This window comes from Pseudomonas putida, assembly GCF_004357765.1.
Classification (GTDB): Bacteria; Pseudomonadota; Gammaproteobacteria; order Pseudomonadales; family Pseudomonadaceae; genus Aquipseudomonas; species Aquipseudomonas putida_U.
The window spans coordinates 56,343-169,849 of record NZ_SMTE01000014.1; the positions used below are offsets into that span (position 1 = coordinate 56,343).

Sequence of the window (113,507 nt, forward strand, 5' to 3'; positions counted from 1 at the left end):
CGAAGTGGACGTGAAAACCGCCTACCTGCCGGGGCTGGCGCGCTTCGCCATCAAGGTCAGCCCGGGCTTCTTCGACAACCCCTCGCTGGGCCTTCCCAGCCTCAACGGCATGATGATGCTGTTGTCGGCACGCACCGGCTTGCTCGATGCCTTGTTGCTCGACAACGGCTACCTCACTGCCGTGCGAACCGCCGCCGCAGGTGCGGTGGCCGCGCGTTGGCTGTCGCGTGCCGACAGCCGCCGGGTGGCGCTGATCGGCAACGGGGAGCAGGCCCGTCTACAACTGCAGGCACTGCGCCTGGTGCGTCCGATCGAGCAGGTCAAGGTCTGGGGGCGCGATGCCGAGAAGACCGCCGCGTTGTGCGATGAGCTCGGTCGCGACGGGTGCCTGCAGGTGCAGGCGTGTCTGGACGTCGACCAGGCCATGCAGGCGGTCGACATCGCCATCACCTGCACACCCAGCCGCGAGCCTCTGATCCAACCGCATCACCTGCAGCCCGGCCTGCACATCACCGCCATGGGGTCGGACGCCGAACACAAGAACGAGATCGCCCCCCAGGCCCTGGCCCAGCTCGATCGCTATGTCGCCGACCGTCTGAGCCAGACCCGCGTGCTGGGCGAGTTGCACCACGCCTTGCGTGCCGGGGCGGTCAGCGCGGATGCCGAGTTTTCCGAGCTCGGCCAGATCGTCGCCGGCCTTCGCCCCGCCCGCCAGACCGACGCCGAGGTCACCCTCTGCGATCTGACCGGCACCGGGGTCCAGGACACCGCCATCGCCAACCTCGCCTTCGAGCGTGCAGTCGCCGCCGGCAAAGGCCTGGCGTTTCTCAGCTGAAGACTTTCGCAACCCACTCACAAGAAGGGCATCCGTATGTCACAGACCGTGGTCAACCTGCCGTTCAGCCGGCAAGAGTACGCCCAGCGCCTGGCCAAGACCCGCAGCGCCATGCAGGCGCAGGGCCTGGAACTGTTGCTGGTAACCGATCCATCGAACATGGCCTGGCTGACCGGCTATGACGGCTGGTCATTCTACGTGCACCAGTGCGTGTTGCTGGCGCTCGATGGCGAGCCGATCTGGTTCGGCCGTGGACAGGATGCCAACGGGGCCAAGCGCACGGTGTTCATGGACCACGACAACATCGTCGGCTACCCGGACATCTATGTGCAGTCGCGCGAGCGTCACCCGATGGACTACCTGTGCCAGGAAGTGATCCTGGCCAAGGGCTGGGGTGGCCTGAGCATCGGCGTGGAAATGGACAACTATTACTTCAGCGCTGCGGCCTACCTGGCCCTGTGCAAGCACCTGCCCCAGGCGCGCCTGACCGATGCCGCAGGCCTGGTCAACTGGCAGCGAGCTATCAAGTCGCCCCAGGAAATCGAGTACATGCGCATTGCCGCGCGCATCGTCGAGCAGATGCATGGATGCATCCTCGAACGCATCGAGCCCGGCATGCGCAAGAACGAGCTGGTGGCCGAGATCTACCGCAGCGGTATCCTCGGTGCCGACGGCCACGGTGGTGACTACCCGGCCATCGTGCCACTGCTGCCCACCGGCGCCGACGCCAGCGCGCCGCACCTGACCTGGGACGATTCGCCGTTCGTCCGCGGCGCCGGCACCTTCTTCGAGATCGCCGGCTGCTATAAGCGCTATCACTGCCCACTGTCGCGCACGGTGTATTTGGGCAAGCCACCGCAGCACTTCCTGGACGGCGAAAAAGCCGTGGTCGAAGGCATCGCCGCCGGCCTGGAGGCCGCCCGACCCGGCAATACCACCGGCGACATCGCCCGGGCGTTCTTCGCCGTACTGGAGAAGTTCGGCATCCACAAGGACAGCCGCTGCGGCTATCCGATCGGTATCAGCTACCCGCCTGACTGGGGCGAACGCACCATGAGCCTGCGCCCGAGCGACACCAGCGTGCTGCAACCGGGCATGACCTTCCACTTCATGCCGGGGCTGTGGATGGACGACTGGGGCCTGGAGATCACCGAAAGCATCCTCATCACCGAGACCGGGGTCCAGACCCTGTGCAACGTGCCGCGCCAGCTGTTCGTGAAGGACTGAACCATGAATGCAATCGCACAGGCCAGCGCCACCCCGGCCAACCCGATCAGTTGCACCCTGGACTTCGAGTGCGACGGCGTGCAGCACGGCTTTCTCAAGCTGCCGTACTCCCGTGACGACTCGGCCTGGGGCGCGGTGATGATCCCGCTGACCGTGGTCAAGAACGGCAGCGGCCCAACGGCCCTGCTCACCGGTGGCAACCATGGCGACGAGTACGAAGGGCCGGTGGCGCTGAGCAAGCTGGCCCAGCAGCTGCAAGCCGAGCAGGTCAGCGGGCGGGTGATCATCGTGCCGTTCATGAACACTCCGGCGTTCCAGGCAGGCACCCGCACCTCGCCGATCGACAAGGGCAACCTCAACCGCAGCTTTCCCGGTCGACCCGACGGCAGCGTGACGGAGAAGATCGCCGACTACTTCCGCCGCACCTTGCTGCCACTGGCCGATATCGTCCTGGATATCCATTCCGGTGGTCGCACCCTTGATTTCCTGCCGTTCGCGGCCTGTCACGTGCTGCCCGACAAGGCCCAGCAGGCACGCTGCGAAGCGGGCATGCAGGCCTTCGCCGCGCCCTACGGCATGCGCATGCTGGAGCTCGACGCCCAGGCGATGTACGACACCGCCGCGGAGGAGCAGGGCAAGGTGTTCGTCACCACCGAGCTTGGCGGCGGCGGCACTTCCACGGCCAAGAGCGTGGCCCTGGCCGAGCGCGGGGTGCGCAACCTGCTGATCCACGCCGGCATCCTCGCCGGCGACATGCAGCGCGGCGAAACCATCCTGCTCGACATGCCCGATGGCGATTGCTTCATCGCCAGCGAACACGACGGCCTGCTGGAAATGTGCCGCGACCTGGGCGAGACGGTCAGCCAGGGCGAGGTGATCGCGCGCATCCATGATATCCGCCGCACCGGCAGCGCCCCGCTCGAATACCGCGCCAAACGCAACGGCCTGCTCGCCGCCCGGCACTTCCCGGGGCTGGTGAAGTGTGGCGACACCCTGGCGGTGATCGCCGACGTGCTGGCCTGACCCCGGCGCCACGATAACGAGGTATGGAGAACAGTCATGTCACACCAATACCCTTTCAATAGCCTGTGCCACGTCGACGGTCAGTGGCTGGACAGTCGCAGCGGAACGCGCATTGCCGTGCACGATCCGGCCAATCAACAGCTGATCGACCAAGTACCGTTGCTCGACCAAGACCAGATCGTCGCTGCCGTCGATGCCGCCCAGCGGGCCTTTCCGGCCTGGCGCCGGCAGAGCCTGGATCAGCGCGCGAGCTTGTTGCGCCGCTGGGCCGAATTGATGCTCGAGCACCAGGAGGCGTTGGCACGCATCCTCAGCCAGGAGCAGGGCAAACCGCTGGCCGAAGCGCGGGGCGAAATCGCCTATGCCGCGAGCTTCATCCCCTGGTTCGCCGAAGAGGCCCGGCGCCTCAATGGCCAGACCCTGCCCAGCCATATTCCGGGGGCGCAGCTGAGCACGCTGAAAGAACCCGTCGGCGTCTGCGCATTGCTCACGCCGTGGAACTTCCCCAGCGCCATGATCACCCGCAAGGCCGCCGCAGCATTAGCCGCCGGCTGTACGGTAGTGGTCAAGCCGGCGCATGAGACGCCCTTCTCGGCCTTGGCCCTGGCGCAACTGGCGGCGGATGCCGGGTTCCCGGCCGGTGTGTTCAATGTGGTGATCGGCGAACCGCAGATGACCATGCAGACCTTGGTCGGCGACAGTCGCGTGCGCGCGGTCAGCTTCACCGGCTCGACCCGGGTCGGCAAGCTGGTGCTGCAGGCTGCGGCCCAGGACGTCAAGAAGGTGGCCCTTGAGCTGGGCGGCAATGCTCCGTTCATCGTCTGCGCCGATGCCGATCTCGAACTCGCTGTGCAGGTGGCCGTGGCGGCCAAGTTCCAGACCTCCGGGCAGGACTGCTGCGCAGCCAACCGCATTCTGGTGCAACGGCCATTGTACGAAGCTTTCCTGGCCCGTTTCGCCGAGGCTGTGCGGGCGCTGCAGGTCGGTCCCGCGATGGTCGAGGGCAATGAGACGGCAGCGCAGGTCGGCCCGCTGATGCACCAGGGCGCGTTCGATGCCACCCAGGCGCGGGTCGAAGACGCGCTGGCCAAGGGCGCCCGGCGCCTGGTCGGCGGCGAGGGACATGCTTTGGGGGGCTGGTTCTTCCAGCCCACGGTGCTGGCCGGTGTCACGCCGGCGATGCGCATTTACCAAGAGGAAAATTTCGCACCGATTGCCGGTGTCATGCCCTTCGACACCCTGGAGCAGGCCATCGCCCTGGCCAACGACACCGAGTATGGCCTTGCCGCCTACATCGTCGGCAATCGCCTGGACGTCGTGCATCCGTTGGTCCGCCGGCTGGACCACGCGATGGTGGCGATCAATGGCGTCAAGTTCACCGGCCATCCCATTCCATTCGGCGGCATGAAGGCCTCGGGCCTGGGCCGCGAAGGCGGCAGCGAGGGCTTCGAGCCCTTCGTCGAAACCAAATACGTTTGCCTGCACCATCACGGTCAGATCTAAGGAGTGTTTGCCATGAGCCACGATTTCAGCCAGCTGTTCGAACAGGACCGCGCCCACTTCATGCACCCTTCGACCCACGCCCATGACCACGCCAGCGGCGCGCTCAAGGGGCGGATCATCACCGCCGCCGAAGGCATTCGCCTGCGCGACCACGAAGGCCGCGAACTGATCGACGCCTTCGCCGGCCTGTACTGCGTGAACATCGGCTATGGCCGTACCGAGGTCGCCGACGCCATCCATCGCCAGGCCAAGGAGCTGGCGTACTACCACACCTACGTCGGCCACTCGACCGAAGCGATCATCGAGTTGTCCAGCCGCATCATCGACTGGGCGCCGGCCGGCATGAAAAAGGTCTACTACGGCTTGTCGGGCTCCGATGCCAACGAGACCCAGGTCAAGCTGGTGCGCTACTACAACAACATCCTCGGACGCCCAGGCAAGAAGAAGATCATCTCCCGCGATCGTGGCTACCATGGCTCGGGCATCATGACCGGTAGCCTGACCGGCCTGCCGAGCTTCCATCAGCATTTCGACTTGCCGGTCGAAGGCGTCAAGCACACGGTCTGCCCCCACTGGTATCGCCAGGCCCCGGCGGGCATGGACCCACAGGCCTTCGTCCAGTATTGCGCCGACCAACTGGAGCAGATGATTCTTGCCGAAGGCCCCGACACCGTCGCCGCGTTCATTGGCGAACCGTTGATGGGGACCGGAGGCATCATCGTTCCGCCCAAGGGCTACTGGAAAGCCATCCAGGCCGTGCTCGACCGCTACGACGTACTGCTGATCGCCGATGAAGTGGTGTGCGCGTTCGGGCGCCTGGGTTCGAAGATGGGCAGCCAGCGCTACGACATCCGCCCCGACCTGATCACCACGGCCAAGGGTTTGACCAGCGCCTATGCGCCGCTGTCGGCGGTGATCGTCGGCGAGAAGGTGTGGAACGTCATCGAAGAAGGCTCGCAGAAGGCCGGCCCGATGGGGCATGGCTGGACCTACTCGGGGCATCCGATCTGCGCCGCGGCGGCGCTGGCCAACCTGGACATTCTCGAACGCGAGAACCTGACCGAAAATGCCGACGTGGTCGGCGCCTACCTCAACCGACGCATGCGCGAAACCTTCGAGGGTCACCCCCTGGTCGGCGAGGTACGCGGCGATGGCATGCTCTGCGCGGTGGAGTTCATGGCCGACCGCGATGCCCGTACGGCGTTCGACCCGGCGCTCAAGGTCGGCCCGCAAGTGTCGGCGGCTTGTCTCGAGCGCGGGATGATCGCCCGGGCCATGCCCCATGGCGACATTCTGGGCTTTGCCCCGCCGCTGGTGTTGAACCAGGAAGATGCCGACACGATCGTTGCCATCACCCGGCAAGCGGTCGACGAGGTGGCCGGCAAGGTGCTCGGCTGAGTGGATCAAGCGAAGCGGCAAACCGCCATGGATCGACCATACTGATTCTTCATTCGCCTTCTGGAGAGTGCCATGGCCAAGTCGTCCAGCAACAAAGACGTGAAACACCAGGCGCAAAAGCTGGGCGGCAAGGCCTATGAGAAGGAACTTCGCAAACTGCACGTGGAGCTGGTCAAGCTGCAGGAGTGGGTGGTCGCCAAAGGCCTGAAGGTGTGCATCGTCTTCGAAGGCCGAGATGGTGCTGGCAAGGGCGGCACCATCAAGGCCATCACCGAGCGCGTCAGCCCGCGGGTATTTCGGGTGGTGGCGCTGCCGGCGCCGACCGAGCGGGAAAAGACCCAGATGTACGCCCAGCGCTACCTCGGCCACATGCCTTCTGCCGGCGAAGTAGTGATCTTCGATCGCAGCTGGTACAACCGCGCCGGCGTCGAGCGGGTGATGGGTTTCTGCACCGAGGAGCAAGCCGACAAGTTCCTCGCCGTGGTGCCGCTGTTCGAGAAGATGATGGTCGACTCGGGCATCCTGCTCCTCAAGTACTGGCTCGAAGTCAGCCCCGAAGAGCAGACCCGCCGCCTGCAAGATCGTATCAACGATGGTCGCAAGCTGTGGAAGCTGTCGCCCATGGACCTCAAGTCCTACACCCGCTGGGACGACTACACCCGCGCTCGCGATGCCATGTTCGTCGCCTCCGATTCGTCCTGGGCGCCCTGGTTCATGGCCCATTCCAATGACAAGCGGCGTGCCCGGCTGAACATCATCAGCCACCTGCTGAAGCATATCCCTTACCAGGACATCACCGGCGAACAGGTCGCCAAACTGCCCAAGCGCGGCAAGATCGGCAAGTACAAGGCGGTGGCCTATCCCTTCAAGATGGTCGACGAACGGTTCTGAGGCTTTCAGGGCGATCTAAGGCCGCCAGTCGACCCCGGTATCCTCCAGGTATGCGTCCACCGCCGCCCCCACGGTCGGATGAAACGCCCTTTCGCCAATCCGCTCGAACAGCTCGAAACGCTTCATTTTGTCCTTCACCGGGTCCTTCATCTCGGCGAACTGCAATTCCACGCCGCGTGCCTCCAGCGCGCGGTCCAGTTCTCCGAGCATGTCCGCCGAGGTGATGTCGATGCTGGTCACCGGCTCGGCTGCGATGACCAGCCGTTGCACCGGCGTGGGCGAGTCGTCCACCGCCGCCAGCACCGTGCTCTGGAATTGCTCGGCATTGGCGAAGAACAGCGGGGCGTCCCAACGCAGCAGCACCAGCCCCGGAATGCGCCGGGCCTGTGGATAACGTTTCACGTCATGGTAGCCACGGGTGCCGTCGACTCGCCCGAGCACTGCGTAGTGCGGGCGCCAACCATCCCACAGGAACTCGATCACCGAGATCACCACCGCGATGCCGATACCGGGAATGGCGCCGAATACCGCGACCCCGACGAAGCAGGTGCACGACAGCCAGAACTCCCATTGCTGCATGCGGAAGATGCGCCTGAGGTCGGCGAACTCGAACAGGCTCAAGGCAGCTGCGATCACCACCGCCGCCAGTGCGCTGCTGGGCAGGTCGTGCATCAGGCTGGGTGCCGTCAGCAACAACACGGTGACCGCCAGCGCGCCGATCACGCCGGTGAGCTGGGTCCTGGCGCCGGCCGCCTCGGCCACCGGCGTACGCGAGGCGCTGCTGCTGATCGGGATGCCCTGGAACAGCCCGGACGCCAGGTTGGCCACGCCCAGGCCGAACATCTCCTGGTTCGGATTGACCGGGCTTTTCAGACGCGCGGCGTACGAGCGCGAAAGCACGCTGGTATCGGCGAACGACACCAGCGCCACGGCGATCCCGCCGAGGATCACTTCGACCAGGTCGATGTCGCTCACCCACGGCAGGGTCAGGCTGGGCAGGCCTTGGGGCAATTCACCGAGCACCTTGACGCCGCGCTGGTCGAGGTCGAACAGGCTCACCGCCAGCGTCGCCAGGACCACGGCGATGAGAATCCCGGGCAGACGCTTGAACGGTTTGAGCGAGAGGATCAACACCAGGCTGCCGGCGCCGACGGCGAAGCTGGGCCAGTGGCCATGGCCCGCGAGCAATGCCTGCGCCAGTTGCCACAGGTCGCGCAACGGCCCCTGGCTGTCGAAGGAGATACCCCACAGCTTGGGCAGTTGGCTGATCAGCACGGTGAGGGCGATGCCGTTCATGTAGCCGTAGCGGATCGGTTTGGACAACAGCTCGGTGATGAAGCCCAGGCGCAGCAAACCTGTGATCACGCAGAAAGCGCCGGCCACCAGTGCCATCAGGCTGGCGATGGCGATTGCCCGTTGCGGGTCGTTGGCAGCGTATTGCACCACCACGGCCAGGATCGGTGCCGCCAGCGCCGAGTCGGGGCCGAGCACGAGGATGCGGCTGGGGCCGAACAGGGCGTAGGCCAGCAGCGGGACGATGGTCGCGTACAGGCCGTAGATCCCCGGCACGCCGGAGGCTTGGGCGTAGGCGATGCCCACCGGCACCAACAGGCTGGTGAGCACCAGGCCGGCGGCGATGTCCTTGACCAGCCAGGCGGGCTGGTAGTGCAGCAATGTGGCGAGCCCCGGCAGCCAGCGTTGCCAGTCGACGCGTGAGCGCGGGGAAGTGTCGGGCATGCTCGGGGCTCCAACTGGGCGGACAAAAATCACTGGGGCCATCGCAACAACAGCTTAGCCGCACCGGCCAGGGCCAGAAGCCACCTGGCGCTAATTATTCGCCAAGGTCGTTCGTCGTTTATGAGAGGCACACCAATGGGTGCGCTCCACAGATCTGAAGAGGTGTGAAATGGCATTCGATCGCGAAGACGCAGTGTTCAAGGTTCTGATCAACCACGAAGAGCAGTACTCCTTGTGGCCCGCCTACAAGACCGTACCGCAGGGCTGGCGGGAAACCGGCACCCAAGGGCAGAAGGCCGAGTGCCTGGCCTATATCGAGCAAGTCTGGACCGACATGCGTCCGCTGAGCCTGCGCCAGAAGATGGAGCAGGACGCCCTGGCCCGCTGACCGCCCATTCTCTCGTCGCCGCCTTGCTGGAGATACTGCCCATGAGCGCTGTACTGACCCTCGAAACTCGCCCGCTGCCGGGCGTAAAGGGCAACCTGCCCCTGCTGGTCCAGGCCCCCGAGCCGAACATCAACCTGTTCGAGGCGCTGGACCACCTGCGTCCGCTGGTGGACGAGCACCTGTTGCGCAGCGGCGGTCTGTTGTTCCGCGGCTTCGCCCTGGACGGCGCCGAGCAGTTCCGGCAATTCGCGGCGGGCTTCGGCGATCCGTTGCTGACCTACGAGTTCGGTTCCACCCCGCGCAGCAACGTCACCGCTGGCGTCTATACCTCCACCGAATACCCGCAGCACCAGCATATCCCGCTGCACAACGAGCAGGCTTATACCAACGAATGGCCGCGGCGCATCTGGTTCTACAGCATGATCGCGGCCCAGCAGGGCGGTGAAACACCGATCGCCGACAGCCGCGCGATCTACCGCGCCATGCCTGCCAGCATCCGTACGCGCTGGGAGGAAAAGGGCCTGATGTACGTGCGCAACTATGGCAATGGCCTGGACGTTGCCTGGGAAGATGTCTTCAACACCGATGACCGGGCCACGGTCGAGGCCTACTGCCGGGCGCGCAACATCCAGTGCCAATGGAAGGACGACGGCGAGCTGCGTACCCGCCAGGTGTGCCAGGTGACCGCGCGTCATCCGCTGACCGGCGACAATGTGTGGTTCAACCAGGCGCACCTGTTCCACATCTCCAACCTGCAGCCGGAAGTACGCGAGACGCTGCTCGATATCGTCGACGAGGAAGACTTGCCGCGTAACGTCTACTACGCCGATGGCAGCCCGCTCGAAGACGACCTGCTGGATGAAGTGCGCGGCGTGCTGGAGGCGCACAAGGTCAGCTTCCCCTGGCTCGCCGGCGACGTGTTGATGCTCGACAACATGCTTACCGCACACGCCCGTGCGCCCTTCACCGGTCCGCGCAAGGTCGTGGTCGCCATGGCCGGTGCGCACCGCGCCGAGTGACCCTGCCGCTCCCCCCCGAATCAACTCCGCAGGTGTCCGGGCGACACCTGCGTCATTACAGGTGATGCCATGAATTCCCGTTTCGATGCCGCTGCCACGCTGGTGGAGATTCTGTCGCTGCGCGCCAGTGAATCGCCGCAGACGGTTGCCCTGCGGTTTCTCGCCGAAGGCAGTGAAACCCCGCTGACGTACCAGGCGCTCGACCGCCAGGCGCGCGCCATTGCCGCCACCCTGGCGGACCAGGCCCGCCCAGGCGATCGTGCCCTGTTGTTGCTGCCCAGCGGCATCGATTATGTGGCGGCGTTCTTCGGTTGCCTGTACGCCGGCGTGATCGCCGTGCCGGCCTATCCACCGGAGTCCACCCGTGACCAGCATCTGCAGCGTCTGCAGTCCATCCTCCAGGACGCCGCACCACGGGTGGTGCTCAGCGAGCAGGCGCTGCTGCCGGCCTTGGCCACGGTCTGCGCAGGTCGCGACCTCGAACTGTTGGCCGTCGATGGCATCGATCCTGGGTGCGCCGATGCCTGGCAAGCGGTGCTGCCATCGCCAGATGACATTGCCTTCCTGCAGTACACCTCCGGTTCCACCTCGACGCCCAAGGGCGTCGAGGTCAGCCACGGCAACCTGCTGGCCAACGAGAAACTGATCCGGCATGGCTTTTCCATCGGCGACGGCGACGTGATCGTCAGCTGGTTGCCGTTGTTCCACGACATGGGCCTGATCGGCGGCTTGCTGCAGCCCATCTACAGTGGCGTGCCCTGTGTGCTGATGTCGCCCAAGTATTTCCTCGAGCGCCCGCTGCGCTGGCTGGAAGCCATCGACCGTTATGCCGGCACCATCAGTGGCGGGCCCGATTTCGCCTACCGGCTGTGCTGCGAGCGCATCACCGAGGCGGCGTGCCAGGGGTTGGACCTGAGCCGTTGGCGGGTGGCCTATTCCGGCTCCGAGCCGATCCGGGCGCAAACCCTGGCACGGTTTGCCGAGCAGTTCGCCGGGCAGGGCTTCGATCCGCAGTCCTATTTCGCCAGCTATGGACTGGCCGAGGCCACCTTGTTCGTTGCCGGTGGCCAGGCGGGGCAGGGCATTCGCCAGTTGCGCGGTTCGGCGCAGGCGTTGGCGGCCAATCGCTTCGAAGCCGGCGAGGAAATCGCCCTGATCAGCTGTGGGCGCAGCCAGCCCGAGCACCGCGTACAGGTGATCGACACCCGCACCCTGCAAGCGCTGCCGGCTGGCCAGGTCGGCGAACTCTGGACCAGTGGTCCGAGCATCGCCCGGGGCTACTGGAACAACCCGCAGGCCACCGCCAGCACCTTCGTCGAGCGCGACGGTTGCACCTGGCTGCGTACCGGCGACCTGGCCTTCATGCATGAAGACGAGGTGTTCATCACCGGACGTTTGAAAGACATGCTGATCATCCGCGGCCAGAACCTCTACCCGCAAGACATCGAAAGCCACCTTGAGCTTTCCCTGGACGTGTTGCGCAAGGGGCGCATCGCTGCCTTCCCCTTCACTCACCAGGGCAGCGAAGCCATTGGCATCGCCGTGGAGATCGGCCGTGGCACACGCAAGCTGGTCAGCGCCCAAGCGCTGGTCCAGGGCATTGCCGAATGCGTGGCAGAGGTGTGCCAGCAGGCCCCGGCCCTGGTCATTCTGCTCGAGCCCGGCGCATTGCCGAAAACCTCCAGCGGCAAGCTGCAGCGCTCGGCGTGTCACGCGCAATGGCAGGCCGGTAGCCTGGCCAGCTATCACGTCTATCTGGCTGGCGCGGCGCCACAGGCGCAGAGCGAGCCGGCATCGGCGCTGGATGCACGGCAGCAGCAAGTGGCCGCGTTGTGGGGCGAAGTGCTCGAACAGGTGCCCACCGAGCGGGACGCGCACTTCTTCGCCTTGGGCGGCAACTCGATCAGTGCGGTGCAGTTGCTGGCGCGCCTGCGTGACCAGTTGGGCATCGAGGTGGCGTTGGCCACCCTGTTCGAAGCGCCCACCCTCGGCGCATTCGTCGAGCGTCTGCCGGCCTTCGCCCCAGGCAAGGCCGGCGGCGCAGCGGCAGCGATAGCCGCGCTGCCCGAGCAGGCGCCGCGACCGCTGTCGCCGGCCCAGCAGCGTATGTGGTTCATGTGGAAGCTGGACCCGCACAACAGCGCCTATACCATTTCCGGTGCGCTGCGCCTGCGCGGTGAGCTGGACGTGGCGCGCATGGCCCAGGCCCTGACGGCCCTGGTCGAGCGTCACCAGGTGCTGCGTAGCCGCTTCACCGAAACCGAACAGGGCCTGCAGCAACACCTTGCACCGCTGGCCCCGGTAGCGCTGCCGGTGGTGGATCTGCGCGGTCTGGCGGGCGATGCCCTGCAACAGCAATTGGCACACTGGGACCAAGTGCAGGCGCAGACGCCTTTCGACCTGGAACATGGCCCACTGCTACGGGCTCGTCTGTTGCAACTGGACGACCAGCGCCATCAACTGTTGCTGAGCATCCAGCACATCGTCGCCGACGGCTGGTCGATGAACATCCTCAGCGCCGAAATCGCCGAGCTGTACCGCGCCGCCGCCCAGCAGCAGGCGCCGCGCCTGAAACCGTTGCGCATTCAGTACGCCGATTTCGCCGCCTGGCAGCAACAATGGCTGCAGGGCGAAGAATGTGCCCGCCAGTTGCGCTACTGGCGCCAGCGCCTGGGCAGCGAACAACCGCTGCTGGCCCTGCCCAGCGACCGTCCCCGTCCAGTGCGGCCAAGCGGCAAGGGTGGCCAGGTGACGTTGCAACTGCCTGCGGCGCTCAGCGCCGCGCTGAAGGACCTGGGCGAGCGCTGCCAACTGACCCTGCCGATGGTGCTGCTGGCCAGCTTCCAGGTGCTGCTCGCACGCTACAGCGGCCAGACCGACATCCGCGTCGGCAGCACCGTGGCCAACCGTAACCGGGTGGAAACCGAGGGCTTGATCGGCTTCTTCGTCAACATGCTGGTGCTGCGCGCCGACCTGTCCGGTAGCCCTCGTTTCATCGATTTCCTCGCCCAGGTGCGTGATGTCGCCCTGCAAGCCCAGGCCCACCAGGACCTGCCGTTCGAGCGTCTGGTGGAAGTCCTGCAGCCAGGCCGTGACCTGGGTTACAACCCGTTGTTCCAGGTGGCCTACGATCATCAATGGCAACGCCTGGAAGGCTTCGAGTCGCTGCCGGGCCTGAGCCTGGAGCAGGTCAGCCACAGCCAGCAGGCCAGCCAATTCGACCTGATCCTGCACACCACTCAAGCCCAGGGGCAGTTGACCGCCGGCTTCAGCTACAGCGCCGACCTGTTCGATGCCAGCACCATCGAGCGTATGGCCCAGCATTGGTTGACCCTGCTGCAGGCTGCGGTGGACCAGCCCCATACTGCGGTCGACCAACTGCCCTTGCTCGACCCGGTCGCGCAACAGGCGCTGGTGCAGGCCTGGAACCCCCAGTGTGGCGAATTCCCAGTACAGCACTGCCTGCACCGGTTGATCGAGGCCCAGGCGGCCCGCGACCCACAGGCCATCGCTGTGGTCGACGGTCGCGAGCGGTTCACCTATGGCCAGGTCAATGCCCGCGCCAACAGCCTGGCGCGCCTGTTGCAGAGCCGCGGGGTCAAGCCGCAGATGTTGGTGGGCATCGCCGCCGAGCGCTCTTGCGAGTTGATCGTCGGTCTGCTGGCCATCCTCAAGGCTGGCGCCGCCTACCTGCCGCTGGACCCTGGCTACCCGGCGGAACGCCTGGCGTACATGCAGCAGGACAGCGGCATCGAACTGCTGCTGACCCAGCGCGCATTGGTCGGCCAGTTAGCGGTGCAGCCGGGCCTGCAGGTGGTGTGCCTGGACGACACCCAGGCTTGCAAGGCATTCGCCGACAGCAACCTGGAAGATCTCGCCAGCCCGGCAGACCTGGCCTATTGCATCTATACCTCCGGCTCCACCGGCAACCCCAAGGGCGTGCCGGTGACCCATGCCAACGTGGTGCGCCTGCTGCAGGCCAGCCAGGGCGAATTCCAGTTCGGCCCGCGTGACGTCTGGACCCTGTTCCACTCCTATGCCTTCGATTTCTCGGTGTGGGAAATCTTCGGTGCACTGGCCCTGGGCGGGCGCCTGCTGCTGGTGCCCTACCTCACCAGCCGAGAGCCGCAGGCGTTCTACCAGTTGCTGTGCGACGAGGGTGTCACGGTGCTCAACCAGACGCCGTCGGCCTTCCGCCAGCTCATCCCCCATGCACTGGCGGCGCCGGCCCAGGCGCTGAGCCTGCGCTGGGTGATCTTCGGTGGCGAGGCCCTGGACCTGGAAACCCTGACGCCCTGGTTCAATCACTTCGGTGATCAGCGTCCGCGCCTGGTCAACATGTACGGCATCACCGAGACCACCGTGCACGTCACCTGGCGGGCGCTGAGCCGTGCTGACCTGGAGCGGCCTGGAAGCCCCATCGGCCAGCCGCTGGCCGACCTGCAGTGGTACTTCCTGGACGCGCAGATGAACCCGGTGCCACCAGGGGTGATCGGCGAGCTATACATCGGTGGCGCCGGCCTGGCTCGCGGCTACTGGCGCCGCCCGGGGCTCAGTGCCGAGCGCTTCGTCGCCAACCCGTTCGGCGCGCCTGGCAGTCGCCTGTACCGCAGCGGTGACCTGGCCCGTTACCTGGCCAATGGTGAGGTGCAGTACCTCGGACGCGCCGACCAGCAGGTCAAGCTACGCGGGTTCCGTATCGAGCTCGGCGAGATCGAGGCGCGCCTGCGCGATGCCGTGCAGGTCACCGATGCCGTGGTGCTGGTCAGCGAAGACGCCAGTGGCGACAAGCGCCTGCAAGCCTACGTGGTACCTGACCAGACACGCCTTGCCGACGAGCAGGCCGCCACCGAGAACGCCCTGCTCGATCAGTGGCAGACCGTGTTCGATGCGACCTACGAGATGCCCGAGCAGGTGCGCGGACCGAGCTTCACCGGTTGGAACGACAGCTATCACGACCAGCCCATCGCCCACGAGCAGATGCAGGAGTGGCTCGACACCACGGTGCAGCGCATCCTCGCCCTCAAGCCTGAGCGACTGCTGGAAATCGGTTGTGGCGTGGGCTTGCTAACCCAGCACCTGGCGCCGGTGTGCGAGGTGTACCAGGGCTGCGATTTCTCGGCCTCGGCCATCGCCGAACTGGGAGCCTGGGCCAAGACCCAGCCGACCCTGCAGCATGTGCAACTGTCGCACCGCCAGGCCACCGATTTTCGTGGTGTGGCGCCGGGCAGTTTCGACACCGTGGTGATCAACTCGGTGGCCCAGTATTTCCCTGACGTGGAGTATCTGGTGCAGGTACTCAAGGGTGCCATCAGCGCGGTGGCGCCCGGTGGCCACATCTTCGTCGGTGACGTTCGCCACCTCGGTCTGCTTCCGCTGTTCCATGCCTCGCTGGAACTGGCGCGGGCCCCGGCCCAGATGTCCCTCAAGCAATTGAAAAGCCGCGTGCGCAAAGCCATCGCCGAAGACAACGAATTGCTCCTGGCACCGGCTTTCTTCACTCAGTTGGCCGAGCAGGTCGAGGGCCTTGGCGGTATCAGCATCCAGCTGCGCCGGGGCGCCTGGCACAACGAACTGAGCGCCTATCGCTACGATGCCGTGCTGCAGGTCGGGCAGGGCCAGGGTAACGACAACCCTGTGCTGGACAGCCGGCGGCTGGGCGATCAGCCGTTGGCCGAGTTGCGTGCCTTGCTGGCCGCCGAGCATCCGCCGGCGCTGCGCCTCGACGGCCTGGCCAACCCGCGCCTGGCCCGTGACCTGTTGGCCTGGCAGCGTATCGACAGTGCAAGCGAGACCCTCGATGCAGGCCAGCTGCGTGCACAACTCCAGCAAATGGCGTTGCCCGACAGCGACCCGCAGGCCTTCTGCGAGCTGGGCGAGGCCCATGGCTACGAGGTGCGTCTGCAGTGGAGCGAGCAGGGCGCGCCGGGACACTTCGATGTGCTGCTGATCGACCCCCAGCGCTCGGCACTGCACGCCATGGCCCCGGTCACCCAGGTGCGCGCCCCCGGTCAGCACCGCCCCTGGTTGACCCACAGCAGCAACCCGTTGCTGGCGCGGCGCAGGCAGCAACTGCCGACGCTGTTGCGCGAGCGACTCAAGCAAAGCCTGCCCACGCACATGCTGCCGGCGCAGATCGTGGTGCTCGATGCCCTGCCGCTGACTGCCAACGGCAAGCTCGATCGCCAGGTACTGGCCGGGCACGACAGTCAGGTACAGCCGACCCAGGCCCTGTACCGCGCCGCCGAGACCGAGCTGCAGCAAGCGGTGGCGGCCATCTGGCAGGAAGTGCTCGGGATCAAGCGGGTAGGCCTGGACGACAACTTCTTCGAACTCGGCGGCCACTCGCTGCTGGCCACCCAGGTGGTGTCGCGGATCAATCAGGAATTGCAGGTCAAGTTGTCGGTTCGCAGCCTGTTCGAGACCCGCCACTTGGGAGCCCTGGTCGAGGTGGTCGAGCAACTGGGCGGCCAGCGGTTGTCCAGCGAGCACCTCAGCGCCGAGGTGGCCGCCGCCTTGCAAGCCCTGCAAGGGCTGTCCGAGGAAGACTTGATGCAGTTGGCCGAGAGCGCCACGCAAGGAACGAACTGATGAACGCACTCCTGGATTCACTCAAGGGCTTGTCGCCCATCCAGCGCAAAGCCTTGATCGCGGTGCTGGCCAAGAAGGGCATCGATTTGCACGCCCAGCTGCCGATTCCGACGCTCGATCGCGAGCAGCCTCTGGCGCTCTCGTTCGCCCAGCAGCGGCTGTGGTTCCTCTGGCAGCTCGACCCGGATGGCAGCGCCTACAACATCCCCGGTGCGCTGCGTATCCAGGGCCCGCTGGACACCGCCCTGGTGCAACGCACCTTCGACTACCTGGTGGCGCGCCACGAAGCCCTGCGTACCACCTTCGACCACCGCGACGAGGCCGATGTCCAGGTCATTCACCCGCACCTGCAGGTACCCATGGCGCTCGTCGACCTCAGCCATCTGGCGCTGGACGATGCCGAACCCCAGGCTGCCGGGTTAGCCGAGCGCGAGGCACTGGCGCCGTTCGACCTGCGTCACGGCCCGCTGCTGCGCCTGCAGCTGGTGCGTTTCAACGACAATGACCACCTGCTGCTGGTGACACTGCATCACATCATCGCCGATGGTTGGTCGGTGGACGTCTTCCTCAAGGAATTCGCCCGCGTCTACGATGCCTTCAACGCCGAGGCCGAGCCCGCCTTGGCAGCATTGCCGATCCAGTACGCCGACTATGCCCACTGGCAGCGCGAATGGCTGGATGCCGGCGAGAGCGACCGTCAGCTGGCCTACTGGCGCCAGCAACTGGGCGACCAGCATCCGTTGCTGCAACTGCCCTTGGACCACCCGCGTCCAGCCCAGCTCAGCGCCCGTGGCGGCAGTGTCGACATCGCTCTGGATGCCGACCTGAGCAACCGCTTGAAGACCTTGGCCAAGGCCGAGGACGTGACCCTGTTCGTGATCCTGCTGGCGGCGTTCAACTTGCTGTTGTACCGCTACAGCGGTCAGCACGACCTGCGCATCGGGGTTCCGGTGGCCAACCGCAACCGCCTGGAAACCGAAGGCGTGGTGGGCTTTTTCGTCAACACCCTGGTGCTGCGTACCCAGATCGACAGCCGGCAGACGTTCCGTCAGTTGCTGCAGCAGGTGCACCAGGCTTCCGTGGCGTCCCAGGCCAATCAGGACCTACCGTTCGAACGCCTGGTCGAAGCCCTGCAACCTGAGCGCAGCCTGAGTCACAACCCGCTGTTCCAGGTGAAGTTCAACTACGGTTTCGATGTGTCCAGCCTGCCGGCGCCCCAAGGCCTGAGCATGACCCGCTGGCCCAGCCAGCACCTGGGCGCGCACTTCGACCTGGCTTTGGACCTCACCGATACCGCCCAAGGTGTGCAGGGCGCATTCACCTATGCCCGCGACCTGTTCGAGGTGGGCAGCATCGAAAGCCTGGCCTGCGAGTTCGTGGCGCTGCTTGGCGATCTCGTGCGCCAGCCTGCCGAGCCGCTGTGGGCCATGGCCGAGCATCGGCCCAGTGACGAAGGCCTGGTCGGCCCGGCGCTGACCCCGGACTACAGCCATGTTCTGCAAGCCTGGGATGCGCAGTGCCAGCAACGCGCTCAGGCAGTGGCGGTGAAATGCAGCGAGCAGACGTTGAGCTTCGCCGAGCTCGATGCCCAGGCCAATCGCCTGGCGCACTACCTGCAAACCCAGGGAGTGGACGCGGACGAACCGGTGCTGATCGCTCTGCCGCGCTCCTCGCGTTGGGTCATGGCCCTGCTTGGCGTGCTCAAGAGCGGCGCGGCCTACGTACCCTTGGACCCGCAATTGCCCGCCGCGCGTCTGGCCCAGGTCGCCGGGCAGAGTGCCGCACGCTGGTTGCTGGTGGACACTGACGCGGTTGCCGATGTCCCTGGCGTCCAGCGTATCGACCTGCGCAGCGATACCTGGCGCCAGGCCGGCGAACATCCCGCTGTCGGCGTGCGGCACCCGCAGCAGGCCGCCTACGCCATCTTCACCTCCGGTTCGACCGGCCAGCCGAAGGGCGTGCGGGTCAGCCACCGGGCCCTGAACAACTATGTGCAGGCGCTGCTGCAGCGCACGGCCCTGGCGCCCGAGGCGAGCATGGCAATGGTCTCCAGCGTGGCCGCCGACCTTGGCCACACGGTGCTGTTCGGCGCGCTCTGCAGCGGGCGTACCTTGCACCTGCTCGATGACCGCCAATGCGCCGACGCCGAAGCCTTCGCTGAGTACATGAGCCGCGAGAGGGTGGGCGTGCTGAAGATCGTACCCAGCCACCTGCGTGGCCTGCTGCAGGCCACCGACAACCCGGCCGTACTGCCCTGGCACGCGCTCATCAGCGGCGGCGAAGCCTGCGATTGGGAACTGGTGGCGCAGATTCGCCGGCTGGCACCAGGCTGCCGCCTGATCAACCACTACGGCCCGAGCGAAACCACGGTCGGCGTACTGGTGGGCGAGGTGGGCGAGCGCCAGACCGATAGCGCCACCGCCTTGCTCGGTCTGCCGCTGGCCAACTGCCGGGCCAAGGTGCTCGACGACGATCTCAACGCGGTGCCGGTCAATGCCATCGGTGAGCTGTACATCGGCGGCGCGGGGCTTGCCGATGGTTACCTCGGCCAGCCGGGCCTCACCGCCGAGCGTTTCATTGCCGACCCCGGCGGCAATGGCCAGCGCCTGTACCGCACCGGCGACCGCGTGCGCAATCGTCGCGACGGCCTGCTGGAGTTCCTCGGACGCAGCGACGACCAGGTCAAGATCCGTGGCTATCGCGTCGAGCTCAACGACATCACTCAGGCCCTCAAGGGCGTAGCGGGCGTGCTCGACGCCGTGGTCCTGGCGTGTCCTGGCAGTACCGGCAGCCTGCAGTTGGTGGCCTGGTGCGTGCTGGCCGACGACACCCGTCTGGCCAGCGTGCAACAGGCGTTGCAGGCGCAGCTGCCGGATTATCAGCAGCCGGCCCTGTGGCAACAGCTGGAGGCCATGCCGCTGACGGCCAACGGCAAACTCGACCGCCGCGCCTTGGCCGCGCCGGAGCAGGCCCAGGCGCAGTTCGTCGAACCCCGCAATCCGGTCGAGGCGAGCATGGCCGAGGTCTGGGCGAACGTGCTCAAGCTGCCGCGGGTGGGGGTCACCGACAACTTCTTCGAACTGGGTGGCGACTCCATTCTCAGCCTGCAGATCATTGCCCGCTCGCGCAAACTGGGCTTCAAGCTTTCGCCCAAGCAGCTGTTCGAGAAGCAGACCATCGAGCAATTGGCCCTGCTGTTCAGCCAGCCAACAGCCGCGCCGGTGGTGAGCATCGCCGCGCATACCGGTGACCGTCAGCAAGGGCCGTTGTCGCTGGGCCAGCAACGCCTGTGGTTCCTGTGGAAGATGGCGCCGACCAGCAGCGCGTACAATATCGCCGCAGCGCTGCGCCTACGCGGGCCACTCGACCGGCAGGCATTGCATGGCGCCTTCGCCCACCTGGTGGCACGCCATGAAGGGCTGCGTACCACCTTCCGCGAGGTAGAAGGCCAGCCCCGACAGTTCATCGGCGAGCCCCAGGTGCCGCAGCTCGACGTCGACACCCTGAGCGATCCGCAAGCCTTGCAGCAACGCCTGCAGGCCTACGCCGCGCAGCCGTTCGACCTGGCCAGCGGCCCGCTGTTGCGCCTGAACCTGCTGGCCTGCGGCGAGCAGGAACACGTGCTGTCGATCGTCATCCACCACATCGTCGCCGATGGCTGGACCATGAACCTGCTGACCGAGGAGTTCAGCCACTGCTACGCCCGTCTGAGCCAAGGCCAGGCGCCGCAACTGCCAGCGCTGGCGCTGCAGTACCAGGACTTCGTCGCCTGGCAGCGCGGTACCCTCGGCAGCGACGAGGCGCAACGCCAATTGCGCTACTGGCAGGACACCCTGGCCGGCGAGCAGCCGGTGTTGCAACTGCCCAGCGACCACCCGCGTCCGGCGCAGCAGAGCTACCTTGGCGCCCAGCACCGGGTGCACCTCGCGCCGACGATGGTCGAAGGCCTGCGCAGCCTTGCCCAGGCACGGGGCGACAGCCTGTTCATGTTGCTCCTGGCAGCGTTCGAGCTGCTGCTGTTCCGCTGCACTGGCCAGCACGACCTGCGCATCGGTGTACCAGTGGCCAACCGCAATCGGGTCGAGCTCGAAGGCGTGCTGGGCTTTTTCGTCAACACCCAGGTGTTGCGCGGGCAGTTGCAGGGCGAGCAATCGTTCGAACAATTGCTGGCCCAGGTGAAGACCAGCGTGCTGGCCGCCCAGGAGCACCAGGACCTGTCCTTCGAACAACTGGTCGAAGCGCTCAACCCGCAGCGCAGCCTCAGTCACAATCCGCTGTTCCAGGCCATGTACAACCACACGCGCCTGCGCTCCCAAGCCTTGCAGGGTATCGAAGGGCTGGACGTCGAGGTACTCGAGCCGCACAGCCAGACCACCCAGTTCGATCTCATGCTGCACAGCGAAGAGCGCGCCGACGGAGGCCTGCGCCTGACCTTCGGCTACGCTTGCGACCTGTTCGAAGCCGCCAGCATCGAGCGCCTGGCCGGGCATTTCGTCGAGTTGCTCAACCAGGTGCTGAGCCGCCCGAGCCAAGCCCTGGATGACTTCCAACTGGCCGACCCGGCTCAACGCGAGCGTTTGCTGGCGCTGGCTTGCGGCCCGCAGCGCGAAGCGCCGCAACCGTTGTACGTGCACCATGCCATCGCTGCCCAGGCCCGTCGCAGTCCCGATGCCACCGCATTGCTCATGGGCGAGCAGCGCATGAGCTATGGCGAACTCGAGCGGCGCGCCAACCAGTTGGCCCGGCGTTTGGTGCGTCTTGGCGCCGGGCCGGAGGTGGTGGTCGGCATCGCTGCACAGCGCTCGCTGGAAATGGTGGTCGGCCTGTTGGCGATCCTCAAGGCCGGCGCCGCCTATCTGCCGCTCGACCCGGACTACCCAGCCCAGCGCCTGGCTTACATGGTCGCCGACAGCGGGATTCGACTGCTCCTGGCGCAGCCCGCACTGCTGGCCGATTTGCCGCTGCCCGACGGCGTGCAAGTGCTCGACCTCGGCCAGCCTTGCGACGATGAAGCGGTCGATGCCCCGGCGCCGGCGATGGCTCCGGAGCAATTGGCCTACGTGATCTACACCTCCGGCTCCACCGGCCAGCCCAAGGGCGCGGGCAACAGCCATGCAGCTTTGGCCAACCGCCTGGCCTGGATGCAGGCGGCCTACCGACTGGGCGTCGACGACTGCGTGTTGCAGAAGACTCCGTTCGGCTTCGATGTCTCGGTGTGGGAGTTCTTCTGGCCGTTGATGACCGGCGCTCGGCTGGCCCTGGCCGGCCCGGGCGAGCACCAGGACCCCGAGTGCCTGGCCCGGCGCATTCGCCAATACGACGTGACCACCTTGCACTTCGTGCCTTCGATGCTGCAGGCGTTCATGGCTCAGGCGCAGTTGCCGGCGCTGCCGAGCCTGACGCGCATCGTCTGCAGTGGCGAGGCGCTGGCAGCGGGGCTGCAGGACCAGGTACTGGCGCGCCTGCCCCAGGCCCAGCTGTACAACCTGTATGGCCCCACCGAGGCAGCGATCGACGTCAGCCACTGGACCTGCCGCAGCGACGGCCGCGACAGCGTTCCTATCGGCCGCCCGATCGACAACACCCAGCTCTACGTGCTCGACGCGCGGCTGCAGCCCCAGCCGCTCAACGTCATTGGCGAACTGTACATCGGCGGTGGCAACCTGGCGCGTGGCTACCTCGGTCGCCCAGGCCTGACCGCCGAACGCTTCGTCGCCAACCCCTTCGGCGCACCTGGTTCGCGGCTCTACCGCACCGGTGACCTGGCCCGCTACCGCGCCGACGGTGCCATCGAGTACGCCGGACGTTGCGACCACCAGGTCAAGCTGCGCGGCTTGCGCATCGAACTGGGCGAGATCGAGGCGCAACTGCGGCGCTGCGAGGGCATTGAAGATGCCGTCGTGCTGGCTCTGCAAGGCCCTACCGGACAACACCTGGTGGCATACGTGGTCACCGGCCTGGACGAGCAGGGCCTGGGCCAGGCGTTGCGCAGCCAACTGCGCGAGCACCTGCCCGAGTACATGCTGCCCAGCGTGTTCGTCGCCCTGGCGCAGTTGCCCCTCAGCGCCAACGGCAAGCTCGAACGCCGCGCCTTGCCGACGCCGCAGTGGCATAGCGAAGCGCGCTACCAGGCACCGGAAACCCCGGTGCAACGGCAACTGGCGGATATCTGGCAAACCTTGCTCAAGGTCGAGCGGGTCGGGCTGGACGATGACTTCTTCGCCCTCGGTGGGCACTCGTTGCTGGCCACCCGTATGGCTGCCGACATCCGCCAGGCGCTGTTGATCGAGCTGCCGCTGCGGTGCGTGTTCGAGGCCGGCAGCCTGGCGGCCCTGGCGCAACGCGTGGAGCAGGAACTGGCTGCCGCCGATCTTGGTGGCGAACTCGATAGCATGGCCGCACTGCTGGCCGAGCTGGAGCAAAACCCATGAGCACTTCCCTGGCCCAGCAGGCCCAAGCCCTGCACGACATTGCCCGGCGTGCCAGCGCCTTGAGCGAAGACAAGCAACAGGTATTCCTCGGCCAATTGAACGAGCGGGGCATCGCCATCGGCAAACTGCCGATCGTCGCCTCGCCGCGTACCGACGATTTGCCACTGTCCCATGCCCAGCAGCGGCTGTGGTTCCTCTGGCAGCTGGAGCCGTACAGCCCGGCCTACAACATCGCCAGCAACCTGCGGCTGCGCGGCGCGCTCGATCAAGCCCGCCTGCAGCAGGCCTTCGATGCTTTGGTGGCGCGCCACCAGGCACTGCGCACGCGGTTCCCGGCCAACGCCGGGCAGGCGCGCCAGCATATCGATGCGCCAGCGCCGCTGACCCTCTGTGTCGAAGACCTGTCCCATTTGCCGGCCAGCGAGCGCAGTGGCCGCGCCGAGGCCCTGGCCCGCGAAGAGGCCGAGCGCCCCTTCGACCTGGCGGAGGGCCCGCTGCTGCGGGTCGGCTTGCTGCGCCTGGCCGATGACGACCACGTGCTGCTGCTGACCTTGCACCACATCATCGCCGATGGCTGGTCGCTGAATGTGCTGATCAACGAGTTCGCGGCGCTCTACCGCGGCGATGCCGACTTGCCTGAACTATCGGTGCAATACAAGGATTACACCCTGTGGCAGCGCAGCCTGCTGCGCGCCGGTGAAGGCGAGCGCCAGCTCGTTTACTGGCGACAACAACTCGCCGGGCATTGCGGTGTGCTTGAGCTGCCCCTGGACCACCCGCGGCGCCTGCAGCCGAGCCTGGCCGGGGGGAGCCTGGCACTGCCGTTGTCGCCTTCGCTCACCGAAGCGTTGCGGGCGATGGCTCGTACTGAGCAGGTCAGCCTGTTCAGCGTGTTGTTGTGTGCTTTCAACGTGTTGCTGTGGCGCTACAGCGGCCAGCGTGACCTGCTGGTGGGGGTGCCCATCGCCAACCGTCAGCGCCAGGAAACCCAAGGCCTGATCGGCCTGTTCGTCAATACCCAGGTGCTGCGCACGCAGCTCGATCCGCGTCAGCCACTGCGTCAGCTCCTGGCCCAGGTCGGCGAAGCGGCGCGCCAAGGCCAGAGCTTCCAGGACCTGCCGTTCGAACAGCTGGTCGATGCCCTGCACGGTCAGCGCAGCCTCAACCGCAGCCCGTTGTTCCAGGTCATGTTCAATCACCAGCAGCGCCAGTTGGATGCCTTCGAGCAGTTGCCAGGGCTGGCGCTCGAGCCGTTCGTCCAGCTCCAGCGCAGCGCGCGCTTCGACCTGGCCCTGGACACCGAAGAGGACAGCCAAGGCCACCTGTCGGCGCTGTTCACCTACCCGGTGGAGCTGTTCGATGCCGTCACCGTACAGGCAATGGCAGACGACTACCTGGGCATTCTGGAGCAGCTGGTCGAGCAGCCTCAGGCGGTGGTCGGCGAGCTGGGGCTGGCGCGCACTCCGGTTTGGCAGGAGGCGTTCAATGCCACCGACCGGACCTTCCCAGACGCCTGCCTGCACAGCCTGTTCGAGGCCCAGGCCGCGCGCACGCCGGATGCCTGTGCGGTGCAGTGTGGCGGGCAGCGCCTGAGCTACGCCGAGCTGGATCGGCGGGCCAACCGCGTGGCTCACCAACTGGCCGCCTGGGGCGTGGGCCCCGATGACCTGGTGGCGGTGGCCCTGGAGCGCTCGCTGGAACTGCCGGTGGCGCTCCTGGGCATCCTCAAGGCCGGCGGCGCCTACCTGCCACTGGACCCGAGCTATCCGGCCGAGCGCCTGGCTTACATGCTCGAGGACAGCGCGGCGGCGTGGCTGGTCACTGAAAGTGCCGTGCTCGCGAACCTCGCCTCGATCCCGGCGCGGGCGTTGTGCCTGGACCGCGATCATGCGCTGCTCGCGGCGCAGCCTGACACCGCCCTGGCCTTGGCACAGAGTGCCGACACGCTGGCCTACTGCATCTACACCTCCGGTTCCACCGGCAAGCCCAAGGGCGTCATGGTGCGTCATGCCGGGGTGGTCAATTTCCTCGCCAGCATGGCCCGCGAACCCGGCATCGTCGCCAGCGATTGTGTGCTCGGCCTGACCTCGCTGTCGTTCGACATCGCCGCGCTGGAGCTGTACCTGCCGCTGCTGCATGGCGCGCGGCTGTTACTGGTCGACCGCGACTGCGCGCGCGACCCGCAGCGCTTGCTGGGCGAGGTCCAGGCCCACGGCGTCAGCATTCTCCAGGCCACGCCCTCGACCTGGCGCATGCTGCTGGCCGGGGAGGGGGGAGCGCTGCTCCAGGGGCGCAAGCTGCTGTGCGGCGGCGAGGCGCTCGACGCTGACCTGGCGGCACGCCTGCGTGCCTGTGGTGGAGCGTTGTGGAACCTGTATGGGCCGACCGAGACCACCATCTGGTCGGCGGTGCAGCGAGTGGACTCGGACAAGGTCTGGCTCGGCAAACCGTTGGACAATACCCAGCTGTACGTGCTGGACGATGAGCTCAACCGCCAGCCCGCCGGGGTCGCCGGCGAGCTGTACATCGGCGGCGCCGGTCTGGCGCGGGGCTACCTGCAGCGTCCGGGGCTGAGCGCCGAGCGTTTCATCGCCGATCCTTTCGGCGCTCCTGGCCAACGCCTGTACCGCACGGGTGATCGGGTGCGTCAGCGCCACGACGGACAACTGGAGTACCTCGAGCGGGTGGATCACCAGGTCAAGGTGCGCGGGTTCCGCATCGAGCTGGGTGAAATCGAGGCACGCCTGCGTGAGGTAGCCGGTGTCCAGGAAGTGGCCGTGATCGCCCGCGATGCTGCCCAGGGCAAGCAGTTGGTAGCCTACCTGTGCGCCGACGCCCACGACGCGGCTCCGTTGCGCCGGCACCTGCAGGGATGCCTGCCGGAACACATGATGCCGGCCCATTTCGTGTTCCTCGCCCAGATGCCGCTGACCCCCAATGGCAAGCTCGACCGTCTGGCCTTGCCAGCCCCCGACCTGGAGCTGCGCGACAGCGCTTTCACAGCCCCCGAGGGGCCTGCCCAGCAAAGTCTGGCGGCGATCTGGCAGGGCCTTTTGCACGTCGGCCAGGTGGGCGCCGACGACAACTTCTTCGACCTGGGTGGCGATTCGATCCTGTCGATCCAGATGGTCGCGCAGGCCCGTGAGGCCGGCCTTGCATTGACGCCCAAGCAGGTCTTCCAGCACCAGACGCTGGCGGCCCTGGCAGCGGCCGCGGACACCGTGCAGGCGGAAGCTGCCATCGATCTGGAACGACCGCTGTTGACGCTCGATGCGCAACAGCTGGCCAGCCTGCGCGCTCGCCATGGCGAGTTCGAGGATGTCTACCCGCTGTCGCCGATGCAGCAGGGCATGCTGTTCCATGCCTTGCAGAGCCCCGAGCAGGGGCTGTACATCAACCAGCTCAGCGTGCGTGTCGAAGGCATGAACCCTGCGCGTCTGGCGGCGGCCTGGCAGCAGGCCATCGGTCGGCATACGGCGCTGCGCAGCGCTTTTCTGGCCAGCGATGGCGAGCTGGAAGAGCCGCTGCAACTGGTGTTGGCCACGGTCACGGCACCGGTCGGGGTGTTGGACTGGTCGCGCCGCGAGATTACCGAGCAGGCCCTCGCCGAACTGGCCCAGGCCGAACGCGACAAAGGCTTCGACCTGGCGCGGCCCCCGCTGCAGCGCCTGCTGCTGGTGGACCTGGGGCAGGGCATGCACCAGCTGATCTGGACCAGCCACCATATCCTCATGGACGGCTGGAGCACGGCGCAGTTGGTCAATGAAGTGCTCCAGGCCTACCAGGGCCAGGCGCCGGAACGCCCGGCACAGCCGTTCCGCCACTACCTGGCCTGGTTGCAGGCCCAGGATGACGCCGCCAGCGAACGTTTCTGGCGCCACTACCTGGCTGAGCTGGAACAACCCACGTTGCTGGCCGGCGCCGTAGGGCGTGGCCACTACGGCCACGGCTTCGCTCAGTGGCACTGCGCCTTCGGTGCGGCACGCAGTGAACAGCTGCAGGCGCTGGCCAAAGACGCAGGGGTGACCCTCAATACCCTGATCCAGGCAGCCTGGCTGGTCTTGCTGCAACGTCACGCCGGCCAGCCGACGGTGTGCGTCGGCGCCACCGTGGCTGGACGTCCCCATGACCTGGCCGGTGCCCAGGACATGCTCGGCCTGTTCATCAACACCCTGCCGCTGATCCAGACCGTACCCAGCGCCCTGTCGCTCGGCCAATGGCTGCAGCAACTCCAGGCCTGCAACCTGAGTCTGCGCGAGCACCAGCACACGCCGCTGTACCAGTTGCAGAGCTGGGCCGGGCAGGGCGGCCAGGCCTTGTTCGACAGCCTGATCGTGTTCGAGAACTTCCCGGTCGACCAGGCCTTGCGCGAACGCAGCAGTGCCGAGCTGCGCCTGAGTCAGGTGCACAACAGCGAAGCCAGCCATTACCCGCTGACGCTGACCGTGCACGCCGGCGCGGCCCTGGAAATCGTCTTCGGCTACCGCCGTGAAGCGTTCGACGCGCCCCAGGTCCAGGCCCTGCAAGTGCAGCTGTTGCACCTGTTGGACCAGATGCTGGCGACGCCAGAGCTGGCCGTCGGCAACCTGCAACTGCTCGACGCGCCGGGCCAGGCGCGGGTGTTGGATTACAACCCGGCGCCGCGCAGCAATCGCAGCGAGTGTCTGAGCCTGGCGTTCCAGGCCCAGGTGGCGCGCAGTCCAGATGCAGTCGCCGTGGCCTGCGCCAGCGAGACGCTCAGCTATGCCCAGCTCAACGCCAGGGCCAACCGCCTGGCACGCCAGTTGCGCCGCCGCGGTGTAGCACCTGGGGTATTGGTGGGCGTGGCGATGGAGCGGTCCTCTGCCTTGCTGGTGGCGTTGATGGCCGTGATCAAGGCCGGCGGCGCTTATCTGCCGCTGGACCCGGACTACCCGCCCGAGCGCCTGGCCTATATGCTCGCCGACAGTGGCGCCGCGCTGGTGCTGAGCCAGAGTTGGCTGGCCGAACGCCTGCCGCTGGCGGCGGACCGACTGCTGTGCCTGGACCGTGACGAGCCGGCCCTGGCCGGCCTCGCCAGCGATGATCTGGCACCGCTGGCCGGGCCCGAGTCTGCGCTGTACCTGATCTATACCTCCGGCTCCACCGGCCAGCCGAAAGGCGCCGGGGTGACCCGCGAAGGCTTCGCCAACCTGCTGCAGTGGTATTCGCGCGAGTTCGACATCGGCGCGCAGGAGCGCTTCCTGGTGATGACGTCGCCGGCGTTCGACCTCACCCAGAAAAACCTCTTCGCGCCGCTGCTTGGCGGTGGCCAGGTGCACATGGCGGCGCCGGGTTACCAACCACTGGCGCTGGTGACGCAGATCGCCGAGCAGGCGATCACCGCGCTCAACTGCACCCCCAGTACGTTCTATCCGTTGCTCGACCTCGGTACTGCCGAGCAGTTGGCGAGCCTGCGCCAGGTGTTCCTGGGGGGCGAGCCGATCCGTGGCGAACAGTTGCGCACCCACCTGGCCCACCTGCCGGCGCCGCCGACGGTGCATAACAGCTATGGGCCCACCGAGTGCACCGATGTGGTGGCCTGGCATACCTGGCAGGGTGATGCCGGGGAGGTGCCCACCGGCACAGCGATAGACAACACGCGCCTGTACATCGTCGACAGCCAGTTCAACCTGCTGCCGCCCGGGGTCGTGGGCGAGTTGCTGATTGCCGGTCGTGGCGTCGGTCGCGGTTATCACCGGCGCCCGGGTCTCACCGCCGAGCGCTTCATGGCCGACCCGTTCGCCGCCGATGGTAGCCGCCTCTACCGCAGCGGCGACCTGGCCAGGTTGCGCGAGGACGGCCTGGTCGAGTACGTCGGGCGGGTCGATCATCAGGTGAAGATCCGTGGCGTGCGCATCGAATTGGGTGAGATCGAGGCGCGCCTGGAGCAGCATCCTGCAGTGGAGGAAGTGGCGGTCATCGCCCATGACCTGGGTAGTGGTCCGCAACTGGTGGCCTACCTGGTGCTTGCCCAGGGGCAGACCAATCTGCCCCAGGTGCTGCGCGAGCATGTGCGCCAGGCCCTGCCCGATGCCATGGTGCCTGCCCATTGGCAGGTGTTGGCAGCCATGCCGTTGACCCCCAGCGGCAAGCTCGACCGCAAGGCCCTGCCGGCGCCTAGCGTCCAGGCGCGGGTTTACCGCGCGCCGGAAACGCCATTGCAGCGCGAACTGGCAGGTATCTGGGAGGCGCTGCTGGAGGTCGATCGGGTTGGTCTGGATGACGACTTCTTCGAGCTCGGTGGTCATTCGTTGCTGTTGACCCAGGCCCTGTCACGCATTCAGCAGCGGTTGCAGGTCCGTTTGAGCCTGGCGCAGCTGTTCGACTGCGCCACCTTGGCGGACCTCGCCAGTCACATCGAGACCCGCATGCCGGCAGCGAGCAACGGCACGGGCGATGCGGCGATGATCGATGACCTGCTGGCCAGCCTCGAGCAATCCTGAGGTGTAGTACCGCAGGCATCGAGCGCCGCGGGCGGCGCTCGATGTGTGCGCCACTACACCTCTCAAGCGCACACCCCGCGGCGCTCGATAGACCGCAACACCTGCGCCCTCGGTAACGGCGGAAGCGGCCAGCAACCTAAAGAAAGCCCCCCACCTTTCGTCCTCTGATTAATGAGCCAGGCGGGCCCTGCGCCCGGCCATGGCCCACCCCCAACCCATGCCGGCGCCGCGCACCGGCAGTGATGGAAAGAATCAGATGAGCACACAAGAATCCCAGGATTTCGTTCGGCGCTTCATTGGCCTACCCCCCGAGAAGCAGCGGATCTTCTGGCGCAGCCTGCGCGAGCGGGGCGTGGACTTTGGCCTCTATCCGATCCCTGGGGGGCTGGCCCATGAGGCCCAGGTGCCGCTGTCGTACGCCCAGCGGCGGATGTGGGTGCTGTGGCAATTGCAGCCAGACAGTGGCGCCTACAACATCGCCTCGGCGGTACGCCTGGACGGAGAGCTCGACGTGGCGGCGCTGGAACGTGCGTTTGGCGCGTTGATCGAACGTCACTCGTCACTGCGCACCACCTTCGACCAGGATGATCAGCAGCCTTTCCAGGTGATCCAGGACGCCGGGGAGTTCCAACTGCAGGTGCGTGCCTGCGACGAAAGCCAGTTGCAGACCTCCCTGCAGCAGGAGGCGTTGGCTCCGTTCGACCTGCGTCAGGGGCCGCTGCTGCGTGCGGTGTTGCTGCAGACGGGGGAGCAGCGGCAGGTGCTGAGCCTGTGCATGCACCACATCGTCGCCGATGGCTGGTCGATGAATCTGCTGATCGACGAGTTGGTGGCGCTCTACGGCCAGTTCAGCGGTGGCGCGCCGGCGTCCCTGGCCGAACTGCCGATTGCCTATGCCGACTACGCGCTGTGGCAGAAGAGCCTGCTCGAAGCCGGTGAAGCCGAGCACCAGTTGGCCTACTGGCGGCAGGCGCTGGGGACCGAGCAACCGCCGCTGGAGCTACCGGCCGATCGCTTGCGCCCGGCCGAGCAGAGCCTGCGTGGGGCCAGCCTGGAGTTCAGCTTGCCGCCGGCGCTGTGTCAGGGCCTGCAGGCCCTGGCCCGGCAGCACAACGCTACGCTGTTCATGGTGCTGCTGGCGGCCTTCAAGGTGCTGTTGCACCGCTACAGTGGCCAGGCCGATATCCGCGTGGGGGTGCCGGTCGCCAACCGCAACCGCTTGGAGACCGAGCGCTTGATCGGCTTCTTCGTCAATACCCAGGTGTTGCGCAGCCAGCTCGATGGCCAGGTCAGTTTCACCGGGTTGCTGGCCCAGGTGAGAAACACCGTGCTGCAGGCCCAGGCCCACCAGGACCTGCCCTTCGAGCAACTGCTCGATGGCCTGGAACTGAGTCGCAGCCTGAGCTACAACCCGTTGTTCCAGGTCATGTACAACCACCAGCGGCGTGCGCTCGACCGCCTGCAGGGGTTGGCCGGCCTGGAGGCCCAGGTGCTCAGTGTCGGCGCCCCGGTGGCCAAGTTCGACCTTGGCCTGGACACCGCCGAGGATGCCGACGGCAACCTGTTCGCCACCCTCAGCTATGCCACCGACCTGTTCGACGCACCGCGCATGCAGCGCCTGTGCCGTCACTACCAGACGTTACTGGCCGAGGTCCTGGCCAAGCCAGAGGCGGCCCTGGCCGAGCTGTCACTGGTCGATGAGCAGGAGCTGGCCCGCCAGCGCCTGTTCAACGGCCCGCAGACGCCGGCAGTGCCTTACCAGCCGATCCATCAGCGTATCGCTGAACACGCCCGCCAACGGCCGCAGGCCACGGCCGTGCTCTGCCAGGGCCAGCGCCTGAGCTTCGCCGAGCTCGACCAACGAGCCAATCAACTGGCCTGGCACCTGCGCGGGCTTGGCATTGCCGCCGAAGCCCGCGTCGCGGTCGCCTTGCCACGCTCGCCGCAGATGCTGGTGGCGCTGTTGGCCGTGCTCAAGGCAGGCGCGGCCTACGTCCCGCTGGATGCCAGCTACCCCGCAGAGCGCCTGGCCTACCTGATGGAAGATGCCGGTGTGGCGCTGTTGCTCAGCGATGCCGGGTTGTTGCCCGACCTGCCGGTACCGGCGCATCTGCCGGTGCTGGACTTGGCCCGACTCGAGCTGCAGGGCCAGCCGCTGGACTGTCCAGCAGCGCACTGCGAGCCAGGTCAGCTGGCCTACCTGATCTACACCTCCGGCTCTACCGGCCAGCCCAAGGGCGTGGCCGTGGCACATGGTCCCCTGGCCATGCATTGCGCAGCCATCGGCCAGCGCTATCAGATGAGCGAGCACGACTGCGAACTGCACTTCATGTCGTTCGCCTTCGATGGCGCCCACGAGCGTTGGCTGACCACCCTCAGCCACGGCGGCAGCTTGCTGCTGCGCGACGACAGCCTGTGGACCCCGGAGCAGACCTACGCCGCCTTGCACACGCACCAGGTGAGCGTGGTGGCCTTCCCGCCGGTCTACCTGCAGCAGCTGGCCGAGCATGCCGAGCGCCAGGGCAACCCGCCACCGGTGCGCATCTACTGCTTCGGCGGCGACGCCGTGCCGGAGGCCAGCTTCGAGCTGGTCAAGCGGGTGCTGCGTCCGCAGTTCATCATCAACGGCTATGGCCCGACCGAAACAGTGGTGACGCCGCTGATCTGGAAAGCCGCGCCTGACGAGCAGTGCGGCGCTGCCTATGCCCCCATCGGCAGCCTGATCGGCCAGCGCAGCGCCTGGGTGCTGGATAACGAACTCAATCCGGTGCCGCTGGGCGCGGTGGGCGAGTTGTACCTGGGCGGTGAGGGCCTGGCGCGAGGTTATCACCAGCGCCCAGGCCTGACCGCCGAGCGTTTCGTCGCCGACCCGTTCAGCAAGGGTGGCCGTCTTTACCGCTCCGGCGACCTGGTGCGCCAGCGCGAGGACGGGGTGGTGGAATACATCGGCCGTATCGACCAGCAGGTGAAAGTGCGCGGCTTTCGCATCGAGCTGGGCGAGATCGAGGCACGCCTGCAACAGCACCCTGAGGTCCGTGAAGCGGTGGTGGTCGCCCGTGATGGGGTCGCCGGCAAGCAACTGGTGGGGTATCTGGTACCGCGCACCGAGTCTGCAGAGGAGGCGGCCCTGGCAGTGGCGGTCAAGGCCTGGCTGGGAGAAAGCCTGCCCGACTACATGGTGCCGGCGCACCTGATGCTGTTGGCCAGCCTGCCGCTGACGCCCAACGGCAAGCTCGACCGCAAGGCGCTGCCGGCCCCGGACCTGAGCCGGTTGCAGGATGCTTTCGTGGCGCCGCAGGGGCCGGTGGAGCCGGTGCTGGCCGACATCTGGCAGCGTTTGCTGGGCGTCGAGCAGGTCGGTCGCGATGACAACTTCTTCCAGCTCGGTGGCGATTCGATCGTCGCCATCCAGGTGGTCAGCCGCGCCCGTCAGGCAGGGCTGCAATTGAGCCCCAAGGACCTGTTCCAGCAGCAGACCCTGGCGGCCCTGGCCGCCGTCGCCCGCCGCGACCGGCTCGCGGTGGTGGATCAAGCACCGACCCATGGCGAGTTGCTGCCCACACCGATCCAGCACTGGTTCTTCGACCTGCAATTGGCCAATGCCGACCATTGGAACCAATCGCTGTTGCTGACGCCCCGCCAGCCGTTGGCGGCGGACACGCTAGGCGTGGCCCTGCAGGCCGTGCTCGCCCAGCACGATGGGCTGCGCCTGGCTTTCAGTGGTCGCCAGGGACGCTTCCTGCCCCTGGCCGAGTTGCCAGACCCCCTGTGGCTGCGTTCGTTGGCCGATGCCCAGGGTTTGCAGGCCCTGTGCAGCGAAGCCCAGGCCAGCCTCGACCTGGCCAGCGGTGCCCTGCTGCGTGCGCTGTTGGTGCAACTGCCCAACGCTGAGCAGCGACTGTTGCTGGTGGTGCATCACCTGGTCATCGATGGGGTGTCCTGGCGCATCCTGCTTGAAGACCTCGACAGCGCCTGGCGCCAGGCGGTCGAGGGGCAGGTGCCGCGTTTGCCGGCGCGGACCACGTCGTTGCAGCGTTGGTCGCAGCAGTTGCAGAACTACGCGCGCAGCCCGGCCCTGCAGGCCGAACTGGGCTTCTGGCAGGCACAACTGGCCGGTGCCAGTACGACGTTGCCCGAAGATGGCCAGCCGGGCAGCACGCCACAGCTTCAGGCCACCCGCCTGCGCAGCGTGCTGGACCGCCAGCGCACGCGTCAGTTGGTGCAACTGGCGCCCGCCAGTTACCGCACGCAGATCAATGACCTGCTGCTCACCGCCCTGGCCCGGGTGCTGGTGCGCTGGACCGGTCAGCCGACAGCATTGGTGCAGCTCGAGGGCCACGGCCGCGAGCAGGCGGTGGTCGGCGATGCCGATCTGAGCCGTACCCTGGGTTGGTTCACCAGCGTGTTTCCGCTACAGCTGACGCCGCGCAGCGAGCTGGCCGAGTCGATCAAGGCGATCAAGGAACAGCTGCGCGCGGTGCCCAACAAAGGCCTGGGCTATGGCGTACTGCGTTACCTCAGCGATGCCGGCGCCGCCCTTCAGGCCTTGCCGCAGCCGCGCATCACCTTCAACTACCTGGGCCAGTTCGACGCCAACTTCGCTGCCGATGCCGCCTGGCTGCCGGCCAACGAAGCGCGCGGCAGCGACGTCGATGCCCTGGCGCCACTGACCTCTGACCTGGGTATCGATGGCCAGGTGTACGACGGCTGCCTGAGCCTGACCTGGACCTTCAGTGACCAACGATTCCGCGTCGAGACAATCCAGGCCCTGGCCGATGCTTTCACTGCTGAACTGGTGGAGCTGATCGAGCACTGCCTGTGCGTCGGCGAGGCCGGCGTCACGCCATCGGACTTCACCCAGCGTGATCTTGAGCAGCAGGAGCTCGATGCACTGGCCGTGCCGGTGGCCGAGATCGAAGACATCTACCCGTTGACCGCCTTGCAGCAAGGCATGTTGTTCCACTGCCTGTATACGCCGCACAGCGCCGCCTATGTGAATCAGATGCGCGTGGATGTCGACGGCCTCGATGTGGAGGCTTTCGCCGCAGCCTGGCAAGCCGTGCTCGACCGTCACCCGGTGTTGCGCGCCGGTTTCCACTGGGAGGGCATGGCGCGACCGCTGCAGGTTATCCACAAGCAGGCACGCCTGCCCCTGAGCCTGAAGGACTACCGTGCACGCACCGACCTGGACGACGCCCTGGCACATCTGGCCGGTGCCGACCAGGCCGCCGGTTTCGTGCTGAACCAGGCGCCATTGCTGCGCCTGACCCTGGTGCAGGTGAGCGCCCACCGCCACCACCTGATCTTCACCAGCCATCATTTGCTGCTCGATGGCTGGAGCAATTCGCAACTGCTCGGCGAGGTGCTGCAGCACTACGCCGGACAGACACCGGCCAGCGCCGCCGGCAGCTATCGCGACTACCTGCACTGGCTGCAGCAGCGCGACCCAGCGCTCAGCCAGGATTTCTGGCTGCAGCGCCTGGCCTTGCTCGACGAGCCCACCCGCTTGGCCGCGACCTTGGGCAGGGGCGGTGAGGGCGAGGGTCATGGCGAGCACCAACTGCAACTCGATGGGCAACACAGCCAGCAGTTGGCGGCGTTCGCCCGGCAGCACAAGACCACCCTGAACACCTTGGTGCAGGCAGCCTGGGCCTTGCTCCTGCAGCGCTTCAGTGGGCAGTCGGGGGTGGCTTTCGGCACGACCGTTTCGGGCCGTCCGGCGCACCTGGCAGGCATCGAGCAGCAGTTGGGTCTGTTCATCAACACGCTACCGATGGTATTGGCGCCGCAGCCGCAACTCACCGTCCTGCAATGGCTGCACGCCGTACAGGAGGCCGGCCTGGCCCTGCGGGAACATGAGCACGTAGCGCTGGTCGATGTGCAGCGCTGGGCCGGGCAGTCTGGCGAGGCGCTGTTCGATACCCTGCTGGTGTTCGAGAACTACCCGATCAGCGAAGCGTTGCAGGCAGGAGCGCCACAGGGCTTGAGCTTTGGCCCGGTGCAGGCGCAGGAGCAGACCAATTACCCGCTGACGGTGCTGGTGACCGCTGGCGAATGCCTGGCAGTGCAGTTCAAATACCAGCACCAGGCGTTCAGCCAGGAGGCGGTCGAGCGGCTGGGCAGCTATCTGCGTCAATTGCTGCTGGGCTTCATGGCCCAGCCCCAGGGCTGTCTTGCCGGCATCGACGGCTTCGATGATGACGAGGGTGAGGCCTTGTTGGCGATTGGCCGGAGTTCGGCTGACCTGCACGTCCCGCCGCTCGGTCTGGCCCAGTGGGTAGAGGCCCAGGTGCGACGCCGTCCCGGCGCGTTGGCGCTGATTGCCGGCGAGCAGCACCTGAGCTACGAGCAGCTCAACCAGCAGGCCAACCGCTTGGCCCACAAGCTGCGTGAAATGGGCGTGCAGCCTGGAGTGCTGGTCGGGGTGGCGCTGCAGCGCACGGCCTGGCTGCCGGTCGCTGTGCTGGCAGTGCTCAAGGCCGGTGGCGCGTACGTGCCGATCGACCCGGACTACCCCCGTGAGCGCCAGGCCTACATGCTCGAGGACAGCGACGCCGGCCTGCTGATCACCGAGCAGGCGCTGCAGGGCAGACTGCCTGTGGTCAGCGCTGTGCAGCAACTGTGCGTCGACAGCGCATGGGGCGATTATCCCGCCTGTGACCTGCCAGCCCTCGCCCAGCCCGAAGACCTGGCCTACGTGATCTACACCTCAGGCTCCACCGGCCAGCCCAAGGGCGTGGCCATCGAGCAGCGCAACGCCAGTGCGCTGATCAGCTGGGCGCAGCGCGTGTACAGCCCGGAGCAGCTGCAGGGCGTACTGGCCAGTACCTCGGTGTGCTTCGATCTGTCGGTGTGGGAGCTGTTCGTGACCCTGGCCAGCGGGGGCTACCTGGTGCTGGCTGACAATGCCCTGGCCCTGCCGACGCTGGCCGCACGCGACCAGGTGCGGTTGATCAACACGGTGCCCTCGGCGATCGCTGCGTTGCTGCGTGCCGGGGAGGTTCCGCCGAGTGTGCGCATCGTCAACCTGGCGGGCGAGGCCCTGCAGCAGAGCCTGGTCGACGAATTGTACGCCCTGGGCCACATCGAGCAGGTGTTCGACCTCTACGGCCCTTCCGAAGACACCACCTATTCCACCTTCTGCCGCCGCCAGGCCGGTGGCCGTGCCAGTATCGGTCGCACGCTGCCCGGCACGGTCAGCTATATCCTCGATCCGACCGGAGTTCCGGTGCCTGCCGGCGTAGTTGGCGAACTGTACCTGGCTGGCGCCGGCCTGGCCCGTGGCTATCTGGGCAAGCCGGGGATGACCGCCGAGAAGTTCGTCGCCGATCCGTTCGGTGCGCCAGGCCAACGCATGTACCGCACGGGTGACCTGGTGCGGTACAACGCCCAGGGCGACCTGGAGTACGTCGGGCGCATCGACCACCAGGTGAAGATCCGCGGCCTGCGTATCGAGCTGGGCGAAATCGAAGCCGGCCTGCTCGCCTTCCCAGGTGTCAGCGCTGCGTTGGTCCAAGCCCAGTCGTTCGCCTCCAGCCAGCAGTTGGTGGCCTATGTGGCCACCGGTGCGGAGCAGGTCTCGGTCGACAGCCTCAAGGCGCACCTACGCCAGTGCTTGCCGGCCTACATGGTGCCGACCCATTTCATGCTGTTGCCCGAGCTGCCGTTGACGCCCAATGGCAAGGTCGACCGCAAGGCATTGCCGGCGATCGAGCGCGACAGCCAGGACGCGGCGCCGGTCGCGGCGGGCAATGACGTGGAGGCGAGCCTGTTGCAGATCTGGCGGGCGGTGCTGGGTGAAACCGAAATCGGCATGCATGACAACTTCTTCGAGTTGGGCGGCGATTCGATCATCTCCATCCAGGTGGTGGGCCGTGCCCGCCAGCTGGGGTTGCGCCTGTCGCCCAAGGACCTGTTCGAACACCCGACCCTGCATGCCCTGGCGCGAGTGGTGCGCGTCGATCAAGGCGAAACCTGCCCCCAGGGGTCGGTGACCGGAGAGCAGCCGCTGACGCCGATCCAGCGCAGCTTCTTCGAGCGTCAGCTGGCCCGTCCCGGACACTGGAACCAGGCCGTGCTCCTGCACCTGCGTGAGCCCCTGGCGTTGTCGGTGCTGGAATCGGCGCTGGCGGCGCTGCAGGATCAGCATGACGTGCTACGCCTGGTGTTCGAGGGTGGCGTCGGCTACTACCGCGAGGCTGCCGGCGGGCCGCTGGCGTGGCATCGCCAAGCTGCCGATGGCGATGAGCTGCAACGCCTGTGCGATGCCGCGCAGGCCAGTCTCGACCTGGGCCGTGGGCCGATCTGGCGCGCCATGCTGGTGGACATGGCTGACGGCAGCCAGCGGCTGCTGCTGGTTATCCACCACCTGGTGGTCGACGGGGTCTCGTGGCGCATTCTGCTCGAAGACCTGCACGGTCTCTGCCAGCAGATCGCCGCCGGCCAGGCGCCGCGCTTGCCGGCCAAGACCTGGGCATTCCAGCGCTGGGCCGAGCGCCTGCAGGCCTATGCCGGGAGTGCCGAGGTGAAGGCCGAGCTGGGCTACTGGCAACAGCAACTGCAGGGCGCCGAGCGGCCGCTGCCGGGGGCCGACACCCAGGGCAGCCAGGCCAGTGAACATGCGTGCAGCGTGGTTACCCGGCTGGACGCCGAATGCACCCGACAATTGCTGCAGCAGGCCCCGGCGGCCTACCGCAGTCAGGTCAACGACCTGCTGCTCAGTGCCCTGGCCCGGGTACTGTGTGCCTGGACCGGGCAGGACTCTGCCCAGGTGCTGCTCGAAGGCCACGGCCGCGAGGAGCTGTTCGACGATGTCGACCTGTCGCGCACCCTGGGTTGGTTCACCAGTGCCTATCCGCAACGGCTGACCCCTGCCGCCGACATGGCGAGCACCATCAAGACCATCAAGGAGCAATTGCGCGCCGCGCCAGCCAAAGGCATCGGCTTCGGTGTGCTGCGCTACCTGGGCGATGCCGACAGCCGCCAGGCCTTGGCGGCCCTCGGCGAGCCACGCATCACCTTCAACTACCTCGGCCAGTTGGACAGCAGCCTCGACGCCCAAGGCCTGTTCGCCCCGGCCCGGGAAAGCAGCGGCGCCAGCCAGGCCCCCGATACGCCGCTGGGCAACTGGCTGAGCCTCAATGGTCAGGTGATGGACGGCGAACTGGCCGTGCACTGGAGTTTCAGCGACCAGGTGTTCGAGCCGGCGGCGATCCAGGCCTTGGCCGAGCGTTACGGCGATGAACTGCGGGCGCTGGTGGCCCACTGCCTGGGCAGTGAGGCCGGTGCCCTGACCCCTTCGGACGTGGTGGGCGTAGCGCTCAGCCAGGACGCCCTCGATGAATTGCTCAGCGACTTCTAACGCCTTATGGAAATCCCTATGACCTCCAGCAACCCCCGCCAGAAAGCCAATATCCAGGTGGTCGCACCGATCACGTCGGTGCAGAAGGGCATCCTCGCCTATTCGCTCAAGTGCGGCACCCAGGACCCGTATCACTACCAGCAGGTGTTCAGCCTGCGCGGCGACCTGCAGATCGCCGCGTTTCGGCAGGCGTTGCAGCATACCGTCGACCGCCACCAGGCCCTGCGCGCCGATTACCGCTGGGAAGAAGTGGATGTGCCGGTGCAGATCATCTTCAAGCAATTCCCGGTGGCCTTGCCGACCCTTGACTGGAGTGCCTGCAGCCGCGACGAACAGTGGGCGCGGCTGCGCCAGTTGCTGGCCGACAAACGCGCTGCCGGCTATGCATTCCGCCAGGCGGCCGACCTGTCGTTCAACCTGGTGCGGGTGAGCCCCGACGAGCACTGGTTGGTGTGGAGCTATCACCACATCAACCTCGATGGCTGGGGGCTGGGCGTGGCGCTGCGCGACACCCTGCTCGCCTACCGCCGGCTGGCCGCCGGCGAGGTGCTGGCCGCCCAGGGCGGCACCGACTACGTCAACTACCTGAGCTGGTTGCAGGCACGCCACGACAGCACCCGTACCGAGGCCTACTGGCGCAGCGTGTTCCCCGAGGCCGTGGGCCTGACGCCATTGCCGCACCAGGCGGCCAATCCGGCCCAGGCCGGGCGCTATGGCGAGCGCGGTTTTGACCTGGACGTGGCGGCCACGGCCAGACTGCAGACGCTGTGCCGTCAGGCCGGGGTGACCCTGAATACCGTGGTGCAAGGGGCCTGGGCGTTGTTGCTGGGCCGCTACGCCGGTCAGGATGAGGTGATCTTCGGCACCACGCTGTCCGGGCGCTCCCCTGAGCACGACGGGGTGGAGAACATCGTCGGGCTGTTCATCAACACCCTGCCGGCGCGCATCGCCGTGGTCGACGAGCAACCGTTGGGGCAGTGGCTCAAGGGCATTCAGGCCCAGGCTCTGCAGACCCGCGAGCACGAGCACAGCGCGTTGCAGGACATTCTCAAGCTGACCGGCAACGACGCCGGACGCGGACTGTTCGAGAGCATCCTGGTGTTCGAGAACTTCCCCCTGGCCGAAGCCGTACCGCCCCGCGAGCACGAACTGAGCGTCAACCTGTTGCCCTCGCTGGAGCGCGGGGAGGGCGGTTCGGGCACGGCTGGGCGCTCCAACTATCCATTGAGCCTGATGGTCGAACCGGGCAACCGGCTAGGGTTGCTGCTGGCCTGGCACCGTGAGCATTTCAGCGACGAGGCGGCCGGGCAGATCATCGCTCAGCTCACCCATGTGCTGCAGGCCATGGGCCGCGGTGCCGAGCAACACGTGGGTGATCTGCGTCTGCTGGCGCCGGAGCAAGCCAGCAGCGAAACGCAGGCCCTGGAGCCAGGCACGCCGCTGCAGGCTTTCGCCGCAGCCGTGGCGCGCAACCCACAGGCCTTGGCGATCGCCGATGACAGCGAGGCGCTGACCTACGCGCAACTGGACCATGCCAGCGAGCGTGTCGCGGCCTGGTTGGAGGCCCAGCGCTGGCCGCTGGCGACACCTGTGGCGCTGCAGTTGCAGCGCGGCTGCGACTGGGTGGTGGCCTTGCTCGGCGTGCTCAAGGCCGGACTCAGCTATGTGCCGCTGGAGCCCTCGACTCCTGCCGATCGCCTGGCCCGGGTCCTGACGCAAAGCGGCGCGGCGCTGCTGATCGGACCCCAGGCCGACGCCGTCGGCGACGGTTCGACGACTCTGCGCCGGGAGGCCATCGCCACCCTGCGCGCCTGCCAGGACGCCCGTCAGCCGCGTCCGGTGGCACCGGGCAGCACCGCCTACCTGATCTATACCTCTGGTTCTACGGGGGCGCCCAAAGGCGTCGAGGTCAGCCATGCGGCGTTGCATCAGTATGTGCAGGGCCTGTTGCAGCGTGTGCAGATTCCGCCCGAGGCGAGCATGGCCATGGTGTCCACCGTGGCCGCCGATCTGGGCCACACCGTATTGTTCGGCGCGCTGTGCAGTGGTCGGGCACTGCACCTGTTCAGTGACCGGCAGGTGCGCGACCCCGATGCGTTCGCCCAGTCCATGGCCGAGCGCCAGGTGGGCGTGTTGAAGATCGTGCCGAGCCATCTACGCGGTCTGTTGCAGGCGACCCGGGCAGCCGACGTGTTGCCGGCCCATGCCCTGATACTCGGTGGCGAGGCCTGTGACTGGCCGCTGCTGGAGCAAGTACGGGCACTGAAGCCTGCCTGCCGGTTGTACAACCACTATGGGCCCAGCGAGACCACGGTGGGCGTGCTGGCCACCGAGGTGCAGCCGCAAGTGCCCCACGGCGTCCGGGTGCCGCTTGGCACGCCACTGGGGCAGGTGCGTGTGCATGTGCTGGACGCCGACCTGAACCCCTTGCCTGCCGGAGCCATTGGCGAGCTGTACGTGGCCGGTCCGACCCTGGCCACGGCTTATCACCAGGCCCCAGGGCTGACCGCCGAACGCTTCCTGGCCAATCCCTTCGCCAGCGGCGAGCGCATTTACCGCACGGGTGATCGGGTACGCCGCTGCCTGGACGGTTCCCTGGAGTTCTTCGGGCGGATCGACGAGCAGATCAAGCTGCGCGGCTACCGTATCGAGCTGGGCGAAATCGCTGCCACCTTGAAGGGTCTGGACGGCGTTCAGGATGCCGTCGCCGTGCTCGATGACAGCGGTCAGGCCGCCCAACTGCTGGGCTACCTGGTGCTGAGCGAGGGCGCTGACCTGGATCAGGTACGCGCACGGGCCGGCGAATGCCTGCCTGAATATATGCTGCCCTCGCGGTGGATGACCCTGACGACCATGCCGGTGACGGCCAACGGCAAGCTCGACCGCAAGGCGCTGCCGGCCATCGAGGAACTGCGCAGCAGCAAAGTGGCGCCGCGCAGCGCTGAAGAGCAGTTGCTGGCAGAGGTCTGGGCCGATGTGCTCAAGCTGCCGGAAGTGGGCATCAACGAGAACTTCTTCGAACTGGGCGGGGACTCCATTCTCAGTCTGCAGATCATCGCCCGGGCACGGCGTCGTGGGCTGAAGCTGAGCTCGCGGCAGATCTTCGAAATGCAGACCATCGAGCAATTGGCCGCCAGCGTCGTCAGCGCCACGTCTGAACCTGCCGCGGCTGGCAAGCCTGCACCCCAGGGGCGTGTCGGCTTGCTGCCGATTGCCCGACGCTTCTTCGAGCGCCAGGTGCCGCAAGCCCATCATTGGAACCAGTCGCTGCTACTGTCCGCCCGCCAGCCACTGGACGCCGAGCGCCTGGCTCAGGCCCTGGAAGCGTTGCTGCGCCATCACGATGCGCTGCGTCTGCGTTTCAGCCAGCAGCAGGGCCAGTGGCAAGGCGAGTTCGCCGCCGTGCCTGCCGGCAGCAGTTTGCTCTGGCAGCGCCAGGCCGCCGACAGCGAAGCTCTGCGCGCCCACTGCGAACAGGCCCAGCGCAGCCTCGATCTGGCGCAAGGGCCGCTGCTACGCGCGTTGCTGGTGGACATGGCCGACGGCACTCAGCGTTTGCTGCTGGTGATCCATCACCTGGTGGTGGACGGTGTGTCGTGGCGTGTACTGCTCGAAGACCTGCAAGCGCTCTATGAAGGTGGCCCGGGCCACTTACTGCCGGCATCCACAGCGTCTTTGCCGCAGTGGCTGCAGTGCCTGGAACGGCACGCCGGCTCGTCGACGCTGCAGGCGCAGCTGCCGTTCTGGCTGGCGCAAGGTACCGAGGCGGCGGGATCGTTGCCATGCCAGGTTCCGGCCCGGGAGCCGAGCAACGCCAGCGCCCGCAGCATCGCCGTGCGCCTGGACGGCGAGCGCACCGCGCAATTGCTCAAGCAGGCCCCGACCGCCTACCGCACCCAGATCAACGACCTGCTGCTGACCGCCCTGGCCCGTACCTTGTGCCGCTGGAGCGCCAGCCGCGCGTGCCTGATCCAGCTGGAAGGTCATGGCCGCGAGCCGCTGGACGACGCCCTCGACCTGAGTCGCAGCGTGGGTTGGTTCACCAGCCTGTATCCGCTGCAACTGACACCGGTCGAGGGCCTGGGCGACTCGATCAAGGCCATCAAGGAGCAGTTGCGCGCCGTGCCGGAAAAAGGCCTGGGCTACGGGGTACTGCGCTACCTGGGCAGTGCCGAACAGGCCGAGCGTTTGGCCGAGCTGCCGACGCCGCGGGTGACCTTCAACTACCTGGGCCAGTTCGACGGCAGCTTCAGCGACGATGGCCTGCTGACACCGGCCAACGAAGGCACCGGTGCCAACCAGAGCGCCGAAGCGCCGATCAGCAATTGGTTGACCATCAACGGCCAGGTGCATGAAGGCCAGTTGACCCTCAACTGGATCTACAGCGCCGAGCTGTTCGATGCGGCGACCCTGCAGGGTGTGGCCGACGACTACCTGGCCGAGTTGCAGGCGATCATCGAGCATTGCTGCTCGGACGCTGCCGGTGGCTTGACGCCCAGCGATGTCGCCCTGGCACGCCTGGACCAGGCCCAGCTCGACCAATTGGGCCTGACGCCGCGCGCGGTAGAAGACATTTACCCACTCGCACCGATGCAGCAGGGGTTGCTTTTCCATTCGGTCAATGCGCCGTCCTCCGGTTTGTATGTCAATCAAGTCAACGTCCGGGTGCACGGCCTGCAGGTGCCGCGCTTGCGCGATGCCTGGGCTCAGGTGATCGACCGTCATGCCATCCTGCGTACCGGATTCCTCTGGCGCGACGACCTGCGTGAGCCGCTGCAAGTGGTGCGACAGCAGGTGGCCGTGCCCGTCAGCGAATTGGACTGGCGTGACCTCGACGCCGATGTGCAACAGGCCCGGCTGCAGGCGCTGGGGCTCGAGGAGCGGGCCCGGGGTTTCGACCTGGAGCAGGCGCCGTTGCTGAGGATCTTGCTGGTCAGAGTGGCCGAGGATACCCACCACCTGATCTGGACCAACCACCACATCCTCCTGGACGGCTGGAGCAGCGCGCGCTTGATCAGCGAAATGATGCAGGCCTACCTGGGCGAGCCGCTGCCGGCCGTGGCCGGTCGCTACCGCGACTACCTGGGCTGGCTGGCGCGCCAGGACCAGGCTCGCAGCGAGGTATTCTGGCGCGAACGCCTGCAGGCCCTGGAGGCGCCGACCTTGCTGGCCGAGAGCCTGCCTTGCGATGCATCGGCCAGCGGTCACGGGGTGACCTATACCCGCCTGGATGCCAACGCCACCCAGCGCTTGCAGGCGTTCGCCCAGGCCCAGCGGGTCACGCTCAACACTGTGGTGCAGGCCGCGTGGATCCTGTTGCTGCAGGCCTACACCGGGCAAACCACCCTGGCCTTCGGCGCCACGGTGTCCGGACGCCCGGCGGCACTGCCTGGCTCCGAGGAAATGCTCGGCCTGTTCATCAACACCTTGCCGGTGATCCAGACGCCGCGCAGCGAGCAACCGCTAGGCGAATGGCTGCGTGAGCTGCAGGCCTACAACCTGGCCCTACGCGAGCACGAGCACACGCCGCTGTCGCAGTTGCAGCGTTGGGCGGGACAGGGCGGCCAGGCGTTGTTCGACAGCATCATCGTGTTCGAGAACTACCCGGTGGACCGGGCGTTCCAGTCCCGCACCGAGCACGGTCTGCGCTTCGAGAAACCGAGCAAGGTCGATGTCACCCACTTCGCCATGGACCTGGCGGTGAGCGTCGGCAGCACCTTGGAAATCGAGTACCTGTACCTGCGCGACAAGTTCGAAAGCGACCACGCCGAGCGCCTGCGTGGCCACATGGAACATCTGCTGCAGGCCGTCAGCGAGGATGCCCATCGACCCTTGGGGCAGTTGGCGCTGGTGCCGATGCCGGCACCCCGGACGCGGCAGGTCGCTGCCGAGCACCTGCCGCTGCACCAGTGCATCGCCGAGCAGGCGATGCGCCAGCCGGACAGCGTGGCATTGCTGTGCCAGGACCGGCAGTTGACCTTCGCCGAACTGGATGCCCAAGCCAGTCGCTTGGCGGCCCATCTGCACAGCCTGGGCCTGCCTGGCCACAGTCATATCGGCCTGGCCCTGCCTCGCTCGGAACAGATGATCGTGGCCATGCTGGCAGTGCTCAAAGCCGGCCATGTCTATGTGCCGTTGGACACCAGCTACCCGCGTGAACGCCTGCAGTATCTGGTGGAAGATGCCGCCATCGGCGTGCTGCTGAGCCATAGCGCATTGGCCACCAAGGTGCCGGCACCAGCCTCGGGACAGGTGTTGTTGCTGGACCAACTCGACCTTTGCGCGGTGCCCACCGACAGTCTTTCGGCGCAGGTGCAGGTCGATGACCTCGCCTACCTGATCTACACCTCCGGTTCCACCGGCCAGCCCAAAGGCGTTGCCGTTGCCCATGGAGCCCTGGCCGCACACTGCGCAGCCATTGGCCAGCGCTACGAGATGAGCCCTGCCGACCGCGAGCTGCTGTTCATGTCATTCGCCTTCGACGGTGCCCAGGAGCGCTGGCTGACCGCGTTGAGCCACGGCGCCAGCCTGGTGATCCGCGATGATGAGTTGTGGACCGCCGAGCGCACCTATCAGGCCCTGCACGAGTACCAGGTGACGGTGGCGGCATTCCCGCCGGTGTACCTCCAGCAATTGACCGAGGAGGCTGAGCGCGACGGCAACCCACCGCCGATGCGGATCTACTGCTTCGGCGGTGAGGCGGTGCCCCAGGCCAGTTTCGAGCGGGCCAAGGCGGCCTTGCGCCCGCAATACATCATCAACGGTTACGGCCCCACCGAAACGGTGATTACACCTCTGCTGTGGAAGGCGTCGTCCGACACTTCTTGTGAGGCCAGCTATGCGCCGATCGGCACTGCCGTGGGCGAGCGGGAGCTGCACGTTCTGGACGCCCGCTTGAATCCAGTGCCGGTGGGCGTCGCAGGCGAGCTGTACATCGGCGGCACGCTGGCGCGCGGCTACCATCAGCGGCCCGGCCTGACCGCCGAGCGCTTCGTCGCCGACCCGTTCAGCGTCGGCGGACGGCTGTACCGCACGGGCGACCTGGTGCGCGAGCGCGCCGATGGGGTCATCGACTACCTTGGGCGAATCGACCACCAGGTGAAGATCCGTGGGTTCCGCATCGAGCTGGGTGAAATCGAAGCCTGCCTGCGCCTGCAACCTGGGGTACGCGAGGCGGTGGTGGTGGCGGCTGAAGCCGTCAGCGGCCAGCAACTGATCGCCTATGTGGTACTGACGCCAGATCAGGCTCCGCAGCAGGCGGCGTTGGATGCGCTACGCCAGCAGTTGCAGGCGAGCTTGCCCGACTACATGGTGCCGAGCCAGTGGTGTGCATTGACGCAGCTACCGCTGATGCCCAACGGCAAGCTCGACCGTCAGGCCTTGCCGGCGCCCAGCACGGTCGGCCAACGTCCGTTCCGGGCGCCGCAGACGGCTCTGGAGCAGGCCTTGGCCGAGATCTGGCAACAGGTCCTGCAGGTCGAGCGGGTTGGCTTGGACGACAATTTCTTCGAGCTCGGTGGTGATTCGATCCTCAGCCTGCAACTGGTGGCCCGCTGCCGGGCGCTCAAGGCTCAGGGATTCAGCCTGAAGCTGCGCGAACTGATGCAGAAACCGAGCATCGCCCAACTGCTACCGCGGGATGCCGCGGCGAGCAGTCCCGAACTGCTGCTGAGCATGAACACTGCCGGACCGGATGCTCCGCTGCTGTTCTGCGTGCATGCCGGGTTCGGCACGGTGTTCGACTACGAGCCGTTGGCGCGGCGTCTGGATGGCCAATGTCAGGTCTATGGCATCCAGTCGCGGATGCTGCTCGATCCGCAGTGGCAGGACGCATCGCTGCAACAGATGGCCAGTGACTACGTGCACGCCGTGCGCGCCCGCCAACCACAGGGGCCATACCAGCTGTTGGGCTGGTCGCTGGGGGCGACGCTGGCAACGCTGATGGCGGCCGAACTGGAGCGCATGGGTCAGCAGGTCAGCGTGCTTGCCCTAGTCGACGGATACGTACCCAATCCACACGGGCCAGCGCTAGAGGATGACTGGCGGCTTGATCTGCAGGCGTTCCTTGGGCTGATGGCCGAGGGGCGCAGCCTGCCCCCGGTGGCAGCGAGCGAGGAAGACCGCGAAGCGGTTTCGAGCTATGTACAGGCGTTTCTTGCCGAGGGCGCAGACCCGCAGAGCTTCGCTGCCCGTCTGGGCAGCGAGGAATTGACCCAGGTGTTCTGCGTGGCCCGTCGCCTCAGACAACTGTCACGGCAATTGCCGGCTTGTCCGACAGTGCAGGCCCAGCCGCTGTGCTGGTGGATCGGCCAGCGCGAAGCCGACGCTCGGCGTCTGGCTGCCCAGTTAGGACAACAGCCGTTCACCCAGGCGACCCTGGAGGGCGGGCATTTCGAGGTGATGCACAGTTCGGTCTTGCTCGATGCCCTGCAGGGGCTGTTGAGCGAGTCGCTGGAGCGCGCCCGGTGAAACCTTCGATGAGAGAACGTGGTATGGCGTTGAACCCGGAAATCGCAGCATTCCTGGAGCTGGCCCAAGCGGGCCGGTCCCAGGGCAAAGTACAGGCCATGGCTGACCTCAGCCCGGAGCAGGCGCGCAGCGAGTTCGAACTGACCTCGCAGCGTCTCGACCTGGGACCGGAGCCTGTGCACAGGGTGCAGGCCTTGACCATTCCCGGCCCCGGCGGGCCGCTGGCAGCGCGGCTGTATCGCGACGTGGTGGATGATGCTGCACTGCCGGTCCTGTTGTATTTCCACGGCGGCGGCTATGTGGTTGGCAGTCTCGACTCCCACGATTCGCTGTGCCGCGCCCTGGCCCAGCAGGCGCGTTGTGCGGTGCTGGCGGTGGCCTACCGGCTGGCCCCGGAACAGCGCTTCCCAGGGGCCTGCGAGGATGCCCTGCAGGCGTTGCAGTGGTTGCTGGGCAACGCCGCTGAGCTGGCTCTGGACCCGTCGCGTGTGGCCCTCGGAGGCGACAGTGTCGGCGGCAGCCTGGCCACGGTGCTGGCCAACCAGCTGGCGGCCAACCCGGACCTGGCTGACGTGCAACCGCTCTTGCAAGTGCTGATCTACCCGGTGACCGACGCCACCGACCAAGGCGACTCGATGCAGCGGTTCGCCGAGGGTTATTTGCTCGAGGCGCGTACCCTGGAATGGTTCTATCAGCATTATCAGCGCCAGCCCGAGGACCGGCTGGACCCGCGCTTCTCACCGTTGCTCGGTGCCGTGCCCGGCACTGCCGCTCCGATGCTGATGCTGGTGGGCGATCACGATCCGCTCTACGACCAGGCCCTGGCTTATGCCGACAAGGCGCGTTCGAGCGGGGTCCGGGTGCGCTGCGAAGTGTACGAGGGCATGACCCACGACTTCGTGCGCATGGGTGCGTTGGTGGATGAGGCTGAGCAGGCCCAGGCGCTGATCGCCGAGGTTTTGTTGGAGGTGTTTGGCTGAGGGGTGTTCGCTTAGGTGGTGCGGGGTTGCGCAGATCGAGCGCCGCCCGCGCGGCGCTCGATCCGCGCAACCCATAGCCCTCAAGCCATGCCGAGCCTCTCCCACGAAGAACCCCAAAAAAAGCTCCGTGCGGCGTCTGCCGTCACGGAGCTTTTTTTCAGCGTTGGTTCACCACTTGTAGGTCAGGCTGCCGATGACCGTGCGGCGGTTGCCGTAGAACACGGTTTCTTCATAGAAACCGGGGGTGAAGTAGCGCTTGTCGAACAGGTTGCTCGCACTCAGGTCCACGGAAACCCCTTTCAGGTCGTCGGTCAAATGGCCTAGGTCGTAGCGCACGCTGGCGTCGGTGAGGGTGTAGTGAGGGACCTTGACGGTGTTCTTGGCGTTGTAGGAGGAGCCGACATAACGCTGCCCGACGCCCATGCCCAAACCTTCCAGCGGGCCGCCTTGCACGGTGTAGTCGAGCCACAGCGAGGCGGTGTCCTTGGGCACCGAAATCGGTACGTTGCCTTTGAGGCTGTACGCGTTGGCACCGGTGCCCACCGGGTTGGCCTTGGTCACTTCGGCATCGGTGTAGGCATACGAGGCGATCAGGTCGAGGCCGCGGGTCAACTCGGCCTTGCCTTCGAGCTCGACACCACGGGAACGCTGCTCGCCGGTCTGTACCTGGAAGCTGGGGTTGGTCGGGTCGGTGGTGGTGACGTTCTTCTGGGTCAGGTCATACACCGACAAGGTGATGAAGCTGTTGTAGCCTGGCGGCTCGTACTTGATACCCACTTCGTACTGTTCGCCCTCGGTGGGCTTGAAGTAGCTGCCGTCCTGGGCCACGCCCGATGTCGGCTGGAACGAGGTGCTGTAGCTGGCGTAGGGGGTGATGCCGTTGTCGAACAGGTAGGCCAGGCCCACGCGGCCGGTGAACTTGTGGTCTTTCTGTACGCTGCGGACATCGTACAGGTAGCTGTATTCGCGGCCTTCAACCCAGTCCTTGCGCCCGCCCAGGGTCAGGCGCCAGTTGTCGAGGCTGAGGATGTCCTGGAAATACACGCCCTTCTGCGAGACGACGCTCTTGCCATCGGTCTGCAGCGTGCTGCTCCAGGTCGGGCTGGCATTGTAGACCGGGTCGAAGATGTCGACAGTCTGGTTGGAGGTGACGCCACGGCGTGATTCGCGGCCCGAGTAATGGCCGTAGTCCAGGCCGACCAGTACATCGTGACCGATGGCGCCGGTCTCGAAGTGGCCGCCCAGGTTGTTGTCGAGCAGGAAGGTATCGGTTTTCTTCGGCCGCTTCTGGTAGCCGAAGGTATAGGTACGTCCGTCGCTGCCGAGTTGGCCGCTGTTGCGGGCACCGTTGCTGATGTAGTCGACGTCGACCTTCATGTAGCGGGCGTTCTGGGTGAACTTCCAGTCGTCGTTCAGTTGGCGCTCGAAGATGTAGCCGAGGGAGGTGTTCTCGACCTCGTACTTGCTCACGTGCGGGTCGCCCAGGTAGGTGCTCGACGGAATGTGGCCGTACGGTGTATTGGTCAATGTGCCGTTCACCGGAAAGCTCTGTTCGGCGCCGCCCTTGCGGGTTTTCAGGTAACTGGCCAGGACGGTGAAACTGGTGTCATCGTCAGGCTTCCAGGTCAGCGCCGGAGCGACGTAGGTGCGGTCGTCCGGCGAATGGTCGACCTGGGTGCCGCTGTCGCGCTTGAGTGCCACCAGGCGATAGGTGAACTTGCCTTCGTCGTCGAGCCGGCCACCGAGGTCGATGGCGCCTTGCTTGCGGTCGAAGCTGCCGCCCTGGATCTGGATTTCATGGATGGGTTCGTCGGTGGGGCGCTTGCTGGTCAGGTTGACCATGCCGCCAGGGGCCATCTGACCATACAGCACCGAGGCCGGGCCTTTGATCACGTCGAGACGTTCCAGACCGTAGGTTTCGAAGTCGGTGTCGTATTGGTTGAAGCCGCTGCGCAGGCCGTCCTTGTAGATACCGAACAGGTTGAACGAGCGAAAGCCGCGCAGGTAGATGTCCGGCGCTCCCTGGCCACCGGCGTAATCGACGGCGCGGATACCGGGGGTGTAGGCCACCGCGGAGTTGAAGTCCTGCACGCCGCGCTTGTCCATCTCGTCGCGGGTGATGACCGAAATCGACTGCGGCACTTCGCTGATGGCGGTGTTGGTCTTGGTGCCTACCGCCGAGCGCGTGGCGACCACGCCTTCCATGGGTGCGGTGACGCTCTGTACGCCGACGCTGTTGATGTTGGTGTTGGGCAGGGTCAGGGCGTTGTCGTCGGTGCGGTACAGATTGACCACGCCATCGCTGACCGAGTAGCGCACGCCGGTGCCGTCGAGCAGCCGCTGCAAGGCCACGGTCGGTTCCATTTCACCCTGCACGGCCGGAGCGCGCAGCCCGTTGACCAGGTCGCTCTGGTAGAGGATCTGCAGCCCACTCTGCTGACCCAGGGCCACCAGCGCGTTGCCCAGTGGTTGCGACGGGATGTTCACCGCCACGGGGGCTGCATGGGCCTGTGTGCACAGCATTGCCAGGGTGAAGGCGCCAGCGGCCAGAGGCTGCCAGCGCCGGCGCAGCAACATTGAGAGCAGAGTCGGTTGCGAGGGAGAAGGACTGCGAATCATGTGTCTTTGCCTAGGGTGTGAGAGTGAGATGTGTTTGTTATTAGTAATGAGACGCAAATCACGCAATAAACCGGAAACTTTTATCGCTGCGCGTGGCTAAGCCCTAAACCCTCTCAGCCGGCACGGGCTGTACGGGGTGGTCGGCAAGTCAGTGGGCAGTCGGCGCAGTAAGGCAGATCGGGCAGTTGGTAACGCAGGCAGCACACCTTGCGTCGGGGCTGGCCATCGGCAGTTTCGAACTGGTAGGCGCTGTGCAGCGGATTGGCCCGGCCATCGGGCAGTTCGCGGGCGCTGAACAGTGCCCGGACTTCCAGCGCTCGTCTGGGCGCCAGCCATTGCTGCTGCACCAGCAGGTTCATGGCCCAGGCCAGGTAGGCTGCGACGTTGCCCCACAAGGCCCGCGCCGATACCTTGCCGAAGCGCGCCACATGTTCGACGAACGGCGTGAGGTTGTCGTGAAACAGTTGGCACAGTTGCTGGGTAGCTTGGTCGGGGTGGTCCATGACCTGCCCTGGGTCGGGCAGTACGATCAGGATCGGTGTGCCGCGTTCGTTGACGTCGATGCCCAGGTCTTCCAAGGCGATCGGCAAGCGCAGTTCCAGGCTCAGGGTGGCTGCCAGCAACGGCGGGAACAACGCTTCGAAGTAACCCTTGCTCCACAGCGAGATCACCGCACGGCGGTCACAGCCTGGAAAGCGTTGGCTGTAGCAGGCCAACAGCTCGGTCAGGGTCGCGCTTTCCAGCAGTTGGCTGGCGCGCAGGCGGCTGCGCGCGGGGTCGAGGCTCAAGCGCTGGAGGGCCGGCACACGGCTGTCCATGGCCAGCGTCTGCAGGCGCTCGGCGGCACTGGGGGGCAGGGGCGGGCGGTTCATGCCTTGCGCATCAGCCAGATGAAGTACGGGCAGCCGATGCAGGTGGCGAATAGCCCGGCCGGAATCTGGAACGGATAGATCAGGTTACGCCCCAACCAGTCGGCGAGCACCATGATCAGCCCACCGACCAGCATCGCCCCCAGTGCCTGTTGGGGGGCACCACGCAACCCCAGCAGGCGGGCGATGTGCGGGGCCATCAGGCCGACGAAGCTCAAGGGGCCGATGATCAACGTGGCGGCGGCGCTGAGCAAGGCCACCATCACCAGCACGCAGGCGCGTGCCCAGCCGATGTCGACCCCCAGTGCCAAGGCGGTGGGCGTGCCCAGGGGCAACAGCTCGAGCCAGCGCAACAGCAGCGGTGTAAGGCAGGCCAGCAGCACGGCGCAAAGCACCGCCAGGCCGGCCTCGTGGGCGCTGACCTGGTAAGTGGAGCCGGACATCCAGGCGAGCAGCCCGCCAACCCGTGGATCGCCGCTGGACAGCAGCACCGTGACCAACACGCTGAAGGCGGTAGTGATGGCGATGCCACTGAGCAGCACGCGCTCCGGAATGAACTGCGAGCGGGCGTTGAGGATGAACAGCACGGCCATCATCAATAGCGCCCCACCCGTGCCGGCCAGCAGTTGCAGGCCGCGGTCGGGGCTGGCCAGCATAAAGCTCAGGGCGATCACCGCGACGGCGGCGCCCTCACTGATACCCAGTACCTCCGGGCTGGCCATGGGGTTGCCGGTGAGGCGCTGGATGAACAGCCCCGCCAGCGCCAGCATCACCCCGGCTGCCAATGCTGCGAACACCCGGGGGGCGCGCAGGGGCAACAAGGTCTGCCACTGGTCACTGGCGGTCCAGTGCCAGCCATCGGGGCCTTGGCCTACCAGCAAGGCCACGCCGAGCAGCGCGATCAGTGCCAGGGCACCGATGCTCAGCCACAACCGAGGGCGTTGCAGTGGGCGCTGCAGTGCTGGCCGCGCCACGCTGAGCTGGCGGGCGGCTCGCAGTTGCGGCAGCAGCCAGATCAACAGCGGTGCCCCGAGCAGGGCGGTGGCGATGCCGGTGGGGATTTCCCGGTAGCCCATGGGGTAGCGCAACACCAGTTGATCGGTGAGCCAGAGCAGCAGCGCGCCGATCAGCGGAGCCCAGAACAGTCGCGAGCGCAGGCGCCGGGCGCCCAGCAGGCGCGCGAGGGTGGGCGCGGCCAGGCCAACGAAGGCGATGACGCCCACGGCAGCGACGGTGACCGCGCTCAGCAGCACCGCCAGCATTACCGCCAGCACCCGCACGCGTCCGGCGTTCAGGCCCAGGCTGCGGGCGCCGTTGTCGTCCAGGCCGAGCAAGGCCAGGGGACGTGCCAGCAGGGCCAGCGCGAAGGTGGCGAACAGTACGTAGGGCAGCATGAAACGCACGCTGGTCCAGTCCAACTGGCCCAGCGAACCACTGCCCCAGATGAACAGGCCCATCAGGTAGTCGTGGTTGAACAAGGCCATGGCGGCGCTGAAAGCGCCGAAGCACAAGCTGATCACCAGCCCGGCGAGGATCAGCGCTACGGGTGAGAACGCCTGACGGGCGGCCAGGCCGATGACCAGCGCTGCCGCCACCAGGCCGCCGACCAGGGCCGGCCATTCCCGCCCCCATTCCAGCAAACCGGGGGCGAACAGCGTGCACAGCACCAGGGCCAGGTGCGCGCCGGAGGTGATGCCCAAGGTGCCTGGTTCAGCCAACGGGTTGCGCAGTGCCTGTTGCAGTACCGTACCGGCCAGCGCCAGGGCATAGCCGCAGAGCCAGGCAGTGACGATGCGTGGCAGTACGCTGTAATGCAGGATCAATTGACGCATGTCCTGGCTGTCGGGGTTGAGGATCGCCTGCAACCACAGTGCCCCCGGTAGCTGTTTGCCGAAGCTGGCCAGGGTCAGGCCGGTGGCGACCAGTGCGACCAGCACCAGCGGCCAGAACAGCTGGCGCGGTTGCGCGAGGGGCGTGTCATGCATGCTGCGTCTCCGGCAGGTGTTCGAGCAACAGGCGGGTGAATTCGGCGGCGGCGGGCAAGCCACCGAAGAACAGCACCTCCGGGAGCTTGGCCAGGCGTTGCTCACGGACAAAGCCAAGGCGGTTCCAGATCGGGTTGTCGGGCAGGCTGTCCTGCAACCCGGCAGCGCTGTTGAAGTAGAGCAGGGCGGCATCGGGAGTGGCGGCCAACTGCTCCAGGCCGATGGTGGCGTAGCCCCACTGGTTGGTGGCGCCTTCCCAGGCGTTGCGTACCCCCACCTGCTCGAGCACGTCGTGGAACAGGCTGTGGCGGCCAAACACCATGGCCCGGCGGTTGTCCACCAGGCTGATCAGGTACAGCGGGCGGTCGCCTAGCCCATGCAGAACGTCGCGGGCCTGCTGCAACTGTTGCTGAAGGCTCTCGATGCAGGCTTCGGCCTGGGCCTCGCGCGCTACCGCACGGGCGATCTGCCGGGTGGTGTCGGCGGCCTGACGCAGCGGTTGGCCCTGCTCACTGACGAACGAATAGGCCTCTACCGGCGCAATCGCCTGCAAGCGATCGCGCAGGGTGCCCTGGTGACTGTTGATGAGGATCCGGTCGGGGGCGAGCTGGGCCAGCAGTTCCAGGTTCGGTTCCTGGCGCAAGCCCAGCTCCAGGACGCCGGCAGGGATGGCGGGAACGCGCACGAGGTGGCGGTAGCGTTCGATCTCCGCAGTTGCCAGCAGCGGCGCGTCCAGCGCCAGCAGGGTCTGGGCGATGCTCCAGTCCAGCGTCACCAGGCGTGGCGCCTGGGCCAGGGCCGGCAGGCAGGGCGCCAGGGCCAACCCGGCCAGACCGAGCAGGCAGCGGCGGCGGCTGATGCCTGGCGCTGGTGTGGAGGGTGTTGGCATGATCAGGCCGCGGTCATTTCATCGAGCACCTTGCCTGATTCGAGCTTGAGCAGATGGTCGGCGCAATCGAAGTAACGGTCGTCGTGGGAAATCACGATGATGGTCTTGCCCATGGCCTTCAGGCTCGGTAGCAGTTCGCTGTAGAAAATGCGGCGGAACGTCGGGTCCTGGTCGGCGGCCCACTCGTCGAACACCAGTACCGGACGTTTCTCGGTCCAGGCCTGCAGCAGCGCCAGGCGCTTGCGTTGGCCGGTGGACAGATCGGTGGTGGAGAACTTGCCTTCCTTGATGTTCACCTTGTGGGAAATTTCCAGGCGTTGCAGGTATTGCTCAGCGTCCACCGGTACTTCTTCGTCGGCCTGGACCAGATCGTCGAACAGGAAGTAGTCGGAGAAGATGGTGGTGAACAACTGGCGGTAGTCGTCGTAGTGCTCGGGGGTGACCGGCTGGCCGTCCTGCAGGATGGCGCCTTGCTGCGGCACGTACAGGCCCAGCAGCAGCTTGATCAGGGTGGTCTTGCCACAACCATTCTCGCCAACGATGAACAGGATCTCGCCGCGCTTGACCTTGAGGTTGATCGGGCCGAGCTCGAATGGCGCGGTATCGGGCTGTCGCGGGTAGGTGTAGCGCACGTCGCGCAGTTCCAGGCTGTCGATGCTGGTGGGCGCCGGGCGGGTGTCGGCCAGCATCAGGTGCGGTTCCGGCGAGGAGAAGCGCGCCGACAGGTCGGCGATGCGTTTGAAGGCCACTTGGGCACGGCTGACGATGGGCAGGGTGCCGATCAGGTGCTCCAGCGGGCCTTTCATGTACAACAGCACCAGGATGAAGCCGCTGAGCGTGGCTTTGTCGGTGCTGGGCCACAGCGCCTGGAAGGCCAGGGCGACGCCGATGACGATGAAGAACAAGGTCGAGCCGAAGCCCTTGGCGATCACGAACAGTTTGATCGAGCGGACCTGGATGTCGCAGATGCGCTGGGTGGTGCCCTTGAGCTTGTCTTCGAACAGGCGCAGCCGACGGCTACGGTTGATGCGCAGTTCCTTGGCGCCCTCGGAGATGGCGCGGTACTGTTTCTGCAGTTCGTCCTCGTGTTCACGCGCTTCGAAGAAGCCCTTGATGCCACGGACCCGGGCCAGGTACTGCACGGCGCTGCCGATGAGCACGGCGACCACGGTGGTGAGGAACATCGGCAGCGACAGGTTGGCAAGGTAGGCCAGGCAACCCAGGGTAACGCTGAGCGAGACGGCCAGCGGGGCGAGGACGAAGGCGAAGTCGCTGATGGTGTCGACGTCGTGGGTCAGCACCGGGGTCAGCTTGTGGCTGCGGTAGCTCTCCAGTTGGTCGATGGGTGCCGACAGGATGCGCCGGCCCAGTTCGATACGCAGGCGGGCGATCACGTGCTGGCCCACGTAGTTGGTGCCGATGTCGGAGAGAATCGAGCCCACCAGGGCCATGACGCACAGTCCGCCGAAGGCCAGCAGCAGGCCCAGGTTGCCGGCGCTGTCGCTGTGCAGGCTGGCGTTGATGGTGGCCAGCAGTCCGGTGATACTCAGGCCGCCGAGGATTCCGAGCACGATGGATATCATCAGGACGCCGCGCATGGGCTTGATAAGGCGCAGAAGTTCAATGAATGAGCTGCGTGGATGCATGGACATCGTGGCAATCCTTAATTACGGGGCACCTAGGGGTGCCTATACGGGGGTCATCCTTAATAGGACGAACGAGCCCCGCGAAAATTGAGAACTAAATCGCGCCAGATGCGTTTCGTCACACAAGAGCCCTCTGTAACTTCGTCAACCGCCTGTATTGCCTGCTGTCTGGGCTGTTGAGCCGGCACCGGGCAATGGGGCCGTAACAAGGAACCAAGATGCATTGCACGAAACTGGCAGTATTGATCGGGCTGGGCTTCGCCGGTATCGGCCTGACTGCGCCGGCACTGGCGACCCAGCAGGCGAGCCCTGTCCGGGGCACGCCGCTGAGCGTGACGACCCTCAAGCATTTCTCCCGCGCCGAGATCGAGAAACAGTTGGGTGAGCGCAAGGCTTACGTCGGCACCCCGCGCTGCGACGTGCGTCTGGTCGAGGTGGTGTACGCCACGGTCGGCGTGCACCAGGAGCCGGCCAAGGCTTCACAGATGCTGTTGCTGCCCGAGGGTGCCGATTGCCAGGGGCCGGCCCCCTTGCTGGGCTGGGCACGTGGCACCGAGACCCGCCGTGATTCAGCCCAGGCCGAGTTGTTGTTGGCCAATGGCAACAGCCCGTTGATGAGTTTCTTCGCCAGTCAGGGTTATATCGTCTCGGCCACCGATTATCTGGGCCTGGGCAAGTCGGATTATCCCTTCCACCCTTATTTGCACAGCGACTCCGAAGCCAGCGCGGTCATCGATGCCTTGCGCGCCGCCCGGCGTGCCGGGGCGAGTCTGGGGGCCAGGTTTTCCGGCAAAGTGATGCTGGCTGGGTACTCCCAGGGTGGTCACGCGGCCATGGCGGCGCAGCGCGCCATCGAGCGGGACGATGCCCGGGAGTTCGACCTGGTGGCCAGCGCGCCGATGTCCGGCCCCTATGCGTTGCAGCAGACCTTTCTCGATGCCTGGCCAAGTGGCTCGGCCAGTGGCAGCAATGCGCTGGCGCCGTACCTGTTCGCTTATGCCACGGTGAGCATGGAGAAAGTCTACGGCAACCTTTACCAGCGTCCCCAGGAGCTGTTCCAGCAGCCCTATGCCAGCGCTGTGGAGAGCCTTATGCCCGGCTCCGAGGGCATCTTCGAACTGGTCGGGCAGAATCGCCTGCCCATGGACAAGCTGCGCCAGCCGGCCTTTACCCACGACTTCATGGCCAATGCCGACAACCCGTTGCGCCTGGCCCTGGCGCGCAACGACCTGCTCGACTGGAAGCCGCGCACGCCGACCGTGCTGTGTGGCGCACGGCGGGACACGGTGGTGGAGTTCAAGAATGCCCAGACCGCCAGCCGCGCTTTCGCCCGGCAGGGGGTGAAAGTGCCGGTGATCGATGTCGACGACGAGATGGCCGCCGATGTGGATGGGGTGCATGCGCACACCCAATGGGGCGTCTACCTGTGCCTGGGGGCGGTGCGCAGCGCCCTGCTCGATCCGGCGCGCTGAGTCAACGCAGGTAGCTGATCGGCGCCTTGCCTTCGGGATGCGCCATCACCCCCATGGGAATGCCGTAGATGGCCTGGAGCATCTCGGCGTTCATCAGTTCTGCCGGTGTGCCGCTGGCCAGCAGGCGGCCGCCGTGCAAGGCGATGAAGCGGTCGCAGTAGCGCGCGGTCATGTCGATGCTGTGCAGCACCAACAGGACGCCCAGGTCAAGCGCTTGGCTGAGTTCACGCACCAGGGCCAGCACTTCCACCTGGTGGGCCACGTCCAGCGCCGAGATCGGTTCGTCGAGCAGCAGGTAGCGGCTGTTCTGGGCCAACAGCATGGCCAACCAGACCCGCTGGCGTTCGCCGCCGGAGAGGCTATCGACCAGGCGTTCGGCGAACATCCGTGTGTCGGTCAGCTCCATGGCCCGCTCCACCTGGGCATGATCCTCGTCGCTGAAGCGGCCCAGGGCGCCATGCCAGGGGTAGCGGCCGTAGCGCACCAGTTCGCGGGCGGTGAGTCCATCTGCCGGCGGCAGGTGCTGGGGCAGGTAGGCCACCTGGCGGGCGAAGTCACGTTGCCCCCAACTCTGCAGCGGCTGGCCATCGAGCGAGATGTGCCCGGCGGTGGGTGCCTGCTGGCGCGCCAGCAACTTGAGCAGGGTGGACTTGCCCGAGCCGTTGTGGCCGATCAGGCCGACCATATGGCCGTGCTCGATGGTCAGGTCGAGTGGCTGGAGCAGGGTGCGTTCAGGCAGGCTGAAGCTGACGGCGTCGAGTGCGAACATGGGGTGCGGTGCGTAGCGGCCCAAGGGAGGGCAACACCCTATACCAGCTTGATAATGATTATCAACAATAAAGCGAGCTGGCCTGCCAGAAAAACAAAACCCCTTGAAGCGGTGGCCTCAAGGGGTTTGGACTGACAGGTTTGGGCTCAGACGTTGAAACGGAAGTGCATCACGTCGCCATCCTTGACGATGTAGTCCTTGCCTTCCAGGCGCCATTTGCCGGCTTCCTTGGCTCCGCTTTCACCCTTGAACTGGATGAAGTCGTCATAGGCCACCACTTCGGCGCGGATGAAGCCTTTTTCGAAGTCGGTGTGGATGACACCCGCCGCCTGCGTCGCGGTCGCGCCTACGCGGACGGTCCATGCGCGGACTTCCTGCACGCCGGCGGTGAAGTAGGTCTGCAGGTTGAGCAGCTCGTAACCGGCGCGGATCACGCGGTTCAGGCCGGGCTCTTCCAGGCCGAGAGCCTCGAGGAACATGTCCTTCTCCTCGCCGTCGTCCAGCTCGGCGATTTCGGCTTCGATCTTGTTGCACACCGGTACCACCACCGCGCCTTCTTCCTCGGCAATGGCCTTGACTACGTCCAGGTGCGGGTTGTTGTCGAAGCCGTCTTCGGCGACGTTGGCAATGTACATCACCGGCTTGCTGGTCAGCAGGTGGAAGCCGCGGATGACCGCCTTGTCTTCGGCGCTCATGTTCTTCATCAGGCTGCGCGCGGGCTTGCCTTCGGTGAAGTGCGGGATCAGCTGTTCGAGGATGGCCTTTTGTGCCAGGGCTTCCTTGTCGCCGCCCTTGGCGTTGCGAGCGACCTTCTGCAGTTGTTTCTCGCAGCTGTCGAGGTCGGCGAAGATCAGCTCGAGGTCGATGATCTCGATGTCGCGCTTGGGGTCGACGCTGTTGGAAACGTGGATCACGTTCTCGTCTTCGAAGCAGCGAACCACGTGGGCAATGGCATCGGTCTCGCGGATGTTGGCGAGGAACTTGTTGCCCAGGCCTTCACCTTTGGACGCACCGGCCACCAGACCTGCGATGTCGACGAACTCCATGGTGGTCGGCAGAATGCGGTTGGGTTTGACGATTTCCGCCAATGCTGCCAAACGGGCATCGGGCATCGGCACGATGCCGCTGTTAGGCTCGATGGTGCAGAAGGGGAAGTTCTCCGCCGCGATGCCAGACTTGGTCAGGGCGTTGAACAGGGTGGACTTGCCGACGTTGGGCAGGCCGACGATGCCGCAATTGAAACCCATGGGTATTCCCCTCTCTAGGAAATCAGGCCTTCTGGCTGTGCAGCTCACGCATGGCCTTGGCGAAGTCGCCGGCCAGCACGTCCGGCAGCACGCCGAGGGCAAAATCGATGCTGGCGTCGAGCTTCTCCTGCTCGGCGCGTGGCGCGCGGCCCAGGACGAAGTTGGAGACCAGTTTGGCGTCGCCCGGGTGGCCGATGCCAAGCCGCAGGCGGTAAAAGTCGTTCTGGTTGCCGAGCTGCGCGATGATGTCGCGCAGGCCGTTGTGCCCCCCATGGCCGCCGCCGCGCTTGAGCTTGGCAACGCCCGGAGGCAGGTCGAGTTCGTCGTGCGCCACCAGGATCGCTTCCGGCTTGATGCGGAAGAAATTGGCCAATGCCGCCACGGACTGGCCGCTGCGGTTCATGTAGGTGGTGGGGATGAGCAGGCGAACATCGTTGCCCTGATGGCTGAATTTCGCCGTCAGGCCAAAATACTTTTTGTCAGCGGTCAGCGAAACGCGCTGGGCGCTGGCGATGCGTTCTACGAAAAGAGCCCCTGCGTTATGCCGGGTCTGTTCGTATTCGGGGCCGGGGTTACCCAGGCCGACGATCAACTGGATGGCGGTCACGTCAGGGGCTCTTCCTTGGAGTTGGTGGGGTACAGGGCGCGGGGCGCACTGTAACCCGATCAACACCGGCGCGCGAGTGGATTACTCGGCAGCGCCTTCGTCAGCAGCTTCGGCAGCAACGCGCGGAGCGTGAACGTTGGCAACAGCTTTGTCATCACCGTGGGCCAGAGCGACGAACTCTACGCCTTTCGGAGCTTTCAGGTCCGACAGGTGGATGATGGTGCCGATTTCAGCCTTGGCCAGGTCGACTTCGATGAACTCTGGCAGGTCTTTGGCTTCGCAGGAAACTTCGATCTCGGACTCGACGTGGGAGATCTCGCCGCCTTTCTTGACCGGGGCTTCTTCGTTGATGAAGTGAACCGGTACCTTGGCGGTCAGCTTCTGGCCAGCGACGACGCGAACGAAGTCGGCGTGCATGATGAAGCCTTTGGCTGGGTGGCGCTGCAGAGCCTTGACCACTACGTCTTGCTTGGTGCCGTCGACGTTCAGCTGCAGAACGTGGCTGAAGGCAGCTTCGTCTTCGAACAGCTTGGTGATCTCCTTGGCCAGGATGGTCAGGGACTGAGCGTCCTTGTTACCACCGTAGACAACGGCTGGGATGTGAGCGGAGTGACGCAGGCGGCGGCTCGCACCTTTCCCCAGGTCAGTACGCGCTTGGGCGTTCAGGGTGAAATCAGTCATTTTGTTTCTCCAAAATAGCCCCCCGAGGGCGTTTGCGACCAGCGCCAACGGGGATGGCAAAAAAGCCCCGCCCCAACACATGCTGGGGCGGGGCGCTTTTCGTCAACGCGTGTTCCGCTTAGCGGAACATCGCGCTGATCGATTCTTCGTTGCTGATGCGGCGGACCGCTTCAGCCACAACCGGTGCGATATCCAGCTGGCGGATACGGTCACAGGCTTGAGCAGCGGCGGACAGTGGAACGGTGTTGGTCACCACCAGCTCGTCCAGTACCGACTTCTCGATGTTCTCGATCGCGCGGCCCGACAGGACAGGGTGCGTGCAGTAGGCGTAAACCTTCGCAGCGCCGTGCTCTTTCAGGGCTTTGGCCGCGTGGCACAGGGTGCCGGCGGTGTCGACCATATCGTCTACCAGGATGCAGGTGCGTCCTTCGACGTCGCCGATGATGTGCATCACTTCGGAGTGATTGGCCTTTTCACGGCGTTTGTCGATGATACCCAGATCGACACCCAGGGACTTGGCGACGGCACGTGCGCGCACGACACCACCGATGTCCGGGGAGACGATCATCAGGTTCTCGAAACGCTGGTCTTCGATGTCGTCGACGAGTACGGGCGAACCGTAGATGTTATCGACGGGGATATCGAAGAAGCCTTGGATCTGGTCAGCGTGCAGGTCGACGGTGAGTACACGGTCGATACCTACGACAGTGAGCATGTCAGCGACGACTTTGGCGCTGATGGCTACACGTGCCGAACGCGGACGGCGGTCCTGGCGGGCGTATCCGAAGTAAGGAATCACGGCGGTGATTCGGGATGCTGAGGAGCGGCGGAAGGCGTCGGCCATCACTACCAGTTCCATCAGGTTATCGTTGGTCGGGGCGCAGGTCGGCTGAATAATGAAGACGTCTTTACCGCGAACGTTTTCATTGATCTCAGTGCTGATCTCACCGTCGGAGAATTTACCGACAGAGACGTCACCGAGTGGGATATGCAGCTGACGTACGACACGCCGAGCCAGATCGGGGTTAGCGTTCCCCGTAAAGACCATCATCTTGGACACGCGCAGTACCTGAAGGCTGAGGGTATACCTGGATGAGTATAAGGAAAATGGCAGGGGCGGCTGGATTCGAACCAACGCATGGCAGGATCAAAACCTGCTGCCTTACCGCTTGGCGACGCCCCTGTATCTGTTGCTGCGAACTCTTATGAGCTCGACTTCTTGATCAGACTTTGCAGCTTGCGATGCAACATCGAAACATTGCTTCCTTTCGCCACAAACCCTGCTTGGGTCGCTGAAAGAAGGGCCAGAACTTTATCAGCTTCGGCTTTGCTTGGGAAGGCCCCAAACACGCAACTTCCAGTGCCGGTCAATCGAGCATCTGTGAATTTTCCCAGTAAATTCAACGCATTGCGAACTTCCGGGTAACTCTGCTCTACCACCGGTTGGCAGTCATTTCGACTGTTTCCCTCGGGAACGGGGCGCATCTTAAGGGGGAGGGAATCACGTGTCAACTGCGGATGTGAAAAAATTTCTACAGTGCTGACAGACACTTGCGGCACCAGCACGACATACCAGGGCTCGGCCGGGTCGACCGGGGTCAGTTGCTCGCCGACACCCTGGGCGAATGCCGCATGGCCGCGCACGAACACCGGCACGTCGGCACCCAGGGTCAGGCCCAGGGCTGCCAGGCGGTCTTCGTCCCAGTCCAATTGCCACAGATGGGCCAGGCCCAGCAGAGTGGTGGCGGCGTCCGAGCTGCCACCGCCGATACCGCCGCCCATGGGCAGCACCTTGGTCAGCCAGATGTCGGCACCCAGCTGTGTGCCGGACTGTTCCTGCAGCTTGCGCGCAGCGCGCACGATCAGGTTGCTGTCGTGGGGGACCGCTTCGATCTCGGTGTGCAGGCGAATCACACCGTCCTCGCGCAGGGCGAAACGCAGCTCGTCGCCATGGTCGAGAAACTGGAACACGGTTTCCAGCTCATGGTAGCCATCGGCGCGACGGCCGATGATGTGCAACCACAGGTTGAGCTTGGCCGGGGCGGGCAGGGTCAGCGTCTGCATGGAATCAGTGCCCCAGCTGGCGCGGCTGCCAGTCCTTGACCACCAGGGTCACGTCGAGGTTCTCACCGTGCAGTTTCATGCGTTCGGGCAGCCAGTAGCCGTTTTGCTCGGTATAGCTCAGGTACTGCACCTGCCAGCCGTCCTGGTTCAGGCTGGCCAGGCGGCTATCGCCGTCCAGCGTCAGCTGGCTCTTGGTATCGGGGGCGGGCAGGCCGCGGACCCACCACACCAGGTGAGACACAGGCAATTGCCAGCCCAGTTGCTCTTCGAGCAGCGCTTCAGGGCTGTCGGCTTCGAAGCGGCCCTGGTTGGCCACCTCCAGCACCACGCCGCCGGGACGGCCGGTCAGGCGCGCGGCGCCACGGCCCAGTGGACCGGCCAGGCGGATGTCGTAGTAGTCCTGGCGTTGCAGCCAGAACAACGTACCGCTACCGGAGTCGCGGGGGGCGCGGATACCGACCTTGCCGTTGATCTGCCAGCCGTCGAGGCTGCTCAGCTGGGCCTTGTGCGCTTGCCACTGCTTGGGGTCGCCGTGGCCTTGGAGGGCTTCGCGGCTACCGAAGCCGGCGCAGCCGGCGAGCAGGGCAATCAGGGTGAAGGTGATGCAATGGCGCAAGAACATGGTTTAGAGGGTCTCTGATCCGGTCAGGCGCAGCACGGTCTGGCGCAGGACCGTGCTGTCGGGTTGGGCTTGCAGGGCCTTGCTCCACACCTGGCGGGCTTCACGGCGCTTGCCGTTGGCCCAGAGCACTTCACCCAGGTGGGCAGCCACTTCGTGGTCGGGGAAGCGTTCGAACGCCTGGCGCAGGTAGCGTTCGGCTTCGTCGAGGTTGCCCAGGCGGTAGTTGACCCAGCCCAGGCTGTCGAGCACGGCCGGGTCGTCGGGCGTCAACTGGTGGGCTTTCTCGATCAGCGCCTTGGCTTCGGCGTAGCGGGTGGTGCGGTCGGCCAGGGTGTAGCCCAGGGCGTTGAGGGCCATGGCGTTGTCCGGTTCGCGGGCGATGATGGCGCGCAGGTCATGTTCCATCTGCGGCAGGTCATCGCGCTTCTCGGCCAGCATGGCGCGGGTGTAGAGCAGATTGAGGTCGTCCGGGAAGCGCTTGATGCCTTGCTGCAGCACCTGGTCGGCCTGGGCGTCCTTGTTGTTGTTGCTGTAGCTTTCCGATTCGATCAGGTACAGCTGGATGGCGTAGTCCGGCTGCGCCTCGCGGGCTTCGGCAAGCAGGCGCGAGGCTTCTGTGCCACGACCGTTGGCGATCAGGATGTCGGCCTGGCGCAGCTGCGCCGGCAGGTAATCCGGGCCAGGACCGACCCGTGCGTATTCGCGCAGGGCGCCTTCGGGGTCGTTGCGCTCTTCCTGGATTCGGCCGAGGTTCAGGCGTGCGGCATCGACGTTGCTGTCGCGCTCGATCAGCTCGCGCAGGTAGTTCTCGGCTTCGTCCCAGTCCTTGTTCTCCAGGCAGACCAGCGCCAGCGAGTAACGCAGCTCGTCGTCTTCGGGGTACTGCTGGACCAGGCTGAGGAATTCGCTTTTGGCGTCGGCGATGCGGTCCTGTTCGACCAGGGTGCGGGCGTAGGTCAGGCGCAGGCGCTTGTCATCGGGATTGTCACGAATCGCCTCGCGCAGCAGCGGCAGGGCTTCGGGGCCGCGGTCGAGGGCCTGAAGCAGGCGCGCACGGAGCAGGATCGGCGCTATCTCGCCGTTTTGCGGTGGATGCGACTCGAGCAGGTCGAGGGCCTCTTCGGCCTTGCCGTCCTGGTTCAACAACAGGGCCTTGCCGAATACCAGCTGGCTGTTGTCCGGGTACTTGACCAGAAGTCGCTCGAAGCTCTGCATCAGGCCGTCGCGGGTGCTCTGGTCGGTTTCGGCGGCAGACAGGGCGAGGAAGTCGAAGTGGGTGTCGCCCTGGCCTTGAAGCACCTTCTCCATGTAGGTCATGGCGTCGTCGTAGCGACCGGCGCGGGCCAGTTGGATGGCGGCGGCGCGTTGGGCGTCGAGGTTATGTGGGTCGTTGCGCGCCCAGACGAGGGCGTTTTCCAGGGCCGGCTCGTCGGCACCGAGGTATTCGGCGATGCGATAGGCTCGCTCGGAAACGCCAGGATCCTGGGTCTTCTGCGCTTGGTCGGTGTAGTTGGCCAGGGCGATGTCGAAGCGGTTGCGCTGGCCGGCCAGCTCTGCGACCAGCAGGCTGTAGAGGGTGTCCTGCTTGAACGAGCCGTACACCACAGGCTTGTCGGCTGCGCCCTTGCCTGCCTCGGCGACGGGAGGCTCGGCCTCGTGCGGGGCCAGGCTCTGGCAGCCCTGGAGCAGGGCGAAGGCAAGCAGCAATGCGTAGGGTCTGTTCATAAAGGAGGCTTAGGAGGACTAACCGGCGGTCGGAGCATGATGACACAAGCGCGGGGGCAAACCCACCTGTGGCGCGTCTGGTTAATTGCGACCTTTTGAGGAGGGGCGGGTTCCTTGGGGTTTGGTTTGAGAGCTGGGGTGGCGCTCGATTTTGCCCCCACCCCACCTCTCATGCCAGGCACCCACCACTATCACGACAATAGCGAACGGTGGTTGTTCTAAAACCTGCGAAGTAGGACAATTATCGGCTTCACGTCCCAACCAGCGACCTTGCATGGCCTTTCTTGCACTTGGTATCAACCATAAGACTGCCTCGGTAGACGTACGCGAGCGCGTGGCGTTTACCCCGGAGCAGCTGGTCGACGCCCTGCAGCAGCTCTGTCGACTCACCGCCAGCCGCGAGGCGGCGATCCTGTCGACCTGCAACCGCAGCGAACTCTATATAGAGCAGGATCACCTGGCTGCCGACGCCGTGCTGCAGTGGCTGGCCGACTATCACCAGCTGAGCCTCGATGAGCTGCGCGCCAGTGCGTACGTCCATGAGGAGCACGATGCCGTCAAGCACATGATGCGTGTCGCCTCGGGCCTGGACTCGCTGGTGCTGGGCGAGCCGCAGATTCTCGGTCAAATGAAGTCCGCTTATGCCGTGGCCCGCGAAGCCGGCACCATCGGGCCGTTGCTGGGCAGGCTGTTCCAGGCCACCTTCAGTGCCGCCAAGCAGGTGCGCACCGACACCGCCATCGGCGAGAACCCGGTTTCGGTGGCGTTTGCCGCCGTCAGCCTGGCCCGACAGATCTTCAGCGACCTCGGTCGCAGCCAGGCGCTGTTGATCGGCGCCGGCGAAACCATCACTCTGGTCGCTCGCCACCTGCACGAGCAGGGGGTGCGTCGCATCGTCGTGGCCAACCGGACCCTGGAACGTGCCAGCATCCTGGCCGAGCAGTTCGGCGCGCATGCGGTACTGTTGGCCGACATTCCCCAGGAACTGGCCAACAGCGACATCGTCATCAGCTCCACCGCCAGCCAGCTGCCGATTCTCGGCAAAGGCGCGGTGGAAAGTGCGCTCAAGCAGCGCCGGCACAAACCGATCTTCATGGTCGACATCGCCGTGCCGCGGGATATCGAGCCGGAGGTGGGCGATCTCGACGACGTCTACCTGTACACCGTCGACGACCTCCACGAGGTCGTTGCGGAAAACCTCAAGAGCCGCCAGGGCGCGGCCCAGGCTGCCGAAGAGCTGGTCTCGGTGGGCGCCGAGGATTTCATGGCGCGCCTGCGCGAACTGGCGGCGGTCGATGTGCTGCGTGCCTACCGCCAGCAGAGCGAACGCCTGCGCGATGAAGAGCTACAAAAGGCCCAGCGTCTGCTGGCCAACGGCGGCAACCCCGAGGATGTGCTGGCGCAACTGGCCCGGGGGCTCACCAACAAACTCCTGCATGCGCCGAGCGTGCAGTTGAAAAAGCTCTCGGCCGAGGGGCGCGTCGATGCGCTGGCCATGGCCCAGGAACTCTTTGCCCTCAATGAGGGCTCGACGGACAAAACCCCGCAATGAAAGCGTCGCTGCTGAACAAACTGGACACGCTCCAGGACCGCTTCGAGGAACTCACCGCTCTGCTCGGTGACGCCGAAGTCATTTCCGACCAGACCCGCTTCCGCGCCTATTCCCGGGAATATGCCGAAGTCGAGCCGGTGATCGGCACCTATAAAGAGTGGCGCAAGGTCCAGGACGACCTCGAAGGTGCCCAGGCGCTGCTCAAGGACGCCGACCCCGACCTGCGCGAGATGGCCATCGATGAGGTGCGCGAAGCCAAGGAGCAGTTGCTCGCTCTGGAATCGCAGTTGCAACGCATGTTGCTGCCCAAGGACCCCAACGATGGGCGCAACGTGTTCCTCGAAATCCGTGCTGGCACTGGCGGCGACGAAGCGGCGATCTTCTCCGGCGACCTGTTCCGCATGTATTCGCGTTATGCCGAAAAACGCGGCTGGCGTCTGGAAATTCTCTCGGAGAACGAGGGCGAGCACGGCGGCTACAAGGAAATCATCGCCCGCGTCGAGGGCGACAGCGTGTATGGCAAGCTCAAGTTCGAATCCGGCGCGCACCGCGTACAGCGGGTGCCAGAGACCGAGTCCCAAGGCCGTATCCACACCTCAGCATGCACCGTGGCAGTGTTGCCCGAGCCGGACGAGCAGGTGGCCATCGAGATCAACCCGGCCGACCTGCGCGTGGACACCTACCGCGCCTCCGGCGCCGGCGGCCAGCACGTCAACAAGACCGACTCGGCGATCCGCATCACCCACCTGCCCACCGGCATCGTCGTCGAGTGCCAGGAAGAACGCTCCCAGCACAAGAACCGCGCCCGCGCCATGTCATGGTTGTCGGCCAAGCTCAACGACATGCAGACCAGCGCCGCGCAGAACGCCATCGCCAGCGAGCGCAAGCTGCTGGTCGGTTCGGGTGACCGCTCCGAGCGCATCCGCACGTACAACTATCCACAGGGACGGGTGACCGACCACCGCATCAACCTGACCCTGTACTCCCTCGACGACATCCTCGCCGGTGGTGTCGATGCCGTGATCGAGCCGTTGCTGGCCGAATACCAGGCCGATCAACTGGCGGCTCTGGGGGACTGATGACCATCATCGCCAGCTTGCTGCGCAATGCGCAGCTACCCGATTCGCCGACCGAGCGCCTGGACGCCGAGTTGCTGTTGGCTGCAGCCATCGGCAAGTCGCGTGCCTTCCTGCATACCTGGCCCGAACGCATCGTCAGCCGCGAGGCGGCGGAGACCTTCGCCGGCTACCTGCAGCGGCGCCGCGCCGGTGAGCCGGTCGCCTACATCCTCGGCCAGCAGGGCTTCTGGAAGCTCGACCTGGAAGTGGCCCCGCACACCTTGATTCCGCGTCCGGACACCGAGTTGCTGGTGGAGGCTGCGCTGGAGTTGCAACCAGCTACTGCGGCCAAGGTGCTCGACCTGGGTACCGGTACCGGTGCCATCGCCTTGGCCCTGGCCCATGATCGTCCGGCCTGGCAGGTCACCGCGGTGGATCGGGTCGATGCGGCCGTGGCCTTGGCCGAGCGCAACCGTCAGCGTCTGGGCCTGGACAACGTGCAGGTGGGTGCCAGCCATTGGTTCGACGCCTTGGTCGGGCAACGCTTCGACCTGATCGTCAGCAACCCGCCTTACATCGCCGCCGAAGACCCGCACCTGGTGGCCGGCGATGTCCGCTTCGAGCCCAGCAGTGCCCTGGTTGCCGGCCCCGACGGCCTGGACGACCTGCGCCTGATCGTCGCTCAGGCACCTGGCCACCTGTTGCCCGGAGGCCGCCTGCTGCTCGAACATGGCTACGACCAAGCCGAGGCAGTGCGTCAGTTGCTGACTGCGCACGGCTTCGTCGAGGTCGTCAGCCGGCGTGATTTGGGTGGCCATGAACGCATTACCTTGGGGCGCCTGCCATGCTGACCGACCAGGAACTGTTGCGCTACAGCCGGCAGATCCTGCTGGCCCAGGTGGATATCGAAGGCCAGTTGCGGCTCAAGCAGGGCAAGGCGTTGATCGTTGGTCTGGGCGGGCTGGGCTCGCCGGTGGCGTTGTACCTGGCGGCCGCTGGCGTGGGCGAGCTGCATCTGGCCGACTTCGACACGGTCGATCTGACCAACCTGCAGCGGCAAGTGATTCACGACAGCGCCAGTGTCGGCATGGCCAAGGTCGATTCGGCGATCCAGCGCTTGCAGGCGATCAACCCTGAAGTGACCCTGGTGCCGCATCGCCAGGCGCTGGATGAGGACTCCCTGGCCGACGCGGTGGCGGCGGTCGATCTGGTGCTGGACTGCTCCGACAACTTTGGCACCCGCGAGGCGGTCAATGCCGCTTGCGTCAAAGCGGGCAAGCCGCTGGTCAGCGGCGCGGCGATTCGCCTCGAAGGCCAGCTTTCGGTGTTCGACCCTAGGCGCGACAACAGCCCTTGCTACCACTGCCTGTACGGTCATGGCAGCGAGGCTGAGCTGACGTGCAGCGAGGCCGGCGTGATCGGTCCGTTGGTCGGTCTGGTCGGTAGCCTGCAGGCGCTGGAGGCACTGAAGCTGCTGGCCGGATTCGGTGAGCCGCTGGTGGGCAGGCTATTGCTGATCGATGCCCTCACCAGCCGCATGCGCGAGCTGCGGGTCAAGCGCGACCCGGGGTGCGCGGTCTGTGGCAGTCAGTATGGCTGAGCGATCGGCGCCGGTGGGGGTGATGGACTCGGGGGTAGGCGGACTGTCCGTGCTCGCCGAGATCCAGCGCCTGCTGCCCAACGAGTCCTTGCTTTACGTGGCTGACTGCGGCCATGTGCCCTACGGCGAAAAATCTCCGGATTACATTCGCCAGCGATGCCGGCATATCGCCGGGTTCTTCCGCGACCAGGGGGCCAAGGCCATGGTCCTGGCATGCAACACCGCTACCGTGGCGGCGGTCGCTGACCTTCGCGAACGCTACCCCGACTGGCCACTGGTGGGCATGGAGCCAGCGGTCAAGCCGGCGGCGGCGGCTACGCGCTCTGGCGTGGTGGGCGTGCTGGCCACCACCGGCACCTTGCAGAGCGCCAAGTTCGCCGCCTTGCTCGATCGCTTTGCCTGCGATGTGCGTGTGGTCACCCAACCTTGCCCAGGTCTGGTCGAGCGCATCGAGGCCGGTGATCTGACCAGTGCGCATCTGCGCCAGTTGCTTTGCAGCTATGTACAGCCCTTGTTGGATGCCGGGTGCGATACGTTGATCCTCGGCTGCACCCATTACCCCTTCTTGCGCCCGATGTTGGCCGACATGGTGCCTGCCGACGTTGCCATCATCGACACGGGCGCCGCCGTGGCCCGCCAGCTGGAGCGCCTGCTCGCCGCTCGCAGTTTGCTCGCCGCGGCGCCTGCACGGCCTGTGCGCTTCTGGAGCAGTGCCGATCCCCAGGCCCTTCGCAGCGTGCTGCCCACCCTCTGGCAAGCGGATGCTGCAGTGCTGCCGCTGGCTTTGTAAAAAAAATGTGAAAAACTGCGGTTTTTTACTGAACTATCGTTCCAGCGCCGATTTCTATGCTAATGCCCGATGAACGGGCCGAACACTAACAACAGCATCAGGAAGAAGGGCGTTTCTCATGAAGAAACTGATCGGCTTGGCGGCGGTTGCCGCCCTGGCAATGGGGCAGATGGTGTCGGCGCAGGCGGCTGACGTGACGTTCGCGGTGGGCCAGACCGGCGACTCCACCATGGTCTATCGACTCGGGTTGCAGTCGAACTGGGACGCGAGCTGGTGGCAGACCAGCGTCGGCCGTATCACCGGCTACTGGGATGCCGGCTATACCTACTGGGACGGTGACGAGACGGCCAGCAACCACAGCCTGTCGTTTGCACCGGTGTTCGTCTACGAATTCGCTGGCGACTCCGTGAAGCCTTACATCGAGGCAGGTATCGGCGTGGCGGCGTTCTCCAGCACTGAGCTGGAAAGCAACGAATTGGGCTCGTCCTTCCAGTTCGAGGATCGCATCGGCTTCGGCCTGCGTTTCGCCGGTGGACATGAGCTGGGTGTGCGCGCCATCCACTATTCCAACGCTGGGATCAAGCAACCTAACGATGGGGTCGAGGCCTACACCCTGCATTACCGCCTGGCGCTCTGACCGTCAGGCACCGTGGCCGCTCAGTCGGGAAGCGGCCACATGTCCTGCATTTCCAGTACTTCCAGTACCAGCTCCGCTTCACGCTGCGGCAAGCGCCGCAATAATTCTTCGGCTGCCGTCTGCGCCGTCCACGGCTCGGGAATCGCAGGTACCGGGGCCACCGGTGCTTTCAGCGATTGCGGCGCGACCACCGTCAGGTCGATGCCTCGTTCTTTCAGTCCTGGGCGCTGCAGACGCACCCATTGCGGCGCGCAGTTGCCGGCGTTCGGCCCTTGGGAGGGTGTGTGCAGCTGCACCGCCGAGTAGCGGCTGAACACTGCCATGACCTGTGGCTGATCGCCTTTCTCCAATAGGGCCATGGCAGCGCCCAGGCACTGCTCGGTCGCTGTCAGGTTGGTGCTGGCGATGGCCTCGAACAGTTCGTTGGCCGGCAGGCCATGGGACAGGTAGTCGCACGTACCGGCATTGACGATCAAAACGTCCAGGGCGCCCCAGTTGTCGGCAATCTGCTGATGAGCGGCCTCGGCCAGCTCAGGCAGCGGCAGGTGTCCGGGAAGACGCAGCAGTGATTGGCCGTGACCGACGGCCAGATTGTCCAATGTGTCGCTGTCCTTGCTGCTGGCGGCGACGCGATGCCCTTGTTCGAGCAACCGCTCCACCACGGCCAGGCCCAGTCCGTTGCTGGCTCCTGTGACCCAGAACCTTCGCGAATGCTTCACCATGTTCCCCTCTTCACTGCCGGTGTGACAGGCCTTTGAACGCTGCCAGTGCACGTCGGCGACTACTTGCAAGATCGACGATAGGTTCGTGGTAAGTATTAGCCAAATTATCGGCAAGCATTAGTGGCGCATGAATCTTTTTGCTGTCCAAGCTATTCAGTTGGGGTAGCCAGTGGCGAATGAAGTTGCCCTCCGGATCGAAGCGCTCGGACTGCGATTGCGGGTTGAAGATGCGAAAATACGGCACCGAGTCAGTCCCGGTGGAGGCGCTCCATTGCCAGCCGCCGTTGTTCGCTGCCAGGTCGCCGTCGATCAGGTGGCGCATGAAATGCCGCTCGCCCAGGCGCCAGTCGATCAGCAAGTTCTTGCTCAGGAACATGGCCACCAGCATGCGCAGGCGATTGTGCATCCATCCGGTGTGCAATAGCTGCTGCATCGCGGCATCGATGATCGGGAAGCCGGTGCGGCCTTCGTGCCAAGCCTTGAGGTCCTCCGGGGCATCGCGCCAGGGCAACGCCTCGGTGTGGGGGCGGAAGGCACGGTGCTGCGCGACCTGGGGGTAGCCCACCAGAATGTGCTTGTAGAACTCGCGCCACAGCAGTTCGTTGACCCAGGTCTGTACGCCCTCGCTGCCGCTGTCGAACTCGCCGCGGTTGCTGCTCAGCGCCGCGTGCAGGCACTGGCGGGGCGAGATCACACCGGCAGCCAGGTAGGCCGAGAGTTGGCTGGTGCCCGGTTTGGCGGGCAGATCGCGCAGTCGTTGATAATCCTCGACGACTTCGTCGAGAAAGCGCGTCAGCCGTGCTTGCGCCTCCTGTTCGCCTGCGGGCCATAGCTCACGCAAGCTGTCGGCGGGTTTATCGAAACCGTCGACCTGCCATGGGATCGGGTCGCTGCCGATGTCCAGCGGTGCCTGGCGCCGGACTTTGCCAGCCAGCGCCGGCAGACTGCGGTGCAGGTGTTCGAGGCAGGCTCGTTTGAACTGGCCGAATACCTGGAAGTAACCGCCACTGCGCGTGAGGATCGTACCGGGTGCCAGCAGGAGCTGGTCGAGGTAGCTGTGGGGCTGGATGCCGGCACCGGCCAGTTGCGTGCGCACGGCGTCATCGCGACGGCGTTCGTTCACGCCGTATTCGTCATTCCAGTGCACCGCCTCGATACGGTGCTGCCGACAGACGGCCAACAACGTGGCGGCGGCCTCGTCCCAGGTGTCGATCTTGCGGATCAGCAGCGGAATGTTCAGTGCATCCAAGGCTTGGCGCATCTCGCGCAGATTGCGCAACCAGAAGTCGACCTTGCAGGGGGCATCGTCGTGAGCGTGCCACTGGCCGGGGCTGATCAGCCACAAGGCAATAGTGGGGCCGCGTTCGCAAGCGGCGCTGAGGGCGGTGTTGTCGGTGATGCGCAGGTCGCTGCGTAGCCAGATCAGTTGCATGGCGCCTCTCTAGGAATGCAGGGTTTGCAGCGTCCGCAAGGCGGACTGCGGTGTGTCGAACAAGTGCAATCGAGGCCCTCCGAGGTGGCGTAGTTGCGCTTCGTGCAGCGGCAGGCAGGCCCCCCCAACCAGGGTAGGGACCGTCAGGGCGGCCAAGGTGCGTTGCAGGGCCCTGGCATCGAGGCGTGGACCCAGGTGCAGCACAACCGCGCGTGGCTGCAAGGCGGCGACCGCACGTTCGAGCTGGGCGCTGCCGACGGGGCGCTCCAACACGTCCACGGCGATACCGTTGTTGCTGAACAGCCACGCGTAAAGCCACAGGCTGAGGTCCTGGGGCCGGTCGCTGTCTTCGGCCAGGAGTACCGTGGGGCCCTGCAGGGTTTGGTTGTCGTGGTACACGCGAGCCCCCAGCTTGCTGCGCAGCCAGGTCTGGAAGAACACTTGTTCGAGCTGGGCGTTGAAGAACGTGTTCCAGCGCAGGTCCAGCGCCTGCTGCAGGGGCAGCAGCAGTTGTTCGCAGAGGGTGATGGCGGGGTACAGGGCCGTCATCTGATTGAATTGCTGGTCGAGTGCCCGTTGCGACAGGTTGGCGATGGCCTCGATCAGATGCTGCTGACGTACTCCCCAGTCGCCTAGGGCAGCTTCTTCGACCGGTCGGTCGAGCAGTTCCCGCACCTGCCCCACCGAGGCGCCGCGTGCGAGCCAGGCGAGTACGGCCTCCACGCGTTCGAGCTGCGCCTGGGAATACAGACGATGGCCTTTGGCGGTTCGGGTCGGTTTCAACAGACCGTAGCGCCGTTCCCAGGCCCGCAGGGTCACTGGATTCACCCCGGTGCGTCGCGCCAGTTCCCCGATCGGCAGCAAAGTCTCAGACAGCATTGCGCAAGCCCAGGCTCTCAGGATGAGGCTGCAGGTACGCTTGCTGTAGCAGGTACGGGTCGGGGTGCTTGCGCAGGTGGTGCTTGAGCAAGGTCAGCGGCACCACCAGCGGCACCACGCCCTGCTGGTACTGGCCGATCACATCTTGCAATTCGTGCTTGTCTTGGGCGCTGAGGGCGTCGCGCAGGTAGCCGCTAAGGTGCTGCAGCACGTTGCCATGGGTGCCGCGGCTGGCGCAGCGGCGCAGGGCCTGCATCAACTGGCTGAAGTAACGGGGCCCGGCGACTGCCGGGTCATCGTCCCGGCTCATGCTGCCGAGCATGCGGCCAAGCTCGCGATAGGCCTGGGGATTATTGGCCATTAGCAGGTATTTGTAGCGTGCGTGAAAGCGGATCAAGGCGCCGCGGCTCAGGCCTTCGGCCAACTGGCGCTGCCAATCGGCATAGGCATACACGCGACTGATGAAGTTCTCGCGCAACACCGGATCGTGCAGGCGGCCTTCTTCCTCGACCGGCAGGTCCGGGCGCTGGGCGCAAAAGGCGGCGGCATAAGCGCCGCGACCGCCCTGATGGGCAGGATGGCCGTCGTCCTGATAGACCTTGACCCGCTCCAGCCCGCAGGATGGGGATTTCTGCATGAAGATGTAGCCGCAGATATCGTCGAGCCGCTCGGCCATCTCTTCGCCATAGCTGCGCAGGCTGTCGGCGAGGTCGGGGCCGGGCGTGCGCGTGCCGACTACGCCGGGGCGGGCAGGGTCGCCCACCAGGCGAATAGGGTCGCGGGGGACGCTCAGACCGATCGCCACTTCAGGACATACCGGCACCCACTCGAAGTGGGCCTCCAACTGCGAGCGGCACAGGTCGGATGACTTGTGGCCGCCGTTGTAGCGCACACTGTGCCCGGTCAGGCAGGCACTGATGCCGAGGCGAGGTCGGCGCTGAGCGGTCGGATCTGGCATGTCGGCCTCCATGAACTTGTACACTAATAAATTTTTGTACAAGTACATTTCAGCATAGCCGACGTAGCAAGCAAACCCTATTTTGGTGTTAAACCGCTAAATGGTTATTCCAGATGCTCCAGAAGCCGGCGGGCCGCTTCCTGGCCGCTGAGCCAGGCGCCTTCGACGCGTCCGGACAAGCACCAGTCGCCGCAGGCGTACAGACCTTGGTCGGCATCGGCGAGAGCGCCCCATTCATGATTGCCTGCCGGGCGCGCATACAGCCAACGATGCGCCAAAGCAAAGGTTGGCGCGGGCACGACGCAGCCTACCAGCTCGGCGAATTCGCCCCAGAGCTGCTCGATCACCTCATCCTTGGACAGGTCGATATGTTGCTTGCTCCAGCTTGATGTCGCATGCAGCACCCAGGTATCGAGATGTTCGTCACGGCCGGGTTTGCTGCGGTTGCGCGCCAGCCAGTCGAGCGGGTTGTCTTGCACGAAGCAACCCTGCATGGGGGTATCCAAGGCAGTTTCGAAACCCAGGGCAATTGCCCAGGTCGGCTCCATCTGCACACCGGCGGCCACCGCCGCGAGTTTCGGCGTAGCGGCCAGCAGCGGTGTCGCCTGTGGGGCTGGCACGGCGATCACCACCCGACTGTAGGGACCGTGGCTGCAGCCCTCGGTGTCCTGCAGATGCCAGTACTGCTTGCCGCGGAAGACTTCGGCAATGCGGCAGCCGAAGTTGACCGTGACGTCCTTGAGCAAGCCACGGGTGATCGCGCTCATGCGCGGCACGCCGACCCAACGGGTCTGTTCGTCGGGGGAGGGTGTCAGCTCGCCGTCCCGGTAGTTGTACAGCTGCGGCTTCCATTGCTCGGCCCAGCCGGCGGCGACCCACTGCTGCACCTGCTCGACGAAGCGCCGGTCGCGGGCAGTGAAGTACTGGGCGCCGAGGTCGAGGGCTCCGGCATCGCTGCGTTTGCTGGCCATGCGACCGCCACTGCCGTGGCCTTTGTCGAACAAGTGAACGGATTGCCCGGCCTTCTGCAAGGCCTGAGCGGCGGACAGGCCGGCGATACCGGCACCGATGATGGCAATAGGTACTGTCATGATGGCCTCTTCGAACCTTGCTTTACGCAGACTACGCTGTCAGTTAAACCTGTACAATGATCAATGTCTGTATAAGGTTATTCCGCTTAATAGGACAGGTTGGCCTATGTCCTATCCTTATCCGAGAGCGTTCGGTCTAGAAAAGTGCCTTGATCTTAAAAATAGACCATGGCCGCAGCTTGCGAGGACACACCAATGCATATATTGCTGACGGGTGGTACCGGCTTGATCGGCCAGCACCTGTGCCAGTTCTGGGTCGCCCAAGGTCACCGGCTGACCGTGTGGAGTCGTCGCCCCGAGCAGGTTGCGCGACTGTGTGGCAGCGGTGTGCGTGGCATCGCTCGGCTGGAAGACATCGCCGTCGACGACCAGGTGGATGCCGTTATCAACCTGGCCGGAGCGCCCATCGCCGACCGGCCTTGGACCGCTGGCCGGCGCAACCTGCTCTGGGCCAGTCGGATAACCCTGACCGAGCACTTGCTCGAGTGGTTGGGCCGTCGCGAGCAGCGCCCCGAGGTGCTGATTTCCGGCTCCGCAGTAGGTTGGTATGGGGATGGCGGGGAACGCGAGTTGACCGAGTCATCGCCGCCGGTCCGCGAGGATTTCGCCAGTCAGCTGTGCATCGCCTGGGAAGAAACCGCCCAGCGCGCTCAGGCCTTGGGTATCCGTGTGGTCCTGGTGCGAACCGGCCTGGTACTGGCCAGCGACGGCGGCTTTTTGTCGCGCCTGCGTCTGCCGTTCAAGCTCGGACTGGGCGGCCCGTTGGGCAATGGCCGACAATGGATGCCCTGGGTCCATATAGATGACCAGGTCGCCTTGATAGATTTTCTCTTGCAGCATAAGGATGCCAGCGGTCCTTATAATGCCTGCGCGCCAGAACCGGTGCGCAATCGCGAATTCGCCAAGCGCCTGGGTCGCGCCTTGCATCGGCCGGCGTTCGTGCCAATGCCGAGCCTGCTGCTCAAGGCTGGACTGGGCGAGTTGTCGACCCTGCTGCTAGGCGGCCAGCGGGCGCGCCCGGTACGTCTGCTGGCGGCAGGATTCACCTTCCGCTTCAACGATCTGCAATCGGCCCTGGACAATTTGTCCAGCCGCCTCTGACATAGGACGCTGCATGACCGATCACGCTCTGTTGCTGGTCAACCTGGGTTCCCCAGCTTCCACTTCGGTTGCCGATGTGCGCCGTTATCTCAATCAGTTCCTCATGGATCCCTACGTCATCGACCTGCCATGGCCGGTGCGGCGCCTGCTGGTATCGCTGATCCTGATCAAGCGCCCCGAGCAGTCGGCGCATGCCTATGCTTCGATCTGGTGGGAGGAAGGCTCGCCGCTGGTGGTGCTGACCCGCCGCCTGCAGGCGGCAATGGTCGAACACTGGCCCCATGGCCCGGTGGAAATCGCCATGCGCTATGGCCAACCGGCCCTGCCCGAAGTGTTGGCCCGTCTTGCCGCTCAAGGCGTGCGCAAGGTCACCCTGGCGCCGCTGTATCCGCAATTTGCCGACAGCACCGTGACCACCGTGGTGGAGTTGGCGCGCCAGACCCTGGCCGAACGCTCGTTGCCTCTGGAACTACGAGTATTGCAGCCGTTCTACGAGCATCCCGAATATATCGAGGCGTTGGCCGCCAGTGCGGCACCCTACCTGGAGCAGGACTACGATCACCTGCTGCTGAGCTTCCATGGCTTGCCCGAGCGGCATCTGAAGAAGCTCGACCCCACGGGAACCCACGATTTCCAGGCGGCCGACTGCTGCCAGGATGCCAGCGCCGAGATGCGAGCGGTGTGCTATCGCGGCCAGTGCCTGGCCACCGCCAGGGCGTTCGCGACGAAGATGGGCATCGCCGAGGGCAAGTGGTCGGTGTCGTTCCAGTCGCGCCTGGGGCGGGCCAAGTGGATCGAGCCCTATACCGAGGCGCGTCTCGATGAGCTGGCCAAGGCCGGGGTGAAGAAGCTGTTGGTGATGTGCCCGGCGTTCGTCGCCGACTGCATCGAAACCCTCGAAGAAATCGGCATGCGCGGTAGCGAGCAGTTCGTCGAGGCGGGAGGCGAGGAATTGGTCTTGGTGCCGTGCCTGAACGACCACCCGCAGTGGGCGAGTGTGTTGGCGGGGATGTGCGAGAAAGTCTGAGTGTCTGAGCGGGCCTTATCGCCGGCAAGTTGGCTCCTACACGTGTAGGAGCCCGCTTGTCGGCGATGAAGACGAGGGCTCAAGACACCTGGTCGTCGAGTTTCTTGTGCTTCCAGCTGTCGTTGCCGGGCAGGATGAGGTTCAGGGCAATCGCGACCACGGCGCACAGGGCGATGCCTTTGAGGCCCCAGTCATCCGGGCCGTCGCCGCTGCCGACCAGCACGCCGCCGATACCGAACACCAGCGTCACGGACACGATCACCAGGTTGCGTGCCTCGGCCAGGTCGACCTTGTGGCGGATCATGGTGTTCATGCCTACCGCGGCGATGGAGCCGAACAGCAGGCAGAGGATGCCACCCATCACCGGCACTGGAATGCTCTGCAGCAGCGCGCCGAACTTGCCGATGAACGCCAGCGTGATGGCGAAGATCGCCGCCCAGGTCATGATCTTCGGGTTGTAGTTCTTGGTCAGCATCACCGCGCCCGTCACTTCGGCGTAGGTGGTGTTGGGTGGGCCGCCGAACAGACCGGCTGCGGTGGTGGCCAGGCCATCGCCGAGCAGGGTGCGGTGCAGGCCAGGTTTCTTCAGGTAGTCACGACCGGTCACACTGCCGACTGCGATTACCCCGCCGATGTGCTCGATGGCCGGGGCCAGCGCCACCGGGACGATGAACAGGATCGCCTGCCAGTTGAACGCGGGGGCTGTGAAGTTGGGCAGCTCCAGCCAGGGCGCGGCGGCGATCTTCGCGGTGTCGACGACGCCAAAGGCGAACGACAGGGCAAAGCCGACCAGCACGCCGGCAATGATCGGCACCAGGCGGAAGATGCCTTTGCCGAACACAGCCACGATCAGGGTGGTCAGCAGGGCAGGCATGGAAATCAGCATGGCGGTCTTGTACGGCAGCAATACGCTGCCGTCACCGGCCTTGCCCATGGCCATGTTGGCGGCGATCGGGGCCATGGCCAGGCCGATGGAGATGATCACCGGGCCGATCACCACCGGCGGCAGCATGCGGTCGATGAAACCGGTGCCCTTGATCTTCACCATCAGGCCCATGAAGGTGTACACGAAGCCTGCGGCCATGACCCCGCCCATGGTCTCGGCCAGGCCGAACTGGCCTTTGGCGAGGATGATCGGGGTGATGAAGGCGAAGCTCGAGGCCAGGAACACTGGGACCTGTCGGCCGGTGACCAGTTGGAACAGCAGGGTGCCGATACCGGCCGTGAACAGCGCCACGTTCGGATCGAGGCCGGTGATCAGCGGCATCAGCACCAGGGCGCCAAATGCCACGAAGAGCATCTGCGCGCCGGAAACGACCTGGCGCCAGAGCGGGTCGTTGAAGCCGTCCTGCATGGTCAGGCGTCCTTCTGCTTGGTGCCGAAGATCTTGTCGCCGGCATCGCCCAGGCCCGGGATGATGTAGCCATCCTCGTTCAGACGCTGGTCGATCGAGGCGGTGTAGATCCGTACGTCCGGGTGGGCCTTCTCGACCGCCTCGATGCCTTCGGGGGCGGCGACCAGGACCATGGCGCGGATATCACGGCAGCCGGCTTTCTTCAGCAGATCGATGGTGGCGACCATCGAGCCGCCGGTGGCGAGCATCGGGTCGATGATCAGGGCCAGGCGCTGATCGATTTCCGGGGCGAGCTTTTCCAGGTAGGTATGCGCTTCGAGGGTTTCCTCGTTGCGGGCAACGCCCACGGCACTGACCTTGGCGCCAGGGATCAGGCTGAGCACGCCGTCGAGCATACCGATGCCGGCGCGTAGAATCGGTACGACGGTGATCTTCTTGCCGGCAATCTTCTCGACCGGCACTTTGCCGCACCAGCCGTCGATTTCGTAGGTTTCCAGGGGCAGGTCCTGGGTCGCTTCGTAGGTCAGCAGCGCGCCAACTTCCTGGGCGAGCTCGCGAAAATTCTTGGTGCTGATGTCGGCGCGGCGCATCAGGCCGAGCTTGTGGCGGATCAGCGGGTGGCGGATCTCACGAGTGGGCATAGGGGGGGCTCCGAAAGGCGGGCAAAAAAACCGCGCTAGATTAATCTATTCAGCCTGTGCTGTCGTGCAGTCATTCTGCACGTTAGTCCATAAACGCTTGATCTGTGACGAGCGGATGCGTACCTTTGCCCGCTTTTCCAAATTGCCCCCCGGAGAGCGCCATGTCCGCTGATCTCGAGCACATCCGCCAAGTCATGCGCGAAGCAGACTGCCTGTACAACGAAGCCGAGGTCGAAGCCGCCATCGCCAAGGTCGGCGCGCAGATCAGCGAAGACCTGCATGACAAGAACCCGGTCGTGTTCTGCGTGATGAACGGTGGCCTGATCTTCGCCGGCAAGCTGCTGACCCACCTGCAGTTCCCGCTGGAAGCTTCGTACCTGCACGCGACCCGCTACCGCAACCAGACCAGCGGCGGCGAACTGTTCTGGAAGGCCAAGCCGGAAGTGTCGTTCATCGACCGCGACGTGCTGATCGTCGACGACATCCTCGATGAGGGGCACACCCTCAGCGCCATCATCGAGTTCTGCAAGCACGCCGGTGCGCGTGCCGTGCACACCGCCGTGCTGATCGACAAGGATCACGACCGCAAGGCCAGCCCGGATCTCAAGGCCAGCTATATGGGCCTGCCGTGCGTCGACCGTTACATCTTCGGTTATGGCATGGACTACAAGGGCTACTGGCGCAACGCCAACGGCATCTTCGCCGTCAAAGGGCTGTGACAGGCGCAGGCCTGCCTGCAGGGCGCAGGCAGGCTTGCGGCCAGATGAGGTGGGTTACTTCTTCGCAGCCTGGTACAGCGGCATCACTTTCGGGATGGCCGCCTGCAGCGAGGCGATCCGGCTGCTCGATGCCGGGTGGGTGCTCATGAACTCGGGCGGTGCGCCTTCGGACGCTGCGCTCATCTTGTTCCAAAGGGTGATCGCGGCATTCGGGTCATAGCCGGCGCGGGCGGAGAGCTCCAGGCCGATCAGGTCGGCTTCGTTCTCATTGGAGCGGCTGTTGGGCAGGGTCATCGCATAGTTGACCACCTGATCCGCCAGACCCAGGGTGTCATCTCCCAGTCCAAGCAGGGCGCCGGCCCCCTGGCGGGCCATGGCCACGCCATAGGCCTTGGACATGGCTTCTCGGCTGTGCTCGCGCAGGGCGTGGGCGATCTCGTGGCCGACCACTGCGGCGATCTCGGCATCGGTCAGCTTGAGCTGGTCGATCAGGCCGGTGTAAACGATGATCTTGCCGCCAGGGCCGCAATTGGCATTGAGCTCGTCGCTCTTGATCACGTTGACTTCCCAGTCCCATTGCGCGGCATCCGGACGGAACTGCGGCGCCTGGGCGATCAGGCGGGTGGCGATGGCCTGGACGCGCTTGGCATCGCTGCTCGATTTGTCCAGCACGCCTTTGGTTTTCGCCTCGCCGAGGGTTTCGGTGTACGACTGGGCGTACATCTGGTTGACCTCATCGGTCGAAAGCATGCTGAACATGTACTGCTTGCGTTCGACCCCGACGGCGCCGCCGCTGGTGGTGTTCACCGCCTGGCAGCCGGCCAGCAGGATGCTGGCGCTCAGGACGCTGACAACAAATGACTTACGCATGAAAAACACTCCCTTTTTTGCATGGCGGTATCCTAGGCGCAGTCGCCTGGGGCGGCTATAGCCGCACGGAAGATTTATTTCGGCAAGACGCCCCCAACCTTCAGGCGGGCGTCAGACACTCCGGGGCATCCAGCTTGGGGTCGTTGACGAAATGCGCCAGGGCCCGCTCGCGCAGCGTTGCAGGCGGGCTGGCGAGCAGCTCGTGTAGCCGTGACAGCGGAGTGTCGGGATCCAGCCACGCCGCTTGTCCGGCTTCATCGAGGATCAGAGGGCGACGCTGGTTCATCGCTGCCTGGGTGACCACCGCACAACTCAGCCAGACTTGGTCCTGCACCGGGTAGGCTTCCCACACGGCAGCGAAATACAGTGACGAACCTTCACCTGGGGTCAGCCAGTAGGGGCGCTTGCGTACCGAGCCGCGCCATTCGTAGAAGCCGTTGGCAGGCATCAGGCAGCGCCGTTGGCGCAAGGCTTCGCGGAACATGGGCTGTTCGGCCAGGGTTTCGGCACGGGCATGGGCCGGGGTGCGGGACAGGTCGGTGAGCCAGGCCGGGGTCAGCCCCCAGCGCGCCTTGGCCAACTGCGGCTGGCCGTCGATCTGGCGTTGAATCAGCACCGAGGCACCGGGCGAGATGTTCCATTGCGCAGGCTGGCCTTCGGGAAAGCCTGGCAGATTGGCCAGGGCCTGGGGCCAGCGAAACAGGGCGTAGCGTCCACACATGGGCGAATTGAGAACCTAGCAGATCAAGGTACCGGGAACATGCTCCGGTTCGTCGCCGGCAAGCGGCTGGGCATCATTGTACGCATCGATCAGCTGCCGTGCGTAGTCGGCCTGCTCGTCCGGCACGGCCAGGCCAAGCAGGCCGTGCACCGGCAGCTCGCCGACAGCGCCGATCAGGTCGCGGCCGATCAGGTGGACATCCACGCCCTCGCTGGCGAGCATACCCATCAGCATCTGCGCTTCGAGCAGGTTTTCCGGTTCGTAGATTCTGCGCATCAGGCATCGTCCTCACGTCTGACATCGAGCATCCATTCGTCACCGTGGACCTGCAGAATGAACAGGACCGGTCGACAGCATACCTGGCAGTCCTCGATGTATTGCTGATCGCCGCCGGAAAGGTCGATCGTGGTTTCCACCCGCTCGCCACAATAAGGACAATCGTAGAAGTCGGTTTCCAGCATCGCGGCCTCCGCGCTGACTTGTGCGTATAATTGCCGATCTGTCTTCAGGGCCTGTGCGTGTCCGAGCCGTTTCTTGGGCCCTCCCTGAATTATTACCCTAGCCGTTTCCAACAAGAGAGCATGATGGGCGAATTCGATGCCATCCGACCGTACGACGACGCTGAGGTCCCTGCCGTTCTGGCGCGCCTGCTCAGTGACCCGGCATTCCTCGATATCCTCACCCACTTCCGCTTCCCGCGTGCTGCGGGTGCCTTCGGCTGGCTGCTCAAGCCGCTGATCGCCCGCCGCCTGCGCCAAGAGTTCGCTGGTGTCACCTGCGTCGCGACCCTGCAGGACAAAGTCGAGTACTACGTCGACCGGACCATCGACCGCGCTACCGACGGGGTGACCTACTCGGGCGTCGAGCAGCTCAAGTCGGGCACCGCCTACCTGTTCCTGGCCAACCACCGGGACATCGTCATGGACCCGGCTTTCGTCAATTACGCGGTGTACCACGCCGGTCTGCCCACGCCGCGGATCGCCATCGGTGACAACCTGCTGCAGAAGCCCTTCGTCAGTGACATGATGCGCCTGAACAAGAGCTTCATCGTGCACCGTTCGATCAGCGGCCGCCGCGAGAAACTCGCCGCCTATCAGTTGCTGTCGGCCTACATCAATCACTCGATCCGCAACGACTGCGTGTCGATCTGGATCGCCCAGGCCGAAGGGCGGGCGAAGGACGGCGACGATCGTACCGATTCGGCGATCCTCAAGATGTTCCACATGAGCCGTAAGGACGAAGCATTCGGCGCGGTGATCCAGGGTCTGAACCTGATTCCGGTTTCGATCAGCTACGAATACGACCCCTGCGACCTGGCCAAGGCTCGTGAGCTGTATATCCGCGCCACCACCGGTACCTACAAGAAGGCGCCGGGTGAGGACGACAACAGCATCGCCAAAGGCATTACCGGCTACAAGGGCCGGGTGCACATCAACTTCGCCCCGCCGGTGACCGAGTACTACGAGGACACCAAGCAATTGGCACAGGAAATCGATCGGCAGATCCTCGGTGGTTACCGGCTGTTCCCGGTGCACTACCTGGCTTACGCGATGTGGGACGAAAAGGACGAAGCCCTGCAGGTGCCGAGCGCCGAGAAGCTGTTCCCGGCAGACGAGTTGGCCAAGGCCAGAGAAGAGTGGCAGCGCCGCCTGGACGCCTGTCCGGTCGAACAACGGCCTTACCTGGTATTGCAATACGCGACCCCGGTGCGCAATCAGTACCAGGTCAGGCAGCAGGCGCCAGTGGCTTGAACCGCCAGGGGCCGCAACGCGGCCCCACAGTTCAGACCCAGGTGCTGAACCAGGACAGCAGCAGAGCCATGGCCAGGCACGAGAAACCGAGGATGTAGTAGTAGCGCGGCACGCGTTGATCGACTGCGTCCACCACACCTTCGTCCACCGCCAGTCGTTCGCGGGCCATCGCCTCGCGGCGCCGTGCGCTTTGCAGCAGCAAACCGCCTGGGCAGGTCAGCACTAATGCCAGCAGATTGATCAGCTTGGTCGGATGGGCGGCCAGGAACCCCCAAAGCACGTGCAAGGACATCGAGCAACCTCGGTCGGAACATCGGAAGGCTGGCATTCTACCCAAAGCCGACGCCCATGCTCCGGCTTGGCGACCAACTGTCATCTAATTTCATGTGTCACACGCTCGTCATCAGAACAGGCCACCCTGTCGGCCTTTCGATCAGACGGAGCTTGTCATGCTGCACGCCGAAAACCAGGACCGCCTTTACCTCGTCGCCCAGAACGATGAGCAACAGGCGTTGATCGACGGTTTCGCCATCAATGTTCAGGACCGCCAGTGGTTGGTCTATTGTGCGCTGGGAGGGCATGCCCACGACGACCTGCCCGAGGTGGATGCCGGTACCGGTGTCAGCGTGCTCGACTTCCATATAGAAGCGGCCTAGGCCGCGATTGCCGTGCGGAAATGCCTGTCGTGGGGTTTGTGGGGGCTGTGAGATACCTCACGACAGGCATAAAAAACCCGCTCCCTGATACCAGGCAGCGGGCTTTTGGCTCATCCAGGACGCGCTTATTCGGCCAGGACCTGACCGATGGTCGGATCCTTGAACAGGCGGGTGAGGGCGTCGCTGAGCACGTCGCTCACCAGCTTGGTGTTGGTTTCCTGGTTGGGCGCCATGCCGAAGCGCTGGTCCAGCGAAGCGCCATAGCGGCCACTGTAGCGGCGGCTGGCGTTGGACACGTCGGCACGGAAGGTGGCCCCGATGGTGGCCTCGGTCACGTACAGGTTGTCCTTGGGCGACTGGTACTTGAGCTCGGCCAGGGTGACGGTGAGCTGCGGCGCATTGCCGGCGTTGGCGGTCGGGGTGAAGCCCAGCAGGCGCACGGCTGCTTCGGCCTGGGCCTGCAGCTTGGGCACCACGTCGTTGCCGCTGACGCTGATGGTGCTGGTTTCCGGGTACATGCCACCGCGGGTGCCGAGGGCTTGCGAGGCACGACCGTCAACCACGCGGACCACCACAGGCTGGCCATGGCCGACCGGGGCGAGCTGAGCGGTGAGCTGGGGTTGCGGGCTGAGTTGTTGCGGGCTGTGGGCACAACCGACCAGGCTGAGGCTGGCCACGGCGAGCACACCGAACAACAGACGTTGCAACATGCGCGTTTCTCCAGAAAAGACGGCAAAGGCGAACAGTATACCTAGCCTCGCGACGCCCAGTCATCGGTCACGAGGTGGGTCTGCGGCGGGTTTTTGCAACCGGGCACAACGACGCATGCAGGGTTGCAGTCCGATAACCGGACAAACGCTGCAATAAAAACCACGATTTCCGACCTTTCTGTCCGCGACATCGTTATAATCTCCCCCCGATTATAAGGACGTCTCCTGATCGGGCCCCGCATTCGCCGTCTGACCCCGGCACCTTCACCGCTTCGCCCACAGAGAGCCTTCCACTCAGGTCTTGCATCGGCTGTCGTGCCTGCTTTTCCGGCCCTTCGCACTGCATGAACCTGTGGGTTGCCATCGCGCAGTCCCCTTTTGAGGTTCACGTCTCCAAAAGAGCGTGAAAAAACGGTTTTTCACAACTTCACGAGAGTGTGGCGAGCAATGAACAGTCTGGCATGTGCAAAAGCGACAGATGTGTCCCGAACAGCCCTGAACAGGCGGCAGGATCGCTCATCGCGGATGGGTGACTGAACCCTTCCCATAACGCACGCAGGGCACCCTTGACCATAAGTCGAATTGCCGCATCCGTGGCAAACGGCGTTCAATAGATGAACCCGAAGACTGATTGGCGTGTCCGCGGAAGTTGCAAGAACTGCGAAGAGTCGGACATGGCGATCCCTGGCGACCCCAGTGATCCTATGCTGTCAATTAGGTAGCTGTAGATTGTGGAGACGCGTTAAATGGCGCAGAACGAATCGGTTGATGTGGTATTGGTAGGCGCGGGCATCATGAGTGCCACCCTGGCCGTACTGCTCAAGGAGCTCGACCCGACCCTCAAGCTGGAGGTCGTCGAGGCGATGGACTCCGGGGCCGCGGAAAGCTCCAACCCCTGGAACAACGCAGGCACCGGCCACGCCGGTCTGTGCGAGCTGAACTACACGCCCCAGGCCGCCGATGGCAGCATCGACATCAAGAAGGCCGTGCACATCAATACCCAGTTCGAGGTCTCGCGCCAGTTCTGGGCCTATCTGAGCAAGAAAGGCAACTTCGGCTCGGCTCGTGCCTTCATCAACCCGGTCCCGCACCTGAGCTATGTCGAGGGTGACAAGGGTATTTCCTTCCTCAAGAAGCGCTATGAACTGCTCAAGCAGCACCATGCCTTCGCCGAGATGGAATACACCGAAGACCAGGCCGTGATGAAGGATTGGATGCCGCTGATGATGCCGGGTCGCCCGGCTGACCAGCGCATTGCCGCCACGCGCGTGCTCAAGGGCACCGACGTCAACTTCGGCGCTTTGACCAACAAGCTGCTCAAGCTGTTGGGCGATGCTCCGGACGCTCAGGTCAAATACAGCAAGAAGGTCGTCGGCCTGCGCCGTAACGGCAGCGGCTGGACCGTCAGCATCAAGGACGTCAACAGCGGCGGCAGCCGTGAAGTGGACGCCCGCTTCGTATTCCTCGGCGCCGGTGGCGCTGCCCTGCCATTGCTGCAACTGTCGGGTATTCCAGAGAGCAAAGGCTTTGGCGGCTTCCCGGTCAGCGGCCAATGGCTGCGTTGCGACAATCCGGAAATCGTCAAGCAACACCAGGCCAAGGTCTACAGCCAGGCTGCGGTCGGCGCGCCGCCGATGTCGGTGCCGCACCTCGATACCCGTGTGGTCGACGGCAAGAAATCGCTGCTGTTCGGGCCTTACGCCGGCTTCACCACCAAGTTCCTCAAGCACGGCTCGTTCATGGACCTGCCGCTGTCGGTGCGCATGGGCAACATCGGCCCGATGCTGGCTGTGGCGCGCGACAACATGGACCTGACCAAGTACCTGGTCAGCGAAGTGATGCAGTCCATGGAGCAGCGTCTGGAGTCGCTGCGTCGTTTCTATCCAGAAGCGAAGGCCGAGGACTGGCGCCTGGAAGTGGCCGGTCAGCGCGTGCAGATCATCAAGAAGGACCCGAAGAAGGGCGGCATCCTGCAGTTCGGCACCGAACTGGTCTCGGCCCAGGACGGCAGCCTGGCGGCTCTGCTTGGTGCTTCGCCAGGCGCTTCGGTGACCGTCTCGATCATGCTCGAACTGATCGAGCGTTGCTTCCCCGAGCAGGCCAAGGGTGCCTGGGCTGCCAAGCTCAAGGAAATCTTCCCGGCACGCGAGAAGACCCTGGCGACCGATGCGGCGCTGTACAACAAGATCAGCGCCGAGAACGACGTGGCGTTGGAGCTTGTGGAAAACAGCCCGGCCAAGCATTACGCCTGATTCGGCCCGAAACGAAAAAACGCCCCGAGGGGCGTTTTTTTGTGGCTTTGGCTTGCCAGTACAGACGACCGATCAGCCGCGAGCCTTGGCGATGATCTCGACGTACTCCGGCGCGTTGCGCTGGTCTTCGATCAGTTGGACGAAGGTCTTGCCGTGCTCGTCCTTGCCGTCCAGGTCATAGCCTGCTTCGACGAAGAACCCGACGAACCGCTCGAAGTCATCGACGCGCAGGCCGCGGTAGGCCTTGACCAGCTTGTGCAGCGAAGGCGAAGTCACGCCGTCGGCCGGTTCGAATTGAAGGAACGTCTTGACGTAGTCATCGCTGATCTCGTCACCAATCACCTGCTTCTTGTCTTTGCGCATTGCCGGCTCCAACTGGACCATCACGGAATTTCGAAGGCCGGCAGTGTACTCCCCAGGGGCGGCGGGCCTCAACGCGTACGTACGGTGCCGGTATGCAGGTCGGCCCAGATGTGGCCGTTGGCGTAGGTCAGGAATTGCACGTACAGGGTCTCGTGGCGCAACAGGTCCATGATCACCCGGTAGTCGCTGACCGGGTAGTTCAGGCTCAGGGTCCTCGTGCGTTCGTCGTAGACGGGCTTTTTCAGGCTCTTGCCGGCTTCGCCATCGAAGGTCAGAAGTACCTGGCTGATGGTCGCCCCCTTGCTCAGCGGCTTGCCCTTCAGGCGCATCTGCAACGAGGAGGTGATCGGGATCGGTTGCTGATCGGACGGGCGCTGGGCGCCGACCACCACCGAGTAGTCGGTGACCTGCAGCAGTTGCTGGCCGGTGGGCGCCTCCTGGCGCAGCGACTGGTCGTCGGCAGGCAGGAACTGGCCGTGCATCGGCGCGGCGACCGCTGGCAGGCTCAGCGCCAGCAGCAGAGGAAGAATCGCACGCATGTGTAGCTCCATATCCTGTAGCTCCTAGGCATCGGCAGGCCACTCTAGCATGCCCTGTCCACTGACATCGGAACAGGGCTGCCGGGCAGTCCTGATGGCGGTGTCAGCCGACCCAGCCACTTGCCTTCATCGCCGAGTACACAGCGACGACCGCCAGTACGAAGAAGGCTGCGGCGGCCAGGCGGCGAATCAACGCCAGTGGCAATTTCTCGGCGGCGAAATTGCCCGCCAGGACCACGGGAACATTGGCGATCAGCATACCCAGGGTGGTGCCGATGATGACCATGATCAGGTGCGGATACTGGGCAGCCAGCATCACCGTGGCCACCTGGGTCTTGTCACCGATTTCGGCCAGGAAGAAGGCGATCAGTGTGGTCAGGAATGGGCCGAAGCGGCGCGCTGGGTTCTCGTCATCGTCCATCTTGTCCGGCACCAGGGTCCACAGCGCGGTGGCGGTGAAGCTTGCAGCGAGGATCCAGTGCAGCATCGTTTCGCTGAAGAACCCGCTGACCCACGCCCCTACGGCGCCGGCGGCAGCGTGGTTGGCCAGGGTGGCGGCGATGATGCCGGCAATGATCGGCCAAGGCTTGCGAAAGCGGGCAGCGAGGATGAGCGCGAGCAACTGCGTCTTGTCGCCGATTTCAGCGAGAGCGACGATTGCGGTGGGGACGAGCAGAGATTCCAGCATCAGGTTTCCTACGGGGGCGGGTCGACACGGCTATGACACGTACGACCTCCCCGCCCCGGGTAAGGTGTGCGTGTCATAGGTCTTGTCAAACCCTGGGTCCGTCTGTGCGGACCTCGGGTCGCACGCGCCATGGCCTGTGGGCCAAGTATGTTGACGCGTACCGGGCGAGCAGGGCGCTCGCGGGAGACTACTCCCCTAGGACGGAGCGGATTCTGCCTAGCCGAAACGATTTCGGCAAGCCCTGTTTTTATCCGCGTGTGGCCCGGTAGATGCGAAAGCCGTCGGCTTCGGCGCAGGTCTGGCAGTTGCCGAGGGCACCTTCGATCAGCGGTTGGTAGCGCAGGAAGCTGTTGGCAACGAGGCGTATTTCGCCACCTTTTCGCAGATGTTGTCCGGATTTTTTCAGCAGGTTTTCCGAGGCCTGGTAATTGGTGTGGACCCCGGTATGGAACGGCGGGTTGCTCAGGATCAGGCTCAGGTCAGTCGGTGCAGCGTCGATGCCGTCACCGCTGATCACCTCACCCTGCAAACCGTTGGCGGCCAAGGTCAGGCGGCTGGCCGCCACCGCGAAGGCGTCCACGTCCAGCAGGGTCACCCGACTCTGTGGATAACGGCGCTTGACCGTGGCGCCGAGCAACCCGGCGCCACAGCCGAAGTCCAGCACATGACCGACCGGCAACTCGTCGAGGTGCTCGAGCAGCAGTGCGCTGCCGCGGTCGAGGCGGCCGTGGCTGAAGACGCCGGGCAGGCTGATCACTTGCAGCGGGCCGTCGGCAAGGTCCAGCTCGAAGCGTTCTGCCAGGCTTTCCAGCGGCTTGGCCACCGGGGGCTGGTCCACAGTCACCTGCCACAGTTGGCAATGACGGGCGCTGTCGAGTTTGCGCGGCTTGCCCAGGGTTTGCAGCTGCTTGGACGCACCCTCGATACCGCCGCGTTTTTCGCCTACCAGGTAAAGCTCGCGCCCGCCGAGGCGGGCGGCCAGGGTGTTGATCAGATAAGCGGCCAGCTCACGTGACTTGGGCAGGAACAGTACGGCGGCGTCGAGCGCCATGGCCGGCGGCTCGACACCGTAGTGGCAGCGTCCGGCAAAGCGATTGTCGAGCATGGCCTGGTCGCCCGCGTGCCAGACCCAGGCCTGGGCCTCTGGCAACTGGCCGAGCAGACCGTCGGCCGGCGCACCGGCGAGCAGCAGCGGGCCCTGGAACAGCTCCGCCTGGCGGAGCAACACTTCACTGCGCGGGTCCATGGACGATGCCTCCTGGAAAAAGTCGCGCAGTGTAGCAGAGGCTGCTTTTGGACTCAGCTGACTACGCGGCGGGGCTGGCCGGCGAAGAACGCCTGGGCATTCTCGCTGAGCTGGCCGACGATTCGCTGACGTGCTTCCACCGCGCCCCAGGCGCTGTGCGGGGTAATCAGCAGGCGTGGGATATCGTCGGCCAGGAGTGGATTGCCGGCAGTCGGAGGCTCGACACTGAGCACGTCGGTGGCAGCACCGCCCAGGTGGCCGCTGCGCAGGGCGTCGGCCAGGGCCTGTTCGTCGATCAAGCCGCCCCGGGCGGTGTTGACCACCAGCGCGCCCGGCTTGAGCAGCTCCAGCTCGCGACTGCCGATCATGTGCCGGGTGTGGTCGTTCAGCGGACAATGCAGGGTCAGCGCATCGACCTGGGGCAGCAGTTCGTCCAGTGGCAGGCGATCGTCGCGGGCTGGGCGTCCGGGGATCTGCCCGCTCAGTACGCGCATGCCGAACGCTTCGGCCAGCCGCGCCACCGCGCCACCCAGTTCGCCGTGGCCGAGCAGGCCAAGGGTCTTGCCTTCCAGTTCGACGATCGGGAAATCCAGCAGGCAGAACTGCTGGGCCTTGGCCCATTCCCCCGCCGCCACCGCCCGGTTGTAGTCCACCAGGCGCGTGGCCAGGGCCAACAGCAGCGCGAGGGTGTGCTGCGCAACCGACGGGGTGCCATAGCCTTGGCAATTGCACACTGTGATGCCTTGGGCGCGAGCGGCGGCCAGGTCGACGTTGTTGGTGCCAGTGGCCGCTACCAGGATCAGCTTGAGCTGTGGATTGGCCGCCAATGTCTGGGCATCGAGCACGACCTTGTTGCTGACCACCGCGACCGCACCTTGAAGACGCTCGGCCACCTGCTCGGGGCGGGTGGCGGCGAACAGCTCGAACTCGTCGAACTGCTGCCGCAGAGGCGAGAGGTCGAGATCGCCCAGGTCCAGGGATTGGTGATCGAGAAAGACGGCGCGACGCGGGGTGGGCATGGGAGGCTCCGGCTGCTGGCTGAGTGGTTGTCAGCGCAGTGTCTAGCCCGCGGCTGTCACTCGTCAACGCTTGCCGCTCATACCTCAGGCGGGCAAATCATTCCTTTGGCTGATTTGGTCGTCACATTGGCGGTCTACAGTAGTTGCAGACTTTGACCGGCATGCGTTTCAGAGAAGGAATACCTATGTTGCAGACCCGCATCATCAAGCCAGCCGAAGGGGCTTACACCTTTCCACTCCTGATCAAACGACTGCTGATGTCTGGCAGCCGTTACGAGAAGACCCGCGAGATCGTTTACCGCGACCAGATACGCTTGACCTACCCTCAGCTCAACGAGCGCATCGCCCGCCTGGCCAACGTACTCACCGAGGCAGGTGTGAAGGCCGGCGACACGGTGGCGGTGATGGACTGGGACAGCCACCGCTATCTGGAATGCATGTTCGCCATCCCGATGATCGGCGCGGTGGTGCATACCATCAACGTGCGTCTGTCGCCCGAGCAAATCCTCTACACCATGAACCACGCCGAGGACCGCGTGGTGCTGGTCAACAGCGACTTCGTCGGTCTCTACCAGGCGATTGCCGGGCAGTTGACCACGGTGCAGAAAACCCTGCTGCTGACCGATGGCGAGAGCAAGACCGCCGACCTGCCCGATCTGATCGGCGAATACGAGCAACTGCTCGCTGGCGCCAGCCCTTGCTACGATTTTCCCGACTTCGACGAAGACTCGGTGGCCACTACCTTCTATACCACCGGCACCACCGGCAACCCCAAGGGCGTGTACTTCACCCATCGCCAATTGGTGCTGCACACCCTCGCCGAAGCCTCGGTCACCGGCAGCATCGACAGCGTCAGGCTGTTAGGCAGCAACGATGTGTACATGCCCATCACCCCGATGTTCCACGTGCACGCCTGGGGCATCCCCTATGCGGCCACCATGCTCGGCATGAAGCAGGTCTACCCTGGGCGCTACGAGCCCGAAATGCTGGTCAAGCTGTGGCGCGAGGAGCGGGTGACCTTCTCTCATTGCGTGCCGACCATCCTGCAGATGCTGCTCAACTGTCCTTCATCCCAGGGTCAGGACTTCGGCGGTTGGAAGATCATCATTGGCGGCAGCGCGCTCAATCGTTCGCTGTACCAGGCCGCGCTGGCCCGCGGCATCCAGCTGACCGCCGCCTACGGCATGTCGGAAACCTGCCCACTGATCTCGGCCGCGCACCTGAACGACGAATTGCAGGCTGGCAGCGAAGACGAGCGCGTCACCTATCGGATCAAGGCGGGCGTCCCCGTGCCGTTGGTGGAAGCGGCGATCGTCGATGGCGACGGCAATTTCCTGCCGGCCGACGGCGAAACCCAGGGCGAGTTGGTGCTACGGGCTCCGTGGCTGACCATGGGCTACTTCAAGGAGGCGGAGAAGAGCGAGCAGCTCTGGCAGGGCGGCTGGCTGCACACTGGTGATGTCGCCACCCTTGACGGCATGGGCTACATCGATATTCGCGATCGCATCAAGGACGTGATCAAGACCGGCGGCGAGTGGGTGTCGTCGCTGGATCTCGAGGATCTGATCAGCCGCCACCCGGCCGTCCGTGAAGTGGCTGTGGTGGGCGTGGCCGACCCGCAGTGGGGGGAGCGTCCGTTCGCCCTGTTGGTGGTACGCGACGGCCAGGCGGTGGATGCCAAGGCACTGAAGGAGCACCTGAAGCCTTATGTCGAAGAAGGTCACATCAACAAGTGGGCCATTCCCAGCCAGATCGCCGTTGTTACTGAAATTCCCAAGACCAGCGTAGGCAAGTTGGACAAGAAGCGTATTCGCCTGGACATCACCCAGTGGCAGGCCAGCAACAGCGCATTCCTCTCGACCTTGTGAAGGGTGATCGGGTTGCGGGCTTTGCTCCGCAACCCCTGAACTAGAGCGGTTTTCCCTTGCCAAATGAAGAGAATGAGCCATGCTTTCGCGCAATTCACCCGCAGCTTCCGGCCTGCGTCGGCACCTGTCGCAGTGGCTGTGCAAATCACACTTTAGAGGGATCAAGCACCTGGGCCTGCTGGCTATAGTCGGATCAGGTGATTTTCAGGAATGGGGGAGGGCGACACGCGCAAGCCTTGTCGCTGCGGGCGCAGGCCTGCACACCGGTCGCACGGGCCGTTTCTGAAAGGACTCACTGCCATAACAAAAAAGTACATGGAGTAGCGTCGATGAAATCTGCAAACCTGTTCTGGCGCCGGGCCAAGCTGCCCATGGCCGTCAGCCTTGCTTCCACGCTCGCAAGTCCAGCTTTTGCCGTCAGCTTCAACATCGGAGAGATCGAAGCGCAATTCGACTCCTCGCTTTCGATCGGCGCCAGTTGGTCCACCGCCAACCCCAACAAGAACCTGATAGGCGTCAACAACGGTGGCAAGGGGCTTTCGCAGACCTCGGACGACGGCCATCTGAACTTCAAGAAGGGCGAGACCTTTTCGAAGATCTTCAAAGGCATCCATGACCTGGAACTCAAGTACGGCGACACCGGTGTGTTCGTCCGTGGCAAGTACTGGTACGACTTCGAACTCAAGGACGAAAACCGCGAGTTCAAGGACATCAGCGATTCCAACCGCAAGGAGGGCGCCAAGTCGTCCGGAGCCGAGCTGCTCGATGCCTTCGTCTACCACAACTACAGCATCGCCGATCTGCCGGGCACCGTTCGCCTTGGCAAGCAAGTGGTGAGCTGGGGTGAGAGTACCTTCATCGGTGGAGGCATCAACGCCATCAACCCGATCGATGTCTCGGCCTTCCGTCGCCCAGGGGCGGAGATCAAGGAAGGCCTGATCCCGGTGAACATGTTCTACCTCCAGCAGAGCGTCACCGACAATCTGTCGGTCGAGGGCTTCTATCAGCTGGAATGGGACCAGACGGTGGTCGACAACTGCGGCACCTTCTTCTCCCAGCCTGACGTGATCGCCGACGGTTGCAACAACAACCTCGCGGTGCTGGCCAAGCAATCGACCCTGAGCGGTGCGCTGGGCCCATTGTCGGCGCCGGTGCTTGGCACACTTGGAGCACAGAACGTGTCCTGGGGCTCGCCCGACGAAGGCGTGATCGTGCGCCGTGGTGCCGACCGCGATGCCCGCGACAGCGGCCAGTTCGGCGTCGCCATGCGCTACATGTTCGAGCCGCTGAACACCGAATTCGGTGGCTATTTCATGAACTACCACAGCCGCGCGCCGATCTTCAGCGGGCACGGTGCCGATGCCCAGTACTTCGACCCGAACAACCTGGCTGCGGCACTGGTTGGCGCTGGGGTACCCCCTTCGGTGCTGGCCAACCTGCTACCCTCGCTGATGCCTCTGGTGGTCGCCGGCAACTCCAGCTACTACGTCGAATATCCCGAGGACATTCGGCTCTACGGCTTGAGCTTCTCGACCACGCTGCCGACTGGCACCGCCTGGAGCGGTGAGATCAGCTACCGGCCGAACGCTCCTGTGCAAATCAATACGACGGACATCCTGTACTCCGGCCTGACCCCGCTCAACCCCGACGTATCGGTGTTGCCCGGTACGCCTGGGGCGGACCAGCCTGGCTACCGGCGCAAGGAAATCACTCAGCTGCAGACCACCTTCACCCACTTCTTCGACCAGGTCATGGGTGCAGAGCGCCTGACCATGGTCGGCGAGATTGGCTGGACGCATGTCGGTGGCCTGGAGAGCACCCGCAAGATTCGTTACGGACGTGATCCGGTATTCGGCCCGGGCCCTTTGCCGAACGGCCAGTGCGAGGCGCTGAACAGCAGCACCCTGGGCACCGGCGACGCCAACAACGTGTCGCGCTATTGCGAGAACGATGGCTACACCACCACCGATTCCTGGGGTTACCGGGTGCGCGCGATCTGGGATTACAACAACGTTTTCGCCGGGGTCAACCTGCGCCCCAGCGTGGCCTGGTCGCACGACGTCGATGGTTACTCGCCGGGCCCGGGCGGCAACTTCGAGGAAGGGCGCAAGGCGATCAGCCTCGGCCTGGATGCGGAGTACCAGAACACCTACACCGCGAGCCTGTCGTACACCAACTTCTTCGACGGCAAGTACAGCACCGTGGATGACCGCGACTTCGTCGCCCTCAGCTTCGGCGTGAACTTCTAAGAACACTGATCCAGGACGACACGAGATGAACAAGACCAGAAGTCTGCTGCAAGTCGGTGTGCTGGGCCTGTCCCTGCTGGCGACCAGCGTCATGGCCGCGGTATCCGCCGAAGAGGCGGCCAAGTTGGGCACCACCCTGACGCCGATGGGCGCGGAAAAGGCCGGCAATGCCGACGGCAGCATCAGTGCCTGGGCTCCGCTGCCCAAGAACGCGGGCAGCGTCGATGCCAAGGGCTTCCTGTCCGACCCCTATGGCAACGAGCAGCCGCTGTTCACCATCACTGCGCAGAACGTCGATCAGTACAAGGACAAGTTGTCGCCAGGGCAGGTGGCGATGTTCAAGCGTTATCCACAGACCTACAAGATTCCGGTGTACAAGACCCACCGTGGTTCGACGGTGCCTGACGACGTGTTCGCCGCCATCAAGGAAAACGCCACCAAGACCACTCTGGTCGAAGGAGGTAACGGCCTGAGCAACTTCCGCACCGCGGTTCCGTTCCCCATCCCCAAGAGCGGTATCGAGGTGATCTGGAACCACATTACCCGCTACCGGGGAGGCAGCGTATCCCGCCTGGTGACCCAGGCGACGCCACAGCAGAACGGCTCCTACAGCCTGGTTAACTTTCAGGACCAGTTCGTATTCCGCGACCGGATGAAGGACTACGATCCGAATGACCCAGGTAACGTGCTGTTCTACTTCAAGCAGAAGGTCACCGCACCGGCGCGGCTGGCTGGGACGGTGCTGCTGGTGCACGAGACACTTGACCAGGTCAAGGAGCCGCGCAAGGCGTGGATCTACAACGCCGGCCAGCGGCGGGTGCGCCAGGCGCCCCAGGTCTCGTACGACGGACCAGGGACCGCTGCCGATGGCCTGCGTACCTCGGACAACCTGGACATGTACAACGGCGCGCCGGACCGCTATGACTGGAAACTCGAGGGCAAGAAAGAGCTGTACATCGCCTCGAACACCTACAAGCTGGACTCCCCCACCCTGAAGTACGCCGACATCCTCAAGGCCGGACACATCAATCAGGACCTGACCCGTTACGAGCTGCGCCGCGTCTGGCATGTGGTGGCGACGTTGAAGCCGGGACAGCGGCATATCTACGCCAAGCGTGACTTCTATATCGACGAAGACACCTGGCAAGCCGCGGTGATCGACCAGTACGACGGTCGTGGCCAGCTGTGGCGGGTGTCCGAGGCCCATGCCCAGGATTACTACAACGTGCAGGTGCCCTGGTATACCCTCGAGGCGATCTACGATCTGCAATCCGGTCGGTATCTGGCGTTGGGCATGAAGAACGAAGAAAAACGGGCCTACGATTTCGGTTTCAGCGCCAGCAAGAGCGACTTCCAGCCGGCAGCGTTGCGTCAGGAAGGAGTGCGTTGAGGCGGGGCTGTCTTCACATCTTCAGCGCCTAGAAGATCGAGCGCCGCGCGGGCGGCGCTCGATACCCGCAGCACTGCAAACTCCCCGCGCACACCTCCACGCTCTTCAACCGCCACGCCCGCCATCACCCCCCTGAATACCCCACCAAACCCCTGATCTAGCCGCGATAGAACGCGTCTGTTGCTTTTTGTCGTAGTCTTTTGCCAGCGACTGGCTCCCATCATCTTCAAATGTGCCGTTTTACCGGCTAGTCTCGGAACAATCCGTTTACCGCCGTAGTTTGCCAACCAGAACGAGCCGGCCATGACAGATCTGTCCCGTACGCATGGATTCGCCAGCCAGGCCTTGGGCCTGCTGGACGGGCGCTTCTTTCGGCCGCCACTGCCTGAAGGTCATGTGGCGCGCCCACGCCTGTGCCAGCGATTGCAGGCCGGGTTGGGTGGACGTCTGTTGCTGGTCAACGCCCCCGCAGGGTTCGGCAAGAGCTCGCTGGCCATCGAGTTCTGCGAGGCGCTGCCCGAACATTGGCGCAGCCTGTGGCTTGGTCTGAGCCAGCGCGACGCAGATCCCGGTCGCTTTCTCGAACGCTTGCTCGAAGGCCTGCAGCAATACTGCCCGGCGCTGGGTGGCCAGGCCATGGGCCTGCTGAAAATGCGACAGCGTCATCAGCCGTTCGCTTTCGAGGAGTGGCTCGATAGCCTGCTCGATGAGCTGGCGGTGTACCTGCAACCGGAAACGCCATTGCTGCTGGTGCTGGATGACTACCATCTGGCCCAGGGGGCGGTACTCGATCGCTGCCTGCAGTTCTTCCTCAACCACCTGCCGCCCGGCTTGGTGCTGCTGGTCACCAGCCGCCAGCGTCCCGACTGGCACCTGGCGCGGCTGCGGCTGTCACGCCAACTGGCCGAGCTCAATGAGCAGGACCTGCGGCTGACCGCCGACGAGGCTTTGGCAGTGATCGGCTGCCAGCCTACCGGCCTGCGTGGCCAGGCCCTGGACAACCTGATCTCACGCAGCGATGGCTGGGTGGCGGGACTGCGTTTCTGGCAGTTGGCGGCCAGCGAAGGCGGTGATGAACAAGCCCTGCCCCAGGCTCTGCATGGCGGAGAGGGCCTGATACGCGACTACCTGCTCGAAGAGGTCATCGACCTCCTGCCGCCGGAAGTGCAGGCGTTTCTCGACGATACCGCGTGCCAGGAGCGTTTCTGCGCCGAGTTGTGCGATGCCGTGCGCGAACGTGGCGACAGCCGCGAGATACTGCGTTACCTGCAGGCTCACCAGGTGTTCCTGGTGCCGCTGGACGAGCATGGCAACTGGTTCCGCTACCATCACTTGTTTTCCGACCTGCTGCGCAGCCGTCAGGCCAGCGAGCCCTTGGCGCGCCTGCATCTGCGCGCCTGTGGTTGGTTCGAGCGTCAAGGGCTACTGGATGAAGCCGTGGAGCAGGCCTTGCGCGCCGGCCATCTCGATGTGGCTGCAGACCTGGTCCAGAGTCTATCGGAGGAGCAGTTACTGGCCGAGCAGAACGTTGGCATGTTGTTGCGCTGGAAGATGGACCTGCCGGACAGTCTGTTGATCAGCACCCCGCGTCTGATCGTGCTGTACAGCTGGGCCCTCGGCCTGGCCTGTCAGCTGGATGCGGCCGAAGAGTTGGCGGGTTATCTCAGCCGCTTCCTGCCCGCACCCTCAGCCACTGCGCAGCGGTCGATGCTGGCCCAGTGGCTAGCGCTCAGCGGGGTCATCGCTCGCGGGCGCGGCGACCGCGAGCGGACCCTGGTCTACTGTGGTGAAGCTCTGCAAAGCTTGCCGGACAAACGCTACGGACAGCGCCTGGTGTGCCTCTCGACGTTGTCCAACCTGGCCATTGCCGACGCCGATTTCTGGCGCGCCCGCGGCTGGAACCGCGAGGCGCTGGAGCTGGCCCAGCGGGTCGGCAATCCGCTGTTCGAGGCGCTGGCCCACTATGACCGGGCGCGGGTGCTGCATGCCCGTGGCGAGGTGCTGCGTGCCTTGGACGAAGTGCGCCAGGGGCAGCAGCGGCTGCAGGGGTTGTCGGCGCAGCGTTTGTACGCCGTGCGTGCTCGGCTGACACTCTACGAAGGTTACCTGCTGGTGGCCCGCCTGCAGAACAACCAGGGCCGTGCGCGCCTGCGTGCCGGGCTCAGCGAGGCGCGTGCCTGCCGAGACATCAGCGTGCTCATTGGGCATTGCGTGATCGCCTCGCTCGACGGCCGCGAGGGGCAGTTCGCCGAGGCCTTCGCCGAGTTGGCCGAGGCCGAGCGTTTGATGCATATCTGGGACGTACCACCGATCTTCTACCTGGCCATGATCACCCTGGTGAAGTGCGAGCTCTGGCTGGCCCAGGGACGCACCGACCTGGCCGAGTCGTGGCTGCTGCGCCTGGGGCAGACCTACGGCGGCGAGCAGCCGGCAGCGGCGCCGGAATTCCACCCCCTCCTGCCCCTGCATATCGAACTGCAGCAGGCCTTGCTGGAGCGCGCCCACGGGCATGTCGACGCGGCGGCCCGGCGGCTGGCGTTGTTGGTCGAGCGCGGTCTATCCAGCGGTGGTACGTTGCTGGCGGCACATGCACTGTGCCAGTCCATCGCGCTGCGGCTCGCCTTGGGGCAAGTCGCTCAGGCCGGCACATTGTTGCCGCAGGCCCTCGAGGCCGCCCGGGGAGGTGTACTGCAAACCTTCCAATCCTTGCTGCAAGAGCATCCGGTCTGGCTGCGTGAACAGTTGCTGGCCAGCCCTGGCTGTCCGGTTCAGGCGCAGTTGCTGGCACTCCTGCCGGAGCCGCCGCAGGCCGAGAGCGCCCACGGCGAAGCACTGAGCGGACGCGAACGCGCCGTGCTCGAGTTGATCGCCCAGGGTTGCTCTAACCAGCAGATCAGCGAGCGCCTGTTCATCTCGCTGCACACCGTCAAGACCCACGCCAGCCATATCAACAGCAAGCTCGGCGTGGAGCGACGCACCCAGGCGGTGGCCCGGGCCCAGTCGCTGGGGCTTTTGCCCTGAGGGTTGGGGTCGCCGACAAACAATGGCAATATGCCATTTATGATCAAGGCACCAGCCGCCGCTCATCTTTCCAGGCCAACTGCCGATAAAGCAGTTGGCGGGATATCTCGCCACGCACCCCTTTTCCCATCACCTCAAGACAGGTCGTGTTGATGCTGCAGTACGGGCAAAAAAACTTTCTGATCGTCGACGATTTCACCGACTTCCGTACCTCGACCCGGTCCATGCTGCGTGAACTGGGCGTGCGCGACGTCGACACCGCCGACAGCGGTGAGCAGGCGCTGCGCATGTGCGGGCAGAAGCGCTACGACTTCATCCTGCAGGATTTCCACCTCGGTGATGGCAAGAAAAACGGCCAGCAGGTGTTGGAGGACCTGATCCTCGACAAGCTGATCAGCCATGAGTGCGTGTTCATCATGGTCACCGCCGAGAGCAGTCAGTCGATCGTGCTCAGTACCCTTGAACACGAACCTGACGCTTACCTGACCAAGCCATTCAACCGCGTCGGCCTGGCCCAGCGCCTGGAGAAACTGACCCAGCGCAAGACCTTGCTCAAGCCCATTCTCCAGGCTTTGGATCGCGGTCGTCCGGCCGAGGTTCTGGCCGCCTGCGCCGAACTGTGCAAGCAGGACCCACGCTTCGCGCCGCTGTGCCTGCGCTACCGAGCCGACGCGCTGCGCGACCTCAACCGTTTCGATGAGCTGGAGAAGTTCCTCAAGTCGATCCTCGCCAGTCGCCCCCAGCCTTGGGTGTACTCGGCACTGGGTGGCTTGTTGCACAAGCGTGGACAGCACGATCAGGCCCAGGGCGTGTATGAGCAGGCGCTGAAGGCGTTTCCGATCATGCCGGCGCTCTACGATGGCATGGCCGAGGTGCTGGTGGCCCAAGGCGAAACCAAGCGTGCCCAGCACATGCTCGAAGAAGCCGTGCGCCTGTCACCACTGGCAGTGCGTCGCCAGGCCGCTTTGGGCAAACTGGCGCTGGACAACGAGGATTTCGAAAGCGCCTCCAAGGCTTACCGCCATGCGGTGAACCAAGGGCAAAGCTCGCGCTACAAGGATGCCGAGAGCAACCTCGGGCTGGTCCAGGCGCTGATGAACAAGAATGCTGGCTTCGGTCTCGACGCGCGCACGCGGGTCGAGATCAATACCGTGCTCGGTGAAGTGGCCAAGGAGAACGTCGAAGACCAGGGCCTGCAGGTGCGGGCACGCTTGATGAAGGCGGCCAGCCTGCAGCAGGCCGGCGACGCCGAGACCGCTGCCAAGCTCACTGAACAGGCCATGCAGCGCCTGGACAAGATGGAGCAGTTCTTCTCCGTCGATGCGGCCTTGACCGTGGCCAAGCAGTTGCAGGCTTTGGGCCAGGACTCCGCCGGTGGCGCGATTCTCAAGGGTTGCGTTGAAACCTACGGTGATGACCCCAAGGTCATGCAAAGCGTAGCCAAGCTCACTGACGATCCGGCGGTGCTCGGTGCCGTTACCGAGGCGGTCGACCTCAATCGCCAGGGCGTGCGCAGCTACCAGCTTGGTCAGCTCGACCAGGCGCTGGAGCTGTTCCGCAAGGCATTGGCGCTGCAGCCGAAGAACATCAGTATCGCCCTCAATACTGCCCAGGCGTTGTTGCGCATCGGCGGCGAAGCGCCGTCGGCCGAGCTGATGCAGGAGTGTCGCGCTTGCCTGCAAAGCGTTGCCGGTATTCCGGCCAGCGATAACCGACATGATCGTTACCGCAAGCTGCACATTCGAGTGTTCGGCGCATGAGCGGGGTTGACCAGGGGCTGGATTTTTCCACGGTGATCGCCTCCACCGTGCACGATCTGAAGAACTCGTTGTCTGCGCTGATCCAGGCCCATGACCAGTTCCTCGCCCGGCTGCCTGAAGGGCTGCGCCAGGGAACCGAGCAGGGGGTGATCGAGCACGAGTTCCGCCACCTCAATGGCATGCTGGTGCAGATGCTCGGCCTGTACAAACTGGGCGTGAACCAGTTGCCGGTGTGCCCGGACTACCATGAGCTGGAGGATTTCATCGAGGCCCAGCTGGCCGCGCACCAGGAAGTGCTGGAGCATCGCGATATTCTCGCCACCTGGCGCATCGACACCCAAAGCCCGCTGGGCTTTTTCGATCGTGAATTGGTCGCCTCGGTGGTGGCCAACGTACTGACCAACGCCATTCGCTACGCCGGCCATGCCTTGCTGATTGGCATTGAAGAGCAGGACGAACAGTTGGTGGTCAGCGTCAACGACGATGGTCCGGGTTATCCACAGCGTATGCTCGAGCGCCAGCAGGATTATGTGCAAGGCATCGACGCCCAGAGCGGCAGCACCGGCCTGGGCCTGTACTTCGCAGCGCGCATCGCGGCACTGCATGAGCGCGATGGGGTGCAGGGGCGCATTGAAATCAGTAATGGCGGGGCGCTGGGGGGGGGGTTGTTCAGGTTGTATTTGCCGTGAGTGGTTGGCTTGGTATTCCTCTGCTCATCAGATCGAGCGCCCCTCGAATCAGACAGCAAGCTCCTGTTAATCTACCTGTCGTCATGACTTGCCCCGGTAACCCCATGCCGCCCCAGACCCTCCTCATCCGCGAAACCTTCCCCGTCGGCCCGTTGCAGTGCAATTGCACGCTGATCGGCGACCCACTCAGCAAGAAAGCCATCGTCGTCGATCCGGGCGGTGATCCGGAGAAGATTCTCGCCCGTTTACAGGCCCACGGCCTGACCTTGGTGAGCATCATTCACACCCATGCCCATTTCGACCACTTCCTCGCCTCCGGCAGACTCAAGGAGTTGACCGGCGCGACCTTGCACCTGCACAAGGACGACCAGCCGCTGTGGGACAACCTGGAAATGCAGTGTCAGATGTTCGGTGTGCCGTACACGCCGGTACCGCCGCCCGATCGCTGGTTGGGTGATGACGAGGAACTGGCCTGCGGTTGCGGTGTGGCCTTGCACACGCCGGGTCACACGCCCGGATCGATGAGCTTCTGGTTCGCCGACGCCAAGCTGCTGATCGCCGGCGACACCCTGTTCCGTCGCGGCATCGGCCGCACCGATTTGTGGGGTGGGGATCAGCGGGCCATCGTGCGCTCGATCAAGGAGCGGCTGTATCGGCTGGATGAAGAGGCCACCGTGGTCACTGGCCACGGCGCCGATACCCGCCTGGGTGACGAGATGCGGGAGAACCCTTTCGTGCGCGCGTAAGCTGCATGACAAAGGCTTCATGGAATTTTTCCTTGCTCGCGCAATCCAAGCCTGGCAATGATCCGTTCTCGATCCGCCGCACATAATGAATTTCAGTAGGAGCTTGTCCATGTTCACCATGCGTCGTCTGATTATCGTCGCAACCGCCGCCGCCCTGATGACCGGTTGCGCCAGCCAGAATCCTTACGACTCCCAGGGCTCCTCGGGCATGAGCAAAACCGCTAAGTACGGTGGTCTGGGCGCGTTGGCCGGGGCAGTGGCTGGTGCTGCCATCGATCACAACAACCGTGGCAAGGGCGCCCTGATCGGCGCTGCCGCGGTGGGCGCTGCCGCCGCAGGTTACGGTTACTACGCTGACAAGCAGGAAGCGGCACTGCGTGCACAGATGGCCAATACCGGTGTCGAAGTGCAGCGCCAAGGCGACCAGATCAAGCTGATCATGCCCGGCAACATCACCTTCGCCACCGATTCGGCCAACATCGCGCCGAGCTTCTACACCCCGCTCAACAACCTGGCGAACTCGTTCAAGCAGTTCAACCAGAACACCATCGAAGTGGTCGGCTTCACCGACAGCACCGGCAGCCGCCAACACAACATGGATCTGTCCCAGCGCCGTGCCCAGGCGGTCAGCACCTACCTGACCTCCCAGGGCGTCGATGGCTCGCGCGTCAGCGTACGTGGCATGGGCCCGGACCAACCGATCGCGAGCAACGCCGATGCCAATGGTCGCGCGCAGAATCGCCGCGTCGAAGTCAACCTCAAGCCGATCCCTGGCCAGCAGTATGATCAGCAGGGGCAGGTGCAGCAGTACCCCTGAGCTGAATCAGCAACGCCGCTGATGGAGCGGCGCTGTTGTCCTGACGCCGGCAACCTTGCCGGCGTTTTCATTTTCAGTCGGCGACGCTGGCCTGAATCGCCGTCAGGGCGATGGTATGAACGATGTCGTCGACCTGCGCCCCGCGTGGCAGGTCGTTCACCGGCTTGCGCAACCCCTGCAGCATAGGCCCCAGGCTGACGCCGTCGGTACTGCGTTGTACGGCCTTGTGCGTGGTGTTGCCGGTGTTCAGGTCCGGGAACACGAATACCGTCGCCTGGCCGGCCACCTTGCTTTGCAGGGCTAGCTGGCGGGCGACCTGCGGGTTGGCCGCGGCGTCGTATTGCAGCGGGCCGTCGATCAGCAGTTGCCGTTGGCTGCTCTGCGCCAGACGGGTGGCTTCGCGCACCTTCTCCACTTCCTCGTCACTGGCCGAGTCGTTCGAATAGCTGATCATCGCCACTCGCGGCACGATGCCGAACGCGCGAGCCGACTCTGCGCTCTGTCGGGCGATTTCCGCCAGTTCAGCAGCGCTTGGGTGCGGGTTCATCACGCAGTCGCCGTACACCAACACCTGTTCGGGAAACAGCATGAAATAAACCGAAGACACCAGGCTGCTGCCCGGTGCGGTCTTGATCAACTGCAAGGCCGGACGAATGGTGTTGGCGGTCGAATGGACCAGTCCTGAAACCAGACCATCGACCTCGTCGAGCGCCAGCATCATGGTGCCGATCACCACCGGATCCTCCAGCTGCTGCTCGGCCATTGGTGCGTTGAGGTTCTTGCTCTTGCGCAATTCGACCATGGGCTCGACGTAGCGGCCACGGATGCGTTCGGGATCGAGGATCTCCAGGTCGGCCGGCAGGCTGATGCCCTGGGCACGGGCCACTGCTTCGACCTCCTCGGGTTTGGCCAACAGCACGCAACGGGCAATCCCACGGGCCTGGCAGAGGGCAGCGGCTTGCACCAGCAGCGGTTCGGCACCTTCCGGCAGGACGATGCGCTTGTTGGCTTGCTGCGCCCGCTGAATCAGTTGATAGCGGAACACTGCCGGCGACAGGCGCGGCTCGCGTGGCGTGCCGCAGCGCTGGTGGAGCCAGGCGGCGTCCAGGTGGCTGGCGACGAAGTCAGTGATGAATTCAGCGCGTTCGCGGTCGTCCACCGGGATCTCGCGATTGAGAGAATTGAGCTGGTTGGCAGTGTCGTACGAGCCGGTGCTGACCGAGAGGATCGGCAGCCCTGCCTGCAAGGCGCCACGGCACAGTTCGAGGATGCGTGCGTCAGGCTTGCTGTCGCTGGTCAGCAACAGGCCAGCCAGGGGCACGCCGTTGATGGCGGCCAGGCTCACTGCGAGGATGATGTCGTCACGATCGCCCGGGGTCACCACCAGGGTGCCTGGGGTCAACAACGGTACGGTATTGGCCACGGTACGTGCGCAGATGATGATCTTGTTCATGCGCCGTTGTTCGTAGTCGCCGGCGTTGAGCACCTGGGCGCCGAGCAGTTCGGCCACATCGCGGGTGCGCGGCGCGTTCAGTTCGGCTTGATACGGAATGCAGCCAAGCAGACGGAAGTCGTTGCCGCGCAGCAGCGGCGAGTGTTCGCGCAGGCGTGTGGCGAAATCGGCCATGCTTTCATCGGTGCGCACTTTGTTCAGCACTACCCCGAGCACCTTCGGGTCACGCGGACCGCCGAACAGCTGAGCTTGAAGCTCTACCCGTCCGGAGAGTTCGCTGAGCACCTCGTTCTCCGCTGCCGAGACCAGGATCACCTCGGCATCCAGGCTCTTGGCCAGGTGCAGGTTGACCCGGGCGGCATAGCTGGCGTGCCGGGTGGGGACCATGCCTTCGACCACTACCACATCGTTGTCCACGCAGGCTTGCTGGTAAAGGCGGATGATTTCCTCCAGCAGCTCGTCCAGTTGGCCGTCGCCGAGCATGCGCTCGACCTGGGCCAGACTCAGGGGCGGGGGAGGCTTGATGCCGTGGGTTCGAGCGACCAGCTCGGTGGAGCGTTCGGGGCCGGTGTCTCCGGGGTGCGGTTGGGCAATCGGCTTGAAGAAGCCGACCTTCAGGCCAGCCCGCTCCAGGGTGCGGACCAGGCCGAGGCTGATCGACGTCAGACCGACACCGAAGTCGGTCGGCGCAATGAAAAATGTTTGCATGCGTGCTTCTCGAAATAAGCGGTGCAAGGAGTCAACGGCCAAGGGTAGCGCCATCTGCCCCCTGTGCGCACCAGCCACAGGCAAAAGGCTGGCCGATGCGTTGCGCCCGTTGTCCGGCGTCGAGCACCCAGGGGCGTGCCTGCCACGGCGGTTGGTGACGCAGGTGCTGGGAATGGCCGCAATCGAGCTCGACCACCCAATGGCCGTCTTCGTCCTGGCGGAAGCCGACGATCCGACTGATGGACCGTTGCTCGATCGAGCTACGGTCGCAATCGGGCGATGCCTTGGTTACACTTGTCCGTTCTACATTCTTTTGCAAAAGGTCTTGCCCCATGCTGATCGCCGCCAACAAGGCAGTCTCCATCGACTATACCCTGACCAACGACGCCGGGGAGACCATCGACAGCTCCGCCGGTGGCGCGCCGCTGGTTTACCTGCACGGTGCCAGCAATATCATCCCAGGTCTGGAAAAGGCCCTGGAAGGCAAGCAGGCCGGTGACGAGCTGGAAGTCGCCGTTGAGCCGGAAGAAGCCTACGGCGAGTACTTGGCCGAGCTGGTCAGCACCCTGAACCGCAGCCTGTTCGAAGGCGTTGACCAACTGGAAGTCGGCATGCAGTTCCATGCCTCGGCGCCGGATGGCCAAATGCAGATCGTCACCATCCGCGACATCGACGGCGACGACATCACTGTCGACGGCAACCACCCGCTGGCCGGTCAGCGCCTGAACTTCAAGGTCAAGGTCGTCAACGTTCGTGACGCCAGCGAAGAAGAAATCGCTCACCGTCACATCCACGGTGAAGGTGGCCATCACCACTGATTTTCTGCGCTAAGCTCAGACAGTCGCCAAGGCGCTCGGGCAAGCCGACTTGCCTTCCCAACGGGAGGTGGATGGCTTGAACGGGCGCCTTTTTAGTGGGCGGATTTTGCCCCGCGGTCTCTGGGAAGCTGAAAGGGGAACACAACATGAGTGCATTTCACGACCTGACGTTGAAGGCGCTGAACGGCGAGGATCTGCCCCTTGCACCGTTCAAGGGCCAGGTGGTGCTGGTGGTCAATGTCGCCTCCAAGTGCGGCCTGACGCCGCAGTACAAGGCCTTGGAAAATCTCTACCAGCAATACAAGGACAAAGGCCTCACGGTAATCGGACTGCCGTGCAACCAGTTCGCTGGCCAGGAGCCGGGCAGCGAAGAGGAAATCCGCACCTTCTGCAACCTCAACTATGGGGTGACCTTCCCGCTGGGTGGCAAACTCGAAGTCAACGGTCCGCAGCGCCATGCGCTGTATCGCCTGTTGGCCGGTGAGGGGGCGGAGTTTCCGGGGGACATCAGCTGGAACTTCGAGAAGTTTCTCGTCGGCAAGGATGGTCGTGTGCTGGCGCGCTTCGCTCCACGCACGACGCCTGATGATCCGGCGGTGGTTCAGGCCATCGAGAAAGCGCTCGGCTGACCCGTTCACCCCTATCCCTGGCTTGCCGAGCCTGGCTTGATTGCCAGCGCTATCTCGGCAGGCCGGTCGTCGCTGTCTTTCGTCGCGCGCCAAGCCGTGTGCAGGTAATTCTCGAACTGCTCGACGATGGCCGGCCAGCCTTGGCGGCTGGCATGTTGCCGGGCGTTGAGGCGGACCCGGCGCAGGGTCTCGTTTTCTTCCAGCAGCCAGCAGGCGGCCTCGACGAAAGCAGCCGGGTCACCCGGCATGGCCAGCGCGCCGTTGTGGCCATGGCGGATGTGTTGGGCGGCAGCGGCTTGGTCGTAGGCCACGACAGCAAGCCCCGAGGCCATCGCTTCGAGCACCACGTTGCCGAAGGTCTCGGTCAGGCTGGGGAACAGGAACAGGTCACCGCTGGCGTAATGCTCGGCGAGGTCATCACCGCGCCGGGCGCCGCAGAATACCGCCTCAGGCAGTGATCGCTCGAGTGCGGCGCGCAGCGGGCCGTCCCCGACCAGTACCAGGCGCAGGCGCTTGTGGGGAGAGGCGCGCTGCAGCGCCTGCAGGCTCGGTTGCAGCAGACCGAGGTTCTTTTCCGCCGCCAGTCGACCGACATAGATCACGGCAACGTCATTCGGCTCCAACCCCCATCCCTGGCGCAAGGCCTGATTGCGACGGGCAGGGGTGAACAGGCAGGTGTCCACACCGCGTCCCAACAGGGCCAAACGCTCGAAGCCGCGCCGTTCCAGTTCCAGGCACTGGCTCTGGCTCGGCACCAGGGTGGTCGCGGTGCGGCGGTGGAACCAACGTAGGTAGTGGGTGAGCAGGCGGGTCAGCAGGCCCAGTCCGTACTGGCCGCAATACTGCGGGAAATTGGTGTGAAAGCCGCTGACCACGGCAATGCCCAGGCGTCGGGCAGCGCGCAGGGCGCTGAGCCCAAGCGGGCCCTCGGTGGCGATGTACAGCACATCCGGACGTCGCCGGCGCCAGCGGCGCAGCAACCTGTGCATCGACACTTCGCCCCATTGCAGCCCAGGGTAGCCTGGCAATCCCCACCCCCGGCAGAACATCAGTTGCGGGTCGTCGCCCTTGGCAGTCTCCCCCGCTTGGCGCGGCCGGATGATCTCCACTTGGTGGCCGCGCAGGTGCAAGCCCTCGCTGAGGTGACCAAGGGTATTGGCCACGCCGTTTATCTCGGGTGGGAAGGTCTCGCTGACCAGGGTGATGCGCAGGCTGGGAGTATTCATGGGAGAAGTCTCCGCCTGCTGCGTTGCGCGAATGTGACAGCCATATGCCGTAGCAATGACGCCTGATTTCCGGCATGCGCGGTGCCCGGATATTTCCCTGCGCCGTGCTCAAGAGGCCTGGCCCATGGCCGATGAACTTGAATCCGAATCGGTTGATGCGCTCCAGGAGAGCGGTGATGTTCAACAGCAAGCTCAAGAAAGAAAACCGGCAACTGCGTGAAGAATTGATGGCCATCGAGCAGGTCAAGAGCAGCCTCGACAGTGAAATGTTGGTGTTGCAGCTCGACCCCTTGGGGCGCATCGAGCAGGTCAACCACAACTTCGAGGCCGAGATGCACTACCGCGCCGAGCAATTGCTTGGGCGCTCTATCGAAGAGATCGTGCCTGCCCACGTGAAGAAGCTCGATTTCTATCAGCGGATGAAAGGCGCCATTGCCCGTGGCGAGCATCTCAATGGCGCATTTCGCTTGCTGCGCGGCAATGGCAAGGAGGCCTGGCTGCGCTCGATCCTGCAGCCGGTGAAGGATATCGACGGGCGGATCAAGCACTTCTCGCTGCACTCCAGCGATCTGACCCGTACGATCGAAACGTCGCGCGAACATGAAAGTCTGATCAAGGCGCTGATGCGCTCCACTGCAGTGATCGAGTTCGATCTCGATGGCATCGTGCTTGCTGCCAATGAGCGTTTCCTGCAAGCGATCGGCTATACCCTGGAGCAGGTGCGTGGCAAGCATCACCGCATGTTCTGCGAGGCGGCAGAGGCCAGCTCGTCCGACTACCAGGCGTTCTGGGACAAGCTGCGTCGGGGCGAATATGTGGCCGACCGTTTCAAACGCATCGATGCGCACGGTCGCACGGTGTGGTTGGAGGCTTCCTACAACCCGATCTTCGATGCCCATGATGTGTTGTACAAGGTGGTGAAGTTCGCCACCGTCATCACTGACCAGGTCAACCAGGAACAGGCTGTGGCCCAGGCGGCGGATGTCGCCTACAGCACTTCGTTGACCACCGATGACGGTGCGCGTCGAGCGACCGAAGTGGTGACTCAGACTGTCGAGGTGATGCGCGGCCTCGAGCGCTCGATGCAGGATGCCGCCGAGGGCATCCAGGCGCTGGATGAGCAGTCCAAGGTGATCGGCGCGATCATCAAGACCATCAGCGATATCGCCGGCCAGACCAACCTGCTGGCGCTCAATGCCGCCATCGAGGCTGCGCGCGCCGGTGAGCAGGGCCGTGGTTTCGCCGTGGTTGCCGACGAAGTGCGGCAACTGGCGTCGCGCACCAGCGGAGCCACCGAGGAAATCGCCCGGGTGGTGCAGCAGAATGAGCAACTGGCGCAGGCGGCGGTTGGCATCATCGACACCAGCAAGCGTCAGGCCGAGCAAGGCCTGGCACTGGCGGCCGATACCGGTGGGGTGATCGTCGAGATTCAGGAGGGGGCGAAGAAGGTGGTCGATGCGGTAGGACAGTTTTCCAGCCGACTCAGTCAGTGATCGAAGGAGGCGCGAATACGCCTCCTTGCGCCCTACCATCAGCCTGCTTGCTCGGTGTCCTTGATGTGCCTGTAGACGATCTGGATGGCCTCGTCGACGGTTTGCTGGTCGATGTTCAGCAGTTCATCGCTGCTGGTGACTGCCATGCGGCCGAACAGGCCACCGTGCATACCGATGGACGGTGGTTCACTGTCCACCACCGCTTCGGTCAGCAATTGCACCAGCGACTTGCTGTAGTTGACCACACCATCCTCGTTCCAGGTGGTGAAGAAGATATGCTCGTAGGGGTAGGTGATGCCGCTGTTTTCCAGCGTTTCGCGCAGGCGCCACTTCACACGGTGCTCGGCGATGACGGTACCTTGCCGGTGCTCTGGGACACCTGCCAGTTCAATGAAGTCCTTCGATTTCACGTCTGTGAATTCCATGCTCAATCTCCAGGGTCAGTACCGCGACATTGCGGTGCGTGGCCATTGGAAACCAGACGACTGCAGGCTGAACTGTAGATAGTTACTACGTGCGCTCGCGCACCCAGAACAGCGTTGCCCCCGCCACGGCAGCCGGCATCATCACCACGTTCACCAGCGGCACCATCAGCGCCAGGTAGGTGATTCCACCAAACCCCAGCGACTGCCAGCGCTTGCTGCGCAGCCAGGCGAGCATGTCCTGCCAGCTCATCTTGTTGTTGTCCGCCGGGTAGTCGATGTATTGGATGGCCATCATCCAGACGCCGAACACCAGCCATAAAGGCGCCGCGACCACGTTGACCACAGGGATGAAAGACAGGATGAACAGGCCGATGGCGCGCGGCAGGAAGTAGCCGAGCTTGCGCATCTCGCGGCCGAACGTGCGGGGCACCATGGCCACCAGTTCGCCCCAGCTGAAGGCCGGGAAGGGATCCTGGCCACGGACCACCACTTCCACCTTCTCGGCCAGGAAACCATTGAAAGGCGCAGCGATGACGTTGGCCACCAGGGTGAAGGTGAAGAACACCATCAGCACTACCAAGGCGACGAACAATGGCCACAGGATGTAGGTCAGGAAGCTCAGCCAGTCGGGCAGGCTCGGCATCAGGCTATCGACCCAAAGGCTGAACTGATGGCCGGCGAAGTAGATCAGGCCGCCGAACAGCAGCAGGTTGATCGCCAGCGGCAGCAGGACGAACAGCCGCAGATTCGGGCTCAGCACCAGTTTCAGGCCTTCGCGCAGGTATTGCGGGCCGGAGAGGACGGGGGCTTGCATTGGGATACTCCGCAAAACGTGAGGAAACGCGCTGACCTTACCGAGTTTGCTGCGCCGACGAAAGGCGGCGGTTCATGAAGACATCGTCTGTAACAAACCGCGGCGTGATTTTTCAGGTCTGAGTGGCAGATAGAGGATGCCTATGAGGTGGATTGTCGGAGGATATTTCCTTAATCTCTGCCACCTCGTTACAGTGCGCTCATCTTTTTAGTTTTGGACCGGCGCGTTGTAGCCTTCCCCAAGTGCTGCGTGGGTCCTTTTTAATACCAGTCGGCGCAGCCGGTACACCGATGCCGGCCATGCGCCGCCGGCTCGACAGGAGTTCGACATGTCCGAAGTACGTCATTCGCGGGTAATCATCCTTGGTTCCGGCCCTGCCGGTTACAGCGCAGCGGTCTATGCTGCCCGTGCCAACCTCAAGCCGCTGCTGATCACCGGGATGCAGGCCGGTGGCCAACTGACCACCACCACTGAGGTCGACAACTGGCCGGGCGATCCCCATGGCCTGACCGGTCCTGCCCTGATGCAGCGTATGCAGGAGCACGCCGAGCGCTTCGAGACCGAGATCGTCTTCGACCACATCAACGCGGTCGACCTGGCCAACAAACCGTTCTCCCTGCAAGGCGACAGCGGCACCTACACCTGCGACGCGCTGATCATCGCTACCGGCGCCAGCGCCCGCTATCTGGGTCTGCCTTCCGAGGAAGCGTTCATGGGCAAGGGCGTATCGGCCTGCGCCACCTGCGACGGTTTCTTCTATCGCAACAAGCCGGTCGCGGTCATCGGCGGCGGCAACACCGCTGTGGAAGAAGCCCTGTACCTGGCCAACATCGCCAGCAAGGTGACCTTGGTGCACCGTCGCGACACGTTCCGCGCCGAGAAGATCCTGGTCGACAAGCTGCACGCCCGCGTGGCCGAAGGCAAGATCGAACTCAAGCTCAATGCCACCCTGGACGAAGTATTGGGTGACAACATGGGTGTTACCGGTGCGCGCCTGAAGAACAACGACGGCAGCAACGACGAAATCAAGGTCGACGGTGTGTTCGTCGCCATCGGTCATACCCCGAACACTTCGCTGTTCGAAGGCCAACTGACCCTGAAGGACGGTTACCTGGTGGTTCACGGCGGCCGCGAAGGCAACGCCACCGCCACTAACGTCGAGGGCGTGTTCGCCGCTGGCGACGTGGCCGACCACGTCTACCGCCAGGCGATCACCTCCGCCGGTGCTGGTTGCATGGCCGCACTGGACGTCGAGCGCTACCTGGACGGTCTGGCCAACGCCTCGTTCTGATAGTTCTTCACAAGAAAACCGGCCCTTGGGCTAATGCCAGTCAGTTAAGCCAATTGGGGCTGCTTTGCAGCCCTTCGCGGGTGAACCCGCACAGGGACTGCGCCGGCCTTGATTCGAGCGTAGAACCTGTGGGAGCGGGCTTGTCCCGCGAACACCGGCGAAGCCGGTGCCATTCACCGCGTCGCCCCATTCGCGGGACAAGCCCGCTCCCACAAGGACCAT

General features: G+C 64.8%; 75 protein-coding genes, 1 tRNA gene, 2 pseudogenes and 1 riboswitch (1 of these 79 only partly in view). Of the genes and pseudogenes, 40 read left to right on the forward strand and 38 right to left on the reverse strand.

The window, feature by feature from the left end; genetic code table 11:
- The 6 genes from eutC to ppk2 all read left to right on the forward strand — a co-directional run.
- On the forward strand, positions 1-835 hold the 3' portion of the coding sequence (gene eutC / locus E2H86_RS20740; protein ID WP_133331228.1) for an ectoine utilization protein EutC. The gene continues 158 nt to the left of window position 1, outside the view; only the last 835 of its 993 coding nucleotides appear in the window; the start codon falls outside the window, past its left edge; it ends in the stop codon at positions 833-835.
- 36 nt (positions 836-871) lie between these two features.
- Positions 872-2,062, forward strand: a complete 1,191-nt coding sequence (doeA, locus tag E2H86_RS20745; protein ID WP_133331230.1) for an ectoine hydrolase DoeA — start codon at positions 872-874, stop codon at positions 2,060-2,062.
- Between the two features lie 3 nt (positions 2,063-2,065).
- On the forward strand, positions 2,066-3,085 hold the full coding sequence (gene doeB / locus E2H86_RS20750; RefSeq protein WP_133331232.1) for a N(2)-acetyl-L-2,4-diaminobutanoate deacetylase DoeB: 1,020 nt from the start codon (positions 2,066-2,068) through the stop codon (positions 3,083-3,085).
- 36 nt (positions 3,086-3,121) lie between these two features.
- Positions 3,122-4,588 carry an NAD-dependent succinate-semialdehyde dehydrogenase gene (locus tag E2H86_RS20755; protein WP_133331234.1) on the forward strand — a complete coding sequence of 489 codons (1,467 nt, stop codon included), beginning with the start codon at positions 3,122-3,124 and terminating at the stop codon, positions 4,586-4,588.
- Positions 4,589-4,600: 12 nt separating this feature from the next.
- Positions 4,601-5,986 carry an aspartate aminotransferase family protein gene (locus E2H86_RS20760; protein WP_133331236.1) on the forward strand — a complete coding sequence of 462 codons (1,386 nt, stop codon included), beginning with the start codon at positions 4,601-4,603 and terminating at the stop codon, positions 5,984-5,986.
- Between the two features lie 72 nt (positions 5,987-6,058).
- Positions 6,059-6,877, forward strand: coding sequence for a polyphosphate kinase 2 (ppk2, locus tag E2H86_RS20765; protein ID WP_133331238.1), 819 nt, complete (start codon positions 6,059-6,061; stop codon positions 6,875-6,877).
- A 15-nt stretch (positions 6,878-6,892) separates the two neighbouring features.
- Here ppk2 and E2H86_RS20770 read toward each other — a convergent pair whose 3' ends face one another.
- Positions 6,893-8,614: a SulP family inorganic anion transporter gene (locus E2H86_RS20770; protein ID WP_133331240.1), complete on the reverse strand. Its 1,722-nt coding sequence runs from the start codon at positions 8,612-8,614 to the stop codon at positions 6,893-6,895.
- Positions 8,615-8,783: 169 nt separating this feature from the next.
- On the opposite strand from E2H86_RS20770, the gene E2H86_RS20775 reads away from it, so the two are divergent.
- The 8 genes and pseudogenes from E2H86_RS20775 (at position 8,784) to E2H86_RS20810 (ending at position 48,317) form a co-directional block, all read left to right on the forward strand.
- A complete protein-coding gene (locus E2H86_RS20775) occupies positions 8,784-9,002 on the forward strand; it encodes an MbtH family protein (protein ID WP_133331242.1) in 219 nt (72 codons plus the stop codon).
- A gap of 41 nt (positions 9,003-9,043) precedes the next feature.
- On the forward strand, positions 9,044-10,021 hold the full coding sequence (locus E2H86_RS20780) for a TauD/TfdA family dioxygenase (RefSeq protein ID WP_133331244.1): 978 nt from the start codon (positions 9,044-9,046) through the stop codon (positions 10,019-10,021).
- Between the two features lie 69 nt (positions 10,022-10,090).
- Positions 10,091-16,456 (forward strand): annotated as a pseudogene (locus E2H86_RS20785) (amino acid adenylation domain-containing protein); the annotation flags it as partial.
- 155 nt (positions 16,457-16,611) lie between these two features.
- Complete coding sequence (locus E2H86_RS20790) at positions 16,612-23,043, forward strand: non-ribosomal peptide synthetase (protein ID WP_133331248.1); 6,432 nt, start codon at positions 16,612-16,614, stop codon at positions 23,041-23,043.
- A complete protein-coding gene (locus E2H86_RS20795) occupies positions 23,040-29,507 on the forward strand; it encodes a non-ribosomal peptide synthetase (RefSeq protein WP_133331250.1) in 6,468 nt (2,155 codons plus the stop codon). The genes E2H86_RS20790 and E2H86_RS20795 overlap by 4 nt, the downstream gene beginning before the upstream one ends.
- A gap of 256 nt (positions 29,508-29,763) precedes the next feature.
- Positions 29,764-38,868, forward strand: coding sequence for a non-ribosomal peptide synthetase (locus E2H86_RS20800; protein WP_165976108.1), 9,105 nt, complete (start codon positions 29,764-29,766; stop codon positions 38,866-38,868).
- 18 nt (positions 38,869-38,886) lie between these two features.
- Positions 38,887-47,337 (forward strand): non-ribosomal peptide synthetase, encoded by an 8,451-nt coding sequence (locus E2H86_RS20805; RefSeq protein ID WP_165976109.1) that lies wholly within the window; start codon positions 38,887-38,889, stop codon positions 47,335-47,337.
- 23 nt (positions 47,338-47,360) lie between these two features.
- Complete coding sequence (locus tag E2H86_RS20810; RefSeq protein WP_133331374.1) at positions 47,361-48,317, forward strand: alpha/beta hydrolase; 957 nt, start codon at positions 47,361-47,363, stop codon at positions 48,315-48,317.
- 168 nt (positions 48,318-48,485) lie between these two features.
- Here E2H86_RS20810 and E2H86_RS20815 read toward each other — a convergent pair whose 3' ends face one another.
- The 5 genes from E2H86_RS20815 to E2H86_RS20835 all read right to left on the reverse strand — a co-directional run bounded on the left by E2H86_RS20815 (position 48,486) and on the right by E2H86_RS20835 (position 56,331).
- Complete coding sequence (locus E2H86_RS20815) at positions 48,486-50,936, reverse strand: TonB-dependent siderophore receptor (RefSeq protein WP_230385376.1); 2,451 nt, start codon at positions 50,934-50,936, stop codon at positions 48,486-48,488.
- A gap of 113 nt (positions 50,937-51,049) precedes the next feature.
- The gene (gene fhuF / locus E2H86_RS20820) at positions 51,050-51,808 is read right to left on the reverse strand and encodes a siderophore-iron reductase FhuF (protein ID WP_133331256.1); all 759 of its coding nucleotides are present in this window, start codon (positions 51,806-51,808) and stop codon (positions 51,050-51,052) included.
- Positions 51,805-53,790 carry a Fe(3+)-hydroxamate ABC transporter permease FhuB gene (fhuB, locus tag E2H86_RS20825; RefSeq protein WP_133331258.1) on the reverse strand — a complete coding sequence of 662 codons (1,986 nt, stop codon included), beginning with the start codon at positions 53,788-53,790 and terminating at the stop codon, positions 51,805-51,807. The genes fhuF and fhuB overlap by 4 nt, the downstream gene beginning before the upstream one ends.
- Positions 53,783-54,679, reverse strand: a complete 897-nt coding sequence (locus E2H86_RS20830) for an ABC transporter substrate-binding protein (RefSeq protein WP_133331260.1) — start codon at positions 54,677-54,679, stop codon at positions 53,783-53,785. The genes fhuB and E2H86_RS20830 overlap by 8 nt, the downstream gene beginning before the upstream one ends.
- A 2-nt stretch (positions 54,680-54,681) precedes the next feature.
- The gene (locus tag E2H86_RS20835; protein ID WP_133331262.1) at positions 54,682-56,331 is read right to left on the reverse strand and encodes a cyclic peptide export ABC transporter; all 1,650 of its coding nucleotides are present in this window, start codon (positions 56,329-56,331) and stop codon (positions 54,682-54,684) included.
- 212 nt (positions 56,332-56,543) lie between these two features.
- Here E2H86_RS20835 and E2H86_RS20840 point away from each other — a divergent pair, with 212 nt between their 5' ends.
- Complete coding sequence (locus E2H86_RS20840) at positions 56,544-57,797, forward strand: lipase family protein (RefSeq protein ID WP_133331264.1); 1,254 nt, start codon at positions 56,544-56,546, stop codon at positions 57,795-57,797.
- Between the two features lies 1 nt (position 57,798).
- On the opposite strand, the gene E2H86_RS20845 is transcribed toward E2H86_RS20840, so the two are convergent.
- From E2H86_RS20845 to E2H86_RS20885, 9 genes are all read right to left on the reverse strand, one after another.
- Positions 57,799-58,566: an ATP-binding cassette domain-containing protein gene (locus tag E2H86_RS20845; protein ID WP_133331266.1), complete on the reverse strand. Its 768-nt coding sequence runs from the start codon at positions 58,564-58,566 to the stop codon at positions 57,799-57,801.
- Positions 58,567-58,712: 146 nt separating this feature from the next.
- Positions 58,713-59,813: a redox-regulated ATPase YchF gene (ychF, locus tag E2H86_RS20850; protein ID WP_133331268.1), complete on the reverse strand. Its 1,101-nt coding sequence runs from the start codon at positions 59,811-59,813 to the stop codon at positions 58,713-58,715.
- Positions 59,814-59,835: 22 nt separating this feature from the next.
- Positions 59,836-60,420 carry an aminoacyl-tRNA hydrolase gene (pth, locus tag E2H86_RS20855; protein WP_133331270.1) on the reverse strand — a complete coding sequence of 195 codons (585 nt, stop codon included), beginning with the start codon at positions 60,418-60,420 and terminating at the stop codon, positions 59,836-59,838.
- Positions 60,421-60,501: 81 nt separating this feature from the next.
- On the reverse strand, positions 60,502-61,101 hold the full coding sequence (locus E2H86_RS20860; protein ID WP_133331272.1) for a 50S ribosomal protein L25/general stress protein Ctc: 600 nt from the start codon (positions 61,099-61,101) through the stop codon (positions 60,502-60,504).
- Positions 61,102-61,219: 118 nt separating this feature from the next.
- The gene (locus E2H86_RS20865) at positions 61,220-62,161 is read right to left on the reverse strand and encodes a ribose-phosphate pyrophosphokinase (RefSeq protein ID WP_003247410.1); all 942 of its coding nucleotides are present in this window, start codon (positions 62,159-62,161) and stop codon (positions 61,220-61,222) included.
- A 48-nt stretch (positions 62,162-62,209) separates the two neighbouring features.
- Positions 62,210-62,284 (reverse strand) — tRNA-Gln (locus E2H86_RS20870).
- A gap of 20 nt (positions 62,285-62,304) precedes the next feature.
- Positions 62,305-63,165, reverse strand: a complete 861-nt coding sequence (gene ispE, locus E2H86_RS20875) for a 4-(cytidine 5'-diphospho)-2-C-methyl-D-erythritol kinase (protein ID WP_133331275.1) — start codon at positions 63,163-63,165, stop codon at positions 62,305-62,307.
- Between the two features lie 4 nt (positions 63,166-63,169).
- Positions 63,170-63,787: a lipoprotein insertase outer membrane protein LolB gene (gene lolB, locus E2H86_RS20880; protein ID WP_133331277.1), complete on the reverse strand. Its 618-nt coding sequence runs from the start codon at positions 63,785-63,787 to the stop codon at positions 63,170-63,172.
- 3 nt (positions 63,788-63,790) lie between these two features.
- Positions 63,791-65,512 (reverse strand): tetratricopeptide repeat protein, encoded by a 1,722-nt coding sequence (locus tag E2H86_RS20885; RefSeq protein WP_133331279.1) that lies wholly within the window; start codon positions 65,510-65,512, stop codon positions 63,791-63,793.
- Between the two features lie 274 nt (positions 65,513-65,786).
- Here E2H86_RS20885 and hemA point away from each other — a divergent pair, with 274 nt between their 5' ends.
- From hemA to E2H86_RS20915, 6 genes are all read left to right on the forward strand, one after another.
- Positions 65,787-67,064 (forward strand): glutamyl-tRNA reductase, encoded by a 1,278-nt coding sequence (gene hemA / locus E2H86_RS20890; RefSeq protein WP_133331281.1) that lies wholly within the window; start codon positions 65,787-65,789, stop codon positions 67,062-67,064.
- Entirely contained in the window at positions 67,061-68,143 is a 1,083-nt protein-coding gene (gene prfA, locus E2H86_RS20895; RefSeq protein WP_133331283.1) for a peptide chain release factor 1, read from the forward strand. The genes hemA and prfA overlap by 4 nt, the downstream gene beginning before the upstream one ends.
- Positions 68,143-68,973: a peptide chain release factor N(5)-glutamine methyltransferase gene (prmC, locus tag E2H86_RS20900; protein WP_133331285.1), complete on the forward strand. Its 831-nt coding sequence runs from the start codon at positions 68,143-68,145 to the stop codon at positions 68,971-68,973. Before prfA ends, prmC begins: the two co-directional genes overlap by 1 nt.
- Positions 68,967-69,722, forward strand: coding sequence for a molybdopterin-synthase adenylyltransferase MoeB (locus E2H86_RS20905; RefSeq protein WP_133331287.1), 756 nt, complete (start codon positions 68,967-68,969; stop codon positions 69,720-69,722). Before prmC ends, E2H86_RS20905 begins: the two co-directional genes overlap by 7 nt.
- The gene (gene murI / locus E2H86_RS20910; protein WP_133331289.1) at positions 69,715-70,512 is read left to right on the forward strand and encodes a glutamate racemase; all 798 of its coding nucleotides are present in this window, start codon (positions 69,715-69,717) and stop codon (positions 70,510-70,512) included. Before E2H86_RS20905 ends, murI begins: the two co-directional genes overlap by 8 nt.
- Positions 70,513-70,630: 118 nt before the next feature.
- A complete protein-coding gene (locus E2H86_RS20915) occupies positions 70,631-71,149 on the forward strand; it encodes an acyloxyacyl hydrolase (RefSeq protein ID WP_133331291.1) in 519 nt (172 codons plus the stop codon).
- Positions 71,150-71,169: 20 nt separating this feature from the next.
- On the opposite strand, the gene E2H86_RS20920 is transcribed toward E2H86_RS20915, so the two are convergent.
- From E2H86_RS20920 to E2H86_RS20940, 5 genes are all read right to left on the reverse strand, one after another.
- Entirely contained in the window at positions 71,170-71,868 is a 699-nt protein-coding gene (locus tag E2H86_RS20920) for an SDR family NAD(P)-dependent oxidoreductase (RefSeq protein WP_133331377.1), read from the reverse strand.
- Between the two features lie 13 nt (positions 71,869-71,881).
- A complete protein-coding gene (gene phrB / locus E2H86_RS20925) occupies positions 71,882-73,303 on the reverse strand; it encodes a deoxyribodipyrimidine photo-lyase (RefSeq protein WP_133331293.1) in 1,422 nt (473 codons plus the stop codon).
- Positions 73,304-73,312: 9 nt separating this feature from the next.
- A complete protein-coding gene (locus tag E2H86_RS20930) occupies positions 73,313-74,182 on the reverse strand; it encodes a MerR family transcriptional regulator (RefSeq protein WP_133331295.1) in 870 nt (289 codons plus the stop codon).
- Entirely contained in the window at positions 74,172-75,140 is a 969-nt protein-coding gene (locus E2H86_RS20935; protein ID WP_133331297.1) for a YbgA family protein, read from the reverse strand. The genes E2H86_RS20930 and E2H86_RS20935 overlap by 11 nt, the downstream gene beginning before the upstream one ends.
- Before the next feature lie 104 nt (positions 75,141-75,244).
- Positions 75,245-76,231, reverse strand: coding sequence for an NAD(P)/FAD-dependent oxidoreductase (locus E2H86_RS20940; protein ID WP_133331299.1), 987 nt, complete (start codon positions 76,229-76,231; stop codon positions 75,245-75,247).
- A 195-nt stretch (positions 76,232-76,426) separates the two neighbouring features.
- Here E2H86_RS20940 and E2H86_RS20945 point away from each other — a divergent pair, with 195 nt between their 5' ends.
- Both E2H86_RS20945 and hemH read left to right on the forward strand, forming a co-directional pair.
- Complete coding sequence (locus E2H86_RS20945; RefSeq protein WP_133331301.1) at positions 76,427-77,332, forward strand: TIGR01777 family oxidoreductase; 906 nt, start codon at positions 76,427-76,429, stop codon at positions 77,330-77,332.
- 13 nt (positions 77,333-77,345) lie between these two features.
- On the forward strand, positions 77,346-78,359 hold the full coding sequence (gene hemH / locus E2H86_RS20950; RefSeq protein ID WP_133331303.1) for a ferrochelatase: 1,014 nt from the start codon (positions 77,346-77,348) through the stop codon (positions 78,357-78,359).
- A gap of 79 nt (positions 78,360-78,438) precedes the next feature.
- Here hemH and E2H86_RS20955 read toward each other — a convergent pair whose 3' ends face one another.
- A complete protein-coding gene (locus E2H86_RS20955) occupies positions 78,439-79,713 on the reverse strand; it encodes a uracil-xanthine permease family protein (RefSeq protein ID WP_133331305.1) in 1,275 nt (424 codons plus the stop codon).
- Positions 79,714-79,715: 2 nt separating this feature from the next.
- Entirely contained in the window at positions 79,716-80,354 is a 639-nt protein-coding gene (gene upp / locus E2H86_RS20960; RefSeq protein ID WP_133331307.1) for a uracil phosphoribosyltransferase, read from the reverse strand.
- A 161-nt stretch (positions 80,355-80,515) separates the two neighbouring features.
- Here upp and E2H86_RS20965 point away from each other — a divergent pair, with 161 nt between their 5' ends.
- Positions 80,516-81,073: a hypoxanthine-guanine phosphoribosyltransferase gene (locus E2H86_RS20965; RefSeq protein WP_133331309.1), complete on the forward strand. Its 558-nt coding sequence runs from the start codon at positions 80,516-80,518 to the stop codon at positions 81,071-81,073.
- Between the two features lie 54 nt (positions 81,074-81,127).
- Here E2H86_RS20965 and E2H86_RS20970 read toward each other — a convergent pair whose 3' ends face one another.
- The 4 genes from E2H86_RS20970 to E2H86_RS20985 all read right to left on the reverse strand — a co-directional run bounded on the left by E2H86_RS20970 (position 81,128) and on the right by E2H86_RS20985 (position 83,125).
- Positions 81,128-81,943, reverse strand: a complete 816-nt coding sequence (locus E2H86_RS20970) for a M48 family metallopeptidase (RefSeq protein ID WP_133331311.1) — start codon at positions 81,941-81,943, stop codon at positions 81,128-81,130.
- A 100-nt stretch (positions 81,944-82,043) separates the two neighbouring features.
- Positions 82,044-82,664 carry an SOS response-associated peptidase gene (locus E2H86_RS20975; RefSeq protein ID WP_133331313.1) on the reverse strand — a complete coding sequence of 207 codons (621 nt, stop codon included), beginning with the start codon at positions 82,662-82,664 and terminating at the stop codon, positions 82,044-82,046.
- A gap of 15 nt (positions 82,665-82,679) precedes the next feature.
- Entirely contained in the window at positions 82,680-82,940 is a 261-nt protein-coding gene (locus E2H86_RS20980) for a putative signal transducing protein (RefSeq protein ID WP_133331315.1), read from the reverse strand.
- Entirely contained in the window at positions 82,940-83,125 is a 186-nt protein-coding gene (locus E2H86_RS20985; RefSeq protein ID WP_133331317.1) for a CPXCG motif-containing cysteine-rich protein, read from the reverse strand. Before E2H86_RS20985 ends, E2H86_RS20980 begins: the two co-directional genes overlap by 1 nt.
- A 120-nt stretch (positions 83,126-83,245) precedes the next feature.
- Between E2H86_RS20985 and E2H86_RS20990 the strand changes: the two genes are divergently transcribed.
- Entirely contained in the window at positions 83,246-84,415 is a 1,170-nt protein-coding gene (locus E2H86_RS20990; RefSeq protein WP_165976110.1) for a 1-acyl-sn-glycerol-3-phosphate acyltransferase, read from the forward strand.
- Between the two features lie 31 nt (positions 84,416-84,446).
- Here the strand turns inward: E2H86_RS20990 and E2H86_RS20995 are convergent, their stop codons facing one another.
- Entirely contained in the window at positions 84,447-84,707 is a 261-nt protein-coding gene (locus tag E2H86_RS20995) for a hypothetical protein (protein WP_133331321.1), read from the reverse strand.
- 157 nt (positions 84,708-84,864) lie between these two features.
- Here E2H86_RS20995 and E2H86_RS21000 point away from each other — a divergent pair, with 157 nt between their 5' ends.
- Entirely contained in the window at positions 84,865-85,071 is a 207-nt protein-coding gene (locus tag E2H86_RS21000) for a hypothetical protein (RefSeq protein ID WP_133331323.1), read from the forward strand.
- Between the two features lie 125 nt (positions 85,072-85,196).
- On the opposite strand, the gene E2H86_RS21005 is transcribed toward E2H86_RS21000, so the two are convergent.
- Entirely contained in the window at positions 85,197-85,781 is a 585-nt protein-coding gene (locus E2H86_RS21005; RefSeq protein ID WP_133331325.1) for a YajG family lipoprotein, read from the reverse strand.
- A 746-nt stretch (positions 85,782-86,527) separates the two neighbouring features.
- Between E2H86_RS21005 and mqo the strand changes: the two genes are divergently transcribed.
- The gene (gene mqo / locus E2H86_RS21010; RefSeq protein ID WP_133331327.1) at positions 86,528-88,033 is read left to right on the forward strand and encodes a malate dehydrogenase (quinone); all 1,506 of its coding nucleotides are present in this window, start codon (positions 86,528-86,530) and stop codon (positions 88,031-88,033) included.
- Positions 88,034-88,105: 72 nt separating this feature from the next.
- Here the strand turns inward: mqo and E2H86_RS21015 are convergent, their stop codons facing one another.
- From E2H86_RS21015 to E2H86_RS21035, 5 genes are all read right to left on the reverse strand, one after another.
- Positions 88,106-88,396, reverse strand: a complete 291-nt coding sequence (locus tag E2H86_RS21015; protein WP_133331329.1) for a PA4642 family protein — start codon at positions 88,394-88,396, stop codon at positions 88,106-88,108.
- A gap of 68 nt (positions 88,397-88,464) precedes the next feature.
- Positions 88,465-88,935 carry a hypothetical protein gene (locus E2H86_RS21020; protein ID WP_133331331.1) on the reverse strand — a complete coding sequence of 157 codons (471 nt, stop codon included), beginning with the start codon at positions 88,933-88,935 and terminating at the stop codon, positions 88,465-88,467.
- A 103-nt stretch (positions 88,936-89,038) separates the two neighbouring features.
- On the reverse strand, positions 89,039-89,620 hold the full coding sequence (locus E2H86_RS21025; RefSeq protein ID WP_196172254.1) for a TMEM165/GDT1 family protein: 582 nt from the start codon (positions 89,618-89,620) through the stop codon (positions 89,039-89,041).
- A 90-nt stretch (positions 89,621-89,710) separates the two neighbouring features.
- A riboswitch (yybP-ykoY riboswitch) is annotated at positions 89,711-89,832 on the reverse strand.
- Positions 89,833-89,870: 38 nt separating this feature from the next.
- The gene (locus E2H86_RS21030; RefSeq protein ID WP_133331335.1) at positions 89,871-90,869 is read right to left on the reverse strand and encodes a class I SAM-dependent methyltransferase; all 999 of its coding nucleotides are present in this window, start codon (positions 90,867-90,869) and stop codon (positions 89,871-89,873) included.
- A 53-nt stretch (positions 90,870-90,922) separates the two neighbouring features.
- A complete protein-coding gene (locus E2H86_RS21035) occupies positions 90,923-91,888 on the reverse strand; it encodes a 2-hydroxyacid dehydrogenase (RefSeq protein ID WP_133331337.1) in 966 nt (321 codons plus the stop codon).
- A 185-nt stretch (positions 91,889-92,073) separates the two neighbouring features.
- Between E2H86_RS21035 and E2H86_RS21040 the strand changes: the two genes are divergently transcribed.
- From E2H86_RS21040 to E2H86_RS21080, 8 genes are all read left to right on the forward strand, one after another.
- Positions 92,074-93,756 carry a fatty acid--CoA ligase gene (locus E2H86_RS21040; RefSeq protein WP_133331339.1) on the forward strand — a complete coding sequence of 561 codons (1,683 nt, stop codon included), beginning with the start codon at positions 92,074-92,076 and terminating at the stop codon, positions 93,754-93,756.
- A gap of 329 nt (positions 93,757-94,085) precedes the next feature.
- Positions 94,086-96,005 (forward strand): DUF1302 domain-containing protein, encoded by a 1,920-nt coding sequence (locus E2H86_RS21050; RefSeq protein ID WP_133331341.1) that lies wholly within the window; start codon positions 94,086-94,088, stop codon positions 96,003-96,005.
- Between the two features lie 25 nt (positions 96,006-96,030).
- Positions 96,031-97,395, forward strand: a complete 1,365-nt coding sequence (locus tag E2H86_RS21055; RefSeq protein WP_133331343.1) for a DUF1329 domain-containing protein — start codon at positions 96,031-96,033, stop codon at positions 97,393-97,395.
- 303 nt (positions 97,396-97,698) lie between these two features.
- Positions 97,699-100,416: a LuxR C-terminal-related transcriptional regulator gene (locus tag E2H86_RS21060; RefSeq protein WP_133331344.1), complete on the forward strand. Its 2,718-nt coding sequence runs from the start codon at positions 97,699-97,701 to the stop codon at positions 100,414-100,416.
- A 152-nt stretch (positions 100,417-100,568) separates the two neighbouring features.
- Positions 100,569-102,176 (forward strand): tetratricopeptide repeat-containing response regulator, encoded by a 1,608-nt coding sequence (locus E2H86_RS21065; RefSeq protein WP_133331378.1) that lies wholly within the window; start codon positions 100,569-100,571, stop codon positions 102,174-102,176.
- Positions 102,173-102,865, forward strand: a complete 693-nt coding sequence (locus E2H86_RS21070) for a sensor histidine kinase (protein WP_133331345.1) — start codon at positions 102,173-102,175, stop codon at positions 102,863-102,865. The genes E2H86_RS21065 and E2H86_RS21070 overlap by 4 nt, the downstream gene beginning before the upstream one ends.
- A gap of 104 nt (positions 102,866-102,969) precedes the next feature.
- Positions 102,970-103,611: an MBL fold metallo-hydrolase gene (locus tag E2H86_RS21075; protein ID WP_133331346.1), complete on the forward strand. Its 642-nt coding sequence runs from the start codon at positions 102,970-102,972 to the stop codon at positions 103,609-103,611.
- Between the two features lie 109 nt (positions 103,612-103,720).
- A complete protein-coding gene (locus tag E2H86_RS21080) occupies positions 103,721-104,428 on the forward strand; it encodes an OmpA family protein (RefSeq protein WP_133331347.1) in 708 nt (235 codons plus the stop codon).
- Between the two features lie 73 nt (positions 104,429-104,501).
- Here the strand turns inward: E2H86_RS21080 and pta are convergent, their stop codons facing one another.
- Together pta and E2H86_RS21090 are read right to left on the reverse strand one after the other, a co-directional pair.
- Positions 104,502-106,589: a phosphate acetyltransferase gene (pta, locus tag E2H86_RS21085; protein WP_133331348.1), complete on the reverse strand. Its 2,088-nt coding sequence runs from the start codon at positions 106,587-106,589 to the stop codon at positions 104,502-104,504.
- 31 nt (positions 106,590-106,620) lie between these two features.
- On the reverse strand, positions 106,621-106,923 hold the full coding sequence (locus tag E2H86_RS21090) for a DUF3565 domain-containing protein (RefSeq protein WP_133331349.1): 303 nt from the start codon (positions 106,921-106,923) through the stop codon (positions 106,621-106,623).
- Between E2H86_RS21090 and E2H86_RS21095 the strand changes: the two genes are divergently transcribed.
- Positions 106,922-107,407: an FKBP-type peptidyl-prolyl cis-trans isomerase gene (locus E2H86_RS21095; RefSeq protein ID WP_133331350.1), complete on the forward strand. Its 486-nt coding sequence runs from the start codon at positions 106,922-106,924 to the stop codon at positions 107,405-107,407. The genes E2H86_RS21090 and E2H86_RS21095 overlap by 2 nt on opposite strands.
- Positions 107,408-107,553: 146 nt before the next feature.
- Positions 107,554-108,036 carry a glutathione peroxidase gene (locus tag E2H86_RS21100; RefSeq protein WP_133331352.1) on the forward strand — a complete coding sequence of 161 codons (483 nt, stop codon included), beginning with the start codon at positions 107,554-107,556 and terminating at the stop codon, positions 108,034-108,036.
- Between the two features lie 11 nt (positions 108,037-108,047).
- On the opposite strand, the gene E2H86_RS21105 is transcribed toward E2H86_RS21100, so the two are convergent.
- A complete protein-coding gene (locus E2H86_RS21105) occupies positions 108,048-109,262 on the reverse strand; it encodes a glycosyltransferase family 4 protein (RefSeq protein WP_133331354.1) in 1,215 nt (404 codons plus the stop codon).
- Between the two features lie 266 nt (positions 109,263-109,528).
- Between E2H86_RS21105 and E2H86_RS26895 the strand changes: the two are divergent.
- Positions 109,529-110,215, forward strand: a pseudogene (locus E2H86_RS26895) (PAS domain-containing protein); the annotation flags it as partial.
- Positions 110,216-110,344: 129 nt separating this feature from the next.
- The gene (locus E2H86_RS26900) at positions 110,345-110,755 is read left to right on the forward strand and encodes a methyl-accepting chemotaxis protein (RefSeq protein WP_409977258.1); all 411 of its coding nucleotides are present in this window, start codon (positions 110,345-110,347) and stop codon (positions 110,753-110,755) included.
- Positions 110,756-110,793: 38 nt separating this feature from the next.
- Here E2H86_RS26900 and E2H86_RS21115 read toward each other — a convergent pair whose 3' ends face one another.
- Together E2H86_RS21115 and cysZ are read right to left on the reverse strand one after the other, a co-directional pair.
- The gene (locus E2H86_RS21115; RefSeq protein WP_133331358.1) at positions 110,794-111,180 is read right to left on the reverse strand and encodes a hypothetical protein; all 387 of its coding nucleotides are present in this window, start codon (positions 111,178-111,180) and stop codon (positions 110,794-110,796) included.
- A gap of 85 nt (positions 111,181-111,265) precedes the next feature.
- Positions 111,266-111,994: a sulfate transporter CysZ gene (cysZ, locus tag E2H86_RS21120; protein ID WP_133331360.1), complete on the reverse strand. Its 729-nt coding sequence runs from the start codon at positions 111,992-111,994 to the stop codon at positions 111,266-111,268.
- A gap of 328 nt (positions 111,995-112,322) precedes the next feature.
- Here cysZ and trxB point away from each other — a divergent pair, with 328 nt between their 5' ends.
- Positions 112,323-113,285: a thioredoxin-disulfide reductase gene (gene trxB, locus E2H86_RS21125; RefSeq protein WP_133331362.1), complete on the forward strand. Its 963-nt coding sequence runs from the start codon at positions 112,323-112,325 to the stop codon at positions 113,283-113,285.
- Positions 113,286-113,507: the final 222 nt, after the last annotated feature.

What these genes read in the sequence shown, in the direction of transcription:
- doeA (WP_133331230.1), top strand. Translation starts at nt 872, where the DNA reads ATGTCACAGACCGTGGTCAACCTGCCGTTCAGCCGGCAAGAGTACGCC.
- doeB (WP_133331232.1), top strand. Translation starts at nt 2,066, where the DNA reads ATGAATGCAATCGCACAGGCCAGCGCCACCCCGGCCAACCCGATCAGT.
- E2H86_RS20755 (WP_133331234.1), top strand. Translation starts at nt 3,122, where the DNA reads ATGTCACACCAATACCCTTTCAATAGCCTGTGCCACGTCGACGGTCAG.
- E2H86_RS20760 (WP_133331236.1), top strand. Translation starts at nt 4,601, where the DNA reads ATGAGCCACGATTTCAGCCAGCTGTTCGAACAGGACCGCGCCCACTTC.
- ppk2 (WP_133331238.1), top strand. Translation starts at nt 6,059, where the DNA reads ATGGCCAAGTCGTCCAGCAACAAAGACGTGAAACACCAGGCGCAAAAG.
- E2H86_RS20770 (WP_133331240.1), bottom strand. Translation starts at nt 8,614, where the DNA reads ATGCCCGACACTTCCCCGCGCTCACGCGTCGACTGGCAACGCTGGCTG.
- E2H86_RS20775 (WP_133331242.1), top strand. Translation starts at nt 8,784, where the DNA reads ATGGCATTCGATCGCGAAGACGCAGTGTTCAAGGTTCTGATCAACCAC.
- E2H86_RS20780 (WP_133331244.1), top strand. Translation starts at nt 9,044, where the DNA reads ATGAGCGCTGTACTGACCCTCGAAACTCGCCCGCTGCCGGGCGTAAAG.
- E2H86_RS20790 (WP_133331248.1), top strand. Translation starts at nt 16,612, where the DNA reads ATGAACGCACTCCTGGATTCACTCAAGGGCTTGTCGCCCATCCAGCGC.
- E2H86_RS20795 (WP_133331250.1), top strand. Translation starts at nt 23,040, where the DNA reads ATGAGCACTTCCCTGGCCCAGCAGGCCCAAGCCCTGCACGACATTGCC.
- E2H86_RS20800 (WP_165976108.1), top strand. Translation starts at nt 29,764, where the DNA reads ATGAGCACACAAGAATCCCAGGATTTCGTTCGGCGCTTCATTGGCCTA.
- E2H86_RS20805 (WP_165976109.1), top strand. Translation starts at nt 38,887, where the DNA reads ATGACCTCCAGCAACCCCCGCCAGAAAGCCAATATCCAGGTGGTCGCA.
- E2H86_RS20810 (WP_133331374.1), top strand. Translation starts at nt 47,361, where the DNA reads ATGGCGTTGAACCCGGAAATCGCAGCATTCCTGGAGCTGGCCCAAGCG.
- E2H86_RS20815 (WP_230385376.1), bottom strand. Translation starts at nt 50,936, where the DNA reads ATGATTCGCAGTCCTTCTCCCTCGCAACCGACTCTGCTCTCAATGTTG.
- fhuF (WP_133331256.1), bottom strand. Translation starts at nt 51,808, where the DNA reads ATGAACCGCCCGCCCCTGCCCCCCAGTGCCGCCGAGCGCCTGCAGACG.
- fhuB (WP_133331258.1), bottom strand. Translation starts at nt 53,790, where the DNA reads ATGCATGACACGCCCCTCGCGCAACCGCGCCAGCTGTTCTGGCCGCTG.
- E2H86_RS20830 (WP_133331260.1), bottom strand. Translation starts at nt 54,679, where the DNA reads ATGCCAACACCCTCCACACCAGCGCCAGGCATCAGCCGCCGCCGCTGC.
- E2H86_RS20835 (WP_133331262.1), bottom strand. Translation starts at nt 56,331, where the DNA reads ATGTCCATGCATCCACGCAGCTCATTCATTGAACTTCTGCGCCTTATC.
- E2H86_RS20840 (WP_133331264.1), top strand. Translation starts at nt 56,544, where the DNA reads ATGCATTGCACGAAACTGGCAGTATTGATCGGGCTGGGCTTCGCCGGT.
- E2H86_RS20845 (WP_133331266.1), bottom strand. Translation starts at nt 58,566, where the DNA reads ATGTTCGCACTCGACGCCGTCAGCTTCAGCCTGCCTGAACGCACCCTG.
- ychF (WP_133331268.1), bottom strand. Translation starts at nt 59,813, where the DNA reads ATGGGTTTCAATTGCGGCATCGTCGGCCTGCCCAACGTCGGCAAGTCC.
- E2H86_RS20860 (WP_133331272.1), bottom strand. Translation starts at nt 61,101, where the DNA reads ATGACTGATTTCACCCTGAACGCCCAAGCGCGTACTGACCTGGGGAAA.
- ispE (WP_133331275.1), bottom strand. Translation starts at nt 63,165, where the DNA reads ATGCAGACGCTGACCCTGCCCGCCCCGGCCAAGCTCAACCTGTGGTTG.
- lolB (WP_133331277.1), bottom strand. Translation starts at nt 63,787, where the DNA reads ATGTTCTTGCGCCATTGCATCACCTTCACCCTGATTGCCCTGCTCGCC.
- E2H86_RS20885 (WP_133331279.1), bottom strand. Translation starts at nt 65,512, where the DNA reads ATGAACAGACCCTACGCATTGCTGCTTGCCTTCGCCCTGCTCCAGGGC.
- hemA (WP_133331281.1), top strand. Translation starts at nt 65,787, where the DNA reads ATGGCCTTTCTTGCACTTGGTATCAACCATAAGACTGCCTCGGTAGAC.
- prfA (WP_133331283.1), top strand. Translation starts at nt 67,061, where the DNA reads ATGAAAGCGTCGCTGCTGAACAAACTGGACACGCTCCAGGACCGCTTC.
- prmC (WP_133331285.1), top strand. Translation starts at nt 68,143, where the DNA reads ATGACCATCATCGCCAGCTTGCTGCGCAATGCGCAGCTACCCGATTCG.
- E2H86_RS20905 (WP_133331287.1), top strand. Translation starts at nt 68,967, where the DNA reads ATGCTGACCGACCAGGAACTGTTGCGCTACAGCCGGCAGATCCTGCTG.
- murI (WP_133331289.1), top strand. Translation starts at nt 69,715, where the DNA reads ATGGCTGAGCGATCGGCGCCGGTGGGGGTGATGGACTCGGGGGTAGGC.
- E2H86_RS20915 (WP_133331291.1), top strand. Translation starts at nt 70,631, where the DNA reads ATGAAGAAACTGATCGGCTTGGCGGCGGTTGCCGCCCTGGCAATGGGG.
- phrB (WP_133331293.1), bottom strand. Translation starts at nt 73,303, where the DNA reads ATGCAACTGATCTGGCTACGCAGCGACCTGCGCATCACCGACAACACC.
- E2H86_RS20930 (WP_133331295.1), bottom strand. Translation starts at nt 74,182, where the DNA reads ATGCTGTCTGAGACTTTGCTGCCGATCGGGGAACTGGCGCGACGCACC.
- E2H86_RS20935 (WP_133331297.1), bottom strand. Translation starts at nt 75,140, where the DNA reads ATGCCAGATCCGACCGCTCAGCGCCGACCTCGCCTCGGCATCAGTGCC.
- E2H86_RS20940 (WP_133331299.1), bottom strand. Translation starts at nt 76,231, where the DNA reads ATGACAGTACCTATTGCCATCATCGGTGCCGGTATCGCCGGCCTGTCC.
- E2H86_RS20945 (WP_133331301.1), top strand. Translation starts at nt 76,427, where the DNA reads ATGCATATATTGCTGACGGGTGGTACCGGCTTGATCGGCCAGCACCTG.
- hemH (WP_133331303.1), top strand. Translation starts at nt 77,346, where the DNA reads ATGACCGATCACGCTCTGTTGCTGGTCAACCTGGGTTCCCCAGCTTCC.
- E2H86_RS20955 (WP_133331305.1), bottom strand. Translation starts at nt 79,713, where the DNA reads ATGCAGGACGGCTTCAACGACCCGCTCTGGCGCCAGGTCGTTTCCGGC.
- upp (WP_133331307.1), bottom strand. Translation starts at nt 80,354, where the DNA reads ATGCCCACTCGTGAGATCCGCCACCCGCTGATCCGCCACAAGCTCGGC.
- E2H86_RS20965 (WP_133331309.1), top strand. Translation starts at nt 80,516, where the DNA reads ATGTCCGCTGATCTCGAGCACATCCGCCAAGTCATGCGCGAAGCAGAC.
- E2H86_RS20970 (WP_133331311.1), bottom strand. Translation starts at nt 81,943, where the DNA reads ATGCGTAAGTCATTTGTTGTCAGCGTCCTGAGCGCCAGCATCCTGCTG.
- E2H86_RS20975 (WP_133331313.1), bottom strand. Translation starts at nt 82,664, where the DNA reads ATGTGTGGACGCTACGCCCTGTTTCGCTGGCCCCAGGCCCTGGCCAAT.
- E2H86_RS20980 (WP_133331315.1), bottom strand. Translation starts at nt 82,940, where the DNA reads ATGCGCAGAATCTACGAACCGGAAAACCTGCTCGAAGCGCAGATGCTG.
- E2H86_RS20985 (WP_133331317.1), bottom strand. Translation starts at nt 83,125, where the DNA reads ATGCTGGAAACCGACTTCTACGATTGTCCTTATTGTGGCGAGCGGGTG.
- E2H86_RS20990 (WP_165976110.1), top strand. Translation starts at nt 83,246, where the DNA reads ATGATGGGCGAATTCGATGCCATCCGACCGTACGACGACGCTGAGGTC.
- E2H86_RS20995 (WP_133331321.1), bottom strand. Translation starts at nt 84,707, where the DNA reads ATGTCCTTGCACGTGCTTTGGGGGTTCCTGGCCGCCCATCCGACCAAG.
- E2H86_RS21000 (WP_133331323.1), top strand. Translation starts at nt 84,865, where the DNA reads ATGCTGCACGCCGAAAACCAGGACCGCCTTTACCTCGTCGCCCAGAAC.
- E2H86_RS21005 (WP_133331325.1), bottom strand. Translation starts at nt 85,781, where the DNA reads ATGTTGCAACGTCTGTTGTTCGGTGTGCTCGCCGTGGCCAGCCTCAGC.
- mqo (WP_133331327.1), top strand. Translation starts at nt 86,528, where the DNA reads ATGGCGCAGAACGAATCGGTTGATGTGGTATTGGTAGGCGCGGGCATC.
- E2H86_RS21015 (WP_133331329.1), bottom strand. Translation starts at nt 88,396, where the DNA reads ATGCGCAAAGACAAGAAGCAGGTGATTGGTGACGAGATCAGCGATGAC.
- E2H86_RS21020 (WP_133331331.1), bottom strand. Translation starts at nt 88,935, where the DNA reads ATGCGTGCGATTCTTCCTCTGCTGCTGGCGCTGAGCCTGCCAGCGGTC.
- E2H86_RS21030 (WP_133331335.1), bottom strand. Translation starts at nt 90,869, where the DNA reads ATGGACCCGCGCAGTGAAGTGTTGCTCCGCCAGGCGGAGCTGTTCCAG.
- E2H86_RS21035 (WP_133331337.1), bottom strand. Translation starts at nt 91,888, where the DNA reads ATGCCCACCCCGCGTCGCGCCGTCTTTCTCGATCACCAATCCCTGGAC.
- E2H86_RS21040 (WP_133331339.1), top strand. Translation starts at nt 92,074, where the DNA reads ATGTTGCAGACCCGCATCATCAAGCCAGCCGAAGGGGCTTACACCTTT.
- E2H86_RS21050 (WP_133331341.1), top strand. Translation starts at nt 94,086, where the DNA reads ATGAAATCTGCAAACCTGTTCTGGCGCCGGGCCAAGCTGCCCATGGCC.
- E2H86_RS21055 (WP_133331343.1), top strand. Translation starts at nt 96,031, where the DNA reads ATGAACAAGACCAGAAGTCTGCTGCAAGTCGGTGTGCTGGGCCTGTCC.
- E2H86_RS21060 (WP_133331344.1), top strand. Translation starts at nt 97,699, where the DNA reads ATGACAGATCTGTCCCGTACGCATGGATTCGCCAGCCAGGCCTTGGGC.
- E2H86_RS21065 (WP_133331378.1), top strand. Translation starts at nt 100,569, where the DNA reads ATGCTGCAGTACGGGCAAAAAAACTTTCTGATCGTCGACGATTTCACC.
- E2H86_RS21070 (WP_133331345.1), top strand. Translation starts at nt 102,173, where the DNA reads ATGAGCGGGGTTGACCAGGGGCTGGATTTTTCCACGGTGATCGCCTCC.
- E2H86_RS21075 (WP_133331346.1), top strand. Translation starts at nt 102,970, where the DNA reads ATGCCGCCCCAGACCCTCCTCATCCGCGAAACCTTCCCCGTCGGCCCG.
- E2H86_RS21080 (WP_133331347.1), top strand. Translation starts at nt 103,721, where the DNA reads ATGTTCACCATGCGTCGTCTGATTATCGTCGCAACCGCCGCCGCCCTG.
- pta (WP_133331348.1), bottom strand. Translation starts at nt 106,589, where the DNA reads ATGCAAACATTTTTCATTGCGCCGACCGACTTCGGTGTCGGTCTGACG.
- E2H86_RS21095 (WP_133331350.1), top strand. Translation starts at nt 106,922, where the DNA reads ATGCTGATCGCCGCCAACAAGGCAGTCTCCATCGACTATACCCTGACC.
- E2H86_RS21090 (WP_133331349.1), bottom strand. Translation starts at nt 106,923, where the DNA reads ATGGGGCAAGACCTTTTGCAAAAGAATGTAGAACGGACAAGTGTAACC.
- E2H86_RS21100 (WP_133331352.1), top strand. Translation starts at nt 107,554, where the DNA reads ATGAGTGCATTTCACGACCTGACGTTGAAGGCGCTGAACGGCGAGGAT.
- E2H86_RS21105 (WP_133331354.1), bottom strand. Translation starts at nt 109,262, where the DNA reads ATGAATACTCCCAGCCTGCGCATCACCCTGGTCAGCGAGACCTTCCCA.
- E2H86_RS26900 (WP_409977258.1), top strand. Translation starts at nt 110,345, where the DNA reads ATGCAGGATGCCGCCGAGGGCATCCAGGCGCTGGATGAGCAGTCCAAG.
- E2H86_RS21115 (WP_133331358.1), bottom strand. Translation starts at nt 111,180, where the DNA reads ATGGAATTCACAGACGTGAAATCGAAGGACTTCATTGAACTGGCAGGT.
- cysZ (WP_133331360.1), bottom strand. Translation starts at nt 111,994, where the DNA reads ATGCAAGCCCCCGTCCTCTCCGGCCCGCAATACCTGCGCGAAGGCCTG.
- trxB (WP_133331362.1), top strand. Translation starts at nt 112,323, where the DNA reads ATGTCCGAAGTACGTCATTCGCGGGTAATCATCCTTGGTTCCGGCCCT.